At 66.1% G+C, this 115,343-nt stretch carries 97 protein-coding genes, 1 pseudogene and 1 riboswitch (2 of these 99 cut by a window edge); of the genes and pseudogenes, 31 read left to right on the top strand and 67 right to left on the bottom strand.

The features are described from left to right. The 3 genes in view from ACQE2J_RS05890 to ACQE2J_RS05880 are tightly spaced (each overlapping or abutting the next) and all read right to left on the bottom strand, a layout consistent with a single transcriptional unit that may run on beyond the window. Positions 1 to 40, bottom strand: partial view of a heme ABC transporter ATP-binding protein gene (locus ACQE2J_RS05890; protein WP_101638844.1) — the beginning only. It extends 806 nt beyond the left edge of the window; 40 of the gene's 846 nt are visible here — the first part of the coding sequence; the start codon lies at positions 38 to 40; its stop codon lies beyond the left edge, outside the window. Then, positions 37 to 1,248 (bottom strand): FecCD family ABC transporter permease, encoded by a 1,212-nt coding sequence (locus ACQE2J_RS05885; RefSeq protein WP_101638843.1) that lies wholly within the window; start codon positions 1,246 to 1,248, stop codon positions 37 to 39. The genes ACQE2J_RS05890 and ACQE2J_RS05885 overlap by 4 nt, the downstream gene beginning before the upstream one ends. Continuing rightward, the gene (locus ACQE2J_RS05880) at positions 1,245 to 2,492 is read right to left on the bottom strand and encodes a heme/hemin ABC transporter substrate-binding protein (RefSeq protein ID WP_240688756.1); all 1,248 of its coding nucleotides are present in this window, start codon (positions 2,490 to 2,492) and stop codon (positions 1,245 to 1,247) included. The genes ACQE2J_RS05885 and ACQE2J_RS05880 overlap by 4 nt, the downstream gene beginning before the upstream one ends. Before the next feature lie 226 nt (positions 2,493 to 2,718). Here ACQE2J_RS05880 and ACQE2J_RS05875 point away from each other — a divergent pair, with 226 nt between their 5' ends. Together ACQE2J_RS05875 and ACQE2J_RS05870 are read left to right on the top strand one after the other, a co-directional pair. Then, a complete protein-coding gene (locus ACQE2J_RS05875; RefSeq protein ID WP_101639127.1) occupies positions 2,719 to 5,193 on the top strand; it encodes an LPXTG cell wall anchor domain-containing protein in 2,475 nt (824 codons plus the stop codon). A gap of 142 nt (positions 5,194 to 5,335) precedes the next feature. Beyond that, positions 5,336 to 5,974 carry a heme oxygenase (biliverdin-producing) gene (locus ACQE2J_RS05870; protein ID WP_101639126.1) on the top strand — a complete coding sequence of 213 codons (639 nt, stop codon included), beginning with the start codon at positions 5,336 to 5,338 and terminating at the stop codon, positions 5,972 to 5,974. Here the strand turns inward: ACQE2J_RS05870 and ACQE2J_RS05865 are convergent. From ACQE2J_RS05865 to ACQE2J_RS05850, 4 genes are read right to left on the bottom strand one after another with little or no spacing between them, the layout of a single operon-like run. Then, positions 5,971 to 6,480 carry a GNAT family N-acetyltransferase gene (locus ACQE2J_RS05865; RefSeq protein ID WP_101639125.1) on the bottom strand — a complete coding sequence of 170 codons (510 nt, stop codon included), beginning with the start codon at positions 6,478 to 6,480 and terminating at the stop codon, positions 5,971 to 5,973. The two genes, ACQE2J_RS05870 and ACQE2J_RS05865, sit on opposite strands and share 4 nt — an antisense overlap. Continuing rightward, complete coding sequence (gene tsaB, locus ACQE2J_RS05860) at positions 6,477 to 7,280, bottom strand: tRNA (adenosine(37)-N6)-threonylcarbamoyltransferase complex dimerization subunit type 1 TsaB (RefSeq protein ID WP_101639124.1); 804 nt, start codon at positions 7,278 to 7,280, stop codon at positions 6,477 to 6,479. Before tsaB ends, ACQE2J_RS05865 begins: the two co-directional genes overlap by 4 nt. Then, positions 7,277 to 7,879, bottom strand: coding sequence for a tRNA (adenosine(37)-N6)-threonylcarbamoyltransferase complex ATPase subunit type 1 TsaE (gene tsaE / locus ACQE2J_RS05855; protein WP_135540223.1), 603 nt, complete (start codon positions 7,877 to 7,879; stop codon positions 7,277 to 7,279). Before tsaE ends, tsaB begins: the two co-directional genes overlap by 4 nt. After that, positions 7,876 to 9,108 (bottom strand): alanine racemase, encoded by a 1,233-nt coding sequence (locus ACQE2J_RS05850; protein WP_101639122.1) that lies wholly within the window; start codon positions 9,106 to 9,108, stop codon positions 7,876 to 7,878. Before ACQE2J_RS05850 ends, tsaE begins: the two co-directional genes overlap by 4 nt. Positions 9,109 to 9,361: 253 nt before the next feature. On the opposite strand from ACQE2J_RS05850, the gene ACQE2J_RS05845 reads away from it, so the two are divergent. Next, positions 9,362 to 10,039: a hypothetical protein gene (locus tag ACQE2J_RS05845; RefSeq protein ID WP_135540225.1), complete on the top strand. Its 678-nt coding sequence runs from the start codon at positions 9,362 to 9,364 to the stop codon at positions 10,037 to 10,039. Positions 10,040 to 10,055: 16 nt separating this feature from the next. Here the strand turns inward: ACQE2J_RS05845 and ACQE2J_RS05840 are convergent, their stop codons facing one another. From ACQE2J_RS05840 to glmS, 4 genes are all read right to left on the bottom strand, one after another. Beyond that, the gene (locus ACQE2J_RS05840; RefSeq protein WP_135540227.1) at positions 10,056 to 11,675 is read right to left on the bottom strand and encodes an NAD(P)H-hydrate dehydratase; all 1,620 of its coding nucleotides are present in this window, start codon (positions 11,673 to 11,675) and stop codon (positions 10,056 to 10,058) included. Positions 11,676 to 11,778: 103 nt separating this feature from the next. Further along, on the bottom strand, positions 11,779 to 13,080 hold the full coding sequence (locus tag ACQE2J_RS05835) for a M20 metallopeptidase family protein (protein ID WP_426937302.1): 1,302 nt from the start codon (positions 13,078 to 13,080) through the stop codon (positions 11,779 to 11,781). Positions 13,081 to 13,145: 65 nt separating this feature from the next. Continuing rightward, on the bottom strand, positions 13,146 to 13,616 hold the full coding sequence (locus ACQE2J_RS05830; protein ID WP_426937301.1) for a holo-ACP synthase: 471 nt from the start codon (positions 13,614 to 13,616) through the stop codon (positions 13,146 to 13,148). Positions 13,617 to 13,626: 10 nt separating this feature from the next. Then, positions 13,627 to 15,501, bottom strand: a complete 1,875-nt coding sequence (gene glmS / locus ACQE2J_RS05825; RefSeq protein ID WP_426937300.1) for a glutamine--fructose-6-phosphate transaminase (isomerizing) — start codon at positions 15,499 to 15,501, stop codon at positions 13,627 to 13,629. Between the two features lie 176 nt (positions 15,502 to 15,677). On the opposite strand from glmS, the gene coaA reads away from it, so the two are divergent. The 3 genes from coaA to ACQE2J_RS05810 all read left to right on the top strand — a co-directional run bounded on the left by coaA (position 15,678) and on the right by ACQE2J_RS05810 (position 20,902). Then, positions 15,678 to 16,715 (top strand): type I pantothenate kinase, encoded by a 1,038-nt coding sequence (gene coaA / locus ACQE2J_RS05820; protein ID WP_135540231.1) that lies wholly within the window; start codon positions 15,678 to 15,680, stop codon positions 16,713 to 16,715. Positions 16,716 to 17,062: 347 nt separating this feature from the next. Then, positions 17,063 to 18,925: an ABC transporter ATP-binding protein gene (locus tag ACQE2J_RS05815; protein WP_135540233.1), complete on the top strand. Its 1,863-nt coding sequence runs from the start codon at positions 17,063 to 17,065 to the stop codon at positions 18,923 to 18,925. 270 nt (positions 18,926 to 19,195) lie between these two features. Beyond that, a complete protein-coding gene (locus tag ACQE2J_RS05810; RefSeq protein ID WP_135540234.1) occupies positions 19,196 to 20,902 on the top strand; it encodes an AfsR/SARP family transcriptional regulator in 1,707 nt (568 codons plus the stop codon). Here ACQE2J_RS05810 and ACQE2J_RS05805 read toward each other — a convergent pair. The 5 genes from ACQE2J_RS05805 to rplM form a co-directional block, all read right to left on the bottom strand. Beyond that, complete coding sequence (locus ACQE2J_RS05805) at positions 20,871 to 22,298, bottom strand: FAD-binding oxidoreductase (RefSeq protein ID WP_135540236.1); 1,428 nt, start codon at positions 22,296 to 22,298, stop codon at positions 20,871 to 20,873. The two genes, ACQE2J_RS05810 and ACQE2J_RS05805, sit on opposite strands and share 32 nt — an antisense overlap. A 434-nt stretch (positions 22,299 to 22,732) precedes the next feature. After that, positions 22,733 to 23,713, bottom strand: a complete 981-nt coding sequence (locus tag ACQE2J_RS05800) for a hypothetical protein (RefSeq protein WP_135540238.1) — start codon at positions 23,711 to 23,713, stop codon at positions 22,733 to 22,735. Between the two features lie 262 nt (positions 23,714 to 23,975). After that, positions 23,976 to 25,328, bottom strand: a complete 1,353-nt coding sequence (gene glmM, locus ACQE2J_RS05795; protein ID WP_135540240.1) for a phosphoglucosamine mutase — start codon at positions 25,326 to 25,328, stop codon at positions 23,976 to 23,978. A 249-nt stretch (positions 25,329 to 25,577) separates the two neighbouring features. Then, on the bottom strand, positions 25,578 to 26,087 hold the full coding sequence (gene rpsI / locus ACQE2J_RS05790; RefSeq protein ID WP_135540242.1) for a 30S ribosomal protein S9: 510 nt from the start codon (positions 26,085 to 26,087) through the stop codon (positions 25,578 to 25,580). Between the two features lie 32 nt (positions 26,088 to 26,119). Beyond that, positions 26,120 to 26,563 carry a 50S ribosomal protein L13 gene (gene rplM / locus ACQE2J_RS05785; RefSeq protein WP_135540244.1) on the bottom strand — a complete coding sequence of 148 codons (444 nt, stop codon included), beginning with the start codon at positions 26,561 to 26,563 and terminating at the stop codon, positions 26,120 to 26,122. 268 nt (positions 26,564 to 26,831) lie between these two features. Between rplM and ACQE2J_RS05780 the strand changes: the two genes are divergently transcribed. Then, a complete protein-coding gene (locus tag ACQE2J_RS05780) occupies positions 26,832 to 29,465 on the top strand; it encodes a hypothetical protein (RefSeq protein ID WP_135540246.1) in 2,634 nt (877 codons plus the stop codon). Then, the gene (locus tag ACQE2J_RS05775; protein WP_240689857.1) at positions 29,462 to 31,834 is read left to right on the top strand and encodes a hypothetical protein; all 2,373 of its coding nucleotides are present in this window, start codon (positions 29,462 to 29,464) and stop codon (positions 31,832 to 31,834) included. Before ACQE2J_RS05780 ends, ACQE2J_RS05775 begins: the two co-directional genes overlap by 4 nt. A 403-nt stretch (positions 31,835 to 32,237) precedes the next feature. On the opposite strand, the gene ACQE2J_RS05770 is transcribed toward ACQE2J_RS05775, so the two are convergent. The 3 genes from ACQE2J_RS05770 to ACQE2J_RS05760 form a co-directional block, all read right to left on the bottom strand. After that, positions 32,238 to 34,832 (bottom strand): bifunctional metallophosphatase/5'-nucleotidase, encoded by a 2,595-nt coding sequence (locus tag ACQE2J_RS05770; RefSeq protein ID WP_135540248.1) that lies wholly within the window; start codon positions 34,830 to 34,832, stop codon positions 32,238 to 32,240. Positions 34,833 to 35,110: 278 nt separating this feature from the next. Then, complete coding sequence (truA, locus tag ACQE2J_RS05765) at positions 35,111 to 35,965, bottom strand: tRNA pseudouridine(38-40) synthase TruA (protein WP_135540250.1); 855 nt, start codon at positions 35,963 to 35,965, stop codon at positions 35,111 to 35,113. Next, a complete protein-coding gene (locus tag ACQE2J_RS05760; RefSeq protein WP_135540252.1) occupies positions 35,962 to 36,582 on the bottom strand; it encodes a LemA family protein in 621 nt (206 codons plus the stop codon). Before ACQE2J_RS05760 ends, truA begins: the two co-directional genes overlap by 4 nt. 230 nt (positions 36,583 to 36,812) lie before the next feature. Here ACQE2J_RS05760 and ACQE2J_RS05755 point away from each other — a divergent pair, with 230 nt between their 5' ends. After that, complete coding sequence (locus ACQE2J_RS05755) at positions 36,813 to 37,994, top strand: glycosyltransferase family 4 protein (protein ID WP_240689859.1); 1,182 nt, start codon at positions 36,813 to 36,815, stop codon at positions 37,992 to 37,994. 47 nt (positions 37,995 to 38,041) lie between these two features. Here ACQE2J_RS05755 and ACQE2J_RS05750 read toward each other — a convergent pair whose 3' ends face one another. From ACQE2J_RS05750 to ACQE2J_RS05705, 10 genes are all read right to left on the bottom strand, one after another. After that, a complete protein-coding gene (locus tag ACQE2J_RS05750) occupies positions 38,042 to 38,620 on the bottom strand; it encodes a cysteine hydrolase family protein (RefSeq protein WP_240689861.1) in 579 nt (192 codons plus the stop codon). Positions 38,621 to 38,719: 99 nt separating this feature from the next. Beyond that, positions 38,720 to 39,424, bottom strand: a complete 705-nt coding sequence (locus ACQE2J_RS05745) for an energy-coupling factor transporter transmembrane component T family protein (protein WP_426937299.1) — start codon at positions 39,422 to 39,424, stop codon at positions 38,720 to 38,722. Next, positions 39,421 to 40,149 (bottom strand): energy-coupling factor ABC transporter ATP-binding protein, encoded by a 729-nt coding sequence (locus tag ACQE2J_RS05740; RefSeq protein WP_135540254.1) that lies wholly within the window; start codon positions 40,147 to 40,149, stop codon positions 39,421 to 39,423. The genes ACQE2J_RS05745 and ACQE2J_RS05740 overlap by 4 nt, the downstream gene beginning before the upstream one ends. Continuing rightward, positions 40,146 to 40,865 (bottom strand): biotin transporter BioY, encoded by a 720-nt coding sequence (locus ACQE2J_RS05735; protein ID WP_135540256.1) that lies wholly within the window; start codon positions 40,863 to 40,865, stop codon positions 40,146 to 40,148. Before ACQE2J_RS05735 ends, ACQE2J_RS05740 begins: the two co-directional genes overlap by 4 nt. Before the next feature lie 218 nt (positions 40,866 to 41,083). Beyond that, positions 41,084 to 42,667: a glutamine-hydrolyzing GMP synthase gene (gene guaA, locus ACQE2J_RS05730; protein WP_135540257.1), complete on the bottom strand. Its 1,584-nt coding sequence runs from the start codon at positions 42,665 to 42,667 to the stop codon at positions 41,084 to 41,086. A gap of 56 nt (positions 42,668 to 42,723) precedes the next feature. After that, entirely contained in the window at positions 42,724 to 43,161 is a 438-nt protein-coding gene (locus ACQE2J_RS05725) for a DUF3817 domain-containing protein (protein WP_135540259.1), read from the bottom strand. 2 nt (positions 43,162 to 43,163) lie between these two features. After that, positions 43,164 to 44,156 (bottom strand): SURF1 family protein, encoded by a 993-nt coding sequence (locus ACQE2J_RS05720; protein WP_135540261.1) that lies wholly within the window; start codon positions 44,154 to 44,156, stop codon positions 43,164 to 43,166. A 31-nt stretch (positions 44,157 to 44,187) separates the two neighbouring features. After that, entirely contained in the window at positions 44,188 to 45,321 is a 1,134-nt protein-coding gene (locus ACQE2J_RS05715; RefSeq protein ID WP_135540263.1) for a GuaB3 family IMP dehydrogenase-related protein, read from the bottom strand. 143 nt (positions 45,322 to 45,464) lie between these two features. Then, a complete protein-coding gene (locus ACQE2J_RS05710; protein ID WP_426937298.1) occupies positions 45,465 to 46,532 on the bottom strand; it encodes an IS110 family transposase in 1,068 nt (355 codons plus the stop codon). 249 nt (positions 46,533 to 46,781) lie between these two features. Continuing rightward, positions 46,782 to 47,741, bottom strand: a complete 960-nt coding sequence (locus ACQE2J_RS05705; protein ID WP_426937297.1) for a LysR family transcriptional regulator — start codon at positions 47,739 to 47,741, stop codon at positions 46,782 to 46,784. Positions 47,742 to 47,902: 161 nt separating this feature from the next. On the opposite strand from ACQE2J_RS05705, the gene ACQE2J_RS05700 reads away from it, so the two are divergent. Next, on the top strand, positions 47,903 to 48,619 hold the full coding sequence (locus ACQE2J_RS05700; RefSeq protein ID WP_240689864.1) for a LysE family translocator: 717 nt from the start codon (positions 47,903 to 47,905) through the stop codon (positions 48,617 to 48,619). A gap of 46 nt (positions 48,620 to 48,665) precedes the next feature. Here ACQE2J_RS05700 and panC read toward each other — a convergent pair whose 3' ends face one another. Together panC and panB are read right to left on the bottom strand one after the other, a co-directional pair. Then, the gene (panC, locus tag ACQE2J_RS05695) at positions 48,666 to 49,523 is read right to left on the bottom strand and encodes a pantoate--beta-alanine ligase (protein WP_135540272.1); all 858 of its coding nucleotides are present in this window, start codon (positions 49,521 to 49,523) and stop codon (positions 48,666 to 48,668) included. Further along, the gene (gene panB / locus ACQE2J_RS05690; protein WP_135540274.1) at positions 49,523 to 50,440 is read right to left on the bottom strand and encodes a 3-methyl-2-oxobutanoate hydroxymethyltransferase; all 918 of its coding nucleotides are present in this window, start codon (positions 50,438 to 50,440) and stop codon (positions 49,523 to 49,525) included. Before panB ends, panC begins: the two co-directional genes overlap by 1 nt. Before the next feature lie 369 nt (positions 50,441 to 50,809). Between panB and nadA the strand changes: the two genes are divergently transcribed. From nadA to ACQE2J_RS05660, 6 genes are all read left to right on the top strand, one after another. After that, a complete protein-coding gene (gene nadA, locus ACQE2J_RS05685; RefSeq protein WP_426937497.1) occupies positions 50,810 to 52,093 on the top strand; it encodes a quinolinate synthase NadA in 1,284 nt (427 codons plus the stop codon). Beyond that, positions 52,093 to 53,724, top strand: a complete 1,632-nt coding sequence (gene nadB, locus ACQE2J_RS05680; RefSeq protein ID WP_426937296.1) for an L-aspartate oxidase — start codon at positions 52,093 to 52,095, stop codon at positions 53,722 to 53,724. Before nadA ends, nadB begins: the two co-directional genes overlap by 1 nt. After that, a complete protein-coding gene (gene nadC / locus ACQE2J_RS05675; protein ID WP_426937295.1) occupies positions 53,718 to 54,581 on the top strand; it encodes a carboxylating nicotinate-nucleotide diphosphorylase in 864 nt (287 codons plus the stop codon). The genes nadB and nadC overlap by 7 nt, the downstream gene beginning before the upstream one ends. A gap of 1 nt (position 54,582) precedes the next feature. Further along, on the top strand, positions 54,583 to 55,761 hold the full coding sequence (locus ACQE2J_RS05670; RefSeq protein ID WP_135540283.1) for a cysteine desulfurase family protein: 1,179 nt from the start codon (positions 54,583 to 54,585) through the stop codon (positions 55,759 to 55,761). Positions 55,762 to 55,864: 103 nt separating this feature from the next. After that, positions 55,865 to 56,080 carry a hypothetical protein gene (locus tag ACQE2J_RS05665; protein ID WP_135540285.1) on the top strand — a complete coding sequence of 72 codons (216 nt, stop codon included), beginning with the start codon at positions 55,865 to 55,867 and terminating at the stop codon, positions 56,078 to 56,080. A 58-nt stretch (positions 56,081 to 56,138) separates the two neighbouring features. Continuing rightward, positions 56,139 to 56,666 (top strand): DUF1648 domain-containing protein, encoded by a 528-nt coding sequence (locus tag ACQE2J_RS05660; RefSeq protein ID WP_240689867.1) that lies wholly within the window; start codon positions 56,139 to 56,141, stop codon positions 56,664 to 56,666. Here the strand turns inward: ACQE2J_RS05660 and ACQE2J_RS05655 are convergent. The 5 genes from ACQE2J_RS05655 to ACQE2J_RS05635 all read right to left on the bottom strand — a co-directional run bounded on the left by ACQE2J_RS05655 (position 56,650) and on the right by ACQE2J_RS05635 (position 60,756). Next, positions 56,650 to 57,399, bottom strand: coding sequence for a TenA family protein (locus ACQE2J_RS05655; protein ID WP_135540288.1), 750 nt, complete (start codon positions 57,397 to 57,399; stop codon positions 56,650 to 56,652). The two genes, ACQE2J_RS05660 and ACQE2J_RS05655, sit on opposite strands and share 17 nt — an antisense overlap. Positions 57,400 to 57,482: 83 nt before the next feature. Next, positions 57,483 to 58,397, bottom strand: a complete 915-nt coding sequence (gene thiD, locus ACQE2J_RS05650; RefSeq protein ID WP_426937294.1) for a bifunctional hydroxymethylpyrimidine kinase/phosphomethylpyrimidine kinase — start codon at positions 58,395 to 58,397, stop codon at positions 57,483 to 57,485. After that, complete coding sequence (thiE, locus tag ACQE2J_RS05645) at positions 58,394 to 59,173, bottom strand: thiamine phosphate synthase (protein WP_426937293.1); 780 nt, start codon at positions 59,171 to 59,173, stop codon at positions 58,394 to 58,396. The genes thiD and thiE overlap by 4 nt, the downstream gene beginning before the upstream one ends. Further along, positions 59,170 to 60,084, bottom strand: coding sequence for a hydroxyethylthiazole kinase (gene thiM / locus ACQE2J_RS05640; RefSeq protein WP_426937292.1), 915 nt, complete (start codon positions 60,082 to 60,084; stop codon positions 59,170 to 59,172). The genes thiE and thiM overlap by 4 nt, the downstream gene beginning before the upstream one ends. Continuing rightward, positions 60,072 to 60,204: riboswitch (TPP riboswitch) on the bottom strand. Its footprint overlaps the gene before it by 13 nt. Positions 60,205 to 60,291: 87 nt before the next feature. Beyond that, positions 60,292 to 60,756 carry a winged helix-turn-helix transcriptional regulator gene (locus ACQE2J_RS05635; protein WP_426937291.1) on the bottom strand — a complete coding sequence of 155 codons (465 nt, stop codon included), beginning with the start codon at positions 60,754 to 60,756 and terminating at the stop codon, positions 60,292 to 60,294. A 112-nt stretch (positions 60,757 to 60,868) separates the two neighbouring features. Here ACQE2J_RS05635 and ACQE2J_RS05630 point away from each other — a divergent pair, with 112 nt between their 5' ends. Next, the gene (locus ACQE2J_RS05630) at positions 60,869 to 61,375 is read left to right on the top strand and encodes an SRPBCC family protein (RefSeq protein ID WP_426937290.1); all 507 of its coding nucleotides are present in this window, start codon (positions 60,869 to 60,871) and stop codon (positions 61,373 to 61,375) included. 35 nt (positions 61,376 to 61,410) lie between these two features. Here ACQE2J_RS05630 and ACQE2J_RS05625 read toward each other — a convergent pair whose 3' ends face one another. The 8 genes from ACQE2J_RS05625 to guaB all read right to left on the bottom strand — a co-directional run bounded on the left by ACQE2J_RS05625 (position 61,411) and on the right by guaB (position 73,679). Next, entirely contained in the window at positions 61,411 to 62,622 is a 1,212-nt protein-coding gene (locus tag ACQE2J_RS05625) for a sugar ABC transporter permease (RefSeq protein WP_135540302.1), read from the bottom strand. Continuing rightward, entirely contained in the window at positions 62,619 to 63,443 is an 825-nt protein-coding gene (locus ACQE2J_RS05620) for an ATP-binding cassette domain-containing protein (protein WP_426937289.1), read from the bottom strand. Before ACQE2J_RS05620 ends, ACQE2J_RS05625 begins: the two co-directional genes overlap by 4 nt. A gap of 95 nt (positions 63,444 to 63,538) precedes the next feature. Continuing rightward, entirely contained in the window at positions 63,539 to 64,633 is a 1,095-nt protein-coding gene (locus ACQE2J_RS05615) for a substrate-binding domain-containing protein (RefSeq protein ID WP_135540308.1), read from the bottom strand. A gap of 70 nt (positions 64,634 to 64,703) precedes the next feature. After that, positions 64,704 to 65,798 (bottom strand): LacI family DNA-binding transcriptional regulator, encoded by a 1,095-nt coding sequence (locus ACQE2J_RS05610; RefSeq protein ID WP_135540310.1) that lies wholly within the window; start codon positions 65,796 to 65,798, stop codon positions 64,704 to 64,706. Between the two features lie 252 nt (positions 65,799 to 66,050). Then, entirely contained in the window at positions 66,051 to 68,603 is a 2,553-nt protein-coding gene (locus tag ACQE2J_RS05605; protein WP_135540312.1) for a GNAT family N-acetyltransferase, read from the bottom strand. After that, on the bottom strand, positions 68,600 to 70,015 hold the full coding sequence (locus ACQE2J_RS05600) for a lysine N(6)-hydroxylase/L-ornithine N(5)-oxygenase family protein (protein ID WP_135540314.1): 1,416 nt from the start codon (positions 70,013 to 70,015) through the stop codon (positions 68,600 to 68,602). Before ACQE2J_RS05600 ends, ACQE2J_RS05605 begins: the two co-directional genes overlap by 4 nt. Beyond that, a complete protein-coding gene (locus tag ACQE2J_RS05595; RefSeq protein WP_426937288.1) occupies positions 70,012 to 71,628 on the bottom strand; it encodes a pyridoxal phosphate-dependent decarboxylase family protein in 1,617 nt (538 codons plus the stop codon). The genes ACQE2J_RS05600 and ACQE2J_RS05595 overlap by 4 nt, the downstream gene beginning before the upstream one ends. Before the next feature lie 524 nt (positions 71,629 to 72,152). After that, positions 72,153 to 73,679, bottom strand: a complete 1,527-nt coding sequence (gene guaB, locus ACQE2J_RS05590) for an IMP dehydrogenase (protein ID WP_135540318.1) — start codon at positions 73,677 to 73,679, stop codon at positions 72,153 to 72,155. Positions 73,680 to 73,835: 156 nt separating this feature from the next. Here guaB and ACQE2J_RS05585 point away from each other — a divergent pair, with 156 nt between their 5' ends. Beyond that, positions 73,836 to 74,144 carry a hypothetical protein gene (locus ACQE2J_RS05585; protein ID WP_426937287.1) on the top strand — a complete coding sequence of 103 codons (309 nt, stop codon included), beginning with the start codon at positions 73,836 to 73,838 and terminating at the stop codon, positions 74,142 to 74,144. 4 nt (positions 74,145 to 74,148) lie between these two features. Here ACQE2J_RS05585 and ACQE2J_RS05580 read toward each other — a convergent pair whose 3' ends face one another. Both ACQE2J_RS05580 and ACQE2J_RS05575 read right to left on the bottom strand, forming a co-directional pair. Beyond that, on the bottom strand, positions 74,149 to 74,811 hold the full coding sequence (locus tag ACQE2J_RS05580; RefSeq protein ID WP_135540324.1) for a GntR family transcriptional regulator: 663 nt from the start codon (positions 74,809 to 74,811) through the stop codon (positions 74,149 to 74,151). Between the two features lie 18 nt (positions 74,812 to 74,829). Next, entirely contained in the window at positions 74,830 to 75,855 is a 1,026-nt protein-coding gene (locus ACQE2J_RS05575) for a pseudouridine synthase (protein ID WP_426937286.1), read from the bottom strand. A 150-nt stretch (positions 75,856 to 76,005) separates the two neighbouring features. Between ACQE2J_RS05575 and ACQE2J_RS05570 the strand changes: the two genes are divergently transcribed. Beyond that, positions 76,006 to 76,452, top strand: a complete 447-nt coding sequence (locus tag ACQE2J_RS05570; protein ID WP_135540329.1) for a hypothetical protein — start codon at positions 76,006 to 76,008, stop codon at positions 76,450 to 76,452. A gap of 37 nt (positions 76,453 to 76,489) precedes the next feature. Here the strand turns inward: ACQE2J_RS05570 and ACQE2J_RS05565 are convergent, their stop codons facing one another. Then, entirely contained in the window at positions 76,490 to 78,190 is a 1,701-nt protein-coding gene (locus ACQE2J_RS05565; RefSeq protein WP_426937285.1) for an acyl-CoA dehydrogenase family protein, read from the bottom strand. Then, positions 78,187 to 78,804 carry a TetR family transcriptional regulator gene (locus tag ACQE2J_RS05560; protein WP_426937284.1) on the bottom strand — a complete coding sequence of 206 codons (618 nt, stop codon included), beginning with the start codon at positions 78,802 to 78,804 and terminating at the stop codon, positions 78,187 to 78,189. Before ACQE2J_RS05560 ends, ACQE2J_RS05565 begins: the two co-directional genes overlap by 4 nt. A 137-nt stretch (positions 78,805 to 78,941) precedes the next feature. On the opposite strand from ACQE2J_RS05560, the gene ACQE2J_RS05555 reads away from it, so the two are divergent. After that, on the top strand, positions 78,942 to 80,459 hold the full coding sequence (locus ACQE2J_RS05555; RefSeq protein WP_426937283.1) for a class I adenylate-forming enzyme family protein: 1,518 nt from the start codon (positions 78,942 to 78,944) through the stop codon (positions 80,457 to 80,459). Positions 80,460 to 80,496: 37 nt separating this feature from the next. On the opposite strand, the gene ACQE2J_RS05550 is transcribed toward ACQE2J_RS05555, so the two are convergent. The 13 genes from ACQE2J_RS05550 to ACQE2J_RS05490 form a co-directional block, all read right to left on the bottom strand. Next, the gene (locus tag ACQE2J_RS05550; RefSeq protein ID WP_426937282.1) at positions 80,497 to 81,156 is read right to left on the bottom strand and encodes a DUF1707 SHOCT-like domain-containing protein; all 660 of its coding nucleotides are present in this window, start codon (positions 81,154 to 81,156) and stop codon (positions 80,497 to 80,499) included. A 258-nt stretch (positions 81,157 to 81,414) separates the two neighbouring features. Further along, positions 81,415 to 82,836, bottom strand: a complete 1,422-nt coding sequence (locus ACQE2J_RS05545) for an FtsX-like permease family protein (RefSeq protein WP_426937281.1) — start codon at positions 82,834 to 82,836, stop codon at positions 81,415 to 81,417. Next, the gene (locus ACQE2J_RS05540; RefSeq protein ID WP_426937280.1) at positions 82,833 to 83,609 is read right to left on the bottom strand and encodes an ABC transporter ATP-binding protein; all 777 of its coding nucleotides are present in this window, start codon (positions 83,607 to 83,609) and stop codon (positions 82,833 to 82,835) included. Before ACQE2J_RS05540 ends, ACQE2J_RS05545 begins: the two co-directional genes overlap by 4 nt. Positions 83,610 to 83,819: 210 nt before the next feature. Continuing rightward, entirely contained in the window at positions 83,820 to 85,412 is a 1,593-nt protein-coding gene (groL, locus tag ACQE2J_RS05535) for a chaperonin GroEL (RefSeq protein ID WP_135540341.1), read from the bottom strand. Positions 85,413 to 85,448: 36 nt separating this feature from the next. Then, on the bottom strand, positions 85,449 to 85,742 hold the full coding sequence (gene groES, locus ACQE2J_RS05530) for a co-chaperone GroES (protein WP_039209993.1): 294 nt from the start codon (positions 85,740 to 85,742) through the stop codon (positions 85,449 to 85,451). Between the two features lie 394 nt (positions 85,743 to 86,136). Then, positions 86,137 to 87,345: a ubiquitin-like domain-containing protein gene (locus ACQE2J_RS05525; protein WP_425120252.1), complete on the bottom strand. Its 1,209-nt coding sequence runs from the start codon at positions 87,343 to 87,345 to the stop codon at positions 86,137 to 86,139. Positions 87,346 to 87,690: 345 nt separating this feature from the next. Then, a complete protein-coding gene (locus ACQE2J_RS05520) occupies positions 87,691 to 88,662 on the bottom strand; it encodes a TatD family hydrolase (protein ID WP_426937279.1) in 972 nt (323 codons plus the stop codon). Continuing rightward, on the bottom strand, positions 88,662 to 90,377 hold the full coding sequence (gene metG / locus ACQE2J_RS05515) for a methionine--tRNA ligase (RefSeq protein ID WP_426937278.1): 1,716 nt from the start codon (positions 90,375 to 90,377) through the stop codon (positions 88,662 to 88,664). Before metG ends, ACQE2J_RS05520 begins: the two co-directional genes overlap by 1 nt. A 212-nt stretch (positions 90,378 to 90,589) precedes the next feature. Next, positions 90,590 to 91,654: a hypothetical protein gene (locus tag ACQE2J_RS05510; protein ID WP_135540349.1), complete on the bottom strand. Its 1,065-nt coding sequence runs from the start codon at positions 91,652 to 91,654 to the stop codon at positions 90,590 to 90,592. A gap of 311 nt (positions 91,655 to 91,965) precedes the next feature. Beyond that, positions 91,966 to 92,850 carry a 16S rRNA (cytidine(1402)-2'-O)-methyltransferase gene (gene rsmI / locus ACQE2J_RS05505; RefSeq protein WP_193096446.1) on the bottom strand — a complete coding sequence of 295 codons (885 nt, stop codon included), beginning with the start codon at positions 92,848 to 92,850 and terminating at the stop codon, positions 91,966 to 91,968. Between the two features lie 116 nt (positions 92,851 to 92,966). Continuing rightward, complete coding sequence (locus ACQE2J_RS05500; protein ID WP_425120254.1) at positions 92,967 to 93,398, bottom strand: DUF4190 domain-containing protein; 432 nt, start codon at positions 93,396 to 93,398, stop codon at positions 92,967 to 92,969. Positions 93,399 to 93,607: 209 nt separating this feature from the next. Continuing rightward, positions 93,608 to 94,147, bottom strand: coding sequence for a DUF4190 domain-containing protein (locus ACQE2J_RS05495; RefSeq protein ID WP_425120255.1), 540 nt, complete (start codon positions 94,145 to 94,147; stop codon positions 93,608 to 93,610). A 164-nt stretch (positions 94,148 to 94,311) separates the two neighbouring features. Next, entirely contained in the window at positions 94,312 to 95,157 is an 846-nt protein-coding gene (locus ACQE2J_RS05490) for a DUF4190 domain-containing protein (protein ID WP_240689871.1), read from the bottom strand. Positions 95,158 to 95,195: 38 nt separating this feature from the next. On the opposite strand from ACQE2J_RS05490, the gene ACQE2J_RS05485 reads away from it, so the two are divergent. From ACQE2J_RS05485 to ACQE2J_RS05465, 5 genes are all read left to right on the top strand, one after another. Then, complete coding sequence (locus ACQE2J_RS05485) at positions 95,196 to 95,366, top strand: hypothetical protein (protein ID WP_425120256.1); 171 nt, start codon at positions 95,196 to 95,198, stop codon at positions 95,364 to 95,366. Positions 95,367 to 95,542: 176 nt separating this feature from the next. Next, positions 95,543 to 96,937 carry an IS1380 family transposase gene (locus tag ACQE2J_RS05480; RefSeq protein ID WP_426937234.1) on the top strand — a complete coding sequence of 465 codons (1,395 nt, stop codon included), beginning with the start codon at positions 95,543 to 95,545 and terminating at the stop codon, positions 96,935 to 96,937. A gap of 186 nt (positions 96,938 to 97,123) precedes the next feature. Beyond that, complete coding sequence (locus tag ACQE2J_RS05475) at positions 97,124 to 99,109, top strand: dolichyl-phosphate-mannose--protein mannosyltransferase (protein WP_240689873.1); 1,986 nt, start codon at positions 97,124 to 97,126, stop codon at positions 99,107 to 99,109. An 864-nt stretch (positions 99,110 to 99,973) separates the two neighbouring features. After that, positions 99,974 to 101,269, top strand: a complete 1,296-nt coding sequence (locus ACQE2J_RS05470) for a cytidylyltransferase domain-containing protein (protein WP_426937496.1) — start codon at positions 99,974 to 99,976, stop codon at positions 101,267 to 101,269. Next, positions 101,266 to 102,153: an N-acetylneuraminate synthase family protein gene (locus ACQE2J_RS05465; protein WP_426937277.1), complete on the top strand. Its 888-nt coding sequence runs from the start codon at positions 101,266 to 101,268 to the stop codon at positions 102,151 to 102,153. Before ACQE2J_RS05470 ends, ACQE2J_RS05465 begins: the two co-directional genes overlap by 4 nt. 169 nt (positions 102,154 to 102,322) lie before the next feature. On the opposite strand, the gene ACQE2J_RS05460 is transcribed toward ACQE2J_RS05465, so the two are convergent. After that, positions 102,323 to 104,158, bottom strand: coding sequence for a polysaccharide pyruvyl transferase family protein (locus ACQE2J_RS05460; RefSeq protein WP_426937276.1), 1,836 nt, complete (start codon positions 104,156 to 104,158; stop codon positions 102,323 to 102,325). 213 nt (positions 104,159 to 104,371) lie between these two features. Here ACQE2J_RS05460 and ACQE2J_RS05455 point away from each other — a divergent pair, with 213 nt between their 5' ends. The 6 genes and pseudogenes from ACQE2J_RS05455 to ACQE2J_RS05430 all read left to right on the top strand — a co-directional run bounded on the left by ACQE2J_RS05455 (position 104,372) and on the right by ACQE2J_RS05430 (position 110,118). Next, positions 104,372 to 105,343, top strand: a complete 972-nt coding sequence (locus tag ACQE2J_RS05455) for a glycosyltransferase family 2 protein (protein ID WP_426937275.1) — start codon at positions 104,372 to 104,374, stop codon at positions 105,341 to 105,343. Further along, entirely contained in the window at positions 105,343 to 106,767 is a 1,425-nt protein-coding gene (locus tag ACQE2J_RS05450) for a polysialyltransferase family glycosyltransferase (protein WP_426937274.1), read from the top strand. Before ACQE2J_RS05455 ends, ACQE2J_RS05450 begins: the two co-directional genes overlap by 1 nt. Then, a complete protein-coding gene (locus ACQE2J_RS05445) occupies positions 106,760 to 107,869 on the top strand; it encodes a hypothetical protein (protein WP_240689875.1) in 1,110 nt (369 codons plus the stop codon). Before ACQE2J_RS05450 ends, ACQE2J_RS05445 begins: the two co-directional genes overlap by 8 nt. Then, positions 107,856 to 109,115 (top strand): DUF6716 putative glycosyltransferase, encoded by a 1,260-nt coding sequence (locus ACQE2J_RS05440; RefSeq protein ID WP_426937273.1) that lies wholly within the window; start codon positions 107,856 to 107,858, stop codon positions 109,113 to 109,115. The genes ACQE2J_RS05445 and ACQE2J_RS05440 overlap by 14 nt, the downstream gene beginning before the upstream one ends. A 54-nt stretch (positions 109,116 to 109,169) precedes the next feature. Beyond that, positions 109,170 to 109,469, top strand: a pseudogene (locus tag ACQE2J_RS05435) (DUF6716 putative glycosyltransferase); the annotation flags it as partial. A 103-nt stretch (positions 109,470 to 109,572) separates the two neighbouring features. Further along, complete coding sequence (locus ACQE2J_RS05430; protein WP_426937272.1) at positions 109,573 to 110,118, top strand: CPBP family intramembrane glutamic endopeptidase; 546 nt, start codon at positions 109,573 to 109,575, stop codon at positions 110,116 to 110,118. Between the two features lie 52 nt (positions 110,119 to 110,170). Here ACQE2J_RS05430 and ACQE2J_RS05425 read toward each other — a convergent pair whose 3' ends face one another. The 5 genes from ACQE2J_RS05425 to ACQE2J_RS05405 form a co-directional block, all read right to left on the bottom strand. Beyond that, positions 110,171 to 110,671, bottom strand: coding sequence for a GNAT family N-acetyltransferase (locus tag ACQE2J_RS05425; protein ID WP_426937271.1), 501 nt, complete (start codon positions 110,669 to 110,671; stop codon positions 110,171 to 110,173). A gap of 19 nt (positions 110,672 to 110,690) precedes the next feature. Next, entirely contained in the window at positions 110,691 to 111,203 is a 513-nt protein-coding gene (locus ACQE2J_RS05420) for a GtrA family protein (protein ID WP_426937270.1), read from the bottom strand. Between the two features lie 164 nt (positions 111,204 to 111,367). Beyond that, complete coding sequence (locus ACQE2J_RS05415) at positions 111,368 to 112,642, bottom strand: metallophosphoesterase family protein (RefSeq protein ID WP_426937269.1); 1,275 nt, start codon at positions 112,640 to 112,642, stop codon at positions 111,368 to 111,370. A gap of 81 nt (positions 112,643 to 112,723) precedes the next feature. After that, positions 112,724 to 114,406 carry a hypothetical protein gene (locus ACQE2J_RS05410; RefSeq protein ID WP_426937268.1) on the bottom strand — a complete coding sequence of 561 codons (1,683 nt, stop codon included), beginning with the start codon at positions 114,404 to 114,406 and terminating at the stop codon, positions 112,724 to 112,726. Then, positions 114,403 to 115,343 carry the 3' portion of a glycosyltransferase gene (locus ACQE2J_RS05405; RefSeq protein WP_135540366.1) on the bottom strand. It continues 82 nt past the right edge of the window, so the window shows 941 of its 1,023 coding nt (coding positions 83-1,023); the start codon falls outside the window, past its right edge; it ends in the stop codon at positions 114,403 to 114,405. Before ACQE2J_RS05405 ends, ACQE2J_RS05410 begins: the two co-directional genes overlap by 4 nt.

Raw genomic sequence — 115,343 nt, 5'->3', positions numbered from 1 at the left:
GGCGGCGGACGGCTGATCTGCCTACGGTGATGATGCTCATGCCCAACCTCCGGATTCCTTGCGGCTGCGTCTGATGAGGTAGAAGAAGAACGGTCCGCCGACCAGCGAGGTGAGCATGCCGATCGGCAGATCGGCGAACTCGACGAGGGTGCGGGCGGCGAGGTCGGCGATCGAGAGCAGCACGGCACCGCCGAGCACGCTGGCCGGCAGCAGCAGCCGGTGGCCGGGGCCGATGATCATGCGGATGATGTGCGGGACGACGAGGCCGACGAAGGCGATGATCCCGCAGAATGCGACGGCCGCGGACACGAGCAGGGCGACGACGGCCATAACGATGATGCGCAGCCGTTCGACGTTGATGCCGACGTGGCGGGCGCTCTTCTCCCCGAGTGAGAGGATGTCGAGTCCCGGTGCCAGGGTCTGGGCGATGATGATCCCGAACACGATGAGCGGGAGGATGAGCCCGACCTGCGACCACAGGCTTCCGTTGAAGCTGCCCATCTGCCAGAACACGATCTGCTCCCTCGCCGAGGTGGGGGCGGCGAAGGTGATGTACGCGATCGCGGCCCCGGCGATCGCATTGACCGCGACACCCGTGAGCACGAGCGTGATCACCTCCGTGCGTCCGCCTGACCGGGAGACCGTGTAGACGATGAAGGTCGTGATCAGGCCGCTGACGAAGGCGAAGGTCGGGGTGGTGAACGCGCCGAGGAAGGACCAGCCGAAGAGGATCGAGGCGCTGGCCCCGACCGCGGCTCCGGAAGAGACTCCGACGACTCCGGGTTCGGCCAGTGGGTTGCCGAAGACACCCTGCATCATCGCCCCGGCCACGGCGAGCGCGGCACCGACGAGGACGGTCATGACGACGCGGGGGAAGCGCACCTGCCACAGGGCCTCCTCACCGAAGTCATGGCTGGGTCCCGGCAGCCAGTCGAGTCCGACCTTGTTCAGAAGCGAACCGACGACTTCGAGCGGTGGGATGAAGAGCTGACCGATCGCAGCTGAGAGCACGCAGGCGGCGATGAGGGCGATGATGAGGATGAGGAACAGGGTTCCTGCCCGCGCGGTGCGCTGACCGCGGATGCGTCCGAGGTCGAGGCCGTCGCCCTTTCCTGCGGGATTGAGACGGCTCGTCGGTTCAGCGCGGTTTCCTGCTGCGGAGTCGGCAGAGCTGTCACCACCCTCGCCGAGGCGGTCGCGGCGGGAGCGACGCAGTGAGCGGTCCCGTATCTCGGTGGACTCACTCATGCCTCATCCTCTTCCAGTTCCTCATTGATCTCTTTCAGACGCTTTTCGATGGACTTCGGCGGATGGTCAGGGTGGTAGGCGAGCTCGGGGGCGTAGATCGCGGTGCCGAGTGCCGCGAGCACCTGTGCCGAACGCGGGCCGAAGCTCATCACCTCGTAGTCGCTCATGTCGACGAGCCGACGGTTCTTGCCCGCCGGCGTCTGTTTGATGCCGGGCAGTTCGAGGGCCTTGTCGATGCCTCCGACCGAGGCCAGTCCCAGGGTCATGACGATGATGACGTCCGGTGCTGCCTTGATGAGGGCCTCTGAGTTCGTCGGTGACATGCCTTCGAATCCGACTTCGGCGGCGACGTCGCGGGCGGAGACGGACTGGATGAGCGAATCTGCTCCGGAGCCGACCCCGAACCAGTAGTAGATATTGCCTCGCAGGTAGAGGAAGACCGTCCGCGGGCGGTCGGCAGGATCCTCGGGAGCAAGCTTCGCGACTGCCTTCTGCGTGTCGTTGATCTCACGGACGGTGCGTTCGGCGAGTTTGTCACCGAGCTCGGGCACACCGAGCGCCTCGGCGACCTCTCGGACCTGAGGACCGGCCGAGCGCACGCCCTCGGAGTAGGACGAGGAGATGAAGATGACGGGGATGCCGGCGTTGCGCAGCTGCAGCTGTGCATCATAGGGGCCGATCGTCGTATCCGTGAGGATGACGTCGGGCGAGAGCGCGAGCACCGCCTCGGCGTTGATCTCGTGCCCGCCCTGGGTGATCAGCGGCAGCTGCTCGGCGCCGGGCACGAGCTGGGAGAAGTCGGTGGCGATGTCGCGGCCGACGAGGTTGCAGCCGAGGCCGAGGCCGACCACGGCGGCGGCGATCCCGCCGTTCTGGTTCATCGCCAGGATCCGGTCGGTCTTCTTCACCGTCTGCGCAGGACCATCGTTGCTCTTCACCGTCACCGGCAGATTCGCTTCGTGTGCGGCGGTGTCGGAGACCGGCGGGATCTCTCCGGCCTGGGTGTAGGCGGTCGTCTGCCCCGTGATCGCCGTCGGGTCCGGCAGCGCCGAACGGTCGACTTCGGGAACGTCGGGCATGTCCGGCGTCGATCGGGCGGGAGGCTGCTGACAGCCGCCCTCACTTTGGGCGTTGATCGATCCGATGTTGTGGATTCCGTTGTTCCATAACAGGATCGCCAGCACCAATCCCCCGGCGAACCAGGCGGTCCGGCGGAACGATCGGCGGCGCACAGTCCTGCGCAAAGACCACTTCTGCATGAGTTACTCGAACATTCCTGAAAGTCATTTAGTTAAGGCAAGGCTATACATTCATAAGTGAGGCTTACCTTGGCTTTTTAGGTTATGTCTGTGTAGTCTATATACCGTTCAGCGAATCCACAACTTCGGCTGATGATGAATCCAGGATCTTTTCGGATGCCTGGCGGCACGCGGTCTTCGCCGTGTACGACGTTGAAAATGAGGAGAATCTATGACGCACAAGAGTGCGCGCGCACGGGCCGGGAAGGCTCGGCGCTTCACTTCGCCGCTGGCGGCGGGGGCGGCGATCGCGGCCGCCACCGGCCTGCTGGGAATGGGCATGAGCGCCCCGGCGTTCGGCGCAGTCGACAAGACCGTCGACGACGCCGTGTTCAATTGGTCGGTCAACGACGAATCCACCGGCGGCGCCTACTTCGGTGGGTGCAACTTCCTCATCGCCGGTGAGGCCGGAGACACGGGCATGGCCCGGATCTGGACAGCCGACGATGCCGGAACCATCTACCCGGTCGACGATGACGGCAACTTCACCGACGGGAACACCTCGATCGTGAAGACGAACGGCAAGGCGTCGAACTTCGCCGACCGCTGCACCGATGGTGACGGAAACTCGGTCAACGGCAAGGTCAACGCCGAAGCAGAGAACAACCACACCGGTGACCACATCGAGATCGCGAACGGCACGGGTACTGTCGACCCCGACAAGGACAGCGCTTCGATCCAGTGGGAGGGCTCCTGGTCCTTCGCCTACTACGGCGGCATGACCTACTGGACGATCTCGGATCCGAAGCTCGAGGTCAAGGACGGCAAGGGCACGATCACGGGAACCTATTCGGGCTTTGGCGCCGATATGGACGACCTGAGCATCTGGAAGAAACTCGATGCTCGCGACGGCGATATCGTCGAAATCCAGCAGGGCGAAGTCGACGTCACCGACGACGGCTTCGAATTCACCCCCGACTACCTCGGCGTGGAGACCGACACCGACGGCCGCAACCTGCAGTCCGAGAAGACCGCGGAGAACGAGTCCTGGTGGGGTGCGATGCCACAGGACTGGATCGACTTCAACGTCGAGACCGGTCAGGACTCGTACTGGTACACCACCGCCGGAGCGAGCACGTCGATCCAGCCGCGGAAGAAGACCAACCCGCTGACGGTCGAATACACCGCGCAGGCCCCGGCGCCGAAGGTTTCGACCTCACATTCGGTGAAGTCGGCCAGCGCCGATGACGGTCTCACCGTCAACGTCACGGGCGACGGCTACGACAACCTCCCCGAGGCCAGCACCGGCAAGCCTTCGGCGGGTGCCTACGCGGCGATCGTCGACCGTGACCTGGCGAGCAAGGACGTCACGGCCGGCAACACGACCGCCGTGCAGTACGTGATGCCTCCGCAGATCAAGGACGGCACAATCGACGTCGACGTGAACGCGAAGGCGACCGACCTCGACGAGTCCAAGGACTACGACGTGCTCACCTGGGTCGCCCATGGCCTGCCCACCGGTGACGCCGAGCTCTACCGCGAACCCATCGACCTGACCGATGAGCAGAAGAACGCCTTGTTCCCCGGTGAGGATGATGAGGATGACGCCGCAGCCGACGGTGCCGAGGCCGGTGACGACGGCGCTGCCGACGGTGCCGAAGGCGACAACGACGGTGCAGAAGGCACCGACGAAGGCGCCGCCGACGCAGCCGAAGGTGAAGCCGATGGCGCCGAAGGCACTGACGATGGTGCAGCCGACGCTGCTGAAGGCGAGGCAGACGACAATGCCGCCGAAGGTGACACCGACGGTGCCGAGTCCGACGATGAGGGTGCTGCTGACGCCGCCGAGGGCGATGACAACGGCGCTGCCGATGCTGCTGAAGGCGACAACGACGGTGCAGAAGGCGCCGCTGATGCTGCGGAAGGCAACGATGACGGCGCAGCCGATGCAGCCGAAGGTGATGCCGACGGTTCCGATTCGGATGCCGGTGGCGCTGCCGACGGAGATGATTCCGATGGCGGCTCCGATGGAGACGAGGATAAGCCTGCCAAGCCTGTCGTCAAGGACCAGACCGTCGGCAAGGACCGACTCGTCAAGGGCACGACCACCCCGAACGCCGAGGTGAACCTCGCGTGGACCCCTGTGGTCGACAAGGACGCCGGAAGCCAAGTCAAGGCATTCGCCGCGACTGTCCCGGCCGAGGACAACGTCACGGTGACCGCCGATGGTGAAGGCAACTTCTCCGCCAAGGCGCCGAGCGCCAAGGGCACTTACGCCTACTCGGCCATCACCACAGTCGACGGTGTGCCCTCCGACCCCGCCGAGTTCACCGTCACTGTGAACGAGGACGAGGCCGCCGATGACGACGCCGGCAGCGCAGGCGACTCGGACGGCGGATCAGCAGACGGAGCCGGAGACAACGCTGCGACCGATGGCGCCGAGGCCGGTTCCGACAGTGGTTCGAGCGCGTCTGAAGGTGCGGCCGACGGTGCCGAGGCCGACGCTTCCGGCTCCGACGACAGTGCCGGTTCGGGATCCGCAGGTTCGGGTTCGGCGGGATCGTCTACCGGAGGATCCGCTTCCGGCGGCTCCGACGGGTCGAACCTGCCGCGCACCGGTGCCGATCTGATGACTCTGCCGATCGCGCTCGGTCTGATCATCCTCGGCGCAGGTTCTGTTCTGTTCTCGCGGATGCGCAAGCGCTAAACTGGCCATAGACAAGTAATGTAGTGAGCCAGCGAGTCCGTCCCGGTTCGAAACTTGAGTTCCGAACCGGGACGGACTCACCCCTAAGACCCGCTATCGCGAACCGTCATTCGGATCGACGATCTCTCAAGGAGGAAACATCATGTCTGAACCGTTCTCCGCTCGCCTCAAGGCCAGCACCGCCACCATCCACGACGAGGTCGAACACACCACTTTCATGGTCGACCTCATGGAAGGACGGCTCGACTCTCGGGCCTACGCTCTCCTGCTCAAGCAGTACGAGGTCATCTATCCCGTGCTCGAGTCCAAGTCGCGGGAGTTCGCCGACGATCCGGTCTTCGCGCCCTTCCACGACGCCGGCCTCTTCCGCTCCGAGCGCATCGCAGCCGACCTCTCCGCCCTCGACGGTGCGGAACTGCCTGTGATGCCCAGCGCTGCCGCCTATGCCGCGCACCTTGCCGGACTCGAACGAGCCGACCAAGTCATCGCCCACCACTACACGCGCTACCTCGGGGATCTCTCCGGCGGCCAGGCGATCGGCGCCCTCATGGGCCGTCACTACAGCCTGCCCGCGACCTCACTGACGATGTGGGACTTCGCGGCACTCGGCAAGACGAAGCCGTACAAAGATGCCTACCGCCGCCTCCTCGACGAAGTGGCGTCGACCGGCGGCGACGAGCAGATCGTCATCGACGAGACCATGGAGGCCTTCCGCCTCAACGGTGACCTCCTCGTCGACCTCACCGACGCCACCGAACAGCGCGCGGTTCCGGTCGCCTAGTCACCGATCCGCAGACGCATGAGCACGGCCGCGGCGCCCGGATAGTAATCCGGGCGCCGTCCCCATTCCACGAATCCGAAGGACGCGTACATCGCCAGCGCCGAGGTGTTGCGTTCGTCGACTTCGAGGTGGACGACCTCGGCGCCGCGGTCCTTCGCCCAGTCGATCCCCGCGTCGAGCAGGACTCGACCGATGCCCTGCCCGCGGGCCGCCTCGGTGGTGGCGATGGTCATGACATCGGCTTCCGCACCGGATGCGGACATGACGACCCAGCCGGCCAGCTCCCCCGCCGAGTTGGTGTTGCCCTGCGTCGCGGTCGAACCGTCGAAGGTCCCGTTCTCCCCCGCCGAGGCGGTCCTGGCGGCGAACATGATCGTGCCGTTCTGTGCCTTGACCGACCAGTAGTAGCCGAGAGTCCACGCGGTGGGCCCGAAGATCGCCGCATCGTGGTCGGCCACCTCGGCGAGGTCCCACCAGGGCAGCTCGGCGATGGTCACGGAGGTCATCTCAGTGAGCTCTCGCGCACCGGGGTCGCCTTCGCATCGGGTTCGCGCAGGTATTCCGGGATCGGTTCGCTCAGTTCTCGACCCGCGGCGAGTTCACGTGCTGCGGCGAGGGCGAGGTATTCGGCACGGGGGTCGGTGATGGACTCAGTGGTCGTGGCTCCGAGGGTGTCGGGGTAGAGGAGGAACCCGCGGCCGAGCTTCTCGCCGATCAGGGCCGTTGCTGCGGTCGCCGACTCGACGGATGCGGCCTCGTTCCCTGCCTGCTCGGTTCCGAACGGGTCGAACCGACAACCGTTGGCGGCGAGGACCGAGGCGACCTCGAGCGGTTTCGCTACGAATGGTCCGGCGCTCAACGAAGCATCGGCGGAGTCATAGACGCTGAAGTAGACCTCCTTGCGGCGGGCGTCCGAGGCGATGAGGACGGGGCCCGGGCCGGTCGAGCCGGCTGCCGAGGCACTCTCCGAGCCGGGTTCGGGCGAGCCCCCCGCCGAGCTGCGAACGAACTCTTCGGCGATCGCGGTCTGGGACAGCAGGCCCTTGACCGGGATTCCGCGGGCCTGGCCGACGGCGATGCCGGCGGCGATGCCCACTCGCAGTCCCGTGAAGGGACCGGGCCCGATGCCGACGACGACGAGTTCGGGCTGGGCCTCCGCGGCGAGCACGTCGGCGAGCGCGGGACCGATGAATTCGACGTGTCGACGCTGGTCGTCGGCCTGCTCGGCGGCGATGACCGAACCGGTGTCCGTGTCGACGAGGGCCACGGAGGCCGACTGCGAGGTGTCGATGCCCAGAATGATCATGATTCGTCTCCCTCATTCGCTGAGCCCTCGCCGGGCAGGTCCGCGGAGGCCGGGTTTTCGACGCTCACGTTCGCAGCTGCCGAGATATCAGCCTGGATTCGGGGCATGCGCGCGGCCCAGGCATCCCCGCAGCCGGTGAGGTCGACGGTGCGCCGTTCGTCCTCAGACTCGTCTGCGCCGTCGACCCCGATCAGTTCCTCGTCGTCGGACTCGTCCCACACCGGGGCGATGGTGATGTCTAGATGGTCGCTGCTGAGCTGCTCGGCCATGCCGGCGCCCCATTCGACGACCGTGATCGACTCATCCAACTCGGAGTCGAGGTCGAGGTCTTCGAGCTCCTCCCCGTCGGCCAACCGGTACGCGTCGACATGGACGAGCGCAGGGCCGCCGCTGCGCGACGGGTGAACGCGCGCGATGATGAACGTCGGCGAGGTGATCCGCCCGGCCACGTCGAGAGCCGTCCCCAGAGATTGGGTGAACGTCGTCTTCCCCGCACCGAGGTTGCCTGTGAGAATGAGCAGGTCGCCGGCTCGCAGATGATCGGCCAAGGCGGCGGCGAAAGTGCGCATCTGCTCCAAGGATTCGAGATGGAACCTCATCGTCCGTCTCCTTTCCGTACTGTGCGGTCGACACGTGCGCTGAGCTGGGTGACGATCTCGTAGTTGATCGTATTCGCCCAGGTCCCCCACTCGGCCGCGCTCGGACCGTCTGGCCCGAAGATGACGACCTCGTCGCCGATGGCCACCTCGTCGTTTCCAGCGCCGATGTCGATGATCATCTGATCCATGGCGATCCGCCCCACGACGGGGTAGCGACGACCGCGGATGGCCACCTCGGCCCGGTTCGATGCCGACCGCGGCAGGCCGTCCCCGTACCCACCGGGCACGAGCGCGAACCGGGTGTCGGTCGCAGCGGTGAACGTCAGTCCATAGGAGGCGCCGTGACCAGCGGGAATGTCCTTGAGATTGATGACGGCGGAGACTAGCCGCATGACCGGTCGCAGCCCGAGGACCGTCGGATCCCCGTCCTCGAGTGGGGACAGTCCGTAGAGCGCGAGCCCCACCCTGGCCGAGGTGCCCGGACACGGTCCCAGGGTGAGCGCGCCCGGCGAGTTCGCGATATGGACGTCCAGGTCATCCGATTCGCCGAGGCAGCCGTCCGCGGCGTCGAGCACTGCCCGCAGCTGCCCGTGGGCGGAGGAGAAGACCGCGCTCTGCGCTGCGGTCTCGGGGCGTTCGGGTTCATCGGCGACAGCGAAGTGGCTCATGATTCCGACGATGCAGATATCGGTCGTGGCACCGGGGCCGCGGGTGGGGTCGGTGTCGTCGGTGACAGCGCTGCGGCTGTCTTCGGCGTGGCGGCGCAGCCAGTCGAAGGCGCGGACGACTGCTTCCGGTGACAGGCCGTTGCGGCCGAGGCCGGTGTCGATCTTCAGATGGGCTCGGGCCGTGGCGCCGGTGCGGCGGGCCGCCTTCGTCAGTCGGTCGAGGGATTCGACTGTCGACACGCCCAGTTGGATGTCGGCGCGCACCGCCTCGTCGAGGTCGGTGGTGGGTCCGTAGAGCCATGCGATGATCTCGGGCTCGGGGCCGAGCAGGCTGCGCAGGTGAAGGGCCTCGGGGATCGTGGCCACACAGAACTCACGCCATCCGGCCGTGAAGAGGACGGGAGCGATGAGGTCGACGCCGTGGCCGTAGGCGTTGGCTTTGACGACGCATTTGAGGCGGGCGGGTGCGAGGCGATCGGCAAGGACAGCGGCATTGTCCCGCAGGGCCGCCTCGTCGATCTCGGCCCGTACAAGAGCCTCGGGGATGTCGAAAGATGTCACTGGATAAGACTACCGCCGACACCTGCCGCCGAGCAGTATCGGGACGGTCTGCCGGAGCCGGATGGGGTCGATCTCGCAGAGGCGGCGCACCGACGAAATCTTCAATGTGAGAATGCACCGTCCCCGGTCAGCACCTTCGCTACGCTGTTTCCCCGCGACCGTCGGCGCTTCCGGTGACGGCGTCGCGGTTGCAGCCGACGAGGCGTTCGGCGAAGAAGAGTTCGCAGAACCGTTCGATGAAGAAGGAGACATCATGCACACCACATCAGGTCGCACCATCGCGATCGTGATCGCAACCGTCATGTTCGCGGCGGTCCTCACGGTGACCGGACAGACCGGCCCCGCTGAGGCGGCCGCGAAGCACTGCACCGGCGTCGAGGCGAACGAATCGGTCACGGCGGCGAAAGCCATCGAGGTCAAGCAGCGGTCGACGATCACCGCCGATATCTACCTGTGCAGTAAATCCGGCGACCGGTACGTTCGCGACAGCGGTCCCTACAAGGCGCGGCTCGGCTCTGACGGAACGACGTCGAGCAAGAGCGAAGGCGACGGGAAGACTCCGAAGGGAGTGTTCTGGATGCGCGACGGATTCGGCACCTCGGCGAACCCGGGCCTGCAGAAGGCCTGGACGAAGGTCACCCGTGATCATGTGTGGGTCGACGGCGACGCGACGAAGGCCGAGGGCTACAACACGATGCAGCTGAAGTCGGAAGGATACGAGGGCGAATCGCTCTACCAGCCGAAGCCGTATAAGTATGCCCAGGTCATCGGCTACAACGAGGCCCGCACTCCAGGCAAGGGGTCGGCGATCTTCCTGCACGCGAACACGGAGTCGATGAAGACCGCCGGCTGCGTATCGATGTACGAGTCCAGCCTCGTCAAGGCGATGAAGTGGGAGGGATCGACGGAGACGCAGATCCTCATCCACTGAGACGGAGGCCCACGGTTCAGTCGGTGCCGTGGATGAGTTCCTCGACCACCTCGGTGAGGGCATCGGCGAACCCGGAGGCGGTGACGGCCCGCCCTCCGGCGGCGTTGTGCACGAGCACGCCGAGACCGGCCAGCCGCGCCCATTCGCGGTTCGGGACGGGCAGGTCATCGCCGTCGTAGCGGTGCCGTGCCGATGCGGTCGCGGTCAGCGTGCCGAGGATCCCGGCCAGTACGTCGCCGGACCCGGCGGTGGCGAGGCTCGCCGGACCCGGCTCGGGCAGGACGACCAGACCGTCGGGAGCGGCGATGACGGTGTGGTGGCCCTTGAGGAGCACGATCGTTCCGGTCAGCTGCGCGGCCTGCCGGGCCCACCCGACCGGGTCCTGTCCGATGCGGCCGGCTGTGATGATTTCGCCGAGGAGTCGGCTGAGCAGTCGGGCCAGCTCGCCGGCGTGCGGGGTGATGATGATCGGCCGCTCGGCCATCCAGGTGCCGACCATCGCCTCGGCTCGCCCGATCATCTCGAGTCCGCCGGCGTCGATGACCACGGGAATGTGTGATTCGCCGAGGGCGTCGACCGCGGCCTGGACGAATTCGGTTTCGGGGTCGCCGGGCCCGAAGACGAAGGCGTTGACCCGTCCGGAGGAGCTGACCACCTCGGGATGGAGGCCGAGGACGTACTCGGCGACGAGCGGGGAGCCGAGATAGCGGACCATACCTGACCCAGTGCTCACCGCCGAGGTGGTCGTGAGCACGCCCGCACCCGGATAGTCTTCGGAACCGGCAAGGACCCCGACGACGCCGCGGGAGTATTTGTGGCCGCTCTCCTGCGGCCGGGGGAAGTCCGATCTGAGGTCACCTGAGTCGAGCAGCTCGGCGACAGCGAGATCTGTATCGAGTCCCAGGCCGATGTCGATGACGTCGATCCTGCCGGTGAACTCGTGCACGCGCGGGTCGATGAGTTCGGCTTTCAATCCGCCGAAGGTCACGGTGCGGTCGGCATGCAGGCGGGTCTCGGCGTCGTCGGGATCCGGGTCGAGATCGGAGGGCACATCGACGGCGATGAGGCTCCCGGTGCGGTGCGGGGCCCAAACGGCGATGAGTTTCGCGATGTGGTCGGGCAGTCCGCGCCTGCCGCCGGTGCCGAGGATGCCGTCGAGGACGAGATCGGCGCGGGAGAGTTCGCGGTACGCGTCCGCGCGGGCAGACTCGGCGGAAGTGGGGCCAGCCGCCTCGGCGGAGGTGGAAGCGGCGCTGGTGGGAGCGGCGCTGGTGGGAGCGGCGCTGGTGGGAGCGGCGCTCGCCTCGGCCGTCGTAAACGCGATGACCTGTGCTCCGGCACGGCGTGCGGCGGTCAGCCCCTCGTCGTGAGTGCGGTCGAAGAGTGTGATGGCGGTGACGGCGGCACCGCGCCTGCTCAGAGTCGATGCGGCGAAGAGCGCATCCCCGGCGTTGTTGCCCGGACCGGCCAGCACGCACACCCTGGTTCCGGCGACCTGACCGAGGTGGGTGGTGAGCGTGTCGATGCCGATGTTCGCCAGCGCCCGGGCCGCACGGGCCATGAGCGGGACGCCGGCCTCGAGCAGAGGCACCTCGGCTTCCCGGATGATCTCGCTCGGGTAGGCGAACACGCTCATCGACTGCTCCTCTTCATGACACGGCTGCTGATTCGACGTCGCCCTGCATAGGACCTGTCCCTGCACCGTATGCCGTTTCCACTTTCCAGACCAGACTGCCGGGTCAGTTTTCGGCCAGCTGTGCCAGCCGGCGACCGGCCAAGTGGGCGAGGAACAGTGCCTGGTCGGCCAGGCCGTCATCGCTGTGGCGAGCGCGCGGTGAATGGTTGGCCTCTCGTTCGTCGACCGGCAGGTTCGGCAGCGCGACACCGAAGTGCCCATAGGCGCCGGGCACGGCGTCGAGGACGCGGGAGAAGTCCTCGGAGCCGGGCAGCGGGTTGGCCTTGCGCACGGTCCGCTCCTCACCGAAGAGTTCGGTGAAGGTAGAGAGGAAGAATTCGGCTTCGGCGTCATTGTTGATCGTCGGGGGAAGGATCTGTTCGTATTCCACCTCGGCGGACAGCCCGTGGGCGGCGACGAGGTCACGGACGAGGTTGGGCAGCTCTGCCTCGGCGCGGGAGGTCACGGTTTCGGAGAACGTGCGGACGCTGACGACGAGAGTCGCGAAGTCGGGGACGACGTTCGGGGCGGTGCCGCCGTTGAACTGGCCGACGGTGACCACGAGCGGGTCGAAGATGTCGAAGCGGCGGGTGACGTACTCCTGGAGCTGGCCGACGAGCATGGCCCCGACCTGGATCGGGTCCTTGCCGGTGGCGGGCCGGGACGCGTGCGTGCCCTTGCCGCCGACGGTGATCGTCATCTTCGAGAACGCCGCCATGTACGGACCGGGCCGGGAGCTGGCGACGCCGAGGTCGGCATCGGCGGAGACGTGGATGCCGAACGCGGCCTTGACGCGGGGACCGGCGGCATCGAGGACGCCTTCGTCGATCATCTTCCCTGCCCCGTCAAAGCCTTCCTCGCCGGGTTGGAACATGAACACGACGTCGCCGGGCAGCGAATCGCGGTCGCGGTGGAGGAGTTTGAGGGCACCGACGAGCCCGGCCGTGTGCAGGTCGTGACCGCAGGCGTGCATCCTCCCTGAAGTGGCGGCGAAGTCGAATCCGGTCGCCTCGTTCACGGGCAGCCCGTCCATGTCACCGCGCAGGAGGACCGCGGGCACCACACCGGTCGAGTCGTTCTGCCGGGCGCCGCCGCGGAGGACGACGACGATCGAGGAGAGGTTCTCGCCGGTGCTCACTTCGACGTCGAGACCTTCGATGGCCTCGAGCACGAGCTTCTGCGTGACCGGCAGATCGAGTCCGACTTCGACGTTCTCATGCAGCGCCCGGCGGAGGGTGACCAGCCCGGGCGCGATGTCGTTGGCGTCATCGGTCGTGGGCAGGTGGACGCTGTCGGGCCCAGCGAAGGGCCGGGTTGCGGCGGGGTCTGCGGCAGTGTTTGCGGGGTCGTTGGGAAGAGAGCTCATGACCTGAGTCTATTGCCTGCTTCCACGCCCGTGGAGATGCGCCTGAGTGTCCGCTGCCGGGTGGCCTACCGTTCGGGCACCTCGCCGAGGCGCGCCCCCTTCCCATACATCGAGTGGGTGAAGTGCTCGGCGACACCCTCGATACTGGGGCTCAGCGACGGCCCTTCCCCCTCAGCGATGACGAAGGTCATCGTCAGGTGCGCATCGTGGGTGATCGACAGGTGGATGTTCGTCCCGCCGATGGCCCGGAAGTGCTCGAGCACGAGCCCGCGCAGACGAAACGACGGGGCACCGGATAAGGCAGGGACCACCTCGGCGGACTGCCAGGGCAGCCAGCCGGGGAAGCCGATCGCCTTCTTCAGCGCCTCCTTGGCCGAGAACCGCGCCGCCAGGGACGCGTCTGTGCGGCGCTTGCCGTTGCGTTTGAGCTGCTCGCCGGGTGTGAGCAGACGGTCGAGGAGTTCAGGCACCCGCTCGATGTGCTCGGCGAAACGCGGCACATCGGCGATATCGGTGCCGATACCCAGAATGGCCATCGAATCGTCCTTATTCGACCGTGACCGACTTCGCGAGGTTGCGCGGCTGGTCGACGTCGAGGCCCTTGGCTGTGGCCAGCTCCATGGCGAAGATCTGCAGCGGCACGGTCGTCAGCAGCGGCGCCATGAGCGTCGTCGTCTCGGGAACGGAGATGACCTCGGAGGCGAACTGATCGACTTCCTCATCCCCCTCCTCGGCGATGACGACGGTGTTCGCACCGCGGGCGCGCACTTCCTGGATATTCGAGATGACCTTCGCATGCAGCGAATCGCGGCCGCGCTTGGACGGCACGACGATGATGACGAGCTGACCGTCGTCGATGAGTGCGATCGGTCCGTGCTTGAGCTCACCAGCGGCGAAGCCCTCGGCGTGGATGTAGGCGAGCTCCTTGAGTTTGAGTGCCCCCTCCATCGCCACCGGGTAGCCGACGTGACGACCGAGGAACAGCACGGAGCCGACCTCCTGGTTGCGGTCGGCCAGCGCCAGCACCTGCTCCTTCGTCTCGTCGAGGATCCGCTGGACCTTCTCCGGGATGGTCTGCAGTTCGGACAGGATGGTTCCGATCTCGTCGCGGAACTTGTTGCCGCGCAGCTGTGCGAGGTAGAGGCCGAGCAGGTAGCAGGCGACGACCTGGGACAGGAACGCCTTCGTCGAGGCCACGGCGATCTCCGGGCCGGCGTGCGTGTACAGGGCGGCATCGGATTCGCGTGGGATCGTCGAGCCGAAGGTGTTGCAGATCGCGATGACCTTCGCACCCTGCTGACGCGCGTGGCGGACGGCCATGATCGTGTCCATGGTCTCCCCCGACTGGGAGATCGCGACAACGAGGGTCTTCTCCGTCACCACCGGATCCCGGTAGCGGAATTCGTGGGCGAGTTCGACCTCGGTGGGGATGCGGCACCAGTGCTCGATCGCGTATTTCGCGACCTGGCCGGCATAGGCGGCGGTGCCGCAGGCGATGACGACGATCTTGTCCACGGATTTGAGCACCGACTCGTCGATGTGCATCTCGTCGAGCGTCAGGCGACCCTCGGTGTCGAGACGGCCGAGCAGCGTATCGGCGACGGCCTGCGGCTGATCGTGGATCTCCTTGTCCATGAAGGACGCGAAGCCGCCCTTCTCCGCCGAGGCGGTGTCCCAGTCGACCTCGAAGCGCTCACCCTCGACGGGGTTGCCCTCCGTGTCGGTGATCGAGACCTCGTCGGGGGTGATCGTCACGACCTCGTCCTGACCGATCTCGACGGCCGTGCGGGTGTAGTCGATGAAGGCGGCGACGTCGGAGCCGAGGAAGTTCTCCCCCTCCCCGAGGCCGATGACCAGCGGCGAGTTCCGACGGGCGGCGACGACCTGACCAGGAGCGTCGGCGTGGACGGCCAGCAGGGTGAACGCGCCCTCGAGCTCGGTCGCTGTAGTGCGCATGGCGGCGGTGAGGTCACCGGTGGCCCTGTAGTTCTTGGCCAGCTGAGCGGCGGCCACCTCGGTGTCGGTTTCGGAGAGGAACTCGACGCCCTCGGCCACGAGGTCCTTCTTCAGGTGGGCGAAGTTCTCGATGATGCCGTTGTGGATGAGCGCGAGCTTGCCGTCGTCGGCCAGGTGCGGGTGGGCGTTGAGATCGGTGGGTCCGCCATGAGTGGCCCAACGGGTGTGGCCGATGCCGGTCTGAGCGGCCGGCAGCGGGTGGGCCTCGATCTCCTCGGTCAGGGCCGAGAACTTTCCGGCCTTCTTCGCCGAGGCGAGCTGCCCATCGTCGGTCACGAGCGCGACTCCGGCCGAGTCGTAGCCGCGGTACTCGAGCCTCTTCAGGCCACCGAGCACGACGTCGAGCGCCAGATGATCGGCATTGTCAACGGGGGCCTTGGATACATAGCCAACGATTCCACACATGAGGGAGATTTTACGCACTCACGGCCGATCACGTGTATTTCGGCGAGTCACGATCGGGTCAACGTGACGAACTGCACGTGCGACGGAGACTTCGGCGCCGCCTCGGCGCGGGTGGGTGCGGAACGGCGGACCACCTCGGCGCGGGTGGCTTTCATGACCCATGACACAATGGGCGCATGAGCAAAGTCGATCCTCAGCTGGACCGCGCGCGGCGGCTCGCCGGCCTCTACACCGCCCGGCGCAGCGAGCCGGATACGACGTCCCCGTTCTGGGAATTCGATCGCGAGGTGTGGGGCACGCTTGCCCAGGCCACCCCGCTGCCGCTCAAGCAGCGCGATATCGAACGTCTGCGCGGGCTCGGTGATCGGATCAACCTCGACGAGGTGGCCCAGGTGTACCTGCCGCTGTCACGGCTGCTCAACCTCTACGTCTCCGCCCGCCGGGCGAAACACGACCTGACCCGGGAATTCTTCTCGCCGTTGCACGAACTCGGTTTGGAACCGCAGGAGGCCAAGCGGACCCCGTTCGTCATCGGCGTCGCGGGATCCGTGGCCGTGGGCAAGTCGACGACCGCGCGTGTGCTGCGTGAGCTGCTCGCCCGCTGGCCCGACACGCCGCGCGTCGAACTCATCACCACCGACGGGTTCCTCTACCCCAACGCCGAACTCGACCGGCGCCGCCTCAACGGCCGCAAAGGATTCCCCGAATCCTACGACCGACGCAAGCTGCTCAAGTTCATCTCGGCCGTGAAGTCCGGTGCTCCCGAGGTCCGTGCACCCGTGTACTCGCACCACACCTACGACATCGTCCCCGGCGCCGAGGTGGTCGTCCGCTCCCCCGATGTGCTCATCGTCGAAGGGCTCAACGTCCTTCAGCCCGCCCGTCCCCGCCAAGACGGAGCCGTAGGGCTGGCGATCAGCGACTACTTCGACTTCTCCGTCTACGTCGACGCGCGGTCGCGCGACATCCGACAGTGGTACATCTCCCGGTTCCTCAAGCTCAAACACGGTGCGTTCCAGGACGAGGACTCCTACTTCCACCGGTACTCACAACTCAACGACGACGAAGCGATCACCCTGGCCACGGAGATCTGGGACTCGATCAACTTCCCGAACCTGCGCGAGAACGTCCAGCCCAGCCGCGGCCGCGCCGACCTCGTGCTCCACAAATCCGCCGACCACACGATCCGGAAGGTGCAGCTGCGCAAGCTGTGAGCCGCGGTGTTCGGGCGGCCACCGGAGTGGATGCTCGGGCGCCTCTCGAAGTGGGTGTTGGGGCGCGGCTCGCGACGGGTGCTCGGGCGCGGCTCTAGGCGGGTGTGAGCGGGGTCGCCGGCGGCTGAGGAAATAGTTTCGCCCCTCGCGCAGTTGCACTGTGTGCACTGTTTTACTCTCCGCCGGAGGGCTACCCGCCCTCAGCGACGACCGGATGCGGGCGATCCCTGCATCGGCGCAGGTGCGGCGCATTTCTGCGGGATCTCTCGACCCGCTCGAGTGCCTCGTGTCCGATCGGCTGCGTCCTGCGCAGTCTCGGTCGCTTCGGCAGCAGAAAGGGACCCACTATGAGTATGCCTTCCGCGCACCGTGTGATGTACTCCTCGGTCAAGAACCAGAAGACACCGCAGACGACCATCCAGCCGGGCATCTACCGGAGGATCGCCGCATACGCGACCCGGCACAAGCGCAAGCTCATCGTCTTCCTCGTCCTCTCCGTCCTCACAGCGGGAATCGGCGTGCTCAACCCGGTGCTCGCCGGTGACGTCGTCAACGCCATCACCGGCGGCGGGCCCGTATCGACAGTGGTGTGGCTGGCTGTGGCCATCGGCGGTCTGGCGATCGCCGACGCCGCGATCTCGATCACGAACAGGTATCTGTCCTCCCGCATCGGTGAGGGGCTCATCTTCGATCTGCGCACGGCCGTGTACGACCATGTGCAGTCGATGCCGATCGCCTTCTTCAACCGCACCCGCACCGGCGCCCTGGTCTCCCGGCTCAACACCGATGTCATCGGCGCGCAGCGGGCGTTTTCGAACACTTTGTCGGGAATCGTGTCGAACTTCGTGTCCCTGGCGCTGACCGTGGGTGTGATGGTCACGATCTCCTGGCAGGTGACGGTGATGTCGATCCTCCTGCTGCCCCTGTTCATCATCCCCACCCGTATGCTCTCGGGGAAGCTCGCCTCTCTGCAGTTCGAGGCCGCGAACAACTCCGCGGACATGTCCACGCGGATGACCGAGAGGTTCTCGGCCGCCGGTGCGACATTGATCAAGCTCTTCGGCAATCCGCGCAAGGAGAACGAGGAGTTCGCCGACCGTGCCGGTCAGGTCCGCGACATCGGCGTCAAGGTCGCGATGCTGCAGTCGACGTTCGTGTCCTCGCTGACGCTGGTATCGGCTCTGGCCCTCGCCCTGGTCTACGGTGTCGGAGGTGCTCAGGCCGTCCTCGGCAACCTCAATGCCGGGCAGGTCGTGACCCTGGCACTGCTGCTCACCCGGCTCTATACTCCACTGACCATGCTCGCGAACGCACGCCTGGACATCCAAAGTGCCGTCGTGTCGTTCCAGCGCGTGTTCGAGATCCTCGACCTCGTGCCCTACTTCAAGGAACCCGAGAAGCCGCGTGCGCTGCCGGCCGGCGGGTTGGACGTGTCCTTCGATCACGTCGACTTCGCGTATCCCAGCGCTTCTCAGGTCAGCCTGGCCAGCCTCGAAGACGTCTCCGTGCTCGATTCCCGCGGCGGCGACGAAGTCATCCACGACCTGAGCTTCACGATCCCCGCAGGACATACCGTCGCTCTCGTCGGTTCTTCGGGTGCCGGCAAGTCGACGATCGCCTCGTTGTTGCCGCGCCTGTATGACACCACCGGCGGGTCTGTCCGGATCGGCGGGGTGGATGTCCGCGACCTGTCATTCTCCGATCTGCGCGACGCCGTCGGCGTGGTCACTCAGGACGGTCATGTCTTCCACGAGTCCATCCGGGCGAACCTCGCGCTCGTCAACCCCGACGCGACCGAGGAGCAGATGCTCGAGGCGATCGACCGGGCGCAGCTGTCAACCGTCATCAATGCGTTGCCCGACGGCTTGGACACGGTCGTCGGCGAGCGCGGGTACCGTCTGTCCGGCGGTGAGCGTCAGCGACTGACGATCGCCCGGATGCTGCTCGCATCCCCGGAGATCGTCGTCCTCGACGAAGCCACCTCGGCGCTGGACTCGACGAACGAGGCGGCGATTCAGCGGGCGCTGGCTCAGGCGATGCACGGTCGCACGGCGCTGGTCATCGCGCACCGGCTGTCGACGATCCGGCAGGCCGATACGATCCTCGTCGTCGAGGCCGGGCGCATCGTCGAATCCGGTTCGCACGCGGAACTCGTCGGCCGCGGCGGCCGCTACGCCGAGCTCTACGCCACCCAGTTCGCGTCGAGCTGAGCGTCGACGGACCGCGCGTCGGAGCGACTCGCCATCACTCCACAGCCACACTCCAACGCAGCCGTCGACAGCTCGCTGATGGCTGCTCGTCGATCGCTTGCTGATGGCTGTCACATGGCAGTGATCGTCTTCGTATTCTTCCTCTGCCTCGCTCCGATCATCGACTGCTGAGATAGGAAACCGGAGGACGACGGGACAACGAACAGCCCGAAAGCTCGTGAGGTTCGTCGAGGTATTCCTCCTGGTGTCTTATGCCTCTACGCTGATCGGATGGAATTGCGCGTAATGGGGCGCGTGGAGATTCTCCATGATGGTGTGGCCCGAGGGGTACAGGGACGCACTCAGCGAGCCCTCCTGTCTCTGTTGGTTCTCCGGCTCCGGGCATGGACGCCGGCATCGCTCATCGTCGAAGCCCTGTGGCCGGACGGATGGTCCGAACGTGCTCACACGCGCCTCCACGTCCAAATCCACCGACTGCGTCGGCAGTTGGGAGACGGCGTTCTGCTGAGTTCGGCATACGGCTATCGCCTCGATCTCGCACAGTCCGCCGTCGATGCATGGCGCTTCGAACACAGCGCCCGATCCGCTCTTGCCGGTGACCTGCCCGATCACGATCTCGAGACCCTCCGCCATCTTGAACGCGTTGCGTCCCTATGGGAGGGCGAACCGTTTCCCGGCGTCGACCTGCCCGAGACCGCAGCCTGGCAGTCCGAGCTCAGGGACCTGTACACACAGGTGCGGGAGAAGTGCTCCGAATTCCATCTGGAGTTCGGCGACGGTCGCACGGCGCTCAGGCTGCTCACTCTGCTGACACAAGAACAGCCGGAGAACGAGCACGCCCAGGTTCTGCGATTGTCGGCACTGCAGCAGACGGGGCGGGCCACGGAACTGCCCGAAGCATTCACGCAGGTCAACCGCGCTCTCGCGGACCTGGGGCTCGATTCGGCCCCGGACCTCATCGCCCCTCACCAGCCGCTCTCGCGTCTGCGGGAAGAGGCGATCCGCTCCGACCTCGCCATCGTCGACCCGGCCGGTGAACTCATACCCTGCAGCGAGGACGAGACCGATCCGACGATGCGCGGATCGGTGCTGCGTCGAGAACTCGCGTACATCCTTATGGCCACAGGTCGACCCCATGAGGCACTGACCGTGCTGGAGCGTTTGGAGGCCCTCCACTCGGGGCTGGGACACGAGAATCAGTGTGCGATCCTGCTCCGGGACATGGTGGCAGTCATGGCGCTGATCGGCGACCTGCGCCGGGCTCTGCGCCTCCTCGGTGAGGCGTCGAGGCTCGACGGGCGAACGACGGGAACCGATGCGATGCTGCGGATCATCCGGGCCCTGGTCCTCACCCACATGTCTCGACTGAATCGAGCCGAGGAGTCACTGACCGCCGCAGGCGAGCCGACCGGGCCTATGTCACGCCAAGTCATGTGGTGGCGGACCCGAAGCCAGATCGACAGGAGGGCCGGTCGACAGCACCATGCCGTGGTCGGAGCTCTCACCGCTTTGGACATCGCCCGACGGGCCAGTGCCGAAACCGATGAGGGGCCGCTTCTGCTCGATGTCGCCTGTTCGAAACGTGATGCGGGCGATGTCGAGTGCTTCGACTGGTACCGAACCGCTCTCCTGTGCGCTCACGAGACGATGCGCATCCCCTTGGCCGCCGGTACCCATGCGTCGATGGCCAAAGCCCAGTTGATGTGGGGGCGGCCGAAGACCGCGATCGTGCACGCTCGAGCCGGACGCGAACTGGCACAGTGGTCCGGTTACTGGCTCTTCGCCGGTCGAGCCGCCGCACGCCTCGCCGAGGCGGAAGAGCAGATGGGGGATGCACCGTCCGCTCTCCGCCACCGACGTGAGGCGCAGTCTCACTACCGCCGCATCGACTTCCCGGTACCGTTCACACACCGCACCGCGGCGAGTCCGGGTGCAGGCACCGGGATCACCTGTGAGCCAGCGGCACTGGGTGATTAGCTGCGAACAGATTCTCAGGATCGTAGGCGCTCTTCACCCTCGTCAGCGTCAGCCATTCGCGTTCACCGTAATTGTCACCGACGTCGACCGGTTCTTCGGCGAAGTTGAGGTACCGACGCCCCGTGCTCCATGGCGACATCGTTCGAACCAGATGGGAAGCGTCCGAATGTCCGCGCGCTTCGTTCTCCGCAGTGTCGGCGATCGCCACACCGAAGAGCAGGAAACTCCCGTCCAATCGGCTGAGCACACCGCCGTCGGGATTTCGCCGTGATAGGGCTCCCCCGAGCTGACGCAGCTCCGCCGACAGCAGAGCGTGCTCGGTTCCGGGTCCGACTTCGGCAAGGAATGCGTCTACCGCCTCATCCGTCAGGCGCCCCAGCAGGGCTGTGTCGCCGGTGACCGGGGTCGGCCCCAAAGGATCCATATGGAGGCGGGCGATCGCGCTGGGCGGCACCTGGTCGAAGGTGTCGACCCGCGGGGACAGTGCCCTGAGCGGAGCGAGAATGCTGTCGGCCTGGTCTTCTCTTCCCAGGACGGCGCCGTCCATGCAGACGACAGGGCGACCTCCCACCGATTCCGGGATGTCCGGGGCCTCCGGGAGATTGAGGATGCGCATCGAGGTGGTGATCTCATCGGGGGCGCCATGTGCCCATTTCGCCCAGGAACGTACGACCCGGTCAGCATCGTCGATGTCCCAGACCATCATTCCTGCGTGCACGGTCTCCAGCGGATACAGCGAGAATTCGAAGGAGGTGACGATGCCGAAGCTGCCGCCTCCCCCGCGCAGAGCCCAGAACAGGCTCGGATGCTGACGATGGTCCGCACGGATCAGGGAGCCGTCGGCCAGGACGATCTCCACGGCGGTGAGACTGCTGGTGGCCATTCCGAGTCTGCGCCCGTACAGGAAAATCCCGCCGCCGAGCAGGTATCCGCCGACTCCGACATCTGGTGACGAGCCATGCAGGCAAGCCAGACCGTGGCGACCAGCGGCGTCGATGACGTCGCCCCACAGCGCTCCGCCCTGCACCTTCGCCATCGCTGTCGACGGATCGACCTCGACCGCGGTCATGGCGGAGAGCTTGACCAGGACGGTCGATGCGAGGTCGTGTTGGACCAACGGGCCTGCGTTGTGACCCGTGCTCACCGGGGCGACCTTCAGTCCGAGCTGTCGTGACGCGGTGACGACAGCGGACACCTCGGCGGCGGTGGTCGGTTCCGCGATCGCTGCAGGCAGCAGATCGACGGCGGTGTTCCACAGCGTTCTGGCACTGTCGTACCCGGCATCGCCGGGAAGATAGATCGTCACCGGCTCGACCATCGCGGCCAGTTCGGCGGCTGAATCGGTCGTATCCTCACGTGCGACATCGGTGAGGACCGGCTGGGATTGCAGAGTCATAGATCTCCGATCGTTGGAAGATGTGAGGTTCTGTACCGACGGCGGTCGACTCTGATCCGTCGTCGGATGGCTCGATCCTCCCAAGCGGCGCTTACATCTCGCTTACGTCGGCGAGCGGAGCCTTTCGTCGTGCTGCCCGCTGCCGGAAGCCCTCTTCGGAGGTCGCGAACGGCCCCACCCTCAGTTCTAGTCACGCGACCAGCCCACCCTTCTGCTCAAGTCACGCGAACAGCCCCACCCTCAGCTCTAGTCACGCCAACAGCCCAACCTTCTACTCAAGTCACGCGAATCTCGAAAAGGTCGTCACTGGCGGCGACTTTTTCGAGATTCGCGTGACCTGAGCGGCACCACCTGCGGCACAGCCGGCCGAGAGGCAGGACTCTCGTGCGGTCAGTGTGCCGTCTGCTCGCAAGATCGGCCGCAGTATTCGCGCGTTAGGCTGTCTGCGCGCTGCGCCGATTGACGCTGTCTTTGATGCGCAGGAAGAGGTCGCCTTTGAAAAGGTCTTTCCAAGTGATTCTGAAGACCTGAAAGCCAAGATTGCGAAGCGAATACTCCCTGCGACGCTCATGCTCGAAGGCCTGCTTCGGGTCGGCACCGTCGAGGTAGTACTTTCCTGCTCCATCGAATTCTGCGATGACGTGAGCCTTTGGATTGGCGAAGTCTGTCCGCGCAACGAATTCACCGTTCTCATCGAGAATGACCACTTGCGGTTCGAAGCCTGGCACTGAGTATTCGACGAACCGGACCGCCGTGATCGATTCGGCCACCGACTCCCGCCGGGCGTCGACGTTCGCGGCTACGGCATCGATGCGTCCTTGTCGGGTTCTCACAGGGTGACGAGCGCAGTAGTCTGCGAACTCTCGAGCTGAGATGAGCTTTCGACGGATCGCCTCGTCCACCACAGCGACAGAGAACGCCAGTGGGCAATCACGGGACACGTCCAGCAGGGTCTGAGGCAATGAAGTGACCCGGCAGCCCCTGACGATCTCAGTCTTCGCCTCCAGCGGCCTCTTCCAGACGCGAACGAAGGAACGCTGGACCCCGAACTCCGGGTGGGAGAATTCCACACGGGTGGGTGCACTGTCCTCGAAGTACGGGATCGACAGGCCGTGGACGATCAGGGCGCTCTGGTGAGAGAAGACCGCTCCGGCAGGAACATCATCGACATACGACCGCACGAGGATGCGCAGATCCTCATTCCGCTTGAGGGCCCCTGCCGACTCCTGCGGCAGGCTGATACCCGATGCAGTCCCAACACTCGCAATGAATCGGTGCGCCGGATCGTCGCAGACCGCCGTCACCACATACACGCCGCGGCGGACTCTCCTCACACAGCAGCGCTCAGCCAGCCGCAGTTGGTAGGAATTGAGCCCAGCGGCGCTGAGTTCTGCAGAAGTCAGGCAGGCGAACATGCACCCAGCATTCCGGAGCTGAGTGACCCACCACAAGGTTGGTTCCAGGGCCTGTGGATAACCGCCCACTCGAATCCACAGGCTCAAGTAGCACGAAACTCGAAAAAGTCGTCACTGGCGACGACTTTTTCGAGCTCCGCGCTACTTGAGCGATGTTGAGCACGACGGAAGGCTGCAAAGTCCGGTTGGCGGCAACCGATCGCCCCTTGACAGGGCGGCAACCGAGCGACCCCTTGACCGGGCGGCGGAGCGGCAGCACGGGTCAGAGCGCCAGATGCTCCTTGACGGTGGCAGCGAGACGTTCGGCCTGTTCGGTGGCGGTGTCCTCGGTGGCGGCTTCGACCATGACGCGAATGAGTGGCTCGGTTCCCGAAGCACGCAGCAGCACGCGGCCGGTGTCGGCCAGTTCGGCCTCGACAGCGGCCACCTCGGCGGCGACCTGCGGATGGTCGAACCCGTGTTTGTCCACGCCCTTGACGTTGACGAGAGCCTGCGGCAGCTGCGGGATCTCCGCGGCCAGGTCGGCCAGAGTGCGTTTGGCGTCCGCCATGCGCTTCATCAGGTGCAGCGCCGTCTGCACTCCGTCGCCGGTCGTACCGTGATCGAGCATAAGCACATGCCCGGACTGCTCTCCGCCGAGAGAGTAGCCGTCGGCGAGCATCCGCTCGAGCACATAACGGTCACCGACGGAGGTCTGCACGGTGGCGATGCCGTACTTGTCCATTGCCTGCTTCAGCCCGAGGTTCGACATGACGGTCGTGACCAACGTATTTCCGCGCAGCTCACCGAGCTCCTTGAGCCCGATCGCGAGGATGCCCATGACCTGGTCGCCGTTGACGACGCGCCCCAGGGAGTCCACGGCCAGGCAGCGGTCGGCGTCGCCGTCGAAGGCCACACCGAGGTCGGACTGGGTTTCGACGACGAGTCGCTGCAGCGGTTCGAGGTGCGTGGAGCCGACCCCGTCGTTGATGTTGAAGCCGTCGGGTTCGGCGGCGGAGACGATGACTTCGGCGCCGGCCTGGCGCAGTGCGGCGGGTCCGACGATGGAGGCGGCACCGTGGGCGCAGTCGACGACGACCTTGAGTCCCGACAGCGGACGCACGTTCCCGGCGTCGACGCAGCGCACGAGGTGCTCGGTGTATTCGTCCGCGGCGGCCGGGTAGCGGGAGATGCGACCGACAGCGGCACCGGTCGGGCGATCCCACTCCTCGTCGAAGATCGCGAGGATCTCGTCCTCGACCGCGTCGTCGAGCTTGGTTCCGCCGGCGGCGAAGAACTTGATCCCGTTGTCGGGCATGGGGTTATGGGAGGCGGAGATGACGACGCCGAAAGCCGCACCTGTGTCCTTGACGACCTGGGCGATGCCGGGCGTCGGCAACATGCCCGCATCGAGAACGTCGACCCCGGTCGAGGCGATGCCTGCGCTCAGTGCCGCGGAGAGGAATTCGCCGGACACGCGCGTGTCTCGCCCGACCACAGCGAAGGGGCGCTTCTCACCCGTCCAGCCGCGGCTGAGCACGCGTGATCCTGCGACCGAGAGCTGCAGCGCGAGTTTGGCCGAGATGTCACGGTTGGCCAGTCCGCGCACTCCATCGGTGCCGAAGAGTCGAGACATGTGGGGGTCCTTTCGTCAATGTCGGAGTCGATCTTAGTCGATCCCCTCGCCGAGGCGGCCGATCACGACCGGTGTCACCGCTGGGATCGAGGGGATGGGACGTGATCGCATCGAACGCAGGTTTCCGCGCCCGGATATGAGAATGCGGCCCCGAACCAGGTTCGGGGCCGCATTCTCACGTTCGTCGAACTGAACTGTCGATGACTGCGACTCAGTGGCAGACCAGTCGCAGCTTCTCGAACAGGTCGATCAGCGCTTCGAGAACTGAGGTGCCTTGCGGGCCTTCTTGAGTCCGGCCTTCTTGCGCTCGGGGACGCGAGCGTCGCGGCTCAGGTAACCGGCCTTCTTCAGCTCGGCGCGGTTGGACTCCGCATCGATCTGATTGAGCGAGCGAGCCACGCCCAGGCGGACGGCGCCAGCCTGGCCGGAGGGTCCACCGCCGGAGATGCGCACGATGACGTCGAAACGACCATCGAGGTCCAGCAGGGTGAAGGGCTCGTTGACGAGCTGCTGGTGCAGCTTGTTCGGGAAGTACTCTTCGAGAGTACGTCCGTTGATCGTCCACTCACCGGTGCCCGGAACGAGGCGCACGCGAGCAATTGCCTGCTTGCGGCGGCCGACTCCGTTGCCGGGAGCGGTCAGGGACTGTCCACGTCCACCAGCGGTGCTTTCGCCCAGGCCGGCAGATTCGGGAGTCTCGGAAGTGTATTCGGTGATCTCTTCTTCGACAGTTTCTGTCGCGTTGGTGGTATCAGCCACGGTTCTCCTCGGGATGTCTAGAGCTCAGGCGCTTACTGCGCGACCTGGCTGAGTTCGTACGGCTGCGGATTCTGGGAGGCGTGCGGGTGCTCAGCACCTGCATAGACCTTCAGCTTCTGCATCTGGGCACGTCCGAGACGAGTCTTCGGGACCATACCGGCGACAGCCTTTTCGACTGCACGCTCAGGATGAGTGGCGAGGAGCTCGGCGTAGTTCACGCTCTTGAGGCCACCGGGGTATCCGGAGTGGCGATAAGCGCGCTTCTTCTCGAGCTTCGCACCTGTCAGCGCGACCTTGTCGGCGTTGATGATGATGACGAAGTCACCGGTGTCGGTGTTCGGGGTGAACGTGGTCTTGTGCTTGCCGCGCAGGAGGCGTGCAACCTGCGAAGCAAGGCGACCGAGCACCTGGTCAGTGGCGTCGATGACGTGCCACTGGTGCTCAATGTCACCGGACTTAGCTGTGTACGTACGCAAAAGTAGCCTTCTTTTCGTATCTTGTCAGTGCAGCGCCGAATCCTCATCGGGTCGTGAGTCCAACTGGGTCCCAAGCGCTGGTTGTCTTCAATCGGGTGAACCTATCGACGCATTCCCCTCACCTACGGGCCTGCAACGCATGAGGCTATGTAAGGGAGTGCGACAAGCACACACAACGACAATCAAATATACATGGCCGCAGGCCTGGGGAGCAAACGCTCAGAGCGGTCTCAGACCCGCGCGAAACCTGAGCCGATAGTATTGATCTGTGCCGACTCACTCCAGCCTGCTCTCCCGACTTCCCGCATTGAGAATCCTCATGCTGGGTCTGCTGGTCGGGCTCCTGGCAGTCGGGCTCCTCACGGCCGGATTCGGAATCGGCTCCGACCAGGCGCAGGCCGCGACGGGGAGCACCACCCGCAGCGGGGCCACATCCTCGGAGAGCGGGACCGCCTCGGCGCAGGCCTCGACCGCCTCCCCCACCGCGGCCGATGACGCGACGACGGCCCCGGACGGGAAGACGATCGTCTTCGGCATACCGGGCCTGACCATCAACGATATCGACCGCGAGCGCACCCCGAACCTCTACCGCCTGCTGTCCAAGGGGGCGGCGGCCAACCTCAACGTGCGCACGATCGGCGCAGCCACATGCCCCGCCTCCGGGTGGCTGTCCTTCGGTGCCGGTGCCCGAGCGCGGGCCGGGCCCACCCCCGACGCCGAGGAGGTCGACGACGAGGACTCGGCCCGCTGCCCGACGATGATCGGCCCCACCACGAACTTCGATCACGATTCCGTCGACCCCGACGACGGGGCCGCCGACCCCGTCCGCGAGGGCGACGAGCCGGACGAGGAGTCCGCGAAGAGTGACGAAACTCATGGGCAGAAGTCGGTGGCCGGGGCGACCACGGCACAGATCGAGGGCTTCGACGCGGTCAAGGAGCCGAACATCGGCTCCGGTTACACCGTCGACTACGGGATGCTCGCCCGCATCGTCGCCGAACAGGGCAAGGGTGCACGCCAGGACACTCCCGCCGTCCATGAGGATGCCGTCCTCGAACCCTGCGTCGCCGCCGAGGGCCCCGGTGCCGCCTATGCCGCCGCCGACGAGAACGGAGTGGTGACGGACTTCGCGGAGAACGCGAACGCCACCGACTGCCGCCTCGACCTCGTCGATCTCGGCGCGATCGGCATCCGGTCCTGGCTGTTCGACCCGATCCCGAACTACTCGTACACCGTGCCGCCCGACTTCGACCGGGAGACCCGCGTCGCCGAGGCGGATCGCCGTCTCGGGGTCCGACTCAAGGAGATCCGGGAGAATGCGAAAGAGGGCGCGGCCGATCCGACGATCATCGTCGCCGGTCTCGGCGACAGTTCCGGACTTCCGCAGCTGCGGGCCTTCATCGCCTCCGGGCCCGGCTTCGCGCCGGGGTCTCTGTCCTCGTCGACGACCCGCACCCCTGGGCTGCTGCAGATCACGGACCTGGCCCCGGGCATCCTCGACATCCTCGGCGTCGACTCCCCCGCCGCCGTCGGCTTTGCACAGACGCCCAGCGACGACGACCCGCAGAAACGCATCGACGATCTCGTCGCCGAGGCGCAGAAGTCGACGACGATCCACCAGCACCTGGCGACGTTCTCACTCACCCTCGACATCGTCTTCTACTCCCTGTTCCTCCTCTGCGGTCTGCTGCTGAGCCGGTCGGTCCTCGCTCGCCGAGGCGGCGCCACCCTGGCACCACTCGTCCACCGCGGACTCGGCTGGGTCTCCCTCGGTGTCGCGGCACTGCCCATGGGAGCATTCCTCGCCGGGCTGCTGCCGTGGTCGCGGATGGCCCAGCCGGACCTCGGACTGCTGCTGTCGGTCCTCGGCACCGCCGCCGCACTGTTCGTGCTGGCACTCATCCCGCCGTGGGGTCGGACCTGGCGGGGCCGGGTCGGGGCACTGACCGGGGCGAATCTGCTCATCATCGCCATCGACCTGGCGACCGGTTCGCATCTCCAGGCGAATTCGCTGCTCGGCTACAACCCGATCGTCGGCGGTCGCTATTACGGTCTGGGCAATCAGGGTGCCGCGATCTTCATCGTCAGTCTCTTCATCTTCTTGGGCCTGACCGTGTCCTGGCTGCGCGCCCGCGGTCACCGACGCTTACTCGTCGTCGTCCCGATCGTCATCGGTCTGATCGCCGTGTTCGTCTCCGGCAATCCCTCCTGGGGCGCGAAGTTCGGCGGCACGATCGCCATCCTCGCCGGGCTCATGGTGCTGTTGGCGCTGCTGACGAAGATCCGTCTGTCCCTGGTCCGCCTCGGACTCATCGGTGTCGCATCCCTGGCCGTGCTCATCGGCATCGCCTTCCTCGATTGGCTGCGCCCGGCGGGATCACGGTCGCACTTCGGCAACTTCTTCGGCCAGATCGTCTCCGGCGAGGCCCTGCAGGTCATCGGCCGGAAGCTCGGCGCGAACCTCCACATCATCCAGGTCAATCCCGCCCTGGCCATCGTCACCCCGCTCGCGGTCATCGCCGTCCTGTTCTTCCTCCGCTACCTGCTCCACTTCCCGCGGTTCACTGCACACAGCAGTGGCCTCGGCGGCAGCGGCGGCCGCAATGGTCGGACTGCGCGGCTGGTGAACAAGTGGCGGGGCAAACTGCCGCAGGTGTTCGCCGACTCCGACCTTCACTTCGGGTTCCTCGCCGCCGCCACCGGGCTCGGCGTCGGACTCGTGCTCACCGATTCCGGAGTCGCCGTGCCCTCGACCGGAGCCATGGTGCTCCTGCCCTACCTGCTCGCGCTCAGTGCCGAACACGCCGAGGACACCGTGGCAACGACTTCCGGGACCTCATCAGGCGGCCCGCCGCCGGCGCGAATCGGTGATGACACCGGCACCGAGGAGGCCCACCGATGAGGTTCACCGTGCCCTCGATCGCCGGCCGAGTCCTCCTCGGCATTCTCGCAATCGCACTCATCTTCCTCGCCCTCCCCGATGTCGCGCAGGCCGACTCGGCCAGTCAGGCCGGCTCGGCCGATCGGGCCGGCCAAGCCCCGCAGGTCGGTCAGGCCGACCAGGCTGCGATGGCTGCACAGAATTCGGAAGGGGCGGGCACGCAGCGATCGGTGTCATCAGACGACAAGGCTGCCTCGGCGGATCCGGGTGCTGTGTCGATCAGCGTCTCCGGTTTCAGCTTCGAGGACCTTGACCCGCGCACCACCCCGCACCTGTGGGTGATGATGAAGGGCGGGCAGATCGGAACGATCACGCCTCGCAGTGTGCGGTCGACGAGTTGCCCGGTCGACGGCTGGCTCGGGCTCGGTTCCGGGCGGCGGGCGGCCGACGAACCCCGCGATCAGTGCCGCGAACCGGCCGCGCCCCTCGACGGCTGGGTGGCTGATTGGGACGTGTACGCGCAGGTCGCACGCAGTGACAACTACGATGCCTCCCTCGGCGCCCTCGCCGAGGCGGTGCCCGACATCCGCTCCTTCGGTGATGGGGCCGCGATCGCCGCCGCTTCCCCTACCGGCCATGTCGAGAACTGGTCGCCCGTCGGGTCCAACCTCGGCGCGGACGTGGCGAAGTCCGCCGGAGATGGCGAGCTCACCCTCGTCGACCTCGGCAACACCGCCGCCGACGGATACTCGCTGAAGAAGCTCGATGCCCAGGTTGGGGACATCCTCGAGGCGACCGGTTGGATGAGTGCGGACCGTCCGAACCGCCTCGGCGAGGGGACGGTTCCCGTTGTGTTCTCCTCGATCGCCGATGGCACGCACGAGGGTTCGTCGATGCAGGCGACGATGATGCTGCGACCCGGCCAGTCGGCCGGACTGCTCACCTCGTCTTCGACCAGGCAGCCGGGGCTCGTGCAGGTGCCCGATCTTGCGCCCACCCTCGTATCGCTCTCCGGTGCCGAGGAGATGGACAACGCAGCCGGTGCGCCAATGACGGTCGGGTCGACCGGGTCAGATTGGAAGGCGCGCTTTCAGGCCGTGCTCGACCGGCAGGTGGCGGTGAAGACGCAGAATGATCTCTCGACGTGGTTCTTCCCCGTCGTCGCGGTCCTCATGGTCGGGCTGCTGACCTGCGCTTGGTTCCTGCGGAAGAACCATCGCGAACTCGTCCATTCCGCGGCGTACCGCCTCGGCGTCGTGTTCGCGGCGATGCCGATCTCGACGTATCTGGTCAACGCGGTCCCCTGGGAGCGGGCGACGAACCCGGACATCGCGATGCTCGGGGCACTGGTCGGTTGGGCGCTGCTGCTCGGCGGTTTGGCGCTGCTCGGACCATGGCGAAACCACAAGTTCGGGCCGGTCCTCTTCGTCTCGGTCGTCACCGTCTGCGTCCTCGCCTATGACGTCGTCACGGGTTCGCAATTGCAGATGTCGACACTGTTGGGTGAGCCGCTTCTCATCGCCTCTCGGTTCTACGGGATCGGGAATTCGGCGCTGGCCCTCTACTGCTGTGCGCTGCTGTTGGCGGTCGCCGGTTTCGCCTCTCTGGTGACGAAGCCGCTGCACCGCATCCTCATCGTCACGCTTCCCGTACTCGCCTCGTGCGTGATCCTCGCCGCCCCGGGCTTGGGCACGAAGTTCGGTTCCGTGCCGACGCTCATCATCGGCGTCGCCTACCTCGTGCTGGCGGCGGCGAGCATTCGGTTCTCCCTCAAACGACTCGGGCTGACCGTGAGCATCGCCGGGGTCGTCATGCTCGCTGTGCTCTTCCTCGATTGGCTGCGCCCGGCCGATCAGCGCACTCACTTCGGCCGGTTCTTCGACTCGATCATCAGCGGTCAGGCGCTGAGCGTGCTCGCCCGCAAGATCGGGATGAACATCGACATCCTCACCCAGTCGTGGATGACGCTGGTGCTGCCGCTCATCATCATCGGCGTGTTCTGGATGGCGCTGGATCCTCTGCGCTTCGGCCTGCGCGGACTCCAAAACACTTACCTGCGGGTCCCGCTGCTGCGTGCGGCGATGATCAGCCTGGCGATCCTGCTGGGAGTCGGCACCCTCATCAACGACTCGGGCATCGTGGTTCCGGCCGTCGGCATCCTCTTCCTCGTCCCGGTCCTCACCCACCTCGAGACGTTCCGAGCGAGTCTGCCGCCGACGCCGGCCGGCACGGGCACCGTGGAGAACACCGTGGAGTCGGGTGCCGCAGTCGTCGATGCCGACGCTGACGCTGCGGACGCCGACGCCGCGACCGAGCCCGACACAGACGCTGCGGCCGGCGCCGCGGCCGAGCCCGACGCGTCCGAGCCCGAGTCGGGTTCTCGCAGCTGAAGCCGGTCGCATCACTCACCGTCAGCGGCAACTCCTACAGCTCGCAGCAATACGACGCCGAAGCGACAAAACACCCCGAAGCAACGGTGCACCGTGCCGCTACCAGGCAGTATTGAAGCTAACGGTGAGGGATGCTCGCTGAACGGTGGCGATTAGCGCGGAAACACCGACTGCAGGATGGAAGACCGGCCGTTGGGCGGAGCCTTGCATGCTTGAGGGCGAACGACAGGCCGGAGTCTTGCAGGCTGGAGGCCCGACGGCCGCCAGAACCCTGCGAACTAAAGACTGCGGGGCCGGAGAGAAGTTCTCTCCGGCCCCGCGGCCGCGTGCATGCTTCAGCGTGGACCTCGCTTCGGCGTGGGCCTCGGCTCAGCCCGGCATCTGCTTCAGCGTGGGCTTCGGGTCAGCTGGTGATCTTGCGGCGGCGAACCACTGTGACCGCGGTGCCACCGGCGACGATGAGCGCGAGAGCCGCAGCGACGATGTTGAAGGTCTCGAAACCGGTGCGCGGAAGATCGCCGCCGTCCTTCGAACCGTTCGCATCCGAACCGGATCCGTCAGACGAACCGCCGTCGGATGAGGCGTTCGCATCGGCACCGTCGGCAGAGGACGAACCGTCCGAGCCGCCGGCCGCGCTGTCGCCGCCGTCAGCACCGCCGCCGTCAGCTGCGCCACCGTCGGCCGCGCCTCCGTCAGCACCGCCGTCGGCCGAACCGTCGTCACCGGCCGAGGCATTCGCATCATCGGACACCGCAGCGGTGGCCTCGTACTCATGTGCCAGCGGCAGCGGGTTGTCATCCCACCACGGGCCCTCAGCGTTCGCCTGCAGGCTGAGCTTGACTGTCACATCCCCCGAAGCATCCTGCGGAGCGGTTACGGTCACCGGAGTCTGCGACTCCCCCGCCGGGATCGACTTGAGCGTGATCGTCTTCGCGGCATTCGCGTCGGCCTTCACTTCGGGCGCCTTGGCCTCGGAGTCCTTCGCGGATGCCGACTCAGCCGAGAACTTCGGGGCCACCTCGGCGGTGTATCCCTTCGGCAGGTCGACGGTGACGTCGATCGGACCGGCGACCTCGGACTTCGCGTCAGTCTTCAGGACGAAGTCGGCGCTGGCTCCGGGCGCGATGGTCTTCGGACCGGTCAGCTCAGCGGTGAGATCACCGCTGTCGATGACGTCATCGGCCGCATCGGCCTGGCGTTCGTTCTTGTCGGGTGAGACCGGCGTGTTCTTCTCGAAGTAGTTCACCCAGGTGTCGAAGTCGGTGAGGCCCGACTGCTCGAACGTGCCCTCGGCGAAGGAGGTGAAATTGTCACCACCGGCGGCGAGGAAGCTCAGCGTCGCAACCCGGTAGTCCTTCTCCTCATCGATCGCCTCGCCGTTGACCTTGACCGACTTCACATGCTGACCACGGTCGGCTTCGGAGTCATAGACGACGTCGAGCTCATCGGAGATGCCCAGGTGGAGGAAGGAGTTGCGCGCACCCTCAGGCTGCCACTGCTCTTCGAAGAGCCCGATGACATCGGCACCCTTCATCGTCACGACGCCGTGGTCGTTGGCGAACGGCAGCACCTCGTTGAGTTCGGCGGCCGTGACTTCGCACTTCTCTTCGGTGTTGTAGATGTGATCGCAGAGCAGATCGGTGCGCAGACCGCCCGGATTCGTGATTCCGAAATCCGCCTCGTCCAGCTGCGAACCCTCCACACCGTCCTTGAGCGCATCGGCAACGAGGTTGCCCAGCGTCGACTCGCCGCCGCGGTTCTCGTTGCCGTCGGAGAAGGCACGAGTGATGTCTTCGGTGATCTTGCCGTGGACGACAGATCCCGGAACCTTGGCCGCTTCGTCCGCCTCGGCGACGATCCTCTCAACCTCGTCCACGACCGGGGAGTCATAGCTCTGGTCCTCGGTCTCGATGAGGTTGACCGCATCCGTCGACCAGTCGCCCTCGCCGTCGGAGGTGAGCTGGACCTGCCCGACGTGAGTGCCGTAGTTGCCGGCCTCGAGGACCGGGCGGGTCCGGTCGGCGTCGCCGGGAACCGGAGCTTCGAAGCTGTAGGGCAGATGAGTGTGGCCGGTGAACAGCACGTCGATCGACGCATCGGCCTCGGTGACGAGCTTCTTGAACTCCGCGTTCGAGGCCTTCGCATCCTCGAGGCTCTCCGTCGACGACGCGCCGAGGTGGGCCTCGACGACCGTCATATCCGGCTGTTCATCGGCCGGCAGGTCTTCGATGTCGTCGGCGACCCGATTGACTGCGTCCGTGGGATCGCCGAATTCGATGGCTTCGATGCCCCCGGGCGAGACGAGCGTTGCAGTCTCCTGCGTGACGACGCCGATGACGGCCACCTTGACCCCGTCGACGTCGACGATCGAGTATTCGTCGAGTCCGTCGACGACGTCCTCGGTGCCCTTGGCGTAGACGTTCGCGCCGAGGTAGGGGAAGTCCGCTCCCTCGACGACGCGTCCGGTGAGGTCTTCGACTCCGCGGTCGAACTCGTGATTGCCCACCGCCGATGCCTGCACGCCGATCGCGTTGAGGACATCGAGCGTGGGCTTGTCCTTGGCCGACGACGAGTTGTACGGGGAGGCACCGATGTTGTCACCGGCCGAGAGCATGCCGGTGCCGCCCTTGGAGTCGAACGCAGCGCGCTGCTCCTCGACGACGGACGCGACCTGGGTTCCGGCGTCGGAGATGCGTCCGTGGAAATCGGTGATGTTGAGCAGCTGCACCTGGGTGCCGGCCTCTGCCTCCTGCGCCGAGGAGGTGTCGTCGGTCGACGTCGGCTCGGCGGCGGATCTCGCCTCATCGTTCGCAGCATTCCCACCGTCTGCGGCGGGATCGGTCGGGTTCTGCTGGGACTCGTCGGTCGGGGAAGACGCGGCTGAGGAGGGCTGCCCCTCGCCGAGGCCGGGTGCGGCGGCGGCCGGAGACAGGCCGGGCAGCGTCAGCATCGACACCGCCGCGCCTGCAGCCAAGACCTTTGACACAAGTGTGGACATGTATTCAGTTCCTTATGAGTTTCATCGGGCGCACATCAACGGTGCCGCGGTGGGAGACATGCCCATCCTGCAGTGCCGATGCGAACGTGAGGTTACCTTGAGGCAAATCTACACAGGATTCTCACAACTGGGAAGAGGGTTTCTCTCATAATCACGACACGTGTCATGAGATTCGACGCGGTTTGCGGCACGGAAGTCGACCCATTCCCGGTCAGCGAATCCGGTCCGCGATGCCGGCTCCCGGTCGCGGTGCGGGCCTGTTCCCGGCCTCGGCGGGCCTATTCCCGGTCGCGGCGGGCCATGGTCTGCGCGGCGCGGGCCGCGTAGTCCTCCGGAGCGGGGTACCCGACTTCGGTGAGGACGAGGCCTTCGGCAGGTGTGACGAACATCGGCACATCCGGGGTCAGCCCCGCGTCCGCCTCGGCAATGAGTTCCGCGGGACGGGTCACCTCCCAGCTGCCGGAACCGACCTTGATCAGCCCTCCGACGAGCGCCCGGACCATGTGGTGACAGAAGGCATCGGCGCACAGGTCGATGGTGATCACCGCATCCTGATCGCGGACCACCCTGAGTTCATGGAGGGTGCGGATCGTCGTCGCGCCCTCGCGCGGTTTGCAGAAGGGCAGGAAGTCGTGGAGGCCGTGGACCTCACGCGCGGCCTCAGCCATGGCTTCGGTGTCGAGTTCGCCCTTGTGCCGAGGCGTCACCATGGTCAGCAGCGGGTCGATGAAGGACCTGTGATCGGCGAGTCGGTACTGGTAGGAGCGCCACAGCGCGGAGAATCGGGCGTCGAAGGCCTCGGGCACCTCGGCCACGGCGTGGATCACGATATCGAAGAACTCACCCGCGGCGAGGACTCCGCGCAATCGGGAGAGCAGAGCCGCCTCGGCGGAGCGGTTCGACCGACCGACGAGCTTGGCGATCGCGTCCTCGCCCAGGTCGATGTGGACGACCTGCCGCCGGGCGTGAACACCGGCGTCGGTGCGGCCGGCAACGACGGTGGCGACCTCGGTGCCGGTGACGCGTTCGAGCCCGGATTCGACTGCGGCCTGGACGGTGCGCAGCCCCGGCTGCTTCGCCCACCCGTGGAAATCCGTGCCGCGGTAGCCCAGATCGATGCGGAAGCGCGTCACGATCGCCTGCCCACCGACGATGAGTTCGCCGAGGCGGCGCCGCCGTCGTCGACGGCAGCCTCGGTGAAGGGTTCGCGGGCTTTGAAGACGTTGTTGAACAGGCGGGAGATCGGGCGCCGGCGCTGCTGGTGGTAGCGCTCGACATTCGTGTTGTAGAAGCGGGAAGCCGTGAGGATCCGTTCGGTGAGCACCTGCAGCTGATCGTGCAGGAGTTGGATCGTCGTATCGATCTCCTCGTTCGCCACCGCCTGCTGGGATCGGGCGAAGTCCGAGGTCAGCGACCTCTCCGTGAGCGCGGTGGGGATGAGCGCGGCCTCGTTGATCGCCTCGGTGAGGGCGTTCTCGGCGGCGGCACCGCGGTGGTCGAAGGGGGCGCGTTCCGCGGAGGCGAGCGCGAGTTCGAGGGTGGCCAGGTCGTGTCCGGCGATCTGCTGGAGGGTGCCGATATACGCGGGCACGAGTGCGTGGCGGGAGCGGATTTCACCGCCGAGCTGCCGTTTGGCTTCATCGCAGACCGACCGAGCCATCGACAGCTGGTTGAAACGCAGAACCGTGAGGACGACGAAGGCGATGACGAGAGCGGCGATGAGGCAGCCGCCGACGATGAACCAGATCACGGCCGCTCCTCTCGTCTGTCCCTCAACCTGTGCACGCACGCCGCGCACACCGCGTCGCGTCTGTCCGAGGCCTCAGTTTACGCGCGGTTCAGATTCGTCGCGAACAGGCCACCGCCTGGACCCCGCAGCGCCTCCGGCCGAGTGCGGATGTGCACGATTTCGGCCAGATGTCGCCGCCTTGTCGCTTTCGAGTCACGTATTCGTCACCGAGCGGGCCTTAGCTGGAAGCCGTGAGAGTAGCGATCATTGCAGAGTCCTTCCTCCCCAACATGAATGGGGTCACCCACTCACTCCTGCGGGTCCTCGACCACCTGGCCGACCGCGGCGACGAGGTCCTCGTCATCGCCCCGGGCACCCGCAGGGACGGCCCGAAGGAGGTCACCGGCGCCCGCATCGTCCGGGTCCCTTCGATCGCCTTGCCGAAGTACCGACGCGTCCGCGTCGCGCCCGGCGGCGTCACCCGCATCCGCCGCCTGCTCCAGCGCTTCTCCCCCGACGTCGTCCACCTGGCCAGCCCCTTCGTCCTCGGCTGGCGCGGAGTCCTCGCCGCGCAGGCGCTCAACCTCCCGACCGTTGCGATCTACCAGACCGAGGTCCCCGCCTACGCCGCGCGCTACGGCATGCACGGCATCGAAGCCATGCTGTGGAACCATGTCCGCAACATCCATCAGCATTCCTCCCTCACGCTCGCGCCGTCGAGTTACACGATCGACCAGTTGGAAGACCTCGGTGTCGCCGAGGTGGCCCTGTGGGCCCGTGGGGTCGATTCCTCCCGCTTCGACCCCGGTCACCGATCAGAGGCCTGGCGACGATCTGTGGCCCCGAACGGAGAGAAGATCATCGGGTTCGTCGGCCGGTTGGCCGCGGAGAAACAGGTCGAAGATCTTGCCGTGCTCACCGATGTGCCCGGTGCCAAGCTCGTCATCGTCGGTGATGGACCGTGGCGGACCCGGCTGGAGCGGTCACTGCCGCGAGCTCACTTCACCGGCTTCCTCGGCGGGGAGGCCCTGGCACAGGCGGTCGCGAGCTTCGATCTCATGGTCGCCCCGGGTGAGCTCGAGACCTTCTGCCAGACGATCCAGGAGGCCATGGCCTCGGAGGTTCCCGTCATCGCCCCGGCCCGAGGCGGCCCGCTCGACCTCGTCGACTCGTCGCGCACCGGCTGGCTCTACACGCCGAAGGATCTTGGTGCCATGCGCGGGCATGTCGTCGACCTGCTCGGCGACGAGGCGAAACGTCGGGCCTTCGGGGCGGCCGGGCGTGAGCAGGTGCTCTCACGCAGTTGGAAGAGTGTGTGCTCGCAGCTCGTGGGCCACTACTCGCGGGCGATCGAGAATCCGGCTCCGCAGGTGCTCGGCCGCGGGTTCAGTTCGATGGTCGGCACCGGCCTCGCGAATCCTCTCCCCAACTAGGAGAGCTCTGCTGCTGAGCACCCGACGCGCGACATCTGCCGCCGCGACTACCGTTGATCCGCGAGGCTCGCGGTCCAATCGTCGACGGTGAGCACGCGCGCCTGTTTCGGGAACACCTTCTCGGTGAGCACCCGGTGGACTTCCGGGTCACGGTCGGCACAGGCATCGGAGAGCACGGTGAGTTCGAAGTCGAGGTCGGCGGCCTGACGCACCGTCGAGAGCACGACCCCGCTGGTCGCCACTCCGGCCAGCACGAGCGACCTGGCCCCGTACCCGCGCAGCAGCACCTCGAGGTCGCTGCCGGTGAAGGCGCTGATGCGGCGCTTCGTCACGATCGGCTCGCCCTGGTGACGGCCGAGGGTTTCGTGGATGCTCGTCGAAGCATGCGTTTCGACGACGTCGCCGTGAGCGGCGATCTGTGCGAACGAGGACGTCGCCGCCAGCTCCGGGTGCCCGTCCCGCAAAGCCACCCGCACCCACACGACGGGGATGCCGTGCTCACGGGCCGCCGCTACGGCATCACGAGCGCGTTCGAGGACACCGGTGGAGGCGAAGGCGTCGTCTCCGGCGATGCCGTTCTGAAAATCCATCGCCACGAGGACGGTGTCATCGGTGCCGGTCATCATGTCTCCTTCGGTTCGAGGGGATCGTAGGCTTCCCTCCGCCGAGGCTACTCCACACCCCCGATGGTCCGCTGAGTTCGAGCGCGGACAGTCCGAGTGGTCTCAGTCGACGATGCCGCGGGCGTCGAGGGCCCTCCCGGTGTCCTGCGCGTATTTGACCGACCGCAGGATCGCCGGCACCACTCGCGCCTTGATGCTCGAGTCCAATCCCCTGGCGCGGGCTGCCCGTTCGGCCTCTCCGAGCAGCCCGGAGATGTGCGAGATCGCCCGCACCATGAGACTCGCGGTCAGAGCGATCGCCTCGGTGTTCGCACCGAAGAACCGCAGCGGAGCGACGATGACGGCGAAGGTGTCGAGCAGCTGCGCGACCGAAGTCGTCAGCGTCAGCAGCAGGGCGGCCTGCACACAGGAGAACACCGTGCCGCCGACGGCCAGACCCGACTGCAGCGACCCGAAGAGATACTGCAGCCCCATGACGATCGTCACGAGCACGACGACATAGAGCCAGGTGCGCAGGAAGTACGTCAGCCGCAGACGAGCGGTGAACCCGACGAAGACGAGGACTGCGAACATCGACCAGTTGATGATCGGATCACGGAAGATCAGCGCCACGATGCCGATGACCGCAATGAGTGAGAGCTTCACCCCGGTCGGCACCGCATGCAGCCACCCTCGGGTCGCCGCAACTCTGCCGAAGAGCTGCGGACGTGGTCTGATGCCGGCATTCTTCCGCCAGGTCGTACAGGCACCGTCGGCACCGGTGCGGGCGTCGTCGGCGTGCGCACCCGCCTGGGGGACCTCATTCATGGCGTATCGCTCATGATCATCTGACGGTAGGCGGCGACCGCCTCGGCGGGGGCGGCATCGGCGGCGATGCGGCCGTCCTCGACGACGAGGGCACGTTGGGCGATCTGCGCGAACTCGAGGTCGTGGGTGGTGAGGATGATGCGCACCCCGCGACGGGCGACGAGGTCCTGCAGATGCACGCGCAGCTTCTCCCTGTTGCGCAGGTCGAGCAGGGTCGTGGGTTCGTCGAGCACGAGGATCTGCGGGTCGACGGCGAGCACCGCGGCCAAGGCCACGAGTTGCCGCTGTCCGCCGGAGAGTTCATAGACGCTGCGCTCGGCGAGGTCGGCGATGCCGAGTTCGCCGAGCACGGCCAGGGCCGCGTCCCGCCGCCTGCCCTTCGGCACGGACTTGCGCAGGGAGAGTTCGATGTCTTCGATCGGGGTCGGCATGACGAGCTGCGCGGCCGGGTCGGTGAAGACGAACCCCACCCGCGATCGCACCTTCGCCGGATGCCGATACGGGTCGATTCCGTCGATGAGGACCTGCCCCGCATTCGCGGTGACCAGACCATTGACCAGCTGCAGCAGAGTCGACTTCCCCGAACCGTTCGCTCCGATCACGGCCACGACATCCTCGGTGAGGGTGAAGCTGACGTTCTGGAGGATCGGTCGCACGACGTCGCCGTCGGGGCCCTCGTCGAGGACCCCGACGCCGACATCGCTGAAGCTGATCTCCCGGGTCACTTGACGCCCGGTTCCCGCTCCGCCGCCGAGGCGGCCGCACCGTTGAGGTGCGCACCCGCGGCTGAGTCGACGCCCGCACCGACGAGCGAATCCATGCTCACGCCGCGACGGCGCAGCACATCGGGGAATGCCCGATGGATGAGGACGGCCACCGAGGCGGCGAGGATGTTCTTGATGATGTCACCGGGCCAGTAGGCGAGGTCGGCGACGGCGGCGACGCGAAGCGGCAGATCCGCGTTGATCGACATGCCGAGGATGCCCAGCGGGTGGTTGAGCAGGAGGCTGGCGGCGAATCCGCCGAGGAACAGGGCGATGCCGAGCCTCATCCCCCGGAAGCGACGCACGGCCCAGCGGGCGACGAGCCCGGCGGCCAGGGCGTAGAGAGTGAAGGAGAGGATGTAGCCGGCGCTCGGTCCGGCGAGCACACCGATGCCGCCGTTCATGCCGGAGAAGATCGGCAGCCCGAGCAGGCCGAGGACCACATAGAGCAGGGTCGCGGCCGCTCCCCGCCAGGGTCCGAGCACCATTCCGCACAGGGCGATGGCGAAGGTCTGCAGCGTGATCGGCACACCGGCGGGCCCGACCGGGACCGGGGGCATCATCGCAAAGGCCGCGAGCATAGCGGCGAAGACGGCGATGAGCGCGATGTTGCCGGCACGACCGGCCGAACGAGGACGGGTGATGCCCGCCGAGGCGGTGCTGTGGGCCTGAGACATGAGTACTCCGTTGTTCGTGTTCCACCCGGAGCGCAGCGGGTCTGCATCCGGAAATACCCGAGGCGACCCCAGGTTCCCCACCACTGTAACTGAACAGTGTTCAGGGGCGGAATCCGGGGGTCCTCAAGGTTGCCTCGGCGATGCCTCCACCGTTCGCGTGATCCCCTGTTCAGGTCCCAGGCTTCCCTGCGACGATCACACGATCGGTGGGCCGACGATCATTCCCATTCGATGGTGCCCGGGGGCTTCGAGGTGACGTCGAGGACGACGCGGTTGATGTCGTCGACCTCGTTGGTGATGCGGTTGGAGATCACGGAGAGCACATCGTAGGGGATGCGCGTCCAGTCCGCGGTCATCGCGTCCTCGCTCGAGACCGGGCGCAGCACGACGGGGTGGCCGTAAGTGCGGCCGTCTCCCTGGACGCCGACGGAGCGGACATCGGCCAGGAGGACGACCGGGCACTGCCAGATCTCCCCGTCAAGGCCCGCCTTCGTCAGCTCGGCGCGGGCGATGGCATCGGCCCTGCGGAGGATGGCCAGACGCTCCTCGGTGACTTCGCCGATGATGCGGATGCCCAGGCCCGGTCCGGGGAAGGGCTGGCGAGAGACGATGACCTCGGGCACGCCGAGTTCGCGGCCGATGGCGCGCACCTCGTCCTTGAACAGGGCACGCAGGGGTTCGATGAGCTGGAACTGGATGTCGTCGGGCAGGCCGCCGACATTGTGGTGGCTCTTGATGTTCGCGGTCCCCGATCCGCCGCCGGACTCGACGACGTCGGGGTAGAGGGTGCCCTGGACGAGGAAGGCGATGTCCTCACCCTCACCCTCCTGGGCTTCGAGCACGAGGTCCGCGGCGGCGTTCTCGAACGTGCGGATGAACTCGCGGCCGATGATCTTGCGCTTCTCCTCCGGGTCGGTGACTCCGGCGAGCTGGGAGAGGAACTGCTCACGCGCATCGACGGTGACCAGGCGGACGCCGATCGAGTCGACGTAGTCCTGCTCGACCTGTTTCCTCTCGTCCTCACGCAGCAGACCGTGGTCGACGAAGACGCAGGTGAGCTGGTCGCCGATGGCCTTGTGGACGAGGGCGGCGGCCACGGAGGAGTCGACGCCTCCGGACAGACCGCAGATGACCTTCTTGTCGCCGACGCGGGCGCGGATGAGTTCGACCTGTTCGTCGATGACCGAGGCGTTCGTCCAGTCGGCTTCGAGACCGGCGACGTTGAAGAGGAAGTTCTCGAGGATCTTCTGCCCGTTCTCCGAATGGAGGACCTCGGGGTGCCACTGCACACCGGCGAACCGCTTCTCCGGGCACTCGAAGGCGGCCACGGGGGTGTCCGGGGTGGACGCGAGCACGTCGAAGCCGGCAGGCGCCTCGGCGACGGAGTCCCCATGGGACATCCAGACCTTGTAGGAGCCCGGAGTCTCGGCCAGCAGCGACCCCGTGTCGGTCACCGACAGTGGGGTCGAGCCGTATTCGCGCTTATCGGTCTTCGCCACGCGACCGCCGAGGCTGGTCGACATGAGCTGGAACCCGTAGCAGATGCCCATGGTCGGGATGCCGAGGTCGAACACCGAGGTGTCGAAGCTCGGGGCACCTTCGTCGTTGACGCTCGACGGTCCCCCGGAGAGCACGATGGCCAAAGGGTTCTTCGCGGCGAACTCGGACGCCGGAGCGTCATGGGCGATGATCTCTGAGTACAGGCCCGCTTCGCGGATGCGGCGCGCGATGAGCTGGGCATACTGGGCACCGAAATCGACGACGAGGACAGGGGGCACCTGCGTGCTCTGGGTTTGCGTCATGCTCCAATTCTAAGCGCCGGCGAGGCGACACCCGAATTCGGGGTTTCGCGCGCCCTTCAGCTCTTGGGAGCGACGACGACGGCGGCTTCGAGTTCCGCGTCGACCTGGCGGTGGATACGACGTTCGAGGATGAACGACATCACGGGCACGACGCCGGCGAGCGCGAGGATGAGGTAACGGCCGAGGCTCCAGCGCATCTGCTGGTTGAGCCAGAAGCAGCCGATGAGGTAGACGACGTAGCACCAGCCGTGGCAGATCGCGATGGCCGCGGCGAGGTTGAAGCCGCCGAAGTTCAGGGCCGTGGCCGAGTCCGCGGCGATGAGGTACTTGTAGATCATCTCGACCGTGAGGATGAGCAGCATCGTACCGGTGATGAATGCCATCACCCGGTAGAACTTCAGCGCATTGCGCGCCGAGGTGAAGCGTTTGACGCTCCACACGTTCGACTCATCGAAGTCGGGGCGGGAGTCCAAGGACTCGTGTTCTTCGCTCACGCTCAGTTTCCTCCGGTCGTGCGGGTATCGGTGTTGCTGGTGTCTGCGGTCGTGCTCGTATCGGTGGCCGATCCGGGCTTCTTCCCCGGCTTCTTCCCCGGTTTCTTCCCGGGCTTCTTCCCGCCGTGGCGGTGGGCCGGCAGTCCGGTCAGGCCCGACATCACCTCGGGGTCGATGGCCGAGGAGCCGGCGGGCTTGACGACAACATACTCGACCCGGTTCTCCGGATCCTGAGAATCCTCGCCGAGGCGGCGCCGGACGAAGTCGTCGCGCAGCAGCTGGAACCACATGTAGAGGGCCATGGCGGCGAAGATGATCCATTCGATGGCGTACACCGCCGACTGCAGATCGAATCCGCCCTCATCGCGGGTCGTCGTGGTCGGGACCTGGGCGAGCCCATCGGTGCCCACCGAGGCGGCCGCCCCGTCGGCCTTCTCGGGAATGAGGAAGCCGGAATAGGTGAGCAGATCGGGGAACATGTTGATGATCTGTGAGGTCGAGACCGTGCGCACCTGCCCCTCGGGCAGGTCGTTGCCGGGTTCCGGCCCTTCGATCGGACCGATCCGGGCGGTGAGTTCGACATCGCCCGGCTTCGCACGCGAGGACATGGCGGCATCCTCGTCGGTGGTGAATCCGCGGACGACCGGAATCGCGATCGTCTTCTCATCGGCGCCTGCGGCGCTGACGCCCTCGCCGAGGTGGGCGTCGTCGGGGGCGAACATCGTGACCACCCAGTACCCGGACTCATCGTCCTGCATGCGGCCGGGGACGACGACCTGGGCGTCGGGGATCCAGTGGCCGGTCAGGCTGACCCGCTGGTCGGCGAGGATGCCGGGCATCGGGGCCTGGGCATCCATCACCTCGTTGAAGTCCTTGACCTCGTCGATGCCGGCGGAGTCCGCGACCTCGTTCTTGTGCTGGGCCCGGTCGACCTGCCATGCGGAGAGACCGACGAAGCAGGTGACGAGCACCAGGACGAGGAGCAGGGACCCCAACCATTTGGGGGTCAGAGCCAGGCGGAACAGTTCAGACCACCGAGCCAGTCTGGTAGGGCGAGACGGTGACGTCGACGCGCTGGAATTCCTTGAGGTCGAGGTAGCCGGTGGTGGCCAGAGCGCGGCGCAGGGCACCGGCGAGGTTGAGTTCGCCGATCGCGGTGCGGCCGGGCCCGAAGAGCACCTGCTCGAGGCTGCCGACGGTGCCGAGTTCGACCCGGTGACCGCGCGGCAGGTCCGGGTGGTGGGCTTCGGCACCCCAGTGCATGCCGCGCCCAGGAGCCTCGGTGGCTCGGGCCAGAGCGGTGCCGAGCATGACGGCATCGGCGCCGACGCCGAAGGCCTTGACGATCTCACCGCTGGTGCCCAGCCCGCCGTCGGCGATGACGTGGACGTAGCGTCCGCCGGATTCGTCCATGTAGTCGCGGCGGGCGGCATGGACGTCGGCGACAGCGGTGGCCATCGGGGCGTGGATGCCCAGGGTCTTGCGGGTCGTGGCCGCCGCTCCCCCGCCGAAGCCGACGAGGACGCCGGCGGCACCGGTGCGCATGAGGTGCAGGGCCGCGGTGTAGGTGGCGGCACCGCCGACGATGACGGGCACATCGAGTTCGTAGATGAACTGCTTGAGGTTGAGCGGTTCGGTGTGGGTCGAGACGTGCTCGGCCGACACCGTGGTGCCGCGGATGACGAAGATGTCGACACCGGCATCGACGACGGTCTTGTAGAACTCCTGCGTCCGCTGCGGGGTGAGCGCTCCGGCGACGGTGACTCCGGCCTCACGGATCTGCTCGAGGCGGGCGGTGATGAGTTCGGCCTGGATGGGTGCGGAGTAGAGCTCCTGCATCCGAGAGGTCGCCATTTCGCTGGGCAGCTGGGCGATCTCGGCCAGCAGCGGGGTGGGATCCTCGTACCGGGTCCACAGTCCCTCGAGGTCGAGCACACCGAGTCCGCCGAACTTGCCCAGGGCGATGACGGTCTCCGGCGACATCGCCGAATCCATGGGGGCGCCGATGAAGGGCAGGTCGAACTGGTAGGCATCGATCTGCCAGCTCAGAGACACGTCTTCGGGGTCGCGGGTGCGCCGAGCGGGGACGATGGCGATGTCGTCGAGCGAATAGGCGCGACGGCCGCGCTTGCCTTTGCCGATTTCGATTTCAGAACTCACGCCAACAGCCTATCCCACCACCCTCTGCGCCAGGTCTCAGCCCACTATGAGGAACGCAGCGTCTCCCTCCCAGAACTACCTGACGACGGCTCAGCAACCTCGCGCCAAGTTGCTGGGCCGCCGTCAGGATCCTTCTATGTCTGTCAAGCGGCTTGGCCGATCGAGTTCGTGGCCTCGAGAATGCGATACACAGAACGGGCCAAGTGACGCTTCATGCACCGGATGGTCTCCTTCTTCGTCTTCCCCTCGCCAAGCCGTTTAGCCATGTATGCCTGGGACCTCTTCTGGTGAGAAAGCCGCGTGATGGCCACCATGTACAACGCAGAATTCAACCGACGATCACCACTGCGATTAAGCCGGAACCTCACCACATTCCCCGACGACGCCGGTATCGGGCTGACCCCCGCCAGCTTCGCAAACGCAGCCTCTGAACGCACCCGCCCAGGATGCGACCACGCCAGGTAGAACACAGCCGCGGTGATCGGACCAATCCCCGGCTCAGCCAGCAACACCGCAGCCGGGCTGTCCTTGACCAAAGCTTCGATCCGGGTGGCGTAGTCCTTGATATCGGCATCGACTTCGACGACGCGTTTGGCTAACCGAATCGCTTCCCGACGAGCCTCGGTAAGTGCCACAGACTCGTTCCTGATCCGCCACTTCGCAACCGCGTGGATCTTGACGACCGACAGTTTCCGACGCGCATCCATACCGAGGTCATGAGTACGCAACAGCGCGGTGAGCGCATTGACAGTCCGGGTCTTCTCCCGGGTCATGGACTCCCGCGCCTTGACCAGGATCTGCAGTCCCTGACGCGGCCCATCAGCCTGCCGGGGGAACCGCAGCCGCGACTCATCCATCGACAGGACCGTGCCAGCGATCCGTCGGGCATCGATCCGGTCATCCTTGCCCGTGGCATGCCGGTCACGAGCATTCATGCTGGCGGCCTCGGCGACTGTGTACCCGTTGTCGGCAACATGGTCGGCAAGGATCGCCCCGTAAGTGCCGATACCCTCGATCACCCACAGGGTGTCGAGGTCCCCGCCGGTACGGCGACCGGCCCACAGCAGCGCCCGTTTCAGGCCAGCTTTCGTGGTCGGGAATGCAGCAGTGTCGACGTGCTCACCAGTGTTGGTGAGGACACTGTAGACGTGGTTCTTCGCGTGGGTGTCGACGCCAACGACAAACGCGTATAAATGCGAGATGATAGTCATGACGGTTCGTGATTCTCCTGTGTCAGAACGGATGAGGTCCGACCGTCGAACGGTCGGCTCCGGTCCGGGAGATAGTCACGTCGAAACACTACTGTGATGAGTCACGTTCGGTCAGGAACGGACAACCTTCTGATCAAGTTATCGATGTGGGCCGAGCCGGTGCCGACCGCCCACCGATCATCAGACAGATCCCGACGAGGACATCGTTCGAGTCAGTAGTTCTGCGGGTCATGATGATCGATGGGACGGTCAGTTCCTACTCTGCCAGCCAGTCCCAGACCAGCCACTATCAATACTCACAGTAGTTCTGGGAGGGAGGTGGGCGGCGGCGACGTCCTCAGCGGCAGCGACGAAGGCCCGCACATGCGGCAGGTGCGCCTCCCGGTCGCGCACATGCATGACGACCCGACGCATCGGCACGGGATCGGTGAGGTCGACGGCGACGAGCCCCGGCGGCAGCTGCAGGGTCGACAGCCCCGGCAGCACCGTGATCGCCAGATTCGACGCGACGAGGGCGAGCGCGGCGAAGTCGTCCTCGCAGGCTGCGAAGCTCTTGCGTTCGAAACCGGCCGCCGCGCACGCATGATCGACGACCTTGCTCGACGGACCCGCCCACATGTCATAGTCGACCCAATGCTGGTCTTCGAGATCCTTGAACGGCACTGTCGCCAGCTCCGCGAATTCGTGCCGCTCGGAGACCACAACCCGGTAGTCATCGTCGAAGAGCGGAATCCGCGTCATCTCCGGCAGCCGGGTCTCCCCGCCCTGCGGGACCTCGGCCCGGATCTCGATGAGGCAGTGACTGCGCCGATTCTTCGCCGGTTCGTTGAGCTGGATGTCGAAGCGCAGGTTCGGGTGGTCGCGGGCGACGGATTCGATGATCCCAGGCAGCAGCCGAGCATTGAACGAGGTGAATGCGGCGATCCGCAGTCGGGGACGGCTGACGTTGCGGAAATTCTCGACGAGGTCGTCCAGTCTGGCCACCGAGGTGAACACCTCCCCGGACTCCTCGGCCAGCCGCCGACCGAACTCGGTGATCTCGATGCCGCGGCCCGACCGCCGATACAGGGGTGCGACGACGGACTTCTGCAGGGTCGTGATGTGCTGGCTGACCGTCGCCGGCGTGTAGTTGAGGTTCTTCGCGGCCGCGACCACAGACCCGGTGGCCACGACCGCGCGCCAGATCCGGAGCCGGTTGAGATCCCACATACGTGCATCGTAGCCGGAAACCATTCGGTATCGCCTGATGTTCGTTCACGATCAATTGCTTTTCCCGATTGTTGGCACCCCCGACAATGGAGACGTGCCCCAGGAGATGCGTCTCCCCACCCGCGGGGCTCGCTTCACCCCACTGCATCAGGAGGACAGCCGTGACCGGACCCGAGATCCTCACCATCACCGGCGCCGCCGCCGCGTTGGCGGTCACGCCCGGACCCGAGACGATCCTCACGATCCGCCTGTCGTCCCTGCGGCGGAAGGCCGGACTGGTCTATGCCCTCGGCACGGCCACGGGAACCGTGATCTGGATGGCCCTCGCGCTGACCGGAGTCTCCGCCCTGCTCACCGTCTACCCCGCCGCGGTCCAGGTGCTCAAGATCGGCGGCGGGCTCTACCTCTGCTTCCTCGGATTCCTCGCCGGCCGGCAGGCGCTGCGCCTGCGTCGCGAACTGCATGCGGACTCGGCGACCTCCGAGTCCACAGCCGACCAGACGGACCCACCCGAATCGCCCCTCGACGGCCCGGTCAGCGAGATCGCCACCGCCGTGGAGTCGACCGCCTGGGGTCACCTGCGCTCGTTCGTGTCCTATCGCCGCGGCATCATCTCCTCGCTGAGCAACCCGAAGGTCGGCCTGTTCTTCCTCGCGATCCTGCCCACCCTCGTGCCCGCGTCGCCGAGCGGAGTCGACTATGCGGTGCTCATCGCCCTCATCGTCGGCGTGCTGCTGGCCTATCAGCTCGTGCTCGCGTGCATGGCGAGCCTGGCCGCCTCGGCGATGGCGCACCGCAGCGCCGACTTCTTCATCGAGGCGGCCTCGACCCTCATCCTGTTCGTCATCGGCATCGCTGTCATCGCAATCCCGATCTGAGTGGCCATCCCCGGTCGTCGGAACGGCGCATTCCCTGCGGCCCGGCTCAGAATTCCAGGGGCAGATTGTCGATGAGGTGCGTGCCGCCGACATCCACCGACACGAGCAGCAGGGCCGATCCCCGAAAGTCGTCGGGGCAGGGCCGCAGTGTCGCCGCCTCGACGAGGCTGAGGTAGATGATCTCGAGCATCCCGCGCTCGGTCGCCGATTCGAGGACGGCACGGGCCGCCGATTCGACGGCGCCGGGCAGTCCCCCAGCACCCGTCGACGAACCCGCCGCCACCTCGGCGGCGGTGTCGAGGGCCCGCGGAATCGCCAGGGCACGGTCGCGGTCGACCCCGGAGAGGTATTCGTTGCGACTCGACATCGCCAGCCCGTCATCGTCGCGGATGACGGGCAGACCGATGAGCTCGATATCGAAGTCGAGGTCGGCGATCATCCTCTTGACCAGCACGAACTGCTGGATGTCCTTGAGCCCGAACACCGTGACATCGGGGTCGATGAGGTTGAACAGCTTCGCCACGACCGTGAGCACTCCGTCGAAGTGACCGGGCCTGGCCTCACCTTCGAACACCGCGCCCATGCGCCCGGCGACGACGCGGACTTCGGGCGCGGAAGGATACATCTCGGCCAGGGCAGGAGCGAAGACGAAGTCGACCCCGGCCTCCTCGCACTTGCTCAGATCGGCCTCAATCGGGCGCGGGTACTGGACGAAGTCCTCATCGGCGCCGAACTGCAGCGGATTGACGAAGATCGAGGTCACGACCAGGTCGGATTCGGCCCGGGCGCGGGCCATGAGCGCCTGATGACCCGAGTGGAGGGCGCCCATCGTCGGCACGAGGCCGATGCGCCCGGTCTGCTCGGACCGCCACCGACGCAGCGCCTGGATGCCTCCGACCTCCATCAGTCGAAGCCCCTCTCCGGTTCGGGGAAGATCCCGGACCGGACTTCGTCGACATAGGTTCCGACCGCCTCGGTGAGCACGGAATGCAGGTCGGCATAGCGCTTGACGAAGCGCGGGGCCCGCCCCGTACTCAGCCCGGCCATGTCCTGCCACACGAGCACCTGCGCGTCGCAGTCGGCGCCCGCTCCGATGCCGATGGTCGGGATCGTGAGTTCGGCGGTGACCTGCCCGGCCAGGGCGGACGGGACCATCTCCATGACCACGGAGAACGCTCCGGCAGCGGCGACCGCGCGGGAGTCGTCGAGAAGCGCCGAGCCCGCCTCCCCGCGACCTTGGACCTTGTATCCGCCGAGGTTGTGCTCGGCCTGCGGGGTGAAGCCGATGTGCGCCATGACAGGGATGCCCGCCGCCGTGATCGCCGCGATCCGCGAGGCCATGCGCGCCCCGCCTTCGAGTTTGACCGCGTGGACTCCGGCTTCCTTCATGAACCGCACAGCCGTGGCCACGGCCTGTTCGTCGGAGATCTCATAGCTGCCGAAGGGCAGGTCGGCGACGATGAGTGCGCGCGTCGTCGCCGAGGCGACTGCACGAGCCAGGGGAATGAGCTCGTCGACGGTCACCGGCAGGGTCGTGGCGTGGCCGTAGACGTTGTTCGCCGCGGAATCGCCGACCAGCAGCGCCTCGACGCCGGCCTGCTCGAACAATGCAGCCGTGTACTGGTCGTAACTGGTCAGCATCGCCCACCGCCGGCCCGCGGACTTGGCTCTGATGAGATCGAGAGTGCGGATTCGCCGAGGCGGGGCCGCGGGAGCGCCGCTTCGCCCGGTTCCCGACGGGGTCGACTGACCTCCGTACGGAGCCGGTTCCTCGGCGGATGATGTGGACGATTGCTGGTTCGGGTGTGCCGCGTCGGGCATGAGGATCCTTCGGATATGCGATGTCGTCGGTGCGGGCGCGGGCGGGTCGAGCCCGAAGCTCCGGTGAGGAGCCTCGGTCACTCTCACGGGGCGACCACCGCAGTGCACATCGGCTCGGATTGCGAGCCCGACCACAGCCTAGGCCATCCCCTGCCCCACGGCTATCACAAGCCCCCGGCAACAGCACCTCCACGCAGAACTCGGCCCGCTCCGCCGCCCGCGACACGACCGGCACGGAGTTGTGCATTGACCAGCGACGGGATTAAGCTCAAATCTGCGCAAACAATTAAACGCACAAGTGCGCAAAACATGTCGGGCGGTGTCTCGCGCTCCTCGCGCACCCGCAGCCCACCACAGCGAAGGACGATGATGACTACGACAGCCTCGATCGAACTCACCCTCAAGGACATCTCCGCCACGGGGGCCAACGACGACATGTGTTCGACGGAGCTGCTCGATGCCCCGTGGGACGTCGACGAACGCCCCGGCTACGGTCCCGGCGCCTCGCTGGCCGACACGATCCCGGCCGCCGCCCCACGTCAGGGTGAGATCCCCGAGGAATACAAGCAGGCCTCCGCCGAAGAGCTCGATGACCGCATCCGCAGGGCCAAGGAGAGCCTCGGCGATCGCGTCGTTCTGCTCGGCCACCACTATCAGCGGGTCGAGGTCGTCGAGCACGCCGACTACATCGGCGACTCGTTCATGCTCGCCCGGGCCGCGCAGAACCATCCGGAGGCCGAGGCGATCGTCTTCTGCGGCGTCCACTTCATGGCCGAGACCGCCGACCTGCTCTCGCAGCCGAACCAGTCGGTCATCCTGCCCAACCTCGCCGCCGGCTGCTCGATGGCGGACATGGCCTCGATCGATCAGGTCGAGGACTGCTGGGAACAGCTCGCCGAGGTCTTCGGCACCGAACCCGATGAGCACGGCCGCGTCCCGGTCGTCCCCGTCACCTACATGAATTCCTCGGCCGCGATCAAAGGTTTCTGCGGCTGCAACGGCGGCATCGTGTGCACCTCGTCGAACGCCGAGGTGGTGCTCGAGTGGGCGTTCGAACGCGGGCAGCGCGTCCTGTTCTTCCCCGACCAGCACCTCGGCCGCAACACCGCCGTGAACATGGGCATCGGTCTTGATGAGATGCCGCTGTGGAATCCGGCCCGTCCGCTGGGCAACAATGACGAGCAGACGCTCACCGACGCCCGCGTCATCCTCTGGCAGGGCTTCTGCTCCGTGCACAAGCGCTTCACTCCCGCCCAGATCGACAAGGCTCGGAACGAGCACCCGGATGTCCGCGTCATCGTCCACCCCGAATGCCCGCGCGAGACCGTGGCCGCCGCCGATGAGTCCGGGTCGACCGCGTACATCACGAAGGCCATCGCCGAGGCGACCGAACCGACGACATTCGCCATCGGCACCGAGATCAACCTCGTCCAGCGGCTGGCCGCCGAGCACCCGCAGCATACGATCTTCTGCCTCGATCCCGTCATCTGCCCGTGCTCGACGATGTATCGCATCCACCCCGGCTACATCGCCTGGGTGCTCGAATCGCTCATCGCCGGACGGGTCGTCAACCAGATCTCCGTCGACGCCGAGGTGGCCGATCCCGCCCGTGTGTCCCTGGAGCGGATGCTCGCCGCGAAGCCGCGGATCTGATGAGCCGCGTCATCATCGCCGGCTCCGGGATCGCCGGTCTCACCTGCGCCCTGCGTCTGGCCGGCCGCCACGAGGTCACCGTGGTCACGAAGGGCAGCCTCGGTGAGTCGAACACCGCGTGGGCGCAGGGCGGGATCGCCGGGGTCGTCGGCCCCGATGACACCGTCGCCTCCCATGTGGCCGATACGCTCACCGCCGGTGCCGGGCACTGCATCGACGAGGCCGTCGAGGTGCTGTGCTCCTCCGGTGCCGATGCGCTGTTCACTCTCGCGGCCGCCGGTGTCGAGTTCGACCGGGACGAGACCGGAGCCTGGGCGCGCGGCATGGAAGGCGCCCATTCCTTCGCCCGCATCTTCCACGCCGGCGGGGACGCCACCGGCCGTGAGATCGCCTCCGCGCTCACGGCCGCCACCCGCGCCGAGGCGGCCGCCGGGCGGCTCCGCCTGCTCGAAGACACCATGCTCGTCGACATCTCCACGACCGGCGAGCGCGAGGGCTGCCCCATCCGCGCCTCCGGAATCACCGTGCTTCGGGACGGACGTCTCGAACGACTGAGCGCCGATGCCGTCGTACTCGCCACCGGCGGTGCCGGGCAGCTCTTCGCCCACACGACGAACCCGGATGCGGCGACCGGTGACGGCCTGGCCGCAGCCCTCCGTGCCGGCGCCGAGGCCCGTGACCTCGAGTTCTTCCAGTTCCATCCCACCGCTCTGGCCGGTCCCGGGTTCCTCATCTCCGAAGCCGTCCGCGGCGCCGGTGCCCTCCTCCTCGACGAGCAGGCCCGCCGGTTCATGCCGGAGATCGACAAGCGGGCCGAGCTCGCCTCCCGTGATGTCGTCGCCCTCGCCCTGCACCGACGGTCGGCCGCTCAGCACGGTCGGCCCTGCGTCCTCGATGCCCGGGCCGTCTCCGAGGCGGCCGCCCGGTTCCCGAGCATCACCGCCGGCCTCGCCGCTCATGGTCTCGATCTGTCCCGAGACCTCATTCCGGTCACCCCGGCCGCTCACTACTTCATGGGCGGGGTGAGCGCCGATCTCGAGGGACGAACGACCATCGCGGGCCTCTTCGCCGTGGGCGAGGTCGCCTGCACCGGGGTCCACGGCGCGAACCGCCTGGCCTCGAACTCGCTGCTCGAAGGTGCGGTCTTCGGCGCTCGCACGGCCGATGCGATCGACACGGATCGCCCGAACGCCGTCGGGTCCGCAGAACACCGGCCCGGCCTCCCCCGCCTCGCCGGCCTCACCCGCCCCGAGTTGCAGGCTCTGACCTGGGATCATCTGGGAGTGGAGCGCACCGCGGCCGGTCTGCGCACCCTGCTCGGCCGCCTCGGCGAGGTCTCTCCGGACCGGGCCGGCACGGTGGACCGCGAGCACGAAGTGGTCGCCCCCGGAGCGGAGATCACCGCCGATCCGCGCCGGCACACCACGATCGTCGAGCGCATCGAAACCGCGAATCTCACTCTCATCGCCGAGCACATGGCTCATCATGCGCTGGCCCGTGACCGCAGCCTCGGGGCGCATACTCGCACCGATGCCCCGCTCTCGAGCCCGCCACCCGAAGGCACCCGGCCCACCGGTGCCGCCACAGACCCGACCCCGCCCCGCCTGCTTGAGGAGGCCGCCGCATGCTGACCGCCGCGACCATCGATTCCGCGCTCCGCCTCGCCCTGAATGAGGACGCCCCCTGGGGCGACATCACCGGGGAGGCCTTCATCCCGGCCGGCGCCGCGGCGCGGGCCGATCTGCGGGCACGCGAGGACGGGGTGCTCGCCGGCATCGACGTCTTCGCCCGCGCCTTCACCCTCGTCGATCCGTCCGTCGCGATCGACCTGCACGCCGCCGATGGTGACGCCTTCACGGCCGGTGAGGTGCTCGCCACGGTCTCCGGCCCCGCCAGAGCGGTGCTGCAGGCCGAGCGGATCGCCCTGAACTTCTGCCAACGGATGAGCGGAATCGCGTCTGTCACCAGGCGCTTCGTCGATGCCGCCGATGGTCGGGCGCGGATCGTCGACACCCGCAAGACCACTCCAGGCCTGCGGGCTTTCGAGAAGCATGCGGTGGTCTGCGGCGGCGGGCACAACCACCGGTTCGGGCTCTCCGATGCGGTCATGGCCAAGGACAATCATCTCGCCGTCCTCACCGGCGAGGGACTCAGCGTCGCCGAGGCGATTCGACAGGCCCGCACCCGCCTGCCGCACACGACGAGGATCGAGGTCGAGGTCGACCGCCTCGACCAGGTGCCCGCGGTGCTCGAAGGTGAGGCGGACATCATCATGCTCGACAACTTCACCCCGGCCCAGCTGCGCGAGGGAGTCGAACTCATCAGCGGCCGCGCCGTCGTCGAGGCCAGCGGCAACGTCACTCTCGACACGATCCCTGAGATCGCCGCCACCGGGGTCGACGTCATCTCATCCGGGGCGCTGACGCACAGTGTCCGCTCGATCGATCTCGGTCTCGACCTCGTGCTGACGAATCCTGCGGGGAACTGAGATGAGCCGACGCCTCTACCTCGACACCGCGGCCGCGGCTCCCGTGCGGCGGGAGGCCCTCGAGGCAGCCTGGCCGTACCTGGCCGGTGCCTTCGGCAACCCGTCGAGCCACCACGAATTCGGGCGCGGGCCCGCCGAGGCCCTCGCCGATGCCCGGTCCCGCGTCGCCGCGGTCCTGGGGATGCGGGCCACCGACATCACCTTCACCAGCGGCGGCACGGAAGCGGACAATCTCGCGATCCTCGGCATCGCCCTCGGCGCACAGACGCAGGGCCAGTCGGACGGGACCCCACGGCCGCCTCGGCGACATATCGTCACCTCGGCGATCGAGCACGAGGCGGTGCTCGCCTCGGCGGAGTTCCTCTCTCGCGTCCACGGCTTCACCATCACCGAGGTGGACCTGCACCCCGATGGGACCGTGACGCCCGAGGCCCTGGCCGAGTCCATCCGCCCGGACACCACGCTGGTGAGCCTCGGCTACGCGAACAACGAGATCGGAACGGTCGCTGACATCCCGGCTCTCGCCGCGGCCGCGCACGAGGCGGGTGCCCGTTTCCACACGGATGCGGTGCAGGCCGCCGGGTGGCTGCCGCTGTCCGGACTCGGCGTCGATGCGCTCACGCTGGCCGGGCACAAGGTCGGGGCGCCGAAGGGCATCGGAGTGGCCGCGATCCGCGCCCGCGTTCCCGTCGAACCGCTCATCCACGGCGGCGGGCAGGAGGCGGGACGCCGTTCGGGCACGGAGAACGTGGCCCTTGCCGTCGCCTTCGCCACCGCCTTCGAACTCGCCGAGGCGGAGCGGACCGAAGCCGCCGCCCGTGTCCGAGCCATCCGCGATGAGTTCATCGCCGCGATCCTGGCAGCGGTTCCGGGCGCCTTCCTCACCGGCAGTCCGGACGCACGGACACCGAACCACGCGTCGTTCTGCTTCTCGAACACCTCCGGGGAGGCCGTCCTCCTCGAACTCGAGCGCCTCGGTGTCACGGCATCGAGCGGATCGGCCTGCGCGGTCGGGTCCGATGAGGCCTCGCATGTGCTCACTGCGCTGGGCATCGAGGCCGACGTCGCGCAGACCAGCGTCCGCTTCACCTTCCCATCGACCATCACAGCGGACCAGGGTCGGGCCGCTGCCCTGGCTGTCGCAGAAGCCGCCGAGAGCCTCGCCGTCAGCTACACGTGATTGTGTCCACTCTCACACTCACCAGGCGAGACGCCCCTATCATTATCTGCTCGTCGGGGAGAAAATAGGATCACGCATTCGTACCGGGTGTGAGGGGGCCACCATGGATCTGCTGATTCTATTCATGATTGCCGTGATGTTCTCGACGATCGTGTTCTTCATCGGGCGATACGCCTGCCCGAGACATGATCGCGTCCCTCTCATGGAGGTCGACCACGTGCTCCTGTGGACCACGCTGCGCCGCGGATGGCATGCGCTCGGGTCGTTCGGACCGATCACCCATTACCCTGAGGATCCTTCGGGTTCGGCTCGCGCCTGAGTTGTCGCTCGCGCCTGCCGCTGATCGACAGGACTGTCCCTGTTGTTAGAGTGACAGGGTGACGTCCTCCTCTCCGAATCCGCGCCGGTCCCCGATGGGCGAGTTCGCTGCGCTCGTGTTCGCGGTCGTCTCGGTCCTCGTGTTCATCGGTTTCGCCGTCTGGTTCTGGGTTCAGGCTCCGGACACCGTCGCGAGCCACTTCGATTCCTCGGGACAGCCCGACGACTGGTCGTCGAAGGCGGGCACGCTGGGCTGGCTCGTGCCGATCGGCGTCGGTCTTCCCCTGCTCTTTTCGAGCCGCTGGATCTGGGAGAAGCTTCCGAGTTCCATCATCAACATCCCGTTCAAGGACTACTGGTTGAACAGCGGCGAGCACACCTACCTCTATGACTGCCTCATGCAGTTCATGCGCATCACCGGCGGCGCCCTGGCACTGCTGCTGACGTCGGTGCTTGTGATGATCATGCGCGAAGGGCGCGGGGCGACGATGCCGACGGGGATGACGTTCATTCCCACAGGCGTCTTCCTCATCATCACCGCCGCGGCTCTCATCAACCTCGTCCGCCGGCTCAGCCCGCCGAGGTGAGCCCGCCCTGCGGCAGGAAGACGGAGGCGTCCCAGTTCTGCATCGCGTGTGCCGAGGCCCAGAAGTGCAGTTCGTAGACACATGCCTGTTCGAACGCCGCCCGCATCCGTGCCGCCTCCTCGTCCGGGGCCTTCGCGAGTTCCTGTTCGAGGATGACCACGGCATGACGGGTCGATTCGTCGAACTCCGGTGAGTCATAGGTCTGCACCCAGGTCCGGTACGGGTGGTCATCGGCCATCTGACCGGCCTGCTCGACGAGCACCTTGCCCATGTGGGCGTATACCCAGAAGCACGGCAGCACTCCGGCGACGCCTTCGCCGTAGGAGCGGCTGGCGGCCGTGGCGATGAGGAACGAGACGTAGCCGAGCGCCGTCGGTGAGGCCTTGGCGCCCGCGCTGCCGCCGGTGAGTTCAGCATGTGCGGCCGCCAGTCGCGAATCGGCGAGCAGCTCTTCGTGCATGCCTTCCTCGACCGTGATCGCCTCGGCTGCCGAGCCGGCCCAGAAGCGTGACTCGTCGCGGTCGACGGTCTTTGCGGCGAGGAAGGACATCGCCTTCGCGTAGCCGTTGAGGTAGATGCCGTCCTGGATGATGTAGTTCGTGAACGCCGTGACGTCGAGGCTGCCGTCGGCGAGCTGGGCGAGGAACGGCAGGTCTTCGATCTGTTCGATGATGGGGCGGACACGGTCCCAGAGCTGAGCGGTCTGGGGTCCGGCAGAGAAATCGACGGTCATGGGAACTCCTATGTACTCGTGTGACGTGCGGTTGTGATTCGTGTTGGTCAGATGGGGTGCCCGACCGTGCGGTGAGCGGTCGGTCAGGAAGGCTGCCCGCGGACGATGTCGACCTGATGGTCGACGGGTCCGTGTGCCCCATCCGAGTCGAGGCTGACCTGCCAGCCCGCGGCCGAGCTGAGAGCCCGGGCGAGGAAATCCAGGGCATTGCTGACAGCATCGCCGAGGAGCTCGGACCCGATCTCGGGGGTGCCGGTCACGGCCGCTCCCGCGCCCCCGTTCGCCGATGCTGCGCGTTCACGGCCGAGGACGGCCACCTCGGCGGTGATTGCGGCCGAGAGGGTGCACCCGGTTCCGTGCGTGTTCGCGGTAGCCACGCGGGGGTGGGTGAACTCGCGGACCGAACCGTCCCGGGTGGCGAGGATGTCGGTGACGTCTCCGTCGCTGCCGTGCCCGCCCTTGAGGAGGACGGCGCCGGGCCCACGTTCGAGCAGGCGAAGCGCCTGGTCACGCATCTGGTCGGGGGTCTGCGCTTCGGGTTCGTCCTCGGACAGGAGCAGGGCCGCCTCGGGGAGGTTGGGAGTGATGAGGTCGGCCACGGGCAGCAGGTGGGTGCGGACCGCGTCGACGGCGTCGGACTCGAGGAGGCGATGGCCCGAGGTCGCGATCATCACCGGGTCGACGGTGTAGAAGCCGAGCAGGCCTTCGGCGGCGCGGGCGACGACGAGGTCGACGAGGGATCGGCCGCCGAGCATCCCGGACTTCGCGGCGTCGACGGGCATGTCTTCGAGCACGGAGTCGAACTGGTCGGCGACGAAGTCATCGTCGATCGGGTAGACCCGAGACACCCCGTGCGTGTTCTGGGCGAGGAGGGCGGTGATGACGCTCGTGCCCAGGGTCTTGCGCGTGGTGAAGGTCTTGAGGTCGGCGTGGATTCCGGCTCCCCCGCTGGGGTCGGTGCCGGCGATGGTCAGCGTGATCGGCGGGCGCGTGCTCATGCCTGGCCGCCGGCGGTGCTGCCTGCGCTGTCCGCGCGGCCGTCGTGATCGCGTCCCGCGAACGCCGACAGCAGGTCTTCGGCGGCGGCCTTCGGATCATCGGCCAGGCAGATCGCCGAGACCACGCAGATCCCGATCAGCCCGCGTCCGCTCAGGTCAGGAGCTCGGTCGGCGGTGATTCCGCCGATCGCCACGGCGGGGATGCCTGCCTCTGCGACCAGTTTGCCGAGGCGGTCGGGTCCGATGCCGTCGGGTGCGTCGGCCTTCGTCGTGGTGTCATAGACCGGACCGATGCCGACGAGGTCGACGACGCCGGTGTCCCGGGCGGCGGCGAATTCGGCGCTGGTGGCGGCCGAGAGACCGATGAGCGGTGCCTCACCCACGACGGCGCGCACCTCGGTGACGGTGGTGTCGGTCTGGCCGACGTGGATGTGGATGGTCTCGCCCTCGTCGATGAGGCGGCGGGCCACCTCAACGCGGTCGTTGAGGACGACGGGCACGATGCGGTCGGTGCCGCGGGTGGCGGTGTCGACGGCGGCGATGACCTGACGGGCGAGCGAATAGAACTCGCCGTCATCGATGTCTTTGTCGCGGACCTGGATGATGCCGACTCCCCCGGCGACCGCGGCCTGGACCGTCTGGGCAACGGTGCGACCGGCCGCCTCACATTGGGCGGAGTCGGTGACGAGGTAGAGGCGGGTGTCGATGCCGACGAAGCGGTCGGTGTCAGCAGCGTTGCGCAGATCGTCGGTGATGTGCGCGGATCCGGCGGTCATGCCCGCGCGCCTTCGTCCGCGGCGAGTGTGTCGAGGCTGACCCTGGCCTGTGCGAGCCGGTCGTCGTCGACGGCGTGGAGTGCGTCGAGGAAGTTCACCGAGTAGCTGCCCGGTCCTTTGGCTCCCTCGGCGGCGTCTTCGCCGGCGACCGCGAAGTGGGCGTGGGCGGCGACGACGGCTTCGAACCTCGCCGAGGCGGCCTCACCGCTCGTGGTGTGTTCCGATGCGTTCACCGCCGAGGCGTCGGCGTCGGGATCGGCGAGTCCACCGCGAGCGGCGGCGAGGTAGGCGGCGGTGACGGCTCCGAGCGAGCAGCCGGTGCCGATGACCAGCGGCATGTATTCGTGGCCGCCGGCGATGCGGGCGACATGGTCGGCGCCGTCGATGTGGGCGACGATCGCGTCCGTGGGTCCGGAGACTGCGACGATCGCCCCGGTTTCTCGGGCCAGCTTCGCGGCGGCGGGAAGGACCGCATCGACGTCATCGGTGGAGTCGACTCCGCGTCCGCCGAGGCCGACTCCGGCCAGCGCGGCGATCTCGGAGGCATTGCCGCGGATGGCGGTCGGGTGGTCGGCGGCGGCACGACGGATGCGGGAGGTGCGGAAGTCGACGGCCCCGACGCTCACCGGATCGAGGACCCAGGGCTTGCTGGCCGCGTTGGCGACGTCGATGGCGGCATCGGCGGCGAGCAGCTGGTGGTTCGAGGCGGTGCCGAAGTTGATGAGGACGCCGCTGGCGATGCCGGCGAACTGCCCGGCGTCGGCTTCGTGGTCGAGCATCGCCGGGGAGGCACCGATGGCCAGGAGCACGTTGGCGCTGAATTGCTGCACGACGGTGTTCGTGATGCATTGGATGAGTGGATTGCTTGCACGCAGTCGCGCATTGGCAGAACGCAGGTCGAAGTCAACCATGACGATCCCTTCGCTAGTATGGCCCAGATCAGGTTCGATGGGTGTTCTCTCAGCCTCGCCGAACTCCGCCTGGACTTCTCGGCCCGAGCGGAACGTCATGAGGCACCCCATGTCATTGGCTTCGACTCTATCAGCCCCGTCGGACACGAGCGACCCCTCAGCCCCGCCCCGGCACCTGCCCACGCCCATTCGTATCGGGTGCCTGTGTCAGTCAGTTCGGTGCGACCACTTCTCCTCAGGCATGCCCGGACCCTTCGAGGCGGTGACGGCGTCAGGTTTCCCACCACAGACATCGCAGCGGATCGAACTATGCACCTCACCCGAGCAGTCATCGTGCCGGTAGATGATCGGCCGCCCGGCAGGGGCTTGCCAACGATCGCCCCAGTCGGTGAACGCGATGAGCACTCCGCGCAGATCACGTCCCTTGTCGGTGAGATGGTATTCGACCCCGCCGGACCCCGAGTTCCGGGACATGATCCCCGCCTCGACGAAGCCATCGAGCCTGGTCGTGAGCACATTGGTCGCCACTCCGAGCCGTTTCTGGAAGTCGCCGAAGCGGGTGACTCCCGCGAACAGCGCATTCCTGATGATCAGCAGGCTCCACCGTTCGCCGACGATCTCGAGCGAGCGCGCAATGGAGCACACTTCGTTGTCATACGTTCTGCCCAGCATGAGAATGATTCTACCTTGATACTTGCATGATGAAAGCAGGCGTGGGATCATCACTTCATCAACTTGTTTGATGCAAGTTGGGATCGGCAGACAACGGCAAAGGAGCCTCGCCATGACCACAGCACATCCCACATCTACGCCCGACGCAATGTCATCGTCGGATTTCACCTTCACCTATGAGGTGCCGCAGTCACCGCAGGAGGTCTACGCCGCCGTGACGAATGTGCGCGGCTGGTGGTCGCAGCGCATCGACGGCGCGACCGACCGCCTCGGCGAATTCGTCTATACGGTGCCGCAGATCCACACCACTCGCGTGCAGGTCACCGAGCTCGTCCCCGGCGAACGCGTCGTCTGGAGGATCCTCGACAATCGTTTCGGAGCGGGTGAGGGCGTCGATGAATGGGCCGGGACGACCGTGCGCTTCGACATCGAGCCGGCCGGCTCCGGTGCCCGGCTGACCTTCACCCATGTGGGGCTGATCCCGATGCTGGCCTGCTATGAGGGCTGCGCACAGGGGTGGACGCGCAATGCCCACGACAGCCTTCACCGGCTCATCACCACGGGCGCGGGAGACCCGATCACTCCGGCAGTCGAAGCGAGTCTGCTCTCCGGCGCCTGACCGCCGGACCATACCCGAGGACGGACGGCTCTCGGCTAACCGCGGCCGACGTACCTCTGGCCGCGGCGGCTGAGTGCGTCGATGACGACGGCGGTGAGCAGGACGAGCGCGGTGATGATCTGCTGCGCATCGGAGTTGAAGCCGATGAGGTAGAGGCCGTTGTTGATGGCGCCGACGACCAGCGCACCGAGCACGGCCGCCCACGCGGTTCCGCGGCCGCCGAAGAGCGAGGTGCCGCCGATGACGGCTGCGGCGATCGCGTTGAGCAGGTCCTGCGTGCTCACCAGCGTCGATCCGGCGTTCGTCGTCACACCGGTTTTGACGAAGCCGAAGAGCGCCGCGAGCACGCCGGCGGCCATGAATACGCTGATGCGCACCCAGGTCACTCGGATGCCGGCACGTCGGGCCGCCTCGACCTTGCCGCCGACGGCGTAGATCGAACGGCCGTAACGGGTCTTGCGCAGCACGAGATCGATGCCGATGGCGATGACCATCATGAGGAAGAACGGCATCGCCAGGCCGAAGTCCTGGTTGACGAGGACGAGGAACCCGAACACGATCGCGGTCAGCAGCACGATGCGCACGATCACCGAGGTCCAGCTCGGAGCGTTGAGTCCCTCGCGGTGACGGCGCAGCTTCGAGTAGATGATGCCTGCTCCGAAGCCGATGATCGCGATCGCCCCGAACACATAGGCCCAGACCGCCGGGAAGTAGTAGCTGGCGAAATCGAAGGCGAAGGTGTCCGACATCGACAGGTTCTTCTGCGTGCCCAGGGTCGTCAGCGTCAGACCGGTGAAGGCGAGCAGACCGGCCAAGGTCACGACGAAGGCCGGGATGCCGACGACGGCGAAGAACCAGCCCTGGATCGCACCGACGACGAGGCCGAGCAGCAGCATGATGATCAGCGCGATCGCCGGCGGCACACCCTGCCTGACCACGAGCACTCCGAGCAGGGAGGCGGCCAGGCCGCCGAGCTGCGCAAGCGAGAGGTCGATCTCGCCGAGCAGCAGGATGAGGTTGATGCCCAGTGCCAGGATCGCGAGGAATGCGACCTGCGTCGAGAGGTTGACGAGGTTGGCCGGGGAGATGAAATTGCTGTCGGCGGTCTGGAAGACGATGACGATGACGACGAGGGCGAGGATGACCGGGAATGACCCGAGCTGGCCCTCTTTGACGCGGCGGATGAATGTGCTGACGATGCCTTCGGACGAGATCCGCTCATCGGTGATGAAGGAATTGCGGGTCATCGACGCTCACCCCTTCGTGCTGCGCGTTTGGTCACAACGTTGTCGCTGGCTCCGGTGATCGCTGCCACGAGCACATCGGTGCGTTCGTCTCCCGGGAAGTCGCCGGCGTCTTTGCCCAGACGCAGCACGTGCACCCGGTCGCACACCGCCTGCACATCGGCCATGTTGTGGCTGACGAGCAGCACCCCGAGGTCGCGTTCCTTGAGCCGTTCGATGAGGTTGAGCACCTCGGCGGTCTGCGCCACACCGAGCGCCGCAGTCGGCTCATCGAGCATGACCAGCGAAGGTTCACCGAGGAGGGACCGGGCGATCGCGACCGTCTGCCGCTGACCGCCGGAGAGGGCGGCGATCGGTACGCGCACGCTCGGGATCTTCGCCGACAGGCTGCGCAGCAGCTCCCAGGACTTCGCTTCCATGGACACCTCGTCGAGGACTCCGCCGCGGGTCTTCTCGTGCCCCAGGAAGAGGTTGGCCACGACGTCGAGGTTCTCGCACAGGGAGAGGTCCTGGAACACGGTGGCCACTCCGGCCTTCTGCGCATCCTTCGGCGAGGAGAACTTCTGCGCCGCCCCATTGATGAGGAGTTCGCCCTCATCAGCACCGTGGACTCCGGCAATGACCTTGATCAAGGTCGATTTGCCGGCACCGTTGTCGCCGACGAGTCCGACGACTTCGCCGCGGCCGACGGTGAGATGGATATCGGTCAGAGCCTGGACGGCGCCGAACCGCTTGTTGATTCCGCGCAGTTCGAGCACGGTGTCCGTTCCGCTTCCCGGCGCCCACGCTTCTGCGGGAGCCGGTTCGGGTGTCTCAGATGTCATCTGTTCCTACTTGTCGCTGTCGATGACCTCGCCGGCCGGCGACCGAGGTGGTCGCCGGCACGAGGTCGGGCCTTGCGCGCGGCTTTGCGCACGGGTTATTTCACGCCTGCTTCGTCGCAGAGCTTCTCGACGTTTCCGGAGCAGATGTCGGAGGCCTTGATCTGATCACCGACGATGTCCTTGATGTTGTCCTTGGTGACAACCTTCGCCTCGACGAAGTCCGTCGGGGTGTCCTTGTACGTCGTGCCCGCATCGACATCCTCACCGCCGGCCAGAGCGATCGCGGCTTCAGCGGCGAATTCGGCCTGCGGTGGGATCGACTTGTAGATCGTGGCGTACTGGTCACCCTTGAGGATGTTCTGCAGTCCGTCGACCTCGGCATCCTGGCCGGTGATCACCGGATCGACCTTTGCCTTCTTCGTCGCGGCGATGACGCCGCCGGCGGTGCCGTCGTTGGCCGAGTAGATCGCGATCGGTTCCTCACCCTTGCCCTGCAGCTGGCCCTCGACCCACTGGCGAGCGTCGTCGGGGTTCCAGTCGAGGGTGTCGTGGCTGGCCGCGATGTCGACGCCCGCGCCCTTGAGGGTCTCTTCGGCACCGGCCTTGAAGTCCGCGGCGTTCGGGTCCTTCGGGTCGCCGTTGACCATCCACACCGGTCCCGACTTCGGATCGACGCCGGCATCCTTGAGTCCGTCGAGGACGGCCTGTCCCTGCAGGTTGCCGATCTTCTTGTTGTCGAAGGAGGTGTAGTAGTCGGCTCCGTCGAAGAAGCGGTCATAGGCGATGACCGGAATCTTCTTCGCTTCAGCCTTCGACAGCGCCGAGGCCACAGCCGAGGCGTCGACGGGGTCGAGGACGATGGCGTCGACGCCTTCGGTCACCGCGGCTTCGACCTGCTGTTGCTGCTGAGTCGCATCCTGGTTGGCGTTGCGGTATTCGACCTTGGCATCAGGGTTGGCTTCGACGACGTACTTCTCGAAGTTCGGTTTGTCAAGCGACTCATACCGAGTGGTCTTCGACTCCGGCAGCAGGAGCGCGATGGTGACGTCCCCGTCGCCTCCGGAACCGCTGTCGGCTTCGTCGTTGCCCTGGCCCTTCTGATTGCCGCAGCCGCTGAGCGCGAGGGCGCCGATCGCGACCGAGGCACCGAAGAGGGCCAGCTTCCTGTGGGACTTAAGGTTGTGCCTCATTGTGAACCTTTCAATCATTCTGACAACGTTGTCAGGCTGATGAATATGATTCGCTGATCGGACCCCGGTGTCAACTGTTTCGCGGCAGAATTCTTCCTCGCGCCTCAGGTCGTTCCTCACCGCTGCCACGTGCGATGACCTGGACCGGAAAGACATCTTGTCCCTTTTCTCCCCCGTCACCGAGGCGGCCGCCACGTACACCGGCACGGTCGCCGAGGCGGCCGTCGTCCTTCCCGTGCGCACCCCGCAGTCGTCGGACCGCCTCGGCGGCCATCGCCTCGACATCACGGTCGACGACCGTGACGTCGAGGAGTTCGGCGGTGGGGAAATCGTCGATGCCGACGAGTGCCGGCCATTCGTCGAGTCGGCGGCAGGCGTCGATGGCTCCTTGGGTGAGTGTGCCCGAGAGGGTGATGAGCGCGCTCGGGGCGCTGCGGGAGCCGAGCCAGGCGGCGACGACGTTCTTCGCGCTCGCTTCGTCATGGGCGTCTTCGCGCACGTAGGCCCGCCAACCGACGTCGTGGCGGCCGGCGAATGCGGAGCGGATTCCTTCGAGCCGGCGGGTGGTGATGATGCTCGTCGAGTGATCACCGATGACCCCGAGGGCGATGTGCCCGTGGTCGAGCAGCTGTTGGGCGGCCCGGAATCCGGCGGCGATCTCGTCACCGGCGACGATGCCGATCCCCTCGCCGCGGACCCCGGGGTCGAAAGACACGATCCGTGTGCCGGAGGTGGACGCGGCGCGGGTGTAGATTCCGGTCGCTTCAGGATGGGACCGCACGACGATGAGGCCGGACAGGTCGCTGGCGAGGCTCTCGTCGAGGAAGGTTTCCTCACGGTCGGGATCGTCGCCGGTCACGGTCACCACCGGGCGCAGATCGATGGCCGAGAGTTCCGCCTCGAGCGCTGCGAAGACCCTCGCCTGATACGGGTCGTCGGCGCTGGAGAGGACGACACCGACATAGGGTGAGCGCCCGCCGGCGCGCAGCCTGCGGGCCGTGGGGTTGAGGCGGAATCCGAGTTCCGCGGCAGCCTCTTCGACTTTCTCCGCGGTCGCCTGAGCGACATGCTTCTCCCCGTTGAGGACACGGGAGGCGGTCTTGATGCTCACACCGGCGCGCGCAGCGACTGTGGCCAGGGTCGGCCGATCGTTCCGCTTCGCCATGACCACACCTTTGAGTCGACCAGTTGCTTCAGTACTTGGACCGCGGCCGAGTCCAGCAGCCGCTGGACTGATGATAGCCGTACGTACCGATCGTACGAAGATGTGAGCAGGCAATTGAGCGTGGTGCGCCGAGCCGTGATCACGACCAGTTGGGTCAATGGCTGGCTTCTCAGACTGTTTTCAAAGGCAAAGACTCGCCGAGGCGGGCCCGGTCACGGTGCCCCACCTCGGCGAGCTTGGTGGTCGTCCTGCTCAGCGTGCCACAGGGTTGGGCATGGTGCCGGCGTAGAGCAGGGATTCGGCTTGGTTGCCGATGTCGACCATCAGCTTCGTGTTCCGCAGCTGCAGGCGGTTGAGGCAGGAGTGGGCGAAGCGTTCAGCACGCAGATCGACGTCCCCGCTGACCCCGCGGGCATGCTCCGGGTGATCGGATTCGTAGCCGTCGAGCACCTCGGCGACCACCGTCCAGAACCGTTCGGCACTGAGCAGACCGTCGGTGTCGAGGATCCCCGACAGGTGGCGCAGGACTCCGTCGAACATGTCGGTGAACACCGACAGCGCCTTCTCCTCCCCGGGCACGAGGGCGCGAATGCGTTCGACATCGGCGGGCAGTTCTCGGTGGCCGAGCACGGCGACCTCCTCGCCGATGTCCTTCATGAACGCCCCGGTGACCGTGTGCTCGTCGAGGACGAGGATGAGATTCTCCCCGTGCGGCATGAAGACGAGGTCGTGAGCGAGCAGTGCATGGACGAGCGGATACAGGTACGCCCGCAGGTAGCTGCGCACCCAGTCGGCGGGCTCCTGCCCCGAGGCGCGGATGAGCTCGCCGGCGAAGGAACGGCCCTCGTGGTCGCGGTGGAGCAGAGCGGCCATGGTGATGAGCTTCTGGCCCGGGGCGATCTGGGCGACGGGGTTCTCTCGCCAGAGAGCGGCGAGCATCTTCCGGTGCGGGTTCGTCTCCTTCGTCTGGTGGTAGACGTCCCCCGTGTAGCCGAGCGCGGCGCGTTCCCGCAACACTCGGAATCCGGTCTTCGCGAAGGTGTCGTCGGAGCCGATGAGGGTGGCGACCCAGTCATTGATGGCCGGGGTGTCACGCATGTACTTCGGCGACAGTCCGCGCAGGAACCCCATGTTCTGTACGGCGAGCGCGACTTTCACATACGGGGCGTCGGCGCGCGAATGGTTGAAGAAGGTCCGCAGGGACTGCTGTGCCTGGTGCTCATCGTCACCGTCGCCGAGCGGCAGCAGGTCTCCGCGGGCGATGTCCGCGGCGAAGGTGATCGCCAGCCGGTGATCGGCCTGCCAGGGGTGGATCGGCATGAGGTGGAAGTCCGCCGGATCCTGCCCGGTCGCCCGGATGCGGGAGTCGAAGCGTTCCCGTTCGGTCTCGCTGAGCGCCTCGCCGAGGTGGCCCGCCTCGTCGAGTCCTTCACCGAGGGAGAGGTGGCTGTGATCGCGTCTCACGGCCACCCATTCGATGTGGTTGAGTTCCCCGTTCTCCGGCGCCCACTTCCGGAAGTCGCTGAGTCCGAAGCCGATGCGACCGTTGTTCGCAAGGAATCCGGGGTGACCTTCGGTCATGGCCGCCTCGGTGGTCTGGAAGTCCGAATCGACGAGGGCACGGGCATTGGGCCGACGTCCGGCCCGGGCGTCCTCGAGCTTGTAGGCGGCCCCGGCCAGGGTCGAGGCGAGTTCTTCGAGGTAGGTCGAGATGAGGTCCTCGGGGATGGAGAGTGCGTCCTGGAGTTCGACGACGAGTTCCTGCGCGTCGAGCGGAACCTCGGTCTCGCCGTGCCACCGGCTGATGCTGTCTGCGTCGATGGCCCAGTGTTCGAGCGGGAGCACGCGGGCGGTGAAGGTGTAGCGTGCGGCCCCGTCGATGTTCAGTTCCCACCGGCGATCCTCTTCGCCCCGCACCTCTTCGATCTGTACGGGGGTGATGAGTCGTTCGTGAGCGAATTCGGACAGGGCTTTGGCGACGAGGTGGCGCTGCACGACGGAGAACGCGTCGGCGTTGAGGTGGGCGTAGGCAGTCGGTGCCGTCTCATCGCCCCGGTCCCGAGGGGATTCTCCGAGATTCCGACCGGCATGCGCGCCCGAGTGTTCGCCGACGAGCGGGGCGAGCGCACTGGCGTCGAAGTCGGCGCGGGTGCACGCACTCACGAGGGCTCGTTTCTCGATCTCGCCCATCATGATCGTCGCCTCGGTCACCGGGGTGAATCCGGCGGCCCGGTTCTTCTCGATGATCGCGGCGTTCCGTGCATCGGGTTCGACGACCACGCGGGTGCCACCGCGTCCGCCGGCATCGACCGGGCGCAGGCAGAAGTCGATGACCTCGGCCATGATGCGGTCGGTGAGTCCGTGCACGGCCGATCCTGCCGGTGGTGCGACGAGCAGGTGCATCCCGATATCACCGGGCCCGGTGGCCAGGACCTTCTGCGGGATGAGGCTGTCCGGGGCGTAGGTCTCGATGTAGAAGCAGTCGCTGCCGTCGACGGAGCCGACCCAGCCGTTGTCCTCCGCGGAGTCGCGGATTCCTTCCAGGTAGGCCCGGACTCCTGCCTCGTCGAGGTCGGTCATCATCCAGTACTGGGCACGCGGATGAGTGAGCCATTCGCAGAGCTGCGCGGTGTCCCGGTCGACGTCGAGCGCTCGGATGGTCACCCTCGCCGAGGCGGCCGTGAGCTTCACGGTCGAGTCCTCGGTCGCGGTCGCATCCTCGGCGGTCGCAGTCGAGGCCGCATCTGCGGTCGTGGTCGCGTCCTCGGCGGTCGGGGTCGGGGCAGTGATGAGTTCGATGGTCATGCGTGTGACATCTCCTTGGAGTCGTCGAAGGCGAAAGCGGCAGCGGGCACGGCATCGGATTCGTCCGCGGGTACCCCGAAGGTCTGGAAGGCGATGCGGTTCTCGATCAGATAGGGTTCTCGACCGGTGACCGCGGCCAGCACCACCGAGGCCCGCCATGGCCCGAACCCGAGGTCGGGGGCGGTGACTCCGTGGGTGTGCTCTTCGCCGCCTACGACGTGGATGGTGCCCTCGTCGTTGATCGTGTAGTGGCGGCTGACGTCGAGGCGGCCCCGCGAGTCCAGCCGCACCTCTGCCCCGAGCGGTGTCAGGAAGCCCGGCACCTGCGATTTGTATCCAGTGGCCGCAATCACTGCACGGGATCGTCGGGTGAAGGTCTTGTCCAGTGCCGTATTCCGGAAACCGAGGAGGTATTCTCCGCTCATCGGGTCGATCTCAGCGGTTTCGAGTTCGGCTTCGCAGATGAGGTTCGTGAGCAGTTCGCGTCCTCCGCGGCTGAGCCGATAGAGGGTGTCGTGGATGTCGTCGACGAGGTCGGCCGAGATGCCCTTGTACAGGGTGCGCTGCTCTCGACCGACGCGTTCACGCAGCTCATCGGGCAGGGCGCGGAAGTGGTCGGTGTATTCCGGGGAGGTCATCTCGAGAGTGAGCTTCGTGTACTCCATGGGGAAGAACCTCGGTGAGCGGGTCACCCAGTCCAGTCGCACCCCGCGGTTCTCGGCGTCGTCGATGAGGTCGCGGTAGATCTCGGCGGCCGACTGTCCGCTGCCGACGATCGTGATGGCACCCGATTGAAGCAGCGCCTCTCGGTTGTCGAGGTACTCGGCGGTGTGGATGAGGGGCCCGGTCGATGCGAAATCGTCCTCTTCCGCCAGTCCCCGCAGGGCCGGCGGCAGCACCGGCTGGGTGCCCACCCCGAGCACGAGGTGCCGGGCGCGGTAGGTTTCGGTCGTCACGATCTCACCGGAGTCGTCGGTCATCTCGGCGAGGGCGGTGAACACACCATCCTCCCTGGTCACGGACACAACGCGGCGGTTCCACTGCAGCGAATCCAGCTGGGCGGCGACCCAGCGGCAGTATTCGTCGAACTCGGCCCGCAGGGGGTAGAAGGATTCGCGGATGTAGAAGGGGTAGAGCCGCCGGCGCTCCTTGAGGAAGTTGAGGAACGAGTACGGCGAGGTCGGGTCGGCCATGGTGACGAGGTCGGCGAGGAACGGCACCTGGATGGTCGAGCCTTCGATCATCATGCCCGGGTGCCAGCGGAACTCGGGCCGTTGGTCGACGAACACCGCGTCGACGTCGTCGAGCGGTTCGGCCAGTGCGGCGAGTCCGAGTCCGAAGGGCCCGATGCCGACGCCGAGGATGTCGTAGATCCTGTGGGTGTCGTGGATGTCCTGGGACTGTGCACTCATGCTGCGCCTCCTTCGGTGGTGATGTGCCGTCCGGCGAGGATTCCGTGCCCGGTGGCGCGGACGAGGTCGAGGACCGCGGTAATGTCATCGATGCTGGTGTCGGGGTTGAGCAGGGTGACTTTGAGCCAGGGTCTGCCGTCGATCGTCGTGCGGGCGACGGCGGCACGGCCGGAGCGGAAGAGGACGCGGCGGAAGAGCGGGACGAGTTCGTCGGCCGTGTGCTGGTCCGCGGTGTACGGGGTGAAGCGGAAGAGCACGGTGGACAGGTCGGAGTCGCCGAGCACCTCGAAATCGGCTTGAGCCTCGAGCAGCTGCCGGACTTCGGTCGCGAGGTCGCAGACGGTGTCGATCATCGTCCCGATCTCGTCTGCTCCGCGGGCACGCAGCGTCGTCCAGAGCTTGAGCGCATCGAAGCGGCGGGTGGTCTGCAGAGACTTGTCGACCTGATTCGGTTCCGCATCGTCGGCCTGTGCTTCGGCTTCGGGATTGAGGTAGTCGTGGTGGTGGATCGTCGGCGCGAACAGGGCCGCATCCCTGACCAGCAGCGCCGAGGACGACACCGGCTGGAAGAACGTCTTGTGGAAATCGATGGTCACCGAGGCGGCCCTGCCGATTCCCTCGAGCAGGTGTGCTCGGCGCGGGGCCCAGAGCAGGCCGCCGCCGTATGCGGCGTCGACGTGCAGCCACACGTTCGCCGATTCGCACACCTCGGCGATGGACTTCAGGGGGTCGATGACGCCGAGGTCGGTGGTGCCTGCGGTGGCGACGACGGCCATCGGGGTCGCGTCGTTCGCGTCGATCGACAGCAGGCTCGCATTCAGCGCTTCGGCGTCCATGCGCCCGGTCGCGTCGGTCGGGACGGTGACGACCGCCTCGGCGTCGAGTCCGAGGAGGAAGGCTGCGCGGGAGACGGAGAAGTGAGCCTGGTCGGTGGCGAGGATCCGCAGACGGGAGAGCAGTTCCAGGCGGGTCGACGGGGAGGAGCCGCCTCGGCGGGTTTCGGCGTCATCGGATCCGCCGCGGTCGGATTCGTCGGCGTGAGCGGTCAGTCCGGTTAGGACGTTTTCGCGGGCGAGGAACAGCGCGTGGAGGTTCGATTGGGTACCTCCGGAGGTGAAGATTCCGTCACCGTCGGCGAACCCGAGGTGGCCGCAGGTCCAGTCGATGAGGCGCCGCTCCATGAGGGTCGCGACCTCGGACTGGTCGTAGGTGTCGACCGAGGTGTTGATGGCCGCGAGCATCGCTTCGGCGGCGACGGCGGGCACTGCGACCGGGCAGTTGAGGTGGGCGACGTAGCTGGGGTGGTGGAACCACACGGCGTTGTCGGCATAGAGCGCGTCGGCTTCGCGCAGCGCCTCGGCGTTGCCGACTCCGGCCGTGTCGAGGTCGACGGCGTCGACGGCGGCCTGCAGCCCCGATCGATCTTTCGCCGAGACTGCCCTGGCCGTGGTGCGGAATCGTTCGCCGAGTGCGTCGATGACGCTGTGCATGAGAGCTGAGTACTCGTCTGCACTGTGGGCACCGAGCAGGGCGTCGGTGCGGGGATTGTCGGGGGTATGAAGGGGTGCTGCGGCGGGTGCCGATTCGGTCTCGGAGAGCAGAGAAGTCGTCACTGTGAGGTTTCCTCCTTCGATGTACGAACAGCGGATCACGGCTCGCATTAGGGAAACCTACCCTAACTGTCTGCGTTTCCGAAGAGCCTGTGACCTGGGATGACAACTACGGGCGTCGCTTGCCCATCTCGCATGAGGGCACCCTCCCCTGAATTCACGCGGCAAGGAACCCGTCCGCACTACGGGTGCATGGGGACCAAAAGTCACAGCGTGGTGTCTGTCACACCTGCGCGTTTCGTCCAGCATTGTGAGACATTCGAGGCGGATGCAGCTCCTGAGTTCCGGACGCCTCGCGGGGAGTCTCAGCACAGAATCCCGCCCGGATCGTCCGAGATTCGACTCGCGACCCGCTGCCCACCAAAAATAGGTCGCTATCGGATACTCCTGTCGCCGGAAAGCATCCGATGCTGACCTAGATTTGCCGCTCGCGACCGCACACCCAAGAAGCCGCAGCCTCCGCGCAAACGCGGAAGCTGCGGCTTCTCATCGACCAGAGACCCCTCCGTCAGAGGTGCCTGCCTACGTCACTTCACGACGTAGTTCGGGGCCTCCACGGTCATCTGAATGTCGTGCGGGTGGCTTTCCTTCAGGCCCGCAGTGGTCAGCCGGACGAACTTGCCCTTGGACTTGAGCTCGTCGATGGTGCGTGCACCGACGTAGAACATCGTCTGGCGCAGGCCTCCGGTGAGCTGGTGGGCGACCTGCTTGAGCAGTCCGCGGTAGGCGACACGGCCCTCGATGCCCTCGGGGATGAGGTCGGTGTCGGTGGCGATATCGGCCTGGAAGTAGCGGTCTTTCGAGTACGACTTGCCGTGGCGCGGAGCCATCGCGCCCAGCGACCCCATGCCGCGGTAAGCCTTGTACTGCTTGCCGTTGATGAAGATGAGCTCGCCGGGCGACTCGTTGCAGCCGGCCAGCAGGGATCCGAGCATGACGGTGTCGGCGCCGGCGACCATAGCCTTGCCGATGTCTCCGGAGTACTGGAGTCCGCCGTCGCCGATGACCGGGACACCTGCGGCGCGAGCGGCCTGGGCTGCCATGTGGATGGCGGTGACCTGTGGGACGCCGACTCCGGCGACGACACGGGTGGTGCAGATCGAGCCGGGTCCGACTCCGACCTTGACGGCGTCGACACCGGCATCGATGAGTGCCTGCGCGCCGTCCTTCGTGGCGACATTTCCGCCGATGATCTGGACGTTTGCGAAGGCCGGATCGGACTTGATCGTCTTGATCATGTCCGTGACACCCCGGGCGTGACCGTTCGCGGTGTCGACGACGAGAACGTCGACTCCCGCCTCGGCGAGCATTCCGGCGCGCTCGTAGGCGTCGCCGTAGAACCCGACGGCGGCACCCACGCGCAGGCGACCTTCGTCGTCCTTCGTGGCCAGCGGGTATTCCTCGGTCTTGACGAAGTCCTTGACGGTGATGAGGCCCTGGATGACATTGTCGTCATCGACCAAGGGCAGCTTCTCGACCTTGTGCTCGGCCAGCAGTTCGAAGGCCTTCTCGGCGGAGACGCCGACGGGTGCGGTGACCAGCGGCATCTTCGTCATCGTCTCGGCGACGGTGCGGGTGGGGAATTCGCTGCGGGTGACGAAGCGCAGGTCGCGGTTGGTCACGATGCCGACGAGCACGTTGTTCTCATCGACGACGGGCAGGCCGGAGATGCGGTAGCGGCCGCAGATCTCGTCGAGCTCTTCCAGAGTCTTGTCCGCGGTGATCGTCAGCGGGTCGTTGATCATGCCCGATTCGGAGCGCTTGACGTAGTCGACCTGCTTGGCCTGATCCTCGGCCGAGAGGTTGCGGTGGATGATGCCCAGTCCGCCGATGCGGGCCATGGCGATGGCCATACGGGATTCGGTCACGGTGTCCATGGCCGCGGAGACGAGCGGGATGTTGAGCTCGATCTCCTTGGTCAGCCGGGTGGCGGTGGAGGCTTCTGAGGGGATGACATCGGTGTCGCCTGGCAGGAGGAGGACATCGTCGTAGGTGAGTCCCGTGAGGGAGAACGGATCGTTTGCGGCCTGTGATTCCTGCTCAGGATTTCCCATGAAGACAGCCTTTCGACGCGAAGATACGGTGGCTCAATGGTATCGGAGCCCGACAGGTGCCCGCCACGGGTGCAAACACCGAGCACTGTGAGACTGACTACACGACCGGCAGCGGTTGTCCGCGCTCACCGGCCAACGCCTCTGTAGCCTGGAGTCATGATCAAGACTCGTGAGATCCGCATGTTTCCCGACCACGGACACCGCTGGCCGCTGTGGGGCGATGTGCTGCATGACGAACTGTGCCTCGAGCCGTCTGACCTCGATCTCTCAGCTGAGCTGATTCTGGACCTCCGGGCGCTCTATGACTTCTGGGAGCGCCATGACACCAGCTGCTGGACGACTCCGACGGCAACAGGGTGGGACACGAACGAGAATATGCGAGTGTGGGAACTGGCCGAGGCCGAAGCGAAGCGACGTCTGGCAGATGAGGTCGCCCAGTACGGCATCACCGTCGAGGCGCGCTGATGCGCTAGCGCCCCTCGCCCACGGACCGTGCGAGGTCGAGCGTCGAGGCTTCGGAGTCGTCGAGGTGGATGCGCAGCAGCCCTTCGGCACCCTGCCGGTCTCCGGACTTCATCTTCTCGAAGATATCGCGGTGCGGGTTGGCCCAGTGTGAGTGGTACTTCCCCGGCTCCGGCGAGCGCGAGAACGTCGTCGACAGCCGGGCCATGAGGTTGAGGTAGAACTCGTCGAGCAGCGGGGATCCGAGCAGACCGACGATCGCGCGGTGGAACGAGGCCGAATGCTCTTGTGCATCGGCCCAGGTCTCGTTCTTCGGCGCGGTCTCGGCGCGGATGACGGAGGCTTCGACGGCGGCCATCGCCTCATCGGTGGCGTCCTGGGATTCCTGGACGGCACGGATCTCGAAGACTCGGCGGGCACGGTAGAGGTCTTTGAGTTCGTCGATGCCGAAGGTGGAGACGAAGAATCCGCGGTTGGGCTCCTGGGTGAGCAGTCCGGCGTGGCGCAGCAGGCTCAGAGATTCGCGCGCGGTGTTGCGCGAAACGTTGAATTCCTTGGCCAGGGCACCATCGCGGACCGGGCTTCCGGCCGGGTATTCGCCATTGGTGATGCGGGTCCGGACAAGGGCGACGATGGCCTCTGAAGTGCAGCCGGGGGCATGTGGACTCATGACACCAGGCTACCGTGTTCAGCCGGATTCGGAGCGGAATGCGGAGGGATCGAGTTCGAGATCGGTGGCGAAATGACGTGGACGCCCAGTGAGCGGATCCGCGAACGCGAGCTCCGCGGCCAGCAGCTGCAGCGGTGAACTGAAGTCATAGGGGTCCGGCGCGAGGTCGACCGGATAGACCGGATCACCGAGGATGGGCAGCCCGAGCGCGTTCATGTGCACCCGCAGCTGGTGGGTCTTGCCCGTGAACGGCTCGAGTTCGTACTCGGCGATCTTCTCCCCTCGCCGAGGCGGCCGTGCACTATCCGTTGACCGTTGGGAGTCCGGGTCGTGGGCAGGCAGGTCCGGTGAGCACGTGGTCCGGACCAGCCGGATGCGGCTGAGTGCGTTCGCCTCCCCCTCGGTTTCGAGAACCTGCCTGCCGCCGACGGGCTTGACCAGGCGGGATCTCCTCTCAAGAGGGAATTCCAACTCGGCAGGCGGTGCCGGGGCCAGGGCGCGGTAAGTCTTGTGCACCGTGCGATCTTGGAACAGGCGTTGGTAGCGGCCGCGGGTCTCCGGCCGTTTGGACAGGACGAGGAGACCGGCAGTGATGCGGTCAAGCCGGTGGATGGCCACGAGGTCGGGTTGGTCGAGGTCGACGCGCAGGCGGGTGACGACGCACTCGCGGACAAAGCGTCCGTTCGGGGTGCTTGCGAGGAAGTGGGGTTTGTCGACGACGAGGAGATCCTCGTCCTCGAAGACGGTGCCGACGTCGAAGGGGATCCGCTCTTCGGGCGGAACCGGGCGGTGGAAGAAGTAGAACCCGCCGGGGATGACTGGGTCGTCCCAGCCCACCGGCAGCCCCGCCTCGTCGCGCATATCTCCATCGGTCAGCAGGGTGCGTCGGGATTCGGGGGCCGCCTCGGGGAATTCGGTCTCGAGCCACTGCCCGATCGTGTCGGGAACGGGCAGGTGATTCTTCGCGTGGGTGGCCTTCCCACCCGGGGCGCGCAGTGCGGTCGCCGAAATGCCGTCTCGAGGCGGAAGCGGACTGCGGGGCATGGGCCCAGTCTAGGCGGTCGGAGGATGGCCCGACTGCAGCCTCGGTCGCACCCGCATTCTTTGGCTGCGGCGCGCACTTCTTCCGACGATTCCCGCAAATCTCCGAGGCGGCTTCCGATTCTTCGCGGGACACCCCCTATGGTGGGAGGCATGGACCACACCGAACTGACGGAGAAGTTCTTGAGGGATAGAGTCGTCACTCCGGTCGTTCTCGGCATATTCGCCGACGACGAATGGGAGAGCGTCGCATTGGAGAACGACGTGGACGACGATCGGATCGTCATTGCCAGAGTCGTCGTCTGCGGGGAGGCCGTCGAAGTCGTCCTCGACTATCCGGGAAACACGGAGAGTGTCTTCGAGATGCAGCAGCGGCTCGTCGAAGAGTTCAAAGCCTTCATCGAGCGGTCCGAATTCGGTGCGCATCGCACCTCGGAGTCGGACACGTTCAACACCCGACGCACCCCGAATGCGGTGACCCGCACTCCTCGACCGAACTTCCTCGGCCCCTCGGAGTGCACTCAGCGTCGTCGCCGCTATCAGGGTCGGGTCATGCGCATCGATCGTCGCCGCTGCGTCTCCGCCCACCGTCGCAGCTGAGACCGACCGAACCGCTCGTACACGAAGCCTGCGGTGCTTATGCCCGCTGGATAAGGAAGTCGATGTCGACGCCGTCCGGCAGAGCACCGTATTCGCGGCCCCGCTCGGCACCGAGGCGGGCGGCCGCAAAGCTTGATGCCACCTCGGCGGGAGCGGATTCGAAGAGGATCGCCGCCTGCATGAGCAGCGCCATCTTCTCCACGAGCACCCGGCCGCGCGCCTGCAGCGCCGCCTGGGCGGAGGCCTCTCCGCTCTCAAGGTCCTGCACCGCGGTCTGCAGCGACCGGGCCAGCGACTCATAGGCCGCATCGAAGTCCGCGTGCTTGCCGAGCCCGGTTTCGAGGAAGCCGAGGAAGGTCTTCGCGCTCCGCGGTTCGCGGGCCAGTGCGCGCAGCACGTCGAGGACGATGACGTTGCCGGAGCCTTCCCACACCGCCATCACCGGCTGTTCCCGGTAGCGGCGGGCCAGCGGAAAGGACTCGGTGTAGCCGTTGCCGCCGAGGCACTCGAGAGACTCATAGGCATGTTCGGGTCCGCGTTTGCAGATCCAGTATTTGCCGACGGCCGTCGCCAGTCGGCGGAAGTCAGCCGCCTCGGCGCTGTCATCGTCGTACGCGGCGGCCAGGTGCAGCGCCGTGTAGGTCGCCGCTTCGGCTTCGAGCTGGAGGTCGGCGATGACGGCGCGCATGAGCGGCTGGTCGATGAGCGTGGCACCGAAGGCCGCGCGTCCGCGAGCGTGCCAGACCGCCTCGGCGACGCATTGGCGCATGCCCGCGGCCGACCCGAGCACGCAGTCGAGCCGGGTCTGAGCCACCATCTCGATGATCGTGCGCACGCCCTTGCCGGCCTCGCCGAGCAGCCATCCGTCGGTGGCGTCGAACTCGATTTCGGACGAGGCATTGGATCTGTTGCCGAGCTTGTCCTTGAGCCTTTGGATGCGCACCGTGTTGAGTTCGCCGCCGGGCAGCACACGGGGCACGACGAAGCAGCTGGGGCCCTCGTCGAGCTGAGCGATGACGAGGAAAGCGTCGGATTGCGGGGCTGAGCAGAACCATTTGTGGCCTGTGATGAGGTGGTGGTCGCCGGAGGACACCGCATAGGTGGTGTTCGCGCGGATGTCCGATCCTCCCTGCTTCTCCGTCATCGCCATCCCGAAGGTCACGGCGGACTTCGTCGCCGGGTCGATCAGGCGCGGGTCGTAGCCGGATGCTGTCGCGCGCGGTTCCCAGAACTCGGCGAGGGCGGAATCGGCGCGCAGGCTCGGCACGACGGCATGCGTCATCGACACCGGGCAGGCGTGGCCGGGTTCGATCTGGGAGAAGAGCATGAATCGCACGGCTCGTTCGACGTTGGCGCTCGGCCCGGGATGCGTCCACGCATACGAGTGGGCTTCCGCGTCGAGGGCATCGCCGATGATCCGGTGGTAGGCGGGGTGGAATTCGATCTCGTCGATGCGGTTGCCCCAGTCGTCGTGGGTGTGCAGCACGGGTCCGTGCACGTTGGCCAGGCGAGCATCGTTGATGAAGTCCGTGCTGCCGACGAGCGCGCCGATGCGCTCGAGATCATCCGTCGCAGCGTTCGGCGCATAATGGGCGAGCGCATCGACGAGGGCCCGGTTGAGCGTGAATTCGTTGATATCTCGCCGAGGCGGCGCCTGATTGAACACAGTATGCGTCGTCCGCGGCGTGGTGGAGTCTGCAGTGGCCCGGGCTGGGCCGGGGTCTGCGGTGGTGGTCATGGTTCTCCTAGTGCTGATCGGGTGAAGGCAGTCAATGCGGTGATGAGCGCCGTGATCTCTTCGGGGCGGGGATTCGGGGAGGCCGGGGCGAGAATGTCGACGAGGTTCTCTCCGATGCTGCCGACGATGGACCGGGCAGCCACCTCGGCGGGGACGGCCGCGGCAACGGCCTCGGCTCTGCGCGCCCGCTCGAGTCCGGCGGCGATGGCGGTGACGTAGCCTCGCCGCAGCCGAAGTCGTTCGCTCTGCACCGGCTCAGGCACCTCTTCGAGGAGCAGGGCGTAGGCGAGCCGGCGCCCGGCGACGGCGCGGCGGACGAAGACCTCGACGGTCGACTCGGCGACCTCGGCAACGGTGGAAGCCGCGGCCACCGTGTCTTCGATGACGGCCAGTTCGTGACCGGCAGCCTGGGCGAAGACGAGCCGCAGGAGCTCCTCGCGGTTGGTGAAGTACGTGTAGATCGAGCCGGCGCTGCAGTCGGCCTCACCGGCGACAGCGGCCACGCTCGCCGATGCGAATCCCCCGCGGGCGATGACATGCCGAGCGGCGCGTTCGATAGCGGCCCGACGCGCTTGCGCATTGGCGCGGGTGCGCGTCGTTTCGCGATAGGCCATACTCACCTCGGTTCGACGAGACCGACCGACACCGTCGAAGATCGCCGACGGTGTCGCCCTCTCGAGCACTCACTTCCCCAAAGAAATGAATCGTGGTTCAATTGTTTTAAGTATGACACTCGTCACAGGGAGAAGCAATGAAGCTCGGAACCATGCTCGACACCACCGTTCTGCGTCATCCGGACAAAGAGGCTCTGGCCTATGAGCATCAGCGCTTCACCTACACCGAGCTGCGCCGCCGGGCGCTCAAGGCCGCTCAGGTGCTCACTGACAACGGAATCCGCCCCGGAGACACCGTGGGCATCATGACGTTCAACGTCCCCGGCTTCGTCTTCGCCGCATTCGGCGCCTGGTACCTCGGCGCCACCGTCGTGCCGATCAATCACAAATTCCAGGCCCCGGAGGTCAAGTACACGGTCGAGCATTCGGGCGCGAAGCTCGGCATCGTCAGCACCGAACTCGCCGAGACAGCCCGTGCCGGAGGCCCGGACATCACCTGGCTCGAGACCGAACCCAGCGCCCCGGGCAGCTTCGACACCCAACTCGATGCCGCCGAGGAGGCCGTGCCCGGTGACTTCACCGATGAGCAGGTCGCGCAGATCCTCTACACCTCGGGCACGACGAGCTCCCCGAAGGGCTGCGTGCACACCCACCGCAGCATCTCCCAGGTGGCGACGCTGATCAATCTCAACATGGGCTACCGAGCCGATGACCGCTACCTCATCTGCATGCCGATCTGGCATTCGGCTCCGCTGAACATCAGCCTCGTCCCGACCCTCCAGACCGGCGGCACCGTCGTCCTGCAGCGGGCCTACCACCCGGTGGACTCGATGAAGATCATCGCCGAGGAGGGGATCACGACGTTCTTCGGCCCCACCGTCGCCTATGTCGCGCCGATCATGACCGCGAAGAAGCTCGGCATCGACTTCTCCGACTATGACTTCTCATCCATCCGCAGGTGGAACTACGGAGGGTCCCCGATCGACCGGTCGACGGCGGGAATGCTCATCGACACCTACGGCACGAACCAGTTCTACAACCTGTTCGGCATGTCCGAGATGGGTCCGACCGGATGCCTGCTCGGCCCCGAGGACCAGCTGCGCAAGGCCGGCTCCGTGGGCAGGACGGCGATGATCGGCAATGCGATGCGGGTGGTCAGAGCCGACGGCGCCGAGGCGGGGCCGGGCGACACCGGTGAGATCTGGTTCGCCGGCGACACCCGGATGCGCGAGTACCTCGGCAATCCGCAGGCGACCGAGGCGGCCTTCGACGGTGAGTGGTACAAGACCGGGGATCTCGCCCGCCTCGACGAGGACGGCTACCTGTACATCGTCGACCGGTCGAAGGACGTCATCATCGTCGGCGGGGAGAACGTGTTCTCCCTCGAGGTCGAAGAGGCGGTCATCGCCCATGACCGTGTCGCCGATGTCGCGGTCGTGGCCAAGCCTGATCCGCAGTGGGGCGAGCAGGTCGTCGCCGTCATCGCCACCACCGATGGTGAGGCCTTCGACGTCGAGGAGCTGCGGGACTTCCTGTCCGACAAGCTGGCCCGCTACAAGCTTCCGCGGGAGGTCATCATCACCGAGGAGCTCCCCCGCAACCCCTCGGGCAAACTGCTCAAACACAAGTTGCGCAGCCAGGTGGCTGCCGACTGAGGGCCGACCGGGCATCAGCCCTGGCAGCGGACATCAATCACTTTTTCATTCTGCGTCGTTGGCGGAAGCCCGGCCCCCGAGCGATGAAGACTCCCGATCCGATGCTGCCGCGGACCCGGATGGTGGGGTACCCCTCCTGCGCGGACTCATTGGCTTTGAACGTGATGACGGCGATCGGGCTTCGAGCGAGCCCGGTGGAGTCGACTCCCCAGCTGTCGGGCACGATGAGCTTGAGTGTGCCGGTGCGGGCTGCGACGTCGATATCGATGATCTCCAGGTCGGTGACCACATCGAGGAAGTTGAGTTCGAGCAGCACTCCTGCGGGCTCGCAGCGCAGATATGGCTTCACCGGCCAGCGACCGCGTCTGGTGAGGCCGGTCCACGGCGATCGCAGGATCTCTCGGCTGCCGGGGGACTCACCGGGGCGTGTTTCCATACGCGAACCGTCCGGGGTTCCGCTGACCCCAGTCCCCGAATTTTCCGACGGCAGCTCGGTGACGATGTCGGCGAGGATTCGATCAAGGTCGGCGGGAAATCGCGCGACTGCAACGAGTTCCATGCGGTCGTCGAGTTCTTCGACAGTGATCCTTCCCTCGCCGGCGGCGGTCCTCAAGACCTCGATGGCAGCATCTCGTTCGACGTCGCCGATGCGCACGGCGCGGTCACGGTGGTCAGGGTGGCGATCGTCTTCAGACACATTCATCTTCCTTCCGCAGCAGTCCCGACAATACCGGTTCCTCCGCCCCCTTTTCTGTGGCTGCCGTACTCACCCAAAGCGCACTGACCTCTTTCTGCAGAATCACCCGCCATGCTTCGGTGGCGGCGGGCGTGATCAGACCGAGCCGTCATGAGCTCGCGCCCACGCCAGTCTCCGTGGCCCTCGACCGGCGAACCGACCGATGCGCGGTATAGAACCGACCGGCCGACGGCGGGGCCCACCCCCAGCCCACGCGTCTCACACGGCTTCGAGGGCCTGGACGGGGCTGATCGACGTCGCCGCTCGGGCAGGTTCGCGACTGGCGACGAACACGGCGAAGAGGGTGCCGGCGATGACGGCGATGACGACCGCCCAGGGCACACTCGGGGCGAAGAGGCCGAGCAGGGGTGAGAGCAGTGTCAGCGCACCGACCCAGCCGAAGCCGATGCCCAGCGGCACGGCGACCACGCACGCGGTCAGGCTCAGCTGCAGGCCTTCGGCGGCGATCATGCGGCGCACCCGCTTCGGGGTCTGCCCGAGCGCCATGAGCAGTCCGATCTCCTGAGTGCGCTGTCGCACGGAGAGCATGAGCGTGTTCGCGACGCCGATGACGGCGATGATGACGGAGAAGAGGATGAGGGCGAGCGCGAACAGCATCGACTTGTCGATGACGGTGGCCAGTGCGTCCTCGAGGCCACCCCAGCCCTCTTCGCCGAGTGATCGCGCATACCGCACCAGCTGATCGCGGAAGGTGGTCATGGCGGTCGCGAACATGACGATGAGCGTGATGCCGATGACGAGACCGATGACCGTGCGCGCATTCCGGGTGGGGTGGCGGGCGATCGTCGAGGCGGCCAACCGGGACACCGCGGTGCGCCCGCACAGCCAGCCGATCGCCGACTGCAGGGGCGGCAGGATCCAAGGATGCCCGATGATGACACCGAGGAAGGTCAGGCCTGATCCGAGTGCGGTCAGCACCACGCTCATCAGGCTGATCCGGTGGTCGGCGGCCCCGATCACGGCGTTGACGAGGAACGTCAGCCCCATGGACAGCAGAACCAGCGAGGCGGTGAGTCCGCCGAGGGAGGCGCGGACGTCCTCGGGCCGGCTCTCAACCGCCTGCGAGGTCGCCTCGATCGGTGAGATCCCCGTGATGCGGCGCGCGCCTAGGTACGCCGACAACCAGGTCACCACGATGGTGGCGAGCGAGGGAACCGCCATGGTCGGGGCGAGGAGGGCTACCTCCTCGGTGTTGGCGTCGCCGAGGTAGTTCTGCGCCGCCGTCGCCAGCCCGGTCGACGCGGCAAAGGCGAGCAACGCGGCGGGAACGGAGATGATCAGCCCCTCCACCGAAGCGGCCCTGCGCAGCCGTTTCGATGACGCCCCGATGAGCCGCAGCAGGGCCAGCTGGCGGCTGCGGCCGGCGATGATGATCGAGAACGTGTTCGCGATGACGATTGCAGACACGAAGAGGGCGATGAGGAAGAAGGTGAACCCGACCATCGACAGCAGACTCTGCGCGGTCTCGGATTCGGCGATGATCTTCGCCGAGGACAGCCACGCGGTGAGGATCGCGATGCCCTGCATGATTGCGGTGCCGAAGAGAGCGGCGATGAAGACGACGAGGACGCTGGGAAAGAACTGCCGCGGGTTGCTCCGGATTTCGCGCAGCGGGTTCATCGACTCACCGCAGATTCGGCGCGTTCGTCGATATCGAGCATGGTCGCGGCGATCGCCTCGGCGCTGATGGCATCGCCCAGCTCTGTCACCGGGGTGCCGTCGGCGATGAAGATGACACGGTCGGCGTGGGCGGCGACGATCGGGTCGTGGGTGACGAGCACGATCGATTGGCCGAAGTCCCTGACGGCTTCGGACATGATCGCCATGACGTCGCGACCGGATTTCGCGTCGAGGTTGCCGGTCGGTTCGTCGGCGAAGAGGATGTCGGGCCGGGTCGCGAGCGCGCGGGCGATGGCGGTGCGCTGCTGCTGACCGCCGGAGAGTTCGTTCGGTCGGTGCTTGAGCCGGTCGGCGAGCCCGAGGCGGGCGACGAGGGTGGAGATCCAGGCCCGTTCTTCGGCGTTCGGCTTCCGGTCGTCGAGTTCGAACGGCAGCCGGATGTTCTCTTTGACGCTGAGCGTGGGCACGAGGTTGAAGGCTTGGAAGACGAACCCGATCCTGCGCCGGCGCAGGGCGGTGAGTTCATCGTCGGCGAGACCGGTGATCTCCTGCTCGCCGAGGTGGACCGTCCCCGAGGTGGGACGGTCGAGCCCGGCGAGGACGTGCATGAGAGTCGACTTGCCGGATCCCGAGGGGCCCATCACGGCGGTGAGCCGCGCCGGTGCGATGTCGAGGCTGACCCGGTTGAGTGCGGTGACCGCGGCGCCGGAGGTGTCGAAGACCTTCGAGACCTCGCGGAGTCGGGCGATGGGCATCGGCAAGCCGGTAGTCATGGTGTCCCTCAAGCGTCGGTGCTGGCTGTCTGCTCCAGACTAACGATCATCGGCGCCCTTTGACATGAAAACTGACTGACCAGTAGGTGTGACCGGCCTGGACGGGCGGGGCAGTCCGTCCAACACTGGACGTGAATGCACGAGTGGCCCGGAACAGCTTGTTCCGGGCCACTGGCGCTGGTCAGAGGTGACTCAGACGGAGCGAATTGCTCAGTCCTCGTCCTCCTCGTCCTTCTTCTCGACGACCAGGGTCTCGGTGGTGAGAACCAGAGCGGCGATCGAAGCGGCGTTGCGCAGTGCCGAGCGGGTGACCTTGACGGGGTCGATGATTCCGGCACCGATGAGGTCACCGTAATCACCGGTCGCGGCGTTGTAGCCCTGGCCGGACTCGAGGTCCTGAACCTTGGCGACGACGACGTATCCGTCCTGTCCTGCGTTCGCAGCGATCCAGCGCAGGGGCTGGACGACTCCGCGCTTGACGATGTCAGCACCGGTGGCGGCGTCCCCGGTCAGACCGAGGTCGTTGCCGACGAGGACCTTCGCCGCGTGGATCAGAGCCGATCCACCGCCGGCGACGACGCCCTCTTCGATGGCGGCACGGGTTGCGGACACGGCGTCTTCGACGCGGTGCTTACGCTCCTTAAGCTCCACCTCGGTGGCGGCGCCGACCTTGATGACAGCGACACCGCCGGAGAGCTTGGCCAAGCGCTCCTGCAGCTTCTCGCGGTCCCAGTCGGAGTCGGTGTTCTCGACCTCGGCGCGGATCTGTGCGACACGACCGGCAACAGCATCGTCCGAACCGGCACCATCGATGATCGTGGTGTTGTCCTTGGTGACGGTGATGGTGCGGGCGTTGCCGAGCTCTTCCAGGGTGACCTGGTCGAGCTTCATGCCCATGTCCGGGGTGACGACCTGGCCACCGGTGAGGACGGCGAGGTCCTCGAGGATGGCCTTGCGGCGGTCACCGAATCCGGGGGCCTTGACGGCGGCGACGTTGATGATGCCGCGCAGCTTGTTGACGACCAGGGTCGACAGAGCTTCGCCCTCGATGTCCTCGGCGATGATGAACAGCGGCTTGCCGGCCTGCTGCACCTTCTCGAGGACGGGCAGGAGCTCCTGGATGTTGGAGATCTTGCCCTGATTGATGAGGATGAGAGCGTCGGAGAGCACAGCTTCCTGACGATCGGCATCGGTCACGAAGTGCGGCGAGAGGAAGCCCTTGTCGAACTGCATTCCCTCGGTGATCTCGAGCTCAACAGATGCGGCCTGGGACTCATCGATCGTGATGACGCCGTCCTTGCCCACCTTGTCGAAGGCATCGGCGATGAGCTTGCCGATCTCTTCGGACTGAGCGGACAGTCCGGCGACGTGTGCGATCTCCGAGGAGTCGGCGACGTCGCGGGCGATGGTGCCCAGCTGATCCGAGACAGCCTCGACGGCGGTCTCGATGCCGCGCTTGAGCTGACCGGGTGCGGCACCTGCGGCGACGTTGCGCAGTCCTTCGTTGACGAAGGCCTGAGCGAGAACGGTCGCGGTGGTGGTTCCGTCACCGGCGATGTCGTTCGTCTTGGTGGCGACTTCCTTGGCCAGCTGTGCGCCGAGGTTCTCGTACGGATCGTCGACCTCGACCTCACGGGCGATGGTCACACCATCGTTCGTGATCGTGGGAGCGCCCCACTTCTTATCAAGCACGACATTGCGGCCCTTGGGCCCCAGCGTCACCTTGACGGTGTCGGCGAGAGTGTTGACACCCTTTTCGAGTGCACGACGAGCTTCGTCGTCGAATTCCAATGATTTAGGCATTCGTCCTCCTGTCTGTGAAGTAGTTGTTCAGAGGATTCAGCCGATGACGGCGAGCACGTCGCGAGCCGAGAGCACGAGGAACTCTTCGCCTGCGTACTTGACTTCGGTGCCTCCGTACTTGGAGTAGATGACCTTGTCGCCGACGGCGACGTCGACCGGCACACGGTTTCCGTTGTCAGCAACGCGGCCGGGGCCGACTGCGACAACTTCGCCTTCCTGAGGCTTTTCCTTGGCGGTTTCGGGAATGACCAGACCACTGGCGGTAGTCTGCTCTGCTTCGACCTGACGGATGACAATCCGATCTTCGAGTGGCTTGATGGAGACCGACATTTCGGGCTCTCTCCCTTCGCTGGGTTCTATTTCATTGAGTCAGACGGCGGCTGCTGCCTTGAACCTCTCGTCGTCGCGGGTGCCGAGCGATTCGACCGTCTTATGAAACTGGCACTCGATGAGTGCTAGTGCTAATTCTGACTCTAGAACGGCTTTAGCACTCGGTCAACTTGAGTGCCAACAATTCGTCATGCTCTGGGCGAAAGTTCAGTCTGGGCCCACATGCCGGCCGGGCAGCCCGGCCGGCCTGACCCGACATCCCGTGAATGCAGAGAGCGTGGGCCCCGGGATCTCTCCGCGGGGCCCACGCCCATTCCGACCGCCTCAGCTCAGTTGTCGATATCTGTTGTCAACGGCGGTCAGATCTTGTCTCAGCGAAGGCTCTGGCCGGTGCTCAGGAGCACTGCCACTGACTCCAGCCCTCTTGCGCCTGCAACTTCTTCGCACGCTGGAACTGCTCCTGCGGGCTGGCATCAGACGGGTTGCCGCTGCCACCCATGGATTGCCAGGTCGAGGGCAGGAACTGGAACAGACCGAAGTGGGTGCCGTTCGAGGCCTTCGGATTGAAATTCGATTCGCACTCGACGATCGAATACCACTTGGAGCCGGGTCCGCCGAGCATCGCCTTGATCTCGGCAGTGCTCATCGAGCCGCCGGTCGAACCGGAGTCGCCGCCGCCGGTGCTCGAGTCACCGGAGTCCGAGCCGCCGGAGTCCGAGCTTCCGGAGTCGGAGCCGCCGGTGTCAGCCGGGGTCTCCTTCTTCTTCGTGCCCTGGATGACGACCTTGGTCTTGGGTTCGGAGAGGACCTTCTCGTCCTTCTTCTCCTTCTTCACCTGCTCGCCGTTGATGGTCTTGACCTTGTAGACGACCTGCTTCTGTCCGTCCTTGCCTTCGGACTCGACCTTGGTCTCGCCCTGGTAGAGGGAGTCGGACTTCTTGGTCTCGACCTTGGCCTTGATGGCCTGCTCGTCCTTGACGGTCTTGTTCTCGACGCGGTTGACGGTGAGCACCTGGCCGTCGGAGAGCGAAGCGGACATCGGCACGGACAGGAAGTCGTCCTTCTTGAGCTTGACGCCCGACTCCGTGAGTGCTTCCTTCGCGGTGCCGACTGCGGCCGAGACCTTGTGGTCCTTGCCGTCGGCGACGATGGTGAGATCCTTCGCCGTAGTCACGTCGATGTCGTTGCCGTCTTCCTTCAGCCGCTGCTTGGCATCGGTGTTGAGGTCGGCTCCCTTCGCATCGACTCCGAGGTCGGCAAGCGCCTGACCCACGGTGTTCGCGTTGGTCCACTCGCTGGTCTTCTCTCCGTCGACGGAGAGCGAGACCTTCTTCGCGGTGTTGACGGTGATCGTCATGTCCCGGTCGACCTTCGTGTCGACGCCGGGCTTGACCTTGTCACGCTTATCGAGATCGATGTCGTGGCTGTCGAGGATGTCACCGACATCTCCGCCGAAGGTGCGGATCTCCTCGGCCTGCCCGTTGACCTCCAAGGTCACGGGCTTGTTCATGGAGACGACCGCGCCCGTGCCACCCACGAGTCCGGTAATGACGACCGCCTGTGCGGCGATCTGAACCTTGCGGTTCTTCAGAAAATCAATCACAAAATATCCCTGAGCAGAGTTTATCGACCAGTTCACTGTAACCGATTCGTTACACCGCTGGCAAAATATCACGGAAATGTAACGGTGTGAGTTTCCTGAGGGCGCGTGTCACCTGGGGTTCCCGTGTTTGCGGGGGCGGTGCCGGTCGTGACATTCCCGCGCCGAGGCGGCCCACCGTTACGTGATCGCCGCCATGTTTCGCGGCCGTGTATCGCCGCAGTGATTCGCGACCGTGCATCGCTGCCATCATTCGCGGCTATGCATCGCGGCCACGCATCGCCGCCGTGTATCGCGGCAATGCAACGCGGCCACGCATCGCAGCAGTAAATCTGTCGCAGCGGTGATTCAGTCCCAGCTGCCGAGCGCTCTCTCCGCGTTGGCCAACACCGCCGAGCAGAGATCCTCTTCGCTCATTCCGCGCACCTCGGCGAGTTTCCGGGCGGTGATCGCCGTCAGGTACGGCCCGCCGGGCTTACCGCGGTGCGGGTGCGGGGTGAGGAAGGGGGCATCGGTCTCGGTCAGCAGCAGGTCCAGCGGCGCGGCTGCCGCGGCTCGGCGCAGCTCCTCGGCGTTCTTGAATGTGAGGTTGCCGGCGAACGACATGAAGTAGCCTGCGGCCGCACACTCCCGGGCCATCGCTTCATCACCGGAGAAGCAGTGGAAGATCGTGACCTCGGGGGCGCCTTCCTCTCTGAGGATGCGCAGCACATCGGCGTGAGCCTCGCGATCATGGATCTGCAGGGCCCGACCGGTGCGCTTGGCGATCTCGATGTGGGCGCGGAAGGACCGCTGCTGCTCGGCGATGCCTTCCTCGCCCGTGCGGAAGTAGTCCAGGCCGGTCTCCCCCACCACACGCATCCGGTCGTGGGAGGTCACGAGCGTCTCGATCTCGGTCAGAGCATCGTCGAGCAGACCGCGTTCTGCCAGCCGCGGAGCCTCGTTCGGGTGGAGGGCCGCCCCGCCGAGCATCCACGTCCGGCCGTTGGCAGGAGGTGTGGGCACGGTCGAGCCTAGGGCCGTCCCGGAGATGGTGCCGGCGTATTGGGAGGCGACGAGCTCAGTCGTCCACCTCGCTGCCGGGAGATCGCATCCGATCTGGACGATACGGCGGACCCCCGCCTCGGCGGCGGTGTCGTGGAAGAAATCGAGGGAGGGGAACTCCTCCTCCGCATCCGGGGAGACCTCCGGTTCGGGTTCACCTGCGCCCAAGGGCAGACGCACACCCGTGCAGATGTCGAGGTGGGTGTGGGTGTCGACGATGGGGTGGGTCAGCGGTTCGGGCACCGGTGGATAGGTTCCGGCGGCGCGCGAGGCCATTATTCGGTTTCCTCCACGTACTTCGGGAACACGGGTTCGGGCTTCGGCAGCGGGGTGCCCGGCTCGAGCGGGAACTCCACGGCTGCGAACGATCGGGGATCGACGTCGGCGGCGGCCAGACCGCCGGCGGCCGCCTCGGCGACGTTCGGGGCCAGAGCCGCGGAGGCGTATGCGGCCCCGGCGGCGACGCCGATGGCCGCTCCCGCACTCACGGTTGCCATCGCTTCGGCGCCGGACCCGGACTCGGTGGCGGTCGGCAGCACCTTCGCCCCGGCCTCACTGACTCCGGCGGGCACGCCGAGGAGGTCGAGGATCTTCCCGGCCGCATCGGGCATGACGGGCTGGATGAGGATCGAGATGATGCGCACGACCTCGATCGTCACCCACAGCACGGTGGCCATACGCTCCGGGTCGGTCTTCTTCAGCTTCCACGGCTCCTGCGCGGAGAAGTAGCGGTTGGCCTCGGACAGCACTTTCCAGCAGGCCTCGACGTAGAGGTGGAGGGCCTGGGTGTCGACGTGGCGGCGGGCCGTGTCCGGGACTGCACGTGCCAGGTTCAGAAGGGCCTCGTCCGCCTCGGTGAGGGTGCCGGGCTGCGGTACCTGGGCGTCGCAGTTCTTCTGGATCATCGACAGCGAGCGCTGGGCGAGGTTGCCGTACTCGTTGGCGAGGTCGGCGTTCTTGCGGGTGATGATCGAGTCCTTCGTGTACGAACCATCGTGGCCGTAGGAGAACTCGCGGAAGAGGAAGAAGCGCAGTGTGTCCAGGCCGAAAGCATCGACGAGGTCGAGCGGGTCGACGACGTTGCCGACGGACTTCGACATCTTCTCACCGGAGTTGAAGAGGAATCCGTGGGCGTGGACGCGCTTGGGCAGTTCGATGCCCGCGCTCATGAGGAACGCCGGCCAGTACACGCTGTGGAACCGGATGATGTCCTTGCCGATGATGTGGACGTCGGCGGGCCACCACTTGTTGAGGCGCTCGTCGTCGTTCGGGTATCCGGCGGCGGTGAGGTAGTTGGTCAGGGCGTCGATCCACACGTACATCACGTGCTTCTCATTGCCGGGGACCGGCACGCCCCAGTCGAAGGTGGTGCGGGAGACCGAGAGGTCCTTGAGCCCGGAGGCGACGAAGGAGGCGATCTCGTTGCGACGGGAGTCCGGGCCGATGAACTCCGGATGGGTCTTGTACAGCTCGAGCAGCTTGTCCTGGTACTTCGAGAGGCGGAAGAAGTAGGACTCCTCCTCCGTCCAGGTCACCTCGGTGCGGGTCTCCGTAGACAGGCGCACACCGTCGACGACTTCGGTCTCGTCCTCGGTGTAGAAGGCTTCGTCGCGCACGGAGTACCAGCCGGCGTATGTGTCGAGGTAGATGTCGCCGGCCTCTTCGAGCTTGCGCCAGATCGCCTTCGACGCCTCATAGTGGTCCTCGTCGGTGGTGCGGATGAACCGGTCGAAGGTCGAACCGAGGGCCAGCTGGGTGTCGCGGAAGTTCTTCGCGTTGTCGTCGGCGAGTTGCTTCGGGGTGATGCCGAGCTTGTTCGCCGCCTGCAGCATCTTCAGCCCGTGCTCATCCGTGCCGGTGCAGAAGAAGACCTCGTGATTGTCCAGTCGCTTGAACCGGGCGATCGTGTCGGCCGCAATGTACTCATAGGCGTGCCCGATGTGAATGGCCCCGTTGGGGTAGGCAATCGCTGTCGTCAAGTAGTAACCCATAGGTCACACAGTCTAAGGGACGCGCGGTTGCGGGCGCGCACGGGTGCTTTCAGGCCGGGGGTGCGGGCGGGCACGGGTGCTTTCGGGCCGGGGGTGCGGGTGGGACTTGGCCGAGTCTTCGCGAATAGCCCAGTCTGCGGTGAGTAGCCCATATTTGAAGGTGGGCTATTCACCTCGGACTGGGCTGAAACGGTTCGCACCCCGGCACCAAATCACGGAACCAGCGGCTGCCCGCACCGACGACGCAGTTCAGGTGCTTGAAAGAAGAGCTTCTGCCCGAAGGTCTTCGGGTTCAGAACCTCATGGAACTTGAAGCGCAACACCTTATAGCCCATCGCCAACAGTCGATTATGCTGTCGGCTCTCTTTGTTCATGACGTCAAAGCCGCCGTCAACGTACTTCTGGGTCCCATCCACATAGAGAGCGACCTTGTCCTCGCGAAGGAGGAAGTCGAGTCTTGTCAGAAGTCGGCCGTCATCGGCAATATTCACCTGCTGCACGAAGTCATGCAGCCCCAGAAGATGCAGGTTGAATGCGGCTCTGCTCTCCGCATAGCTTTCGGACAACGGCGAAGCGAGCGCGACCAGTCTCGCAGACACTTTGCCGCCCCGCGTCAGGCGGGCGATGGGCGCTCCGAATAAATCTGCGACTGCACCCGGCACCTCGTCCAGCAGGTGCGACGAATACCCGAGCCTGAAGATCAGATCTTCGTCGTTGCCGAGTAGATGCCATCTGATCACCTGTTCCATTGCGGCAAACGCCGCGGCGCTGCCGAGCTCGGCCCGCAGATCCAAGGCAGTTCGAGCCGGAGAAGTGACTCGGAGCCCCTCCACCTGGCAGACGTCTTCAGCTGAGATTGTTCGGCGTCGCCTGATCAGCTCGGGTGATTTGGTGCTTGACACGGGGTGGAACACCGACACCGGTTCATCCGGCTCGTCGAACATACCGATCCTGTGCAGCCGTGCCGCTGAGACCCCGAACACGGTGTCTTCTGCGCGGTAGTGAGGATAATGAAGGACCTGCAGACGCTTCAGATTCGCCTCGTATCTGCGCCGTTGGGAACGCTCCTTGTCGCGCTGTTCCTCGTGATACGTCATCCAAGCCGAGTCCGTGGCGAAGGGAGAGAAGTATCGGTGGGCACGGACTTCACACCGGCTGACTACCGAATAGACTCCACGCGAGACCTTCAGCAGACAGCATCCCAATGCACTACGGATATCTGCCGTGGAGGCTCCAGCATTGCGAAGATCCTTGAAATGCACGACGTTGTTCTTCATGCCGGCACACTGCCGAACCACGTTCTGATACAGCAATACTCAATTCAGTTGCTGTGGAGTCAGCTCCGGCGTCCACACAGCGACAACGTCTCAGCACGGAGTCCGTCAACAAGCGTCAGCGCTCGAGTCGAGCCGTCGTCAGCCTCCGGGAACGCGCGCCACTCGCCCCCGGGAGCACATGAGAACAGCGTCAACCAACCATTCAACCTCGCTCATAGCCCAGTTTGAGATGAATAGCCCACCTTCAAATGTGGGCTACTCACCCAAAACTGGGCTGCCAGTTGTCCACACCCTGCTGCGCACGAGTCGCGTCACTCGCGGTGAAGCCAGGCTTCGTAGACGTCGCGCTTCGACAGGCCGAACTTCTTCGCCACCTGCCCGGCCGCATCCTTCGCACGTATCCCGGACTCGACGAGTGCGCTGACCTCGCCGAGGTGGTCCTCCGGAGCCGTCTCGACTTCGGTGGCACCGGCGAGCACGAGGGTCAGTTCCCCTCGCAGTCCCGCTGCGGCGCGTTCACGCAGCGAACCGACGGTCCCCCGCAGCGTCTCCTCGTAGGTCTTCGTCAGTTCACGGCTGATGCTCATGGGTCGATCTTCGCCGATGACCTCGGCGAAGTCATCCATCGTGTCGGCGATCCGGTGGGGGCTTTCGAAGAAGACCATCGTCCGCTTCTCCGCCTTGAGCTCCTCGAGCAGGCTCTTGCGCTGACCGGATCTGCGCGGCAAGAAGCCCTCGAAGCTGAACCGGTCGCTCGGCAGCCCGGAGACCGCCAGGGCCATCAGTACCGCGGACGGGCCCGGCGTCGACGTGATCGGCAGTCCCGCCTCGGCGCAGGCTCTGACCACGCGATATCCGGGGTCGGACACGGCCGGCATCCCCGCGTCGGAGAGCAGCACCACGGTCTGCCCCGCATTGATGAGCTCGACCAGCTCGGGGGCGCGATGGCCCTCGTTGTGGTCGAATACGCTGATGATCCGGTTCGTGTGGCTCAGCTGCAGACGCTGCGCCAGAGAGAGGAACCGGCGGGTGTCCTCGGCGGCGATGACGTCGGCGGTTTCGATGGCCTGCCGCATCCGCGGACTCGCATCGCCGAGGTTGCCGATCGGAGTCCCGACGAGGATGAGTCGCCCGCCGGTGAGGTCCGGACCCGACCTCGCTGGGACGCAACGGTCGTCGTCATCGGGGTCGGGCACCTCGGCGAGGGTGTCGTTGGGGTCGGGTGCCTCGGCGGGGGCGCCGTCGGGGTCGGGTGCCTCGGCGGGGGTGTTGTCGGGGTCGAGCTGAGGCTCAGACGTGCTGGGGTCTTCGGTCAAGATGCGGCTGCTCCGGTGGCGAAGAGCAGAGCGAACGTACCGAAGTAGAAGAGGAGGATCACGCCCCAGAAGAGGAGCCACAGTCCCGTGCCGATATAGCCGACCCACAGGGCGGCAACTGCCATGCCGTCGCCGCGCTCACCGCGTTCCTTGATCTGCTTGCGTGCGATATGGCCCATGATGACGCCGGCGATGCCGCCGATGAAGACTCCGGAGACGACGCCGAAGATCGAGGCGCACATGCCGATGATGGCCAGCACATTGTTCGGCGGCAGCGGTTGGTAGACGTACCCCGGCCCGACGGCATACTGAGCGTTTGCCGCATATCCGGGGTTCTGGCTGTATGACTGGGCACCGAGGCCGCCCGAGTTCGACAAGGGCTGCTGGTAATACATGTCCGGATTGTTCCAGTTGTTCTGGCTGCTCATGATGAGGTCTCCTTGCGTCTGCCTTCAACGGTACAGAGTCGTCGTTTCGGGCAAAAGGCGGCGCGGTTACAGGTCTGTCACAGTTGTGGTTTCGAAAGTCGTCGTCTGTCGTCGTCTGTCGTGGGCCGTCGTCTGTCGTTGTCTGTCGTTGACCGTCGTCGTCTGCCCGGGCGGGGTCAAACACTCGTGGCGCGCCCGAGGCACGAGCCTCAGCTGATCGTTCCGGTCTCGGCAGCGATGGCGAATCCCATGACTAGCGCAATGATGCCCAGGTACACCAACCAGAACACGATCCAGAAGATCACGCTCAGGTAGCCCACCCACAGTCCGGCCACGGCCATGCCGTTGCCTCGTTCGCCTCGGCGTTTGATCTGCCTGCGGGCGATGTGGCCGAAGATGATGCCGATGAAACCGAGGAAGAAGGCCGATGAGATGAACGAGATGACGGAGAGCACCAACGCGACGATCGCCGAGGAGTTCGTCGGCGCGACCTGCCGGTAGACGACGACCGGTGCCGCATTGCCGTAGCTGGCGACCGGTGCCGCGTTGCCGTAGGTGACGGGCCCGATTCCGGGTGCCGGAGTGGGTACGGAGACAGGGCCGTGCACAGGAGCTGGCGTGTGAGCCGCCGGAGCCGCCACCTGGGCCCGCGCTGCAGGAGTGTGCATCTGGGCCCGCGCTGCAGGGGTCGCCGGCGCACGGTTCGATCCGGTGTAAGTGCACCCGATGGGCAGTACGCGGGTATCCATGTCAGTTGCTCTCCGATGGCTGTGGCGGGTGTTCGAGACACCGTGCGATCCGGTTCTCGATGACTGATGTCAACGCTATCGGGGCGTGGGTGCCCTCAACGGCGAATCGTGTTCCAGTCCTGCACCACCCGTGACAAGGCAGCACCCACCTCCGCTGAGGCGGCTCAGTACCCGCTGCCGAGCATGGCCATGAAGCCGAGTCCGAAGAATCCGATCACAATGATGAGACCCAGCAGACCGAGCGCGATGCTGACGTAGCCCATGATGAGGCCGGCAATGCCCTGCCCACGGCCGTCTTCGCCGGTGCGTTTGATCTGCCCGAGTCCGATATGGCCGAAGATCACTGCCAGCAGCGGGGCGATCCACAGGAACATCGCGACGATGCTGAACAGGATGCCGATGACAGGCACCATGGACAGCAGGCCGCAGACGAAGCCGCCGCCGAGTCCGACGATGCCCATCCACATCGACCACACGGCCATCTTGTTCGGCACGGGACGCACGATCATCGGCTGGGCGCCGTAGGTCATCGGCTGGCTGTAGGAACCCTGTTGGCCGTAGCCGTATGAGCCGGGCTGACTGTACGAACCGTAGGAACCCTGTTGGCTGTAGGCATCGGGCTGGTTGTATCCGGCCGCCTGCCCGTACGCACCGTTGGCACCGAACTGGCTGTAACCGTCCTGGCTGTAGCCGCTCTGGCCGTAACTTCCGCCCTGGCTGTAACCACCCTGGACGTAGCTTCCGCCTTGGCTGTAACCACCCTGGCTGTAGCCGCCCTGGCCGTATTGCTGACCCTGCGAGTACTGCCCCGCGCCGGAACCGTACTGTTCGGCCCCGGGACCCGAGCCGTACTGCCCAGCACCCGAGCCATACTGTTGGCCCTGCCCCGAACCGTACTGTGGCTGGGATCCGTAGTTGTTGTTGACCTGCTGCGAGCCGACCTGAGGTGGGTCGCTCGGGCGATATTCGGGGTTGTTCGACACGTTCGGCACCGTTCTCCACTCAGACACTCTTCGTTCCCTACTACCCTAGTGGTGTCGACTGCAGAATGCCCAACGATCTCGGCACGATCGTCTCCGGCAACGTCACGCTTCCCACCACGCGCCGCCCCGCCTCGGCGTCACGCTTCCCACCACACGCCGCCCCGCCTCGTCTCCGGCGGCGTCACGCTTCCCACCACGCGCAGAGGCTCGTCGCCTGCTCCCTGCGGGTCGCATGAGAGTCCGCCCCGCCGTGATCTCTAAACCTTGATCCACCGATGCGAGTAGCCGGATCAAGCCGCGCGTGAAATGGAAATGCCCCTCCTGAACTGGGAAAATGGTGATGTTCTAAGTCTCCATATCCCACACAGAAAGGGGCACCTCTCAGGTGCTATTCAACCACACACCCACGACTGTGTCCCACTCCTTCGACGACACGAACCTCACCGCTGCCACCGGGCTCGTCCCGACCATGGCACTGGCCCAGAACGCCGCCCTGCCAGACCTTGCCGATGACCATCTGACCGTGACCACCACCGGGGCCGATAAGGGCGCGAACCCAGCAGCGAAGCTGGCCACACTGGTCGCGGGGATGGCCGCCGGGGCTGACTCGATCGATGACATGAACATCCTCCGCCACGGCGGCATGAAACACCTCTTCGACCGCGTCTATGCCCCTTCGACTTTGGGCTCGTTCCTCCGCTCGTTCGCCTTCGGCCACGTCAGACAACTCGACGCCATCTCCTCCCGCTTCCTGACCAACCTCAATGAACACACCCCTCTGCTGCCGGCCAGTCAGGACAACGAGCAATCATCCACAGTCTTCGTCGATGTCGACGACACCGTCATCGACGTTCACTCTGCGTCGAAGCAGGGAGCTGGGTTCGGCTACCAAGGCAGTCGCGGCCTCAACGCACTGTTGGCGACCGCGTCAACCCGCGACTCCAGCCAGATCATTGTGGGCCAGCGTCTGCGCAAAGGCTCGACCTCGTCAGCACGTGGTGCTGATAAGTTCGTCTCCGACGCTGTGGCCACCACCAAACGCATCAACCCTGGTGCTGCGGTGCTCGTTCGCGCTGACTCGGCATACTACTCATCGACCGTGACCAAAGCCGCCCACGATGCCGGGGCCAATGTGTCGATCACGGTACGCATGGACAAGAGGGTCAAAGCAGCGATCGGAACGATCAGCGACGACGCATGGACTGGCATCGAGTACCCCGATGCGATCTATGACGAGGAGTCCGGTGCCTGGGTCAGTAAGGCTGAAGTCGCCGAGGTTCCGTTCACCGCGTTCACCTCGAAGAAGAAGGCGCTGCAAACTACGGGCCGCTTGGTCGTCCGCCGCATCCCGGAGCTCAACGAGACGAAACGCGCTGCCGGGCAGGACCCATTGTTCGACTTGTTCCGTTACCACGCGTTCTTCACCACCGTCGATCAGGATCGTTTCGACACCGTTGTTGCTGATCAAGTGCACCGCAGGCACGCGATCATCGAGCAGATCAATGCGGAACTGAAAAATGGTGCCCTGGCGCATATGCCCTCCGGAGTGTTCAACGCCAACGCTGCCTGGCTCACGATCGCAGCGATCACTCACAACCTGTTACGGGCGGCTGCCGGGATCATCGGCGGGCGGATGAGCAAAGTGCGCGCCCAGACGCTGCGGACACGGATCATCGGGGTTCCGGCTCGGATTGCTCACCGGGCCAGGAAACTGATCCTGCACCTGCCCAGAGCCTGGCCGTGGGCGACGGAGTTCTCCCGGTTATGGCAATCGGCGTTGGGACCACCCCGGACAATGTCGACCTGACCAATTCGCCCTTTGGAAGGGGGCCCGAGACCGCAGTCATGGAGGAGGCTCTGGGAGGCTCAATGTGGAAGAGACCGGTGAGAGACCGGGACACTACCTCCTGCCCACTCATCGTGCCCAAGCTCAAATTCGAGTGGGCCACCGGACATCAAGCAGATCGGTGGATCAAGGCTAAACTGGAAGGCGATGACACACACCGCAGACTCCCCGGCCCCCACCAGGCGCATCGCCCGCGAGCGCCGGGCCAGGCACCGCGAAAAGGTCCGCGTCGGAGCCGCAGCCATGCGCCGGAAGACCTTCCACGCCGGCATGTGGGCGACCCGCGCCCCCGTGTGGATGTGGCCGGCGCTGCTCGTCATCACCGTCATCGGCTTGGCCCTGCGTCTGTTCCGCCTCGGCTTTCCCCACCGACTGATCTTCGACGAGACCTACTACGTCAAGGACGGCTACTCGGTCTTCAACTTCGGCTACGAACGCTCGTGGCCGGAGAACGCCGACGACTCCTTCAACGCCGGCGACCCCAGCGTCATCGAACCGAGTCCCGAATACGTCGTCCACCCGCCGTTGGGCAAATGGCTCATCGGCGCAGGCATGGACATCTTCGGTGCCGACGATTCGTTCGGCTGGCGCTTCTCCGTGGCGATCATCGGCACTCTGACGATCTTCCTCATGGGCGTCATCGCCTGGAAGCTGCTGCGCTCACCGTTCTTCGCCTGCGTTGCCGCCGGCCTGCTCGCCATCGACGGCGAGCACTTCGTCCATTCCCGCACGAGCCTGCTCGACATCGTGCTCATGGCCTTCGTCCTCCTCGCCTTCTTCTTCATCCTCCTCGATCGCGAATTCGTCACGAAGCGTCTGGCCACCTGGACCCAGCGCACCTCTGAGAGCGGAAGCCTCACCCCCACGCGCGCCGAACCGCACCGGCAGTCCCCCGCCGAGGCGGCCACCCCCTCCGCAGACTCCCACGGATCCGTCGCTTCCGCAGATTCCCCCGGATCCGTCGCTTCCGTACCGGTCTCCGTCCCCACTGCCGAGGAACGAAGGCGCCACCGGAAACGGCGGGACGAGATCAATTTCGGGCCCCGCCTCGGCGTGCGTCCCTGGATCATCGCCGCGGGAATCAGCATCGGTCTGGCGATGGGCGTGAAGTGGTCGGGCCTGTACGCGGCTGCGGTGTTCGGGATTCTCCTCGTCGCGTGGGATGTGCATTCGCGGCATCGGGCCGGGGTCGTGCACCCGTGGCTGGGCGCGCTCATTCGCGACAGCATCATGTCGTTCCTCAAGTTCGTGCCGGTCGCGTTCGTCACCTATCTGGCGTGCTGGTCGGGCTGGATCCGGTCGACCGATGCGTGGGATCGGCAGTGGGCGGCCGAGAACTTCGGCTGGTGGCAGTCGCTGCCGGACTGGCTGCAGTGGTTGCCGTCGCTGGCGCACTACCACTACACGGCGTATTCGTTCCATGTCGGTCTCGACTCCGAGCACCCGTACATGTCGAACCCGTGGGGTTGGATCGTGCAATGGCGGCCGACGTCGTTCTACTACGAGTCCTACGACCACGGTTCGATGGGGTGTGTGGCGGAGAAGTGCTCCTCGGCGATCACCTCGGTCGGCAACCCCGTCATCTGGGGACTGGCACCGTTCGCCCTGCTCATCTGCCTTGTCGTATGGATCATCCGCCGCGATGTTCGCCCGGCCGTCATCCTCGGCGGCCTCGCCGCGACCTGGCTGCCCTGGTTCGCCTACCAGGACCGGACGATCTTCACCTTCTACACGATCGTCATGGTGCCGTTCGTGGTGCTCGCCGTGACCTACTGCCTCTCGCTGCTGTGGGGTCACGCGGGCAGGGACCGTAGTCCGGCAGGGGGCGGGAGTGCGGCTCGTGGCGGTCGTGGCAACGGTGCGGCAGAGGCCGGGAGTGTAGGTCGTGCCGGGAGTGTAGGTCGTGCCGGGAGTGCAGCTCGTGCCGGGGGCAGCGGTGTGGCTGGGGTCGGCAGTGCAGCGAAGCGGAGATTCGTTCGCATCTCAGCGGCTCTGTTCGCTCGCCGATTCACTGTCGGCATCATCCTCGCGGCGGCAGTCCTCGCCTTCGCCTACTTCTGGCCCGTCTACACCGGCGAAGTCATCCCGTTCTCTGCCTGGAACGACCGCATGTGGAACATCACCTGGCGCTGACCGTCTGGCCGCAGGCTACCTGGCCGTGGATCGTTTGGCCGCGCGGTACCTGACCGCTGACCGTTTGGCCGCGGGATACCTGACTCCTGACCGTTTGACCGCTGGGTGCCGCGCTTCGTCGGCCTCTCACGCCGCTGCCCCGGGCCCGAAACCAGCTTTCGTCCACGCACTTCTATATTTCGTCCGGCCTCTTCCAGGTTTCGTCCACGAATTTCCACTTTTCGTCCAAGCAGTCAGTTCGCGTCCTGATGAAATGGACGAAAAGTGTTCAAGCGGCCCACCCACGACGCAAAGGGTGCTTCGCAGCCACAAGTCGTCGCCACCAGCCCACCCGAAGCCATTGCCCGGGCCGCTCCAGCTGCCGCGCAAAGTTGTCGCGACCGCTGCCTCAGCCGCCTGCGACCGCCACCTGCAGAAACGTTGCACGCCACCGCTCTCGTCGACGCTTCAGGCGGTCCGTCACGGCTTCGCCACCGAAGGGTCGCCTCGGCGACATGGCGTGTTCACCTGGAGGTAACACCGCGTCGTTAGCGTCGAATCATTGTGAATGAGCTTTCGACGACCCACGCACCCAACGCACCCGAGCAGACGCCGGCTGCGAGCACCACCACGGCCGCAAGCGAAGCGGCAGAAAGCGCCCCCACTGCCGCGAACGCCCCCGAGCAGACACCGGCAGAACGCACCACTTCGACATCGGCCGGCACGCTACACGCCGAACCCAACGCACCAGTCGGCACGCTTCACGCCGAACCCGCCGAACCAGCCGGCACGCTTCACGCCGAACCCGCCGAACCAGCCGGCACACCCCACGCCACACCGACCGGCACGCCACACGCCGAACCCACACCCCACACACCCCGCGCGGTGGCCATCATCCCGGCGCGCGGCGGATCGAAGGGCATCCCGCTGAAGAACCTGCAGAAGGTCGCGGGAGTCTCGCTGCTGGCCCGCGCCATCAACGCCGCCCAGGCCAGCCCCAGCATCAGTCGCGTCGTCGTCTCTACCGACCACGACGGCATCGCGGCCGAAGCTCAACGCGCCGGCGCCGAGGTGGCCCACCGTCCCGCCGAGATCGCCGGCGACACCGCGACCAGCGAATCCGCTCTCATCCACACGCTGTCGACCCTCGACGAGGACTTCGACATCACCGTGTTCATGCAGTGCACCTCCCCCTTCATCGACTCCGCCTCGATCGAGAACGCCGTCCGCACGGTCCGCGACGACGAGGCCGACGTCGTGTTCTCCGCCGTCGAGGACCACTCGTTCCTGTGGCGCCTCGACGACGATGATGCACAACAGGCCGTGGCCGTCGGACATGAGGCAAACTTCCGTCCCCGCCGCCAGGACCGAGCCAAGCACTTCAACGAGACCGGCGCCTTCTACGTCATGCGCACTGCTGGCCTGCTCGAACACGAACACCGCTTCTTCGGCCGCATCGGCATCGAGGAAGTCCCTCCCGAGCACGCCCGCGAGATCGACGACATGTCCGACCTCACCCTCGTCCGCGCCATCGCCTCCACCCAGGAGACTGCCCAGGTCATCGACGTCGACGCCCTGGTGACCGACTTCGACGGCGTCCACACCGACGACGGCGCCTACGTCGACGAGGACGGCAACGAACAGGTCCGCGTCCACCGCGGCGACGGCATGGGCATCTCCCGCCTCGTGAAGTCCGGGGTCCCGGTGATGATCCTGTCGAAGGAACGCAACCCGGTCGTGACCCGTCGCGCTGAGAAGCTCAACGTCGACGTCGCCCAGGGCATCGACAACAAGGCCCACATCCTCAACGCCTGGATCGACACCAACGGTCTCGACCCGGCCCGGGTGGCCTACGTCGGCAACGACATCAATGACCTCGAAGCCTTCGACGTCGTCGGCTGGCCCGTCGCCGTCGCCGACGCCCACCCCAAGGTCCTCGCCGCCGCCCGGGTGGTCCTAGACCGCCCCGGAGGCAGAGGCGCCGTTCGTGAGGTCTGCGACCTCATCCCGATCCCCGCCGAGGCGGCCGGCTCCCCTGCCGGCCCGACCCTGACCTCGCTGCGGACCGCCACAGGACACCCATCGACCTTCACAGACAGCCAACCGTCCACCCAGCAGCAACGGTCGTTGCTCACCAACCACGCAGCCTCGGCGCGTGCCAACCGAAAGCAGGTTTCATGACTGATCAATTCGTCCCCGTGGCCATCGGAGAACACCTCGTCGGCCCGAACCAGCCCGTGTACATGATCGGTGAGATCGGCATCAACCACAACGGAGACGTCGACATCGCCAAACAGCTCATGGACGTCGCCGTCACCGCCGGTGCCCAGGCTGTGAAATTCCAGAAGCGCAACCCCGAGGTGGCCGTCCCCGAACACCAGAAGTCGAAGATGCGCTCGACCCCGTGGGGCGAGATGACCTACATCGACTACAAGCACCGCGTCGAATTCGGCGTCGACGAATACACCGAGATCGATCGCTACGCGAAGGAAGTCGGACTGCAGTGGTTCGCCTCCCCGTGGGACACCGACTCCGTCGACTTCCTCGAGAACGAATTCGATGCGCTGTCCTACAAGGTCGCTTCGGCCTCACTGACGGACTTCGAGCTCCTGCGGGCCATCGCCGCCACCGGCAAGCCCGTCCTGTGCTCCTCGGGTATGTCCGACTGGGAGACCCTCGACCGTGCCGTCGAGGTCTTCGATCGCGACAAGCTCGTGCTCATGCACGCCACTTCGACCTACCCGCTGCCGCCCGAAGAGGTCAACCTCAAGGCGATCCCGGCCATGCGGCAGCGCTACGGAGTGCCCGTCGGCTACTCCGGTCACGAGCTCGGCCTCGAGGTCTCCTTCGCCGCCGCCGGCCTGGGTGCGGTGACCATCGAACGTCATATCACGCTCGACTCCTCGATGTGGGGCTCGGACCAGTCCGCGTCGATGGAGCCGCGCGAGTTCGCCTCGCTCGTCAAGGGTGTGCGCGTCCTCGAATCCGCGTTCGGCGACGGTCACAAACGCGTGATGCCGGGCGAGGAGTCGAAGATCGATTCGCTGCGCAAGGTCACGGTCTGACCCTCACCTGACACCCGACAGAGTCCGGACGCAAGCGCTGATTCGGCGCCATCACCTCACCGAGGCGGTGGCGCCGCTTCGCGTTCCCTCGCCGTTGGCAGGCTCGGTCCCCTCTACTCTCGCCGAGGTGGCCGAGCCGTATCTCGCCGAGGTGGCCGAGCCGTTATCGTCAGCGTCGACGAATCGCGGTGAGCCGGCGGATCCTCCACCCGATTCCGTGCCGAATCTTCCGGGCGAGGACTCGTGCCACTTCACCGGCAGTGCGGCCGCGCTCGGCTTCGAGGGCCTGACGGGCGTGTTCTTCCGCGGCGGAGATATCGGCGATCCGCTGTTCGAGTTCGACGGCCTCGGCGCGATGCCGTCGGGATTCGGCGAGCGCATCATCACGGTCTTCCTCGACACTTCGCAGTCGCGCCCGGGCTCGCTTCCGAACATCGTCGAGGGTCTGTGTGTGCTCTCGTCGGGCATGGGCGAGATCGCGATCGGCCCGAGCGAGGGCGCGAGCCTGCTGAGCCGCGACCTCCTCGGATTCGGCGATGGCAGCGACGTGGAACTCCTCGGCACGGATGTCCTCCGCGGCGCGCAGAGGCGAGCCGGCAAAGCCGTCCCCCGCGGCGCGCAGAGGCGAGCCGGCAAAGCCGTCCCCCGCGGCGCGCAGGGGCGAGTCGGCAAGCCCGTCCCCTACCGGACGCAGAGGCGAGCCGGCGAGGCTGTCCCCTGCTGTGCCCACGGGTGCCTCGGCTCGGCCGGGCAGAGACGGCGTCGGGTGGGACCGCGCACGCAGCGAGTCGCGGATGCCGGCGAGATTCTCCGCAGTGATCGTCGCAAACCGGGCACGGGTGTCGGCGAGGTCGGCCTGCAGCTCGGCACCGTGCGAGTACGCCTCCTCGAGGCCAGAGACCATCCGGTCGGCCAGCACATCGGCCGCCTCGGCGCGGTCCAACGCCGAACCTATGGGCAGCAACGCCGAACCCATGGGCAGCATGGAGGCGGCCGAATCCGCACCGCCCGCCTCGGCGACGGGTCTCGTTCCCTCCGGCCCGACCGGCACCACGAGCTCCGGGTGACCGATGTCGGCGGCGAAATAGCCGAGCTTCGCGTGCAGATCCAGGGAGACCGGGATCGAGCCGACCCCGAACGGGATCATCTGTGCGTGCCCGCGCCCGCCGAGCACATACGGAACCGAGGCGAAGAACTCGAGGCCGGAGAAGAACCCGACGTCATGGCCGTACAGTCGCACCTCTTCGACTCCGGCCACCTCGGCGACGATCCTGGCCGAGACCGCGGCGTCGTCGGGATGGAACGGTGTGCTCAGCACTGTCCACCCCTTGTCCACGAGGATCCGCGCGGCACGCACGGTCGCCTCGTGGATGGTCGTCGCGTCGTATCCGGCAGCGATCTGCCGCGCGTGGACGAGCATCTGGATCGCCACGGTCTTCTCTCGCGGGTCGGGTCTCCGCCCGGCCAATGGCGCGTACAGGTGATCGAGGATCGTCGTCGGGCACGGCTGGAACGCGATCCGCTCCCGCTGTCCCAGCACTCGGCTCATGGTGTCGATCGATCCGGTGTTGCGCAGGCCGAAGAAGGCCGACCGGTCGAGCACCTGTCCGACGTGGGTGCGCATGAGTTCGTCGAACTCCGGCTGCCCGGGGAACCTGTTGTCCCCGACCGCGTAGACGATGAGGGGCACGTCGAGGGCGGCGAGCGCCTCGGCGGAGATCTTCCACTGCCACCCGGACAGCCGGTTCGGGTTCGTGTCCTGGAGGAACAGTCCTCCCCCGCCGATGACGACGGCATCGGCGGTGGCGTTGATCCGGGCCACGGCCGCCTCGTCGACTTCGCGTCGCAGTGCCGCCGCCGAGGCGAACGTGAAGTTCGGCTCCGCCTGCCCGGAATCCGTCCCGCCGAGGACCCGGAAGGCGTCCCTGACCACCGGGAACAGTGCCTTGTCGCCGAAGTTGCCCCAGGTCGGGATGTCGAAGTGGAAGAGTCGCAGGCTCCGCATCGGCCAAGACTATGGGCGGCGGAAGAACACCAGGTGAACGAAGGCGAACATTCCCGGACACCTGCGCGCCACTTTCCGTTCTCTTCTCACTTCTACGATCGTTCGGACGTGCCAGCAGCCCACCCGGGCCGGCACCCGGACCACTCGGGCCGCCGCCCGGACACCGCGGAGGGGTCAGGTCCGCCCGTCCCCTCCGGCTCGCGAAAGGACCACATGCCCCCACCAGTCGTCAGCGTCGTCATCGCGGCGAAGGATGCCGAGGACACCCTCGGTGGAACTCTTCAGAGCCTGGTCAACCAAGACTTCGCCGCCAACGAACTCGAGGTCATCGTCGTCAACGACGGTTCGACCGATGACACTGCCGGGGTGATCGGCGAGTATGCCGATCGGCTCAATCTCGTCGACATCCACAACCCGGAATCACGTGGGGTCTCCACCGCCCGCAACATCGCCCTCGAGGCCTCGACCGGACGCACCATCACCTACCTCGACGCCGACGACTGGTACGCCCCCGGTCACCTGCGTTCGCTCACCGACGCGATCACCGGACTCGGCGTGGATTTCGTGAAGACGAACTACCTCATCGTCAACGGCTTCAATCGGAAGCTGCGGCGGGCACCGTGTGCCAAGCACAACACGGCGCTGGACCCGCGCGACCACATCCTGCCGCATGACGCCTCGACGATGGTCGACTTCCCCGAATGCTGGACCGGCATCTACTCCCGGTCCATGGCCGTCCACGGGCTGCTCGACTTCAGCCCGGACCTGCGCACCTGCGAGGACCGCCCCTGGACGTGGCGTCACCACCTCGAAGCCGATTCCTTCGCCGTCGTCGACACGGCGGGCCTGTGCTATCGGAAGGGCAGCACCACCTCGTTGACGGCGATCTTCGACGAGCGTCAGCTCGACTTCATCCCCGCCTTCCGTTCGGTCTTCGCGATGCTCGAAGCCAGACCGGAGTTCCGCCGCTTCGAGCACAAAGCCGTGCGCAACTTTCTGTCCATCCTCTACTTCCAGATCGTCAACCGCGGCTCGTCGATGTCACGGGAGGTGCGCGAGAAGCTCAACCTCGGCGCGGTGCACACGCTCAAGACCATCGGCGACGACGTCATCGACCTCGCGCTGACGAATTACGGCGAACGCCGGCTGCCCGTGATCGACCCGATCGTCAGGAGGGCCCGCTGATGACCCAGATCATCGAGATCTCCACCCAGTACCAGCTCGCGAATCTGTCCGCTCTCATCCGCGCGGGCCGCCTCGGTGATCCGCAGCGGCGCCGGATCCTCGTCGTGGCGAACAATTCCGTCGCTCCCGAGCTCACCCCGGCTGCCGATGCCATGCCCGGGTCGGCGGGGCTGCTGAGTGACTTCGACCTCGTCATCGATTGGAACGCCACGATCTGGCCGAACCATCCGAAGGCGTTCGGCATCTCCGGCGAACGCGCCCCGATCATGGAGCGTGCCCTGCGCCGGGAGTGGGACATCGCCGAGGCAGAACCGCTCGAACTCATCGTCGAATCCCTGCCCAGCCACCCGGCCGGCGCTCTCACGCAGATCTTCGCCACCGCCGATATCAGCGTCCACTCCGACGGACTGATGAGCTACGGTCCGATCCGCAATCCGCTCACCCTGCCGCAGTGGCAGCGGCTGCGGGCGATCTGCTACACGGATCTGCTGCCGGGCATCACTCCCCGTCAGCTGGCCGAACACGAACCCGAGCGGGTGGTGCTGCCGGCAGCGGACCTCGCCAAGGTCATCGACGACATGACCGCCGAGGTGGCCGATGACTTGGCCAGCGCCCGCCTCGATGCGCCGATCGAGTCCAGTGCCCTTGTGCTCGGGCAGTACCTCGCGCAGCTCGACCTCATCACGGCGGAGGAGGAACTCGACCTGCACCTGCAGATGCTCGACGTGGTCAAGACCGCCGGCTTGAGCACGGTGGTTTTCAAGCCGCACCCCACCTCGGCGCGGACGACGATCGGACCGCTGCGGCGGCGCAGTGAGGAACTCGGACTCGATTTCGTCCTCGCCGATGTTCCGCTGCTCGCCGAGATCGTCGTCTCCGCCACTCGCCCCGAGCTCGTCGTCTCCTGCTTCTCGACCGGGCTGGCGACCGCGAAGGGACTCTACGGCTGTGCGACCGCGGCCGTCGGCACCATGGAGCTGTTGGCCGCACTCGCGCCGTATCAGAACAGCAACCGCATTCCGCTGACGATCATCGACGCCCTCCACTCGGGCAGGTATGCCCTCCCGGGCACCCTCGCCGAGGCGGGGGCCGGGTCAGGTGCGCCCGCCGGACCCGGTGCGCCGCGTGACCTCAATCCGCTCATCGATGCCGTCACGTACTGCATGCAGTCGAAATCCGCCTCGTATCTGCGGCAGAAGGCGATCGACTTCCTCGACGGTGCGGTCGGCGGACCGGATATGAAGTACTTCAAGCGCAAACGCCTGACCGCGCTCGATCTGCCCGGGCGGCTGGAGATGCCCCGGCATCGGAAGACGCTCAGCGCTGCCAAACAGCGACTGATCTCCCAGGCGAAACGCACACAGCACGTGCTCAAGGACTACGGCATCACCGTCGATACATCGAAGCTGAGGAAGAATGGCTGAGCTGCTCATGGCTGAGAATACTGCGACGAACCCGAAGAAGACCCAGAAGACTGTCGAGACAACGGTCGAGAATACTGCCGAGACGACAGCGGAGAATACTGCCGAGAAGAAGGGCACCGGGCTCGCCTCGGTCGCCTTCGTCGAATCCCCTCTGCAGTTCCTCTCCGCTCTCGAATCCCACGAGCCGACCGAGGATCTGCTCATCCGAGCGCGGGCGAGCGCGAAGGGGATGACTTCCTTCCTCGACGCCTTCGACACCGACTGGCTGCCGAAGAACGTCCGCCTCGAACGCGACGGAGCGAAGCCGAAACTGCTGCGCAAGACGCACTTCGATCGGATCTACCTCGGCGATGCCTGCTCCGGTCAGGTGCACAAAGCCTTGGCGCTTGCGTATCTGGAGCGTCGCATGCCCGAGGTCGTCATCCTCGACGACGGTCTGGCCACGTATTCGACGATCGAGATCCTCACCGCCAAGCGCGGTCCCCTCGTCCGGCCGCGGCAGAAGCTCAAGGCCTCCCGCACGGTCATGGCCGCGCACGTCGCCGACCGGCTGCGGGGTCTGGCGACGGTGGGCAAACTGCGTTGGCATACCGCACTGCCGGTGGCGAAGCCGTTGCGCACAGCGTTCCTCAAGGTCGGGGGCGAGATCACCCGTCACAAGTTCGAACACCTCCAGACCCTGCCTACCGGCGGCAGTCACCCGCGTGACAACCCGGTCATCGGTTCGTCACTGGCCGCCGATGGGCTCATCGACGCGATGGCCTACCGGGCGTGGGTCGGTGACATCATCGACGCCCACGGGTCGATCACCTACTACCCGCACCGACGTGAGACCGAGGAGTTCCTCGCCGATCTCGCCCGCGATGATCGGGTGCGGATCAAGAATCTCGGTCTCCCGATCGAGCTGCGGCTGATCAACCTGCCGCCGGATTCGACGATCCGCAGCCTGCCTTCGACCGCCGCGGTGTCCTTGGCGGTGCTCAATCCGGAGGTCACCATCGACGTCACCGAGATCCCCGCGAAGTGGTGGACCGGGGCCTCGCCCGATAGTCTGCGACAGTCCCTCAACGCCCAATCGGTCAAGGCTGATGACGATTCCTGAACCAGCGGATCCCTACTCCAGTGGGCCTGTCCTGCCTCCGCGCCGATCACAGGGCTCCGAGCCGATCCGCATCCTCTCGGTCTCCGACAGCGAGTCCTATCTCAAGTGGGCGACCCAGCTGTTGTCGACCCTTCCGGATGTCGAGGGCCGAGTCTTCCTCATCGACAGTCCGATCCTGCCGACCGACGAACAGATCGCCAGCGCCGTCGCCGGCACCGATTGGCAGCACCGCGAGATCCCCGTCATCTCCCGCACCGACCTCGCCCAGATCATCGCCGACCACTCCCCCGACATCGTCCTCGGCGCCGCCACCGGACCGATCGTCGCCCAGGTCTTCCTCACCGCGCACACCCGCGCCGACCGCCCCGCGCTCGTGTCCGGTCTGCCCGGAATGGGCCTGCCGGCCAGCCGCAAGGGGATGAATTATCGCCGGCTCATGGATGCCTTCATCGCCCATTCGACCGCCGAGGTGGGCGCGTACACCGAGGCCAGCACCGCTGCGCAGGTGCCCTGTGAGGTCCTGCTGGCCCGCCTGCCGATGTTGCGATCGACCTCGGTTCCGCAGGTCAGAGACTCAGCGAGGATCCCGCAGTCTCTGATCTTCGCACCGCAGGCGAAGGTACCGCAGTCGGCGGAGGATCGCACCGCGATCGTCGCGGCCCTCGCGGATTTCGCTCACCGCCATCCCGAGTCCAGGACCGTCATCAAGCTGCGATCCCGTCCCGGCGAGTTCGAGACCCATCACGAGCAGCACTCCTACGTTGAGATCCTCGATGAGCTTCGCGAACAGGGCCGGCCCGGCGCTGATCGCGTCGAGTTCGGGTTCGGGCCCCTCGATGAGTTCCTCGTCCCCGGGGCCGGACTGGTCACCGTCTCCTCGACCGCGGCACTCGAATCCATCGATCGCGGCATCCCCACCCTGCTAATCTCGGACTTCGGTTTCAGCGCCGAGCTGCTCAACGAGGTCTTCGCCGACTCAGACGCCACCGGCACCCTCGCCGAGGTGGCCGCCGGGTCGATCGGGTTCCCCTCCCCTGAATGGCTGGTCCGCAACTACTTCCATCCCGTCACCGGTGCCCTGCGGCGTCACCTGGGGCTGCTCGCACTGCGGGCCCGGACCGGGCAGCTGCCGAACCGCCGATCGGCGGTGCTCAGGCAGAAGCGTGTGCTCATCCGTGCCGAGCTGCGGACCGTGACCCCGGCCCCTCTCGTACGCACCTACCGCAGGCTGCGCTACCAGCGCTGAGGCTCTCCCAGCTCGGGCTGACCGCCGAGAAACTGCCTGGCTGCCGAGACCCGGGTGCAGGCCGCCGTGACTCGACGCTCCTCCCGTTTTTCGGTGGTGCTGCAGAACTCAACCCTGGTCGTCGGACCCCTCGATGAGTTCCTCGTCCCCGGTGCCGGACTGGTCACCGTCTCCTCGACCGCGGCACTCGAATCCATCGATCGCGGCATCCCCACCCTGCTAATCTCGGACTTCGGTTTCAGCGCCGAGCTGCTCAACGAGGTCTTCGCCGACTCAGACGCCACCGGCACCCTCGCCGAGGTGGCCGCCGGGTCGATCGGGTTCCCCTCCCCTGAATGGCTGGTCCGCAACTACTTCCATCCCGTCACCGGCTCCCTGAGCCCGCTCGCGCTGAAGGCCTGGACGCCGAGGCACTGGAAAGACTCAGCCACGTTGACGCCATCTGTAGAATCCGGGAATGACCGAGTTCGCCCTCTTCTGCGTGCCAACGCTCATCTACCTGGTTGTGCAGTCGCGCGGAAGGGACCGGAGCCTGGACACTGCCCGACGTCGTGTCGGGATCGATTGGGGGTCTCCTGCAGCGTACGAGTGGGCCCTCGTCCTGATGCTCCCGCTTGTGGTGGCTGGTTGGCTCATCGTCGTCCTGGTTCCCGCCGAAGTGCTAGCGCTGCCTGGAGTCACGAACATGCAGGTGACAACCCTCGGCGCCGTCATCGGAATCGTGCTTCGCGCCCTGGGCGAAGAGGTCTTCTTTCGAGGTCTGCTCGGCGGCATATTGATCCGTCGACTGGGCTTCGGCTGGGGCAATCTGCTGCAGGCCCTGATGTTCCTCCTGCCTCATCTGGCGCTGCTGCTGGTGGACGTGCGAATGTGGCCGATCATTCCGATCCAGTTCGCAGCCGGTTGGCTGCTGGGCTGGCTGCGCCATCGGACGGGAACTTTCGTGCCAGGCGCGGCTGTCCATGTGCTGCAGAACATCGCCGCTGGACTCATCACGGCCTGAGTGAAACACCAATGAAGCGAACACCATGGTGCTTTTCCAGCCATGCTGGTCTTCAGGCCAGAGGCTTGACCATCAGCAGTTCTCGACCAAGTCCTCCGGCTGTCTCTGCGCCCATTCTCTCGCTCAGTTCGAAGCCGTGCCTCTGATAGACGGCCATCGCCCTGTCGTTGCCTGGAGTCAATGCGAGCCACAACTCTGCGGCGACCTTTCGCCCCCAATCCGTGACTCGCTCGATCAGTGCGTCAGCTGCCCCTCGCCCACGTGCTCGCGGAGCGACCCACATGGACACCAGTTCTGCTGTCCCGTCTGCCTTGCGCACGCCACTTGCTATACCCAAGGGTGCGGCCCCGTCACTGACATCCTCCGCGATGAGATTGAATTCCACGGAATTCAGTCGGGCTCGCCAGCGGCTCTCAGGAGCGGACTCCCACTGCTCGTATGTCGATTCGAATGCCGACGGAGATTCGGCGAGTGCCTGCAATCGGACGTCACGCCACAGTTCCCACTCATCGGTCGAAATCTCCCTGATGCGGAAAGTCACTTCGCGAGGCATGAGTAGATGATCGCACATCTCAGCTCCGGTCGTCGGGGACTCGGCTCGGCTCCTCCAAGGGCACGACCACCTCGGTGTCGGGGGCTTCGTCCTTGAAGACCCAGGTGCGGTAGGCGTAGAAGCGGAAGAGCATGGCCAGGCCGATGCCGATGACGTTCGTGGAGAGGTTGTAGGTCAGCTGATCGCGCATGTCGAGCAGGTACCAGGTGACACCGAGCGGGATGACCGAGATGACCATGCCGGCGAGGTTGACGGCGACGAAGAGGACGATCCCGCGCACGTTCGACGGGGTCTGTCGGTCCCCGTAGGTCCAGAGTTTGTTGCCGATCCACACGACGATCATGGCCAGAATCGTCGAGATGATCTTCGACTTGATCGGACTGCCCTCGAGCAGGGCGGGGATCGGACCGATGCCGTAGGCCAGCAGGTTCGACAGCCCCACATCGACGATATAGCCGAACCCGCCGACGGTGAGGAACTTGAAGGCTTCCACCGCGAGGCGTCGAAGGCGGGCCGATGCAGACTCTTTCATGACTGCCCCCAGTCTATGCGGCGAAGTTCTGCACTCTCTGCAAGCCAAGCCGGGCGGCGTGGCCGCACACTCAGGGCCGCACACGTAGGGCCGCAAGCGCAGGGCCGCACACGTCTGGCCGTGCCAGAGCGCGTGCGCGGCCCCACTGTCTCACCTGCCGTTTCCTACTTCACGTATTTGGGGAAGTCGGCCGGCTCGCCGGGTTGGGCCGCTCCACTCATGTCGATGCCGTAGTCGCGAGCGAATTTGAGCTCCGTGCCGGTGTAGATGCCCTCTTCACGCTCGTCCAGGGTGAAGACTCGGGCTCCGCGCAGTCGATTCCTGTCTGCTCCTTCGAGACCGTAGGGCGCGAAACCGGTCGCCGGGGAATAGCCGAGCTCGATGCCGTAGTAGCTGCCGGTGTAGCTGTTGATGTGATCGTGGCCGACGTAGAGACCGCGGATGTCCCCGCGATGGAGCATCGCGTTGAACATTCCGGAGTTGAAGGGACCGGGACACTCATCTTCGTTGCGTTCCCCGACGATCGAATGCTTCTTCTTCGCGCGCTCGTGGTCTGCGTCGCTGCGAGAGTCGATGCTCGCGAACCACATCGCCCGGTGCTCGTGAAGCGCGATATGCTGGAACACCAGCCCGGGCACCGCGGCTCCGCGGCGCTTCTCGAGCTCGCGGGAGGTCTGTGCATACCATTCGACTTGATCGAAGCGCAGCCAGTCCCAGTCCGGGTAGCCTTCGAAGCCCTGGCCGGCGATCTCATCAGGTGCATAGCGACCGGAATCGAGCAGCCAGACGGCAAAGGCGTCCTTCTTTCCCTGTCCCGAGGCGATGGTGATCACCTGGTTCGACGTCCCGGTGACATCGGCACCGCGGGCGTTGAGATTGTGCCGATACTGGCCGATGAAACGGATCATGTCCTGTTCATCGAATCCGGTTTCACCTGTGCTGTCCTCGTCATGGTTGCCGAAGGTCAGCGCCCAGGGGATGCCACGCTCTTCCATCGGCAACACGACGTTGTTGATAGCCTGCTTGACCTCGTGGACACTGCTCGGTCCCCCGTCGATGACGTCGCCGTTGATGACGACGAAGTCCGGCTGCACATCATCGAGTACGGCTTCCTGAAGCTCGATGGTGCGCCGATCGGTGCGATGAGAGTCCTGCGTGTCGTTGAACTGCACGATCGTGAAGCGACCGTATTGCGGGAACTCGAGCTCACCACGCACGACCCCCGCACCTTTCCCCTGCCCATTCCCGTTGCCGCCCCCGGGCTTCGCGACGGCCTCGCCGGCCCCCGTCACGGCCATTCCGGCACCCAGTGCCGAGGCACCCGCGGCCTTGAGCATGCCGCGTCGGTTCCATGCTGCCGGTCCCCGGCGAGCATCGGCCGCCCCTGAACCGCGCCCGATTGCATCTCGATTCCTATCGCCGGTGCCGTTGTCTGCCATGTCCAGGGACTCTCCTTGCTCGATTCGATTTCACCGGCGGCCGCCGGTCACGAGAACACAACCTAGGCAGTCGTTATGGCCTCAAGGTGAATTGTCCGTGACCGAAACATGAGGAGGTCGCCGACGTGAAGTGACTGTGCTGTCCGACGGCGTGACTGCGCTGCTTCGCGGTGCGCCCGCGCCGCGCCGCCACATCGCCAGTGCGAGCACCACGGCCGCACTCACCGCCAAGGCCGGCCAGAAGGTGTACCGGAAATGGTTGGCCGGGACGATCGGGAAATACCCGAGGATATAGCACAGCGCCGAGGTGGCCAATAACGTGATCTCGGGCCAAAACGTGCGTGGAGACTCGGACGATGCGTGGACGACCGAAGATCTTCCGTGCGCAGACTGCTCCGCAGACCTTCCGTGCCCAGACTGCGCCGCAGCTGTTCCGTGCGCCGATATCACGGCAGAGCCCCCGCGTGTCCGCTTCCGTGCCCGGCCCGCGAGGCCGAGCAGGACGACGGCGACGAGGGTCCAGAACCAGGGGGTGAACAGCATCGGGAACGTGCCCAATGCGAAGTCCTCGACAAAGGGGCGGACGATGAAATCGGCCTTGGGGTCCCCCTGCTCGATGCCGGCCCGTGTCGCTGCATAGTGCCACTCGTCGGGCCAGTATTCGACGCCGGAGCTGAAGAAGTAATAGGAGAACACGGCTGCGCGATATTCGGCATAGCGCAGCGGGTGGGTGATCACATGGTCGAGCCACAGTTGCCTGAGCGCATCCTGGTGGGCGATCGGTGAGAAGTCCTCTCCGCTCTCCCCTTTGCCGAAGCAGTTCCAGTACGAATCCCAGATCTCACCCTTCGCCCAGCACTTCTCACGAGCCGTACTGATGTGGTCGGTGAGCTCGGTCGGGGCGTCGGAGGCTTTGAGTTCAGCGTCGGGGACGGAGAACATCACGTCATCGAGGAAGATCTGGGAGATCTGCCCGGTCTTCTCCACACCCACCTGCGAAGCGATCGTCGCGTCGGTGACCTTGACGCCCGCGCCGATGAGGACGAGCACGACCAGCGAGATCACTGCGGTGAGCAAGACCGGACGCTTCTCCGCCCGTCCTCGACGCCTCCGCCACAGACTGCCCAGGCAGTACGCGCCGTAGACGGCGATGGGGACGACGGCGAAGATCGCGTTCTTCCGCACTGCGACTGCATAGACGAGCAGGACCAGCGCCGGCAGCCACACCGGCCAGGCTTTGGGCACGAAGCGGGTGATGGCAATGAGCAGAACAGCCAGCAGCAGCGCCACAGCCATCTGCGTGTCCTTCCACAGGGTCGTCATCTGCGAGATGACCCAGGGCGTGAACATGATGGTCGGCCCCAGCAGCGACACCCACTTCGGCGCACCCGAACGATGGACGAGCACCCCGACCAGCCAGGAGGCGGCAGCCAGCATTCCGACCTGGAGCACGAACAGGCTTCCCGCCTCACCGGTGATCCCTATGAGACCCCGCCACAGCACACCCATCACAGGCGGGTGCCAATCGGTGAAGGGATGCTTCCCGGTGGCCTGCAGGTACTGCTCGACGATGTCGACGTTGGCGCGGCCCGGATAGTACAGCCGAATGAACACCAGGGACCAGGCCAGGGTGAGCAGCGCCAGCAGTACGTCCCACATGAGAGCTGAGGCGCGCGCCGTGCGCCGAGGTGTACGGGAGAGGCCGGCGCCGATACCCCCGGTGGTCAGGAGGAGGCGAGGGGCCCGCTGTTTCGGATCGCTCATGAAGCCAATCGCGTCCGCACCTGCTCGGCGAGCCGATCGTCGCCGTCCCCCGGCAGCCCCGGCGTCCGTCGCTGGCCGACGGCAAACCCGCTGACGGCAGGCAGGCTGAGGTAGACCAAGCGTGAGGTCTCCCGTCTCGCCCGGCGCAGCCCGTCCAAGGTCAGCCCGACACTGCCGAGCAGGAAGGCCAGGCCCATGAGCGCGGTGGCGAGGATCGCGGTGGGGAACCGCGGCACCAGTCCGGTCTGCCAGAACTCCCACACCACGGGCAGACCGAACACGAGCGAGACGGCCGCGAGCAGCACGGTGAGCGTGCCGTAGAACAGACGCGGTCGTTCGTGCCGGACCAGCGCCGAGATGAGCCCGAGGATGCGCAGCCCGTCCTTGACGGTTGAGAGTTTCGACTCGCTTCCGTCGGGTCGGTCCCGGAAGTCGACGGCCACCTCGGTGGTGGGAAGGCGCAGAGACATCGTGTGCACGGTCAGCTCGGTCTCGATCTCGAACCGGCGGCTGATCGCGGGGAACGACTTGACGAAACGCCGGGAGAACACGCGGTAGCCCGAGAGCATATCGGACACCTGCGAACCGAACAGCCATCCGGTGAGTCGGTTGAACATCTTGTTCCCGGCCTCATGTCCGGGCCGGTAGGACGTGGTCTCCTGGTTGTCCTGGCGGACCCCGAGCACGTGGTCGTAGGGCCCGGTGATGAGGGTTTCGATCATCTCGGGCAGGTGGGCCGCCTCGTAGGTGTCGTCGCCGTCGATCATCACATAGATGTCAGCGTCGATGTCGGCGAAGGCCCGCCGGACGACGTTGCCTTTGCCCGGGGTGTTCTCTCGGCGCACGATGGCTCCTGCCGCGGCGGCGTGCTGCGCGGTCCGATCGCTCGAGCAGTTGTCGTAGACGTAGACCGTGATCCCCGGGACGGCGGCTCTGA

The sequence above is a fragment of the Brevibacterium sp. LE-L genome, assembly GCF_050214925.1.
Lineage (GTDB): Bacteria > Actinomycetota > Actinomycetes > Actinomycetales > Brevibacteriaceae > Brevibacterium.
Note: the sequence above shows the minus strand (reverse complement) of the source record. Positions and strands in the feature narration are given on the sequence as shown.

Bases quoted from the DNA above. Each gene is read 5' to 3' on its own strand.
- ACQE2J_RS05885 (WP_101638843.1), bottom strand. From the start codon at position 1,248: ATGAGTGAGTCCACCGAGATACGGGACCGCTCACTGCGTCGCTCCCGC.
- ACQE2J_RS05875 (WP_101639127.1), top strand. From the start codon at position 2,719: ATGACGCACAAGAGTGCGCGCGCACGGGCCGGGAAGGCTCGGCGCTTC.
- ACQE2J_RS05870 (WP_101639126.1), top strand. From the start codon at position 5,336: ATGTCTGAACCGTTCTCCGCTCGCCTCAAGGCCAGCACCGCCACCATC.
- ACQE2J_RS05865 (WP_101639125.1), bottom strand. From the start codon at position 6,480: ATGACCTCCGTGACCATCGCCGAGCTGCCCTGGTGGGACCTCGCCGAG.
- tsaB (WP_101639124.1), bottom strand. From the start codon at position 7,280: ATGATCATTCTGGGCATCGACACCTCGCAGTCGGCCTCCGTGGCCCTC.
- tsaE (WP_135540223.1), bottom strand. From the start codon at position 7,879: ATGAGGTTCCATCTCGAATCCTTGGAGCAGATGCGCACTTTCGCCGCC.
- ACQE2J_RS05845 (WP_135540225.1), top strand. From the start codon at position 9,362: ATGCACACCACATCAGGTCGCACCATCGCGATCGTGATCGCAACCGTC.
- ACQE2J_RS05840 (WP_135540227.1), bottom strand. From the start codon at position 11,675: ATGAGCGTGTTCGCCTACCCGAGCGAGATCATCCGGGAAGCCGAGGTG.
- ACQE2J_RS05835 (WP_426937302.1), bottom strand. From the start codon at position 13,080: ATGAGCTCTCTTCCCAACGACCCCGCAAACACTGCCGCAGACCCCGCC.
- ACQE2J_RS05830 (WP_426937301.1), bottom strand. From the start codon at position 13,616: ATGGCCATTCTGGGTATCGGCACCGATATCGCCGATGTGCCGCGTTTC.
- glmS (WP_426937300.1), bottom strand. From the start codon at position 15,501: ATGTGTGGAATCGTTGGCTATGTATCCAAGGCCCCCGTTGACAATGCC.
- coaA (WP_135540231.1), top strand. From the start codon at position 15,678: ATGAGCAAAGTCGATCCTCAGCTGGACCGCGCGCGGCGGCTCGCCGGC.
- ACQE2J_RS05815 (WP_135540233.1), top strand. From the start codon at position 17,063: ATGAGTATGCCTTCCGCGCACCGTGTGATGTACTCCTCGGTCAAGAAC.
- ACQE2J_RS05810 (WP_135540234.1), top strand. From the start codon at position 19,196: ATGGAATTGCGCGTAATGGGGCGCGTGGAGATTCTCCATGATGGTGTG.
- ACQE2J_RS05805 (WP_135540236.1), bottom strand. From the start codon at position 22,298: ATGACTCTGCAATCCCAGCCGGTCCTCACCGATGTCGCACGTGAGGAT.
- ACQE2J_RS05800 (WP_135540238.1), bottom strand. From the start codon at position 23,713: ATGTTCGCCTGCCTGACTTCTGCAGAACTCAGCGCCGCTGGGCTCAAT.
- glmM (WP_135540240.1), bottom strand. From the start codon at position 25,328: ATGTCTCGACTCTTCGGCACCGATGGAGTGCGCGGACTGGCCAACCGT.
- ACQE2J_RS05775 (WP_240689857.1), top strand. From the start codon at position 29,462: ATGAGGTTCACCGTGCCCTCGATCGCCGGCCGAGTCCTCCTCGGCATT.
- ACQE2J_RS05770 (WP_135540248.1), bottom strand. From the start codon at position 34,832: ATGTCCACACTTGTGTCAAAGGTCTTGGCTGCAGGCGCGGCGGTGTCG.
- ACQE2J_RS05750 (WP_240689861.1), bottom strand. From the start codon at position 38,620: ATGATGACCGGCACCGATGACACCGTCCTCGTGGCGATGGATTTTCAG.
- ACQE2J_RS05745 (WP_426937299.1), bottom strand. From the start codon at position 39,424: ATGAATGAGGTCCCCCAGGCGGGTGCGCACGCCGACGACGCCCGCACC.
- ACQE2J_RS05735 (WP_135540256.1), bottom strand. From the start codon at position 40,865: ATGTCTCAGGCCCACAGCACCGCCTCGGCGGGCATCACCCGTCCTCGT.
- guaA (WP_135540257.1), bottom strand. From the start codon at position 42,667: ATGACGCAAACCCAGAGCACGCAGGTGCCCCCTGTCCTCGTCGTCGAT.
- ACQE2J_RS05710 (WP_426937298.1), bottom strand. From the start codon at position 46,532: ATGACTATCATCTCGCATTTATACGCGTTTGTCGTTGGCGTCGACACC.
- ACQE2J_RS05705 (WP_426937297.1), bottom strand. From the start codon at position 47,741: ATGTGGGATCTCAACCGGCTCCGGATCTGGCGCGCGGTCGTGGCCACC.
- panC (WP_135540272.1), bottom strand. From the start codon at position 49,523: ATGGAGGTCGGAGGCATCCAGGCGCTGCGTCGGTGGCGGTCCGAGCAG.
- panB (WP_135540274.1), bottom strand. From the start codon at position 50,440: ATGCCCGACGCGGCACACCCGAACCAGCAATCGTCCACATCATCCGCC.
- nadA (WP_426937497.1), top strand. From the start codon at position 50,810: ATGACTACGACAGCCTCGATCGAACTCACCCTCAAGGACATCTCCGCC.
- nadB (WP_426937296.1), top strand. From the start codon at position 52,093: ATGAGCCGCGTCATCATCGCCGGCTCCGGGATCGCCGGTCTCACCTGC.
- nadC (WP_426937295.1), top strand. From the start codon at position 53,718: ATGCTGACCGCCGCGACCATCGATTCCGCGCTCCGCCTCGCCCTGAAT.
- ACQE2J_RS05670 (WP_135540283.1), top strand. From the start codon at position 54,583: ATGAGCCGACGCCTCTACCTCGACACCGCGGCCGCGGCTCCCGTGCGG.
- ACQE2J_RS05665 (WP_135540285.1), top strand. From the start codon at position 55,865: ATGGATCTGCTGATTCTATTCATGATTGCCGTGATGTTCTCGACGATC.
- ACQE2J_RS05655 (WP_135540288.1), bottom strand. From the start codon at position 57,399: ATGACCGTCGATTTCTCTGCCGGACCCCAGACCGCTCAGCTCTGGGAC.
- thiD (WP_426937294.1), bottom strand. From the start codon at position 58,397: ATGAGCACGCGCCCGCCGATCACGCTGACCATCGCCGGCACCGACCCC.
- thiE (WP_426937293.1), bottom strand. From the start codon at position 59,173: ATGACCGCCGGATCCGCGCACATCACCGACGATCTGCGCAACGCTGCT.
- thiM (WP_426937292.1), bottom strand. From the start codon at position 60,084: ATGGTTGACTTCGACCTGCGTTCTGCCAATGCGCGACTGCGTGCAAGC.
- ACQE2J_RS05635 (WP_426937291.1), bottom strand. From the start codon at position 60,756: ATGCTGGGCAGAACGTATGACAACGAAGTGTGCTCCATTGCGCGCTCG.
- ACQE2J_RS05630 (WP_426937290.1), top strand. From the start codon at position 60,869: ATGACCACAGCACATCCCACATCTACGCCCGACGCAATGTCATCGTCG.
- ACQE2J_RS05625 (WP_135540302.1), bottom strand. From the start codon at position 62,622: ATGACCCGCAATTCCTTCATCACCGATGAGCGGATCTCGTCCGAAGGC.
- ACQE2J_RS05620 (WP_426937289.1), bottom strand. From the start codon at position 63,443: ATGACATCTGAGACACCCGAACCGGCTCCCGCAGAAGCGTGGGCGCCG.
- ACQE2J_RS05615 (WP_135540308.1), bottom strand. From the start codon at position 64,633: ATGAGGCACAACCTTAAGTCCCACAGGAAGCTGGCCCTCTTCGGTGCC.
- ACQE2J_RS05610 (WP_135540310.1), bottom strand. From the start codon at position 65,798: ATGGCGAAGCGGAACGATCGGCCGACCCTGGCCACAGTCGCTGCGCGC.
- ACQE2J_RS05605 (WP_135540312.1), bottom strand. From the start codon at position 68,603: ATGACCATCGAACTCATCACTGCCCCGACCCCGACCGCCGAGGACGCG.
- ACQE2J_RS05600 (WP_135540314.1), bottom strand. From the start codon at position 70,015: ATGAGTGCACAGTCCCAGGACATCCACGACACCCACAGGATCTACGAC.
- guaB (WP_135540318.1), bottom strand. From the start codon at position 73,679: ATGGGAAATCCTGAGCAGGAATCACAGGCCGCAAACGATCCGTTCTCC.
- ACQE2J_RS05585 (WP_426937287.1), top strand. From the start codon at position 73,836: ATGATCAAGACTCGTGAGATCCGCATGTTTCCCGACCACGGACACCGC.
- ACQE2J_RS05580 (WP_135540324.1), bottom strand. From the start codon at position 74,811: ATGAGTCCACATGCCCCCGGCTGCACTTCAGAGGCCATCGTCGCCCTT.
- ACQE2J_RS05575 (WP_426937286.1), bottom strand. From the start codon at position 75,855: ATGCCCCGCAGTCCGCTTCCGCCTCGAGACGGCATTTCGGCGACCGCA.
- ACQE2J_RS05570 (WP_135540329.1), top strand. From the start codon at position 76,006: ATGGACCACACCGAACTGACGGAGAAGTTCTTGAGGGATAGAGTCGTC.
- ACQE2J_RS05565 (WP_426937285.1), bottom strand. From the start codon at position 78,190: ATGACCACCACCGCAGACCCCGGCCCAGCCCGGGCCACTGCAGACTCC.
- ACQE2J_RS05560 (WP_426937284.1), bottom strand. From the start codon at position 78,804: ATGGCCTATCGCGAAACGACGCGCACCCGCGCCAATGCGCAAGCGCGT.
- ACQE2J_RS05555 (WP_426937283.1), top strand. From the start codon at position 78,942: ATGAAGCTCGGAACCATGCTCGACACCACCGTTCTGCGTCATCCGGAC.
- ACQE2J_RS05545 (WP_426937281.1), bottom strand. From the start codon at position 82,836: ATGAACCCGCTGCGCGAAATCCGGAGCAACCCGCGGCAGTTCTTTCCC.
- ACQE2J_RS05540 (WP_426937280.1), bottom strand. From the start codon at position 83,609: ATGACTACCGGCTTGCCGATGCCCATCGCCCGACTCCGCGAGGTCTCG.
- groL (WP_135540341.1), bottom strand. From the start codon at position 85,412: ATGCCTAAATCATTGGAATTCGACGACGAAGCTCGTCGTGCACTCGAA.
- groES (WP_039209993.1), bottom strand. From the start codon at position 85,742: ATGTCGGTCTCCATCAAGCCACTCGAAGATCGGATTGTCATCCGTCAG.
- ACQE2J_RS05520 (WP_426937279.1), bottom strand. From the start codon at position 88,662: ATGGCCTCGCGCGCCGCCGGAACCTATCCACCGGTGCCCGAACCGCTG.
- metG (WP_426937278.1), bottom strand. From the start codon at position 90,377: ATGGGTTACTACTTGACGACAGCGATTGCCTACCCCAACGGGGCCATT.
- ACQE2J_RS05510 (WP_135540349.1), bottom strand. From the start codon at position 91,654: ATGAAGAACAACGTCGTGCATTTCAAGGATCTTCGCAATGCTGGAGCC.
- ACQE2J_RS05500 (WP_425120254.1), bottom strand. From the start codon at position 93,398: ATGAGCAGCCAGAACAACTGGAACAATCCGGACATGTATTACCAGCAG.
- ACQE2J_RS05495 (WP_425120255.1), bottom strand. From the start codon at position 94,147: ATGGATACCCGCGTACTGCCCATCGGGTGCACTTACACCGGATCGAAC.
- ACQE2J_RS05485 (WP_425120256.1), top strand. From the start codon at position 95,196: ATGCCCAACGATCTCGGCACGATCGTCTCCGGCAACGTCACGCTTCCC.
- ACQE2J_RS05475 (WP_240689873.1), top strand. From the start codon at position 97,124: ATGACACACACCGCAGACTCCCCGGCCCCCACCAGGCGCATCGCCCGC.
- ACQE2J_RS05465 (WP_426937277.1), top strand. From the start codon at position 101,266: ATGACTGATCAATTCGTCCCCGTGGCCATCGGAGAACACCTCGTCGGC.
- ACQE2J_RS05460 (WP_426937276.1), bottom strand. From the start codon at position 104,158: ATGCGGAGCCTGCGACTCTTCCACTTCGACATCCCGACCTGGGGCAAC.
- ACQE2J_RS05455 (WP_426937275.1), top strand. From the start codon at position 104,372: ATGCCCCCACCAGTCGTCAGCGTCGTCATCGCGGCGAAGGATGCCGAG.
- ACQE2J_RS05450 (WP_426937274.1), top strand. From the start codon at position 105,343: ATGACCCAGATCATCGAGATCTCCACCCAGTACCAGCTCGCGAATCTG.
- ACQE2J_RS05445 (WP_240689875.1), top strand. From the start codon at position 106,760: ATGGCTGAGCTGCTCATGGCTGAGAATACTGCGACGAACCCGAAGAAG.
- ACQE2J_RS05440 (WP_426937273.1), top strand. From the start codon at position 107,856: ATGACGATTCCTGAACCAGCGGATCCCTACTCCAGTGGGCCTGTCCTG.
- ACQE2J_RS05430 (WP_426937272.1), top strand. From the start codon at position 109,573: ATGACCGAGTTCGCCCTCTTCTGCGTGCCAACGCTCATCTACCTGGTT.
- ACQE2J_RS05425 (WP_426937271.1), bottom strand. From the start codon at position 110,671: ATGCCTCGCGAAGTGACTTTCCGCATCAGGGAGATTTCGACCGATGAG.
- ACQE2J_RS05420 (WP_426937270.1), bottom strand. From the start codon at position 111,203: ATGAAAGAGTCTGCATCGGCCCGCCTTCGACGCCTCGCGGTGGAAGCC.
- ACQE2J_RS05415 (WP_426937269.1), bottom strand. From the start codon at position 112,642: ATGGCAGACAACGGCACCGGCGATAGGAATCGAGATGCAATCGGGCGC.
- ACQE2J_RS05410 (WP_426937268.1), bottom strand. From the start codon at position 114,406: ATGAGCGATCCGAAACAGCGGGCCCCTCGCCTCCTCCTGACCACCGGG.